This is a genomic window from Bacillus thuringiensis (assembly GCF_022095615.2).
Taxonomy (GTDB): Bacteria; Bacillota; Bacilli; order Bacillales; family Bacillaceae_G; genus Bacillus_A; species Bacillus_A cereus_AG.
The window spans coordinates 57,672-173,014 of record NZ_CP155561.1 but is presented as its reverse complement, the minus strand read 5'-3'; the positions used below and the strand labels follow the sequence as shown (position 1 = coordinate 173,014).

The following is a 115,343-nucleotide window of genomic DNA, read 5'->3' as shown; positions in this document are numbered from 1 at the left end:
GGGTTTTCAAAGAATATAAGATCCCCTGGTTGTGCATGATTTATATCCGGTACCTGTTTACCTTGTCCCACTTGAGCACCTGTCCAATCTCCAAGTTGGACGCCTATACTTGTTCTAAAGACATACTGCGTAAATCCTGAGCAATCTGAAGTACCACCTGGTGGATTCCGATCCCCTAATACATATCTTACTTTTCCTTGACCGAGCCATTTTTTTGCTTCTGCTAATACTTTTTGTCGTTTGTCATTCGTCATGATAGGAGAACCACCTGATGATAATCCTGGATCATCATTTTTCTTAAAGAATTTCATTGGATCCGTTGGTTGGTCGTTAATACGAATTTGGAAATCTAAATGGACAGCGTAGCCATTCATATTAAGTAAACCAATATCTTTATCATAGTTTGAACCGCCCATCTCTCCAATAATTTGCCCTTTCGTAACCATAGTTCCTGGTGCAACTGATATTTTATTCAAGTGTAAGTAACGAGATACAATACCATTTCCGTGGTCTACATAAACACCTAAACCACCACCATTTACATTTCCTGTTTGGGCGGTTACAATACCTGCTTCCATTGACCAAACAGGGTCTCCAGCTTTTCCAGCGGTCATAGCCCCAATATCTACAGCATTATGTTGCTTCTCATTTCGAACTGCATCAAATGTATCTGTAATACGACCTGATTTTGTTGGCCATTTCCAACCTTTATCGGAAATCCATTCGCCATCCCCGGACGCTACACAACCTAAATCCTTGTAATATTTCAAAACTTTAGAAACGTACGTATAATCCCCATAACACGCATTTACCTTGGTTCGGAAGTTATTAGGATCGGAGCAACCAGCTGGGTTTAAATGATTTTTACTTCTTGAGAACTCAATAGCTGTTTCCTCTGAATAGCCACCCTTTGCTAAAGCATAGTTTATGAAGCCTGAGCCAAAATTATAGGACTGTAAGGCAAGGGCTATGTCTCCATTCGCCTTTCCTAATACATCTTTAAATTCTTGTACTCCAGCTTCAATAGAAATATTTGGATCTTTAATGCAACCCATACGCGCATTTCCTGTTATACCTTTACAAGATGGACTTAAATCTCCATAATGCCCTTCTGATGCTTGCATTGGGTCATTTCCTGCTCCACCTGATTCCTGCATCATTTGAGCTGCCAGAATACCAACATATTGAGCAACACCATGTTTTTCTGCCATCTCTTTAATTTTAGGAAGATACCCTGTTACCTTTTCATTAAGATTGACAGGTTCTCCTCCTGGACTCACAGCACCTACACACATACCGCCAATAAATCCACCAGTTGGCGCAAGATGTCCATACGTTGCCTCTAACATCCCGGCTTCTAATATCTCACGAGCACGCTCTTTTTGACTCTTACTAAACTTTGCGAGTTCCATGGCTTTATCTAGCCCATGAGAAGAAACTGTCACTTTTTTACTACCACTCGCATTAATCTCATCTATTTTTTTCTTAAAATCTGTATCTCCTAATATCTTTTTTACATCCGGTCCGGAGTAACTTTCAGATTTGGTTTTTTGCATCTCCTTTTTCTTTTTTTCACAAGGGCCATTCGGTCCTGCCTCACATACCTCTTTTTCCGTATATTCTTCATATTGGATATCCAAGAAGTATGATATAGCATCATGCGGATCTTTACCAGTTAAATCATTATCGTATCGCGCCATGTCAAAGGCGACAACCTCTTTCCAATCAACATTCAGAGCCATTGAGACTTCCATATATTTTTTAACTTGTTCCTCTGTTTTCGTATCATCATCGGTAAAAGGTACCAAAGAGACTAAAATCACACACACAGCAATAATTACTCCCATAATCAAAGCGGCAGGTACTCCAACCGCCGCTATAACAGCACCCACAATTTTTAGTATACCTGCTTTTAGCATTTTGGCAGCAGCTTTCGCTGCCGCCCTTCCTGCTTTACCTGCCATTTTCACCATTTTCCCGCGCGCTTGCATCCCTTTTTTCTTAATAAAGTGTGAAGCTACATCTTTTAACGGGTTACTTTTTTTCTGTTCATTTGGATCGTTAGGATTTTGACTCATAGACTTGTCACTCCATACTTTCCATTTTCATTATTTCTTCTTTTTCGCTGTGCTAAGCGAGGGTTTGGCGCAAAAGGAATCAGATTTTGTGGATCATGTTCTGATAAATTTAGCTGAGTCTCTTTACGTACGATTTCGTCCGGTGTATGTGTTACCAAGATTTCTTCTCTTGGATTAATATTGCTATCCTTTACTTCACAACTTCTTTCAATCCTTTGATTTACTTGTAGTCGTGTATCTCCTTTTCCAAATGGTGAAATCCGTGAAACCGTGCCATCTGTAGTGGTAGCCACCATATAACTGCGATCTCTTTCTACCACCATTTGTACGTTTTGATAGCCCCCTTGATTTAAGTCAGACATATAGAAATTCCCATTGTCTACCTTATGATTTACCGTAAGTGGCGGTTCATTAAATGCTGATTTCTGTTGTAAAGGTCTTTGATTTTGATTTCCTACCAATTGATTTGGGTTTATATTAAAATCACGACTGATACTAATTTTGCCACCACTTGAATCTTGGGTATAAGCTGGCGACTCTATAATACCACTCTTGTACGGCTTTAATTGTCCACCAGAAATATTTAAATCTTTATAAACAGCTTGTCCCTGGTGAACGCGACTATCTCCACTACCATAACGGGATACAACTTGCGTCATACCACTGGAATCTTTTGCTTCAATCCATGATTTATTATTTGTCACAACAAGGCGCACTGCCCCTTCAGTAACGGATTGCTTTCCAGTAGCATCCGTTGTTGTTGGTACCATTCTCTGAATCTCTTGAATTTCTTTTGCTTCTGTTTGAACTGCTTTATTATAGGGATTATGTTTACTTGCCATACGTGCAGTAGCTTGGTAAGCACCTGCACCACCGATTACACCTGCTGCATAGCTTAATCCTTTCGTCACATTGTAATGGCGTTCTGCTGCGTTACCTCCTAATGAAGTATGAACAGCAGCTGCAGTTCCGCTTATCACTCTTTGTACTGCATTTCCACCAGCTTGCTGAACATTGTCTGACGCATTAAAGTATGCTTTTGAAACATTCTCTAGTGCATTTGTAGGCATAAAATGTTTGACACCTTCCATCACACTCATGCCAACCTTCGTACTTTGCTGTGTCATACGTCCCACAGCTGAAGTTGGGATAGACATTTTGCCGGCACTTTGTGCAATACTTGCTACACTAGCTGACGCATCCGCATACGAGTTCTCAATTTCAGAAACAGACAGATTTCCTGCACGTGCCATACTAGCTTGCGTTTGCGTAGCTGCAAACACAGCTTTATTGATTGCACCACCTGTCGCAACACCGTGTGAACGAACACCTTGAATCGCACTAGTAATTCCAGAACCTACTTGTTGACTCACTGTTCCAAGACTAGCATGACTTTGTAAACCTTTCGTCAATTGCGAAGCAAAGGCACCTTTATTAATATACGATTGATTATGTAGACTCTTACCACTCGTATCTTTTGCCTGTACGGGCATTGCTCCCGCTTGTACCGCCGCTTGCTGAGCGACTGCTTTAAATTCATTACCTTTATCATTTAAATGAGATTGCCAAGCTTCTACTTTTTGTGTTTGAGACATAGTTGGAGACAAGTTTTTCATAAAGTTTGCTTTGTTCTCCGCTGCATATCCTTGTTTAAAGGATTCTGTAGATGCTTGTACTAAGTTCCCGACATTACTTACATCTTTTTGTTTCTGGTTTCCATATCCATTTGCTAAACTGTGTGTTTTCACACCATTCACAGCTTTTTGAATGCCTGCAGAACTAGATACACCCATTGCATTTACATTTGGATTGCTTTGTAATTGATGCGATAGCTGAGAAGCAAATGCATCCTTATTAGCATAACTAGTACCATCTTGTTGTTGCACAATACCTGCCTGTTCTGCAGCTTTCTGCGCATGATTTTTAAATCCTTGAACTTTTTGACTCAAATGTTTGTTCCATGCCGCATCTTTTTCTTGTTGTGGTACATCTGCAGGAAATTGTTTCATAAATCCTGCCTTATGATCTTCAGTATATGCCTTTTTAAATGCAGCAGTGGAAGCTCCTACAAGAGCACCAACCTGTCCCATGTTTTGATGGCCACTTTCTAGTGTTTCTCCCTGCACACCCTCTACTGCTTTTCCTACTTTTCCAAGTGCCAGTTGAGAAGCAAACGCATCCTTATTCACAAAGGACTTATCAAATAGATTATTCCCTTGCTTATCTTTTGCATCAACTGGCATTGCACCAGCTTTTGTTGCAGCCTGTTCTGCATGGTTTCTAAATCCTTGTACTTTTGAGTTCAGATGGTCATTCCATTTTTTCTCTTTATCTTCCGCTGACATATTTTCTGGTAATTGACTCATAAACGCATCTTTATGGTCTGCCTCATATCCTTTTTGGAATGCGTTAGTCGCAGCGTTGACTAAATCTCTAGCGTTTCCATATGGTGTAGCGTTTTTCTTCATATTTTGTAAATCTTGTTTCCGTTGATTTTTGAAATGAGACATTTGATCACTATTTGTTTTTGCTACTTTTTTAGCAATCTCTGCATCGGATGCACCAGGGAATGCTTGTTTCAAGCGACTTCCAACTGCAGAATCTGGATTATCCGCTTTCCAAGATTCAAAATCTTTTGTAGCTAAATCCTGTGCAATATCTTCATCGGTTAGTTCTGGATACGATTCGCCATTTAGATTTGAATACGTGCCCACACCCTTCTTCACACTGGAACCAATATGTTTCCCTAAGCCTACGGCTCCTTCACCCAATGCAGCAACACTTCTACCAGCCACTGCACCAGGAGCAGCACCTAATGCACTTCCAACTTGCGAGCCTACTGCCATCGCTCCCGGTCCAAGACCAGCTCCCGCTGCCATACCTGCAAGTCCTGTCGCCGCTTTACCAATTGAGCTTCCAATTTGACCTGCTTTTAACATACGAGCTGCACGAGATGTTGTACCAACATCTGTCCCTAAATTCGCTCCTAATGCATTTTTCGGGTTATCAGCATCTTCTTTTGTCTTTTCTTTATCCCCTTTATCATCAGGTTTTACTTTTGAATTACGATAGTCATCACGAACACCTTTAACCAGTCCAGCCACACTTGCTAAAGCACCCATACCCATCATCGTACCTGCTCTATGAATACCACCTGATGCATTGATGCTAAGGCCGATAAAGCTTTTTACAATCTCACCAACTGGGATAAACATCGCAAGCAATACTAATTTTATGATAGGATTTTGTGCACCACCAATAAGTGTAATGACTAACCATAGGGTAATTGCGTGGATCGCTTGGATTAATACCGCCCCCATAAACTCACGAATCCAATATAACGTTTGTTGTTTCTTTTGTGGAAATAACCACATTCCTACCATTACAGGGCCTAGTAACATTAATACGTACAGTGTCACCGCACGCATTAAATAATAAAAGTTTGCCCATATCATTAATCCAGCTTCAATAAATAGTCCAAATATGATAAACATATAATCGTTTTCATGACCTTTCATTGAGAGCTCTGTAATTGTCTTATAGTCAGACAGTCCAGACTTTAACAAAGGTATTTGTTGATCTGGGTTGAAATTCCCGTTATTTACTCCATTTATCGCTTCTTTAAATTCCAATGTAATCCAAGAGTTTAGATCAAATACAATATTATAAAAGAAATCTAAATGCCAGAGGCAAATCGAGATAATCATTAAGTCTTTTGCATATTCAATTAATGCCGTCCGATTATTTGGATTTATCGCTGTTGCTGAATATTTTGCCGCTGTAACAACTACACTGACGAGGACACAAAAAGCAACAAATTTAAACATCACAGGCATACCGGTATCTAATACATTCGTAACCGCATTCTTTTCATATAAAAAGTCTAGATTAGCATTATCTCCACCAAAGACTAGAACTGGAATAGTATCCATAAATCCATAAATAGGCGCTAGGAGGGTCTTTACCATATGGATAATAAGACCACCGACCCAATCTATTATTTTCTCAAGCATATTTTCACCTTCCTCTTCAAAGGTACACTATTACCCTGCGTACCCTTGTACTTTCTTCATGTTATTTAAAAGCTCTTGCAGTACGGCTTCATTTGATTCAATAAACATCATTTCTTTGTCTGATGGATCTGTTTGAATCCAAACAGAACTATCTCCTATGCGGAAAATCCCTTCACCTTTCCCTGGATTATTGAGAATAATGTCAAGCTCACCAGCAGTTAAGTTAAAGTTCTCTTGAATTTTTTTCTTATCAATCTTATTTTGCTCTAAGAAGAAATAAGAGAAAGTAGATTGTAAGATACCACGTGCTTTTACATTTTCTAAAATACGAACAAAGTCCTGACTTGCCCAACACATACCGGCATTTCTTTTACGTGAACGACGTGCTACTTTTTCTAAGAAGTTAACAGTTTGTTCATAGTCGATAAACTGCCACATCTCATCCACATATAACACTTTTCGTTTGATAGCGTGTTCTGGACTCTTAATCCAATGCTCCCAGATATAGTTCAGGATAACGTGGAAAGCGATTGGCTTTAAAAATCCTTCTTCTAAATGACTAATATTAAAGTTAACAACACGTGATTCGTTTAATTGTGTTTCCACACCACGGCCAAAATGACTTTGTCCATCAAATAATGGTTTTGAACCATCACGTAAGAACGGACGAATTGCGGCAATTAACTCTTCTGCTTTCACATCATCTCCATGGTTTTCTACAATTACATCGTAAATTTCTTTTAACTCTGGCTCTGGCTTTCTCACTTGAGACTGAATTAATTGTCCATCTACCTTCTTCACTTCATCGGTATATAAAGATGAAGGGTGAGAAGTAATACCATGTCCCTCAAACACTTCACGAATCGCATCTTCTAGCATCGTGCGTTGGAATACATTTAATCCAGGTTGATCAAAGTCTTGCCCGCGAATAATAATGTCAAAGAATCCTAGTATTTCATTGATTTTCTCTAAAATTGGTACAAATCTTACATACTTCACGCCATCACGTTCTACGAGTTCTTTCTTATCGTATTGTTCAAGTGCTTCTAGTTCTTCATCTTTATCTGTAATTTGAAGTTCTGTTACTGCAATTGCACAAGGATTAATAATGATATTACTTTCAGGTGAAATATTTAAGTTAATGCCACCTAGTCGTTTGGTGATTTTTACGAATTCTCCCTCTGGATCTATGATCATCGCATGTGTATCTGCAAGTGATGTTTCACGAGCTAGCTTCATTTTTAAAAGTAAACTTTTACCGGAACCTGAAATCCCTGTCACACCAATGTTATAGTTTGGTGGACGATAATCTGCGTTACCAAATGAATTTAAAAATTCTACTTGTCCAGTAATTTTGTTCTTTCCTATTGGTATACCACCGTTAAATCTTCCGGATCCTGATACAAAGGGGGCAAATGTACATAAAGCACGTCTATCGATATTTCGGTATGTATCTTGCAGAGTATTTGGTGCACCTAGTGGCATAACCGCTTTCAAGCCACTCTTCACACGATTCCAAGTACTCGCTATTTTAAAGTGAGAGGCTTGCATTTCATCTTCGATATACTCACATAAAACATCTAATTCTTTCTTTGAATCAGCATACGCAACCGCCATCGTACTTACCATATAGGAGTCATTTTCATTAAATTGAATTTCATCCATTAGATTGTTTGTATCCTGAATTTTTGCATCTAAGTCTTTTTCCTGGTCAATATTTCCGCGTGTACGTTGGAAGGAAAGGTTCGAACGTAACATTGTTAGCTGCATATCTAACGATCGCATCGCTTTTGCTTTTGGCTCTTTATGAATATCAATCATGACATCAACCTCTCCAGCTGAAGTTAACATGTTCAGCCAATTGGTCTGCATCATACGAGGGTATCCATCACGTGGAATATAAAATGGACGGAAGAAAGTATTACTTCCTAAAGACTGCTTAATTACCCCATAGTCTTCTGCATCAATTTTCATTCCTTCTGGGGCAATGACATCAAACACAGTTGTTTGATTGTCTAATTGAGGTGGAACTTCTTCTTGTTCGTGCTCTTCCTCTTCTAGTTCCAATTCATCATTCTTTTCAGCTTCTAATTTCTTTTTTTCTTTTTTCTTCTTTCCAAACAATTTCATACTTATGCCACCCCATTATTTGATTTTTCAGCTTTTTCTCCCGCTAGAACTTTCTTCATTAACTCTAGTTTTCTCTCATTTGTTTCACTTGTTGAATACAGAGAGAAGTTCTCATTTTCAATTAAATCTTGGAAACGTGCTTTCACCGCTTTACGACGGTTAAACGCTACGTATAAGAGTTCTATTAATTTATCTTTCGTTAACATTTCTACACTAATTTTTGCTTTCGATAGTAGATTTCGGGAAGCATTATAGCGACGATATAATTCGTTAAACGCTTTATCTACAATTTTTTCTTCCAATTCTTCCTCTGTATCAGCTGTAATCGTACTAATATCAACTTTGTATGGATAAATTAAATATCGCTTTTGTTCATATCGTGGCTGCGAACGTTGCCAATACTCTAAGTTGTCGATAACTTCTTGCCCATAAAGTACTGTCTCTGGTGTAAGGTCCTTCGCACCTTTCATTGTTTCTGTCATTTTTCGTACAGGATCTGTTAAATCTACAAACTTACTTTGGATATATACCTTCGTATTAAATTCTAATGTGGTTAACCATGATTCAATCTTGATATCAATCGCTTCTTGTTCCGCATTTGAAAGTAGGTAATAGTTTACTGGGTGTGCCTCCGCGATTAGGACAAACGTGTCATCATGATAACGAATCATATGATTTTCAACTTCCTTAATGTCTTCTACAAAAGCACTAAAGAAATCCACATTATCCTCATCAATTTCCTCTGTAGCAGGCGTATTCTTTTTATTTTTCTTTCCATTTTTTTCAGCAGTACGTTTCTCTACACCGCCCTGACTTTTCCCCTTTTTCTTAATATTAAATAGCGGTTTTCCATTCATTTTCCTATAAAAGAAAAATCCTACAATGGCTACCACCGCAAAATATATCATTTCTAACATCTATAAATTCTCCTTTACCCATGTAATTGGCTCGTACCCTTTTCTCCAATTTCCTTTTTCAGAATGGCTACGCATTTTGATAAGTAAAAATTTATCTAAATACATGTGTTGTTTTTCTTTATAAATAAAAGCAAACGTTATTACAACTACTACTGTTGGTATTGCTAAAATTAAGCAAATAAAAAAAGCTACAGCCGCATTAAAAGGCGCAAATAGCCGCCATAAAAATGGTACATATAAATAAAGGGATGCTCCGCCACCCAATAGATAAATCAATTGGCGTTTGCTCAGCACACCTAATAGTGTTTTTTGTTCCGAAGTCATATCAACAGGAACAGTTACTTTTCTCATTTTGTTTCCTCCCTTGTATAAGAGAAGCTCTCCCCAAATAGAGGAGAGCTTTTACAAACTCTTATGTTAAATTTTTGTAACCCAAGAAGCGATGTCGTATGCTTTGATCATGACAAAGCCTCCAATTGCCGCACAAGCTAAACCAATCATGGCTTGTGTACGGTTTTCAGGGTTTTTACCTTGTGCACCAGATAGTTTAATAGCCGCAAATACAACGCAAGCTGCTACCCAAATTCCTCCAAAACCAATTAGTGTTGTTACAAGGGTATTCATGCTTTTTTGTACAGTGGTAGCATCTGCACCAGTGGTGTGCCCAGTAAGCCCCCCCTCAAAACTAGTTTTTGCCAGCAGAAAATCTCCTACTGATGTTGTCATAAGTTTTGCAGACAACCAATTCAACATAATTCCTGCACCTCCGGGTGTTTTTGCTCGCAAAACGCAAAAAGACCCCAATATACGCACACGTCCCCTAAGGACATGGCGCATATTGAGGTCTTCTCTTATATGCGAACTGATTAATTTTTTATTTTATTGTTAAATCATATTACATTTATATTATAGCAATACGATTTCTAAAATACAACCCCTTATTTCTTCTTATTATCTTTTTTTGGATCGTACCATACCATTTGAATTTGAAATATGTCACTGTCCTTAAGACCTAAAACTTGCATTTCTTCTTTCAATGAGCGCCATGATTCTATTTTTATCGATTTTGTACTTTTGTCTCTAAGTGTATAAACATGTACATAATATGCTTCTTTTTTCTTTTGCATAATAACCTCCATTTTACAGAAGTATAACTAATTGTATATCTATATAAAAATTACATAATTAATAATTACATTGCTGGGTAATATACCTTAATCAGTCTGCTATTCCTTTATAATATACCATTACCAATTTTCAGGAATTAACAAACCATTCTAACACATATACAAAATTAAAATGAAAGATAGCCCCACACTCCCCTCCCAAATTGTATAATAAAATTATCAGCATTAATAAATTCTAAGCGTCTTAAAATAATAATTATGATTGATTTTGCTACTCCTTTTCCGGAAAAATACATTATATAGGGGATTTAAGATGAAAGATAAAAGAAGAGATTATCATTTTAAAAATAATACGCTTAAACTAGTACCTTTAGATGAAAACGAAGAATTTTCAAGAGAAAATTGGATTCAAAAAAATCGCGATATTAGTAATTGGTTAGAAATATCTATTCCAGATGTTTCTCTTATAGAATTTATTGGATGCGGTGCAAATGGCATTGTATTAAAGGCCAAAGAGAGTATTACTGGAAGAATATGCGCTCTAAAAATATGGCTACCAAATACAAATTCTAGACATTACAGCGTATATTTTAATAAATATCAAGAAGAGATTACTAAGATAGCTAGATTAGATATGCCCTCTATTGTAACAATCTATAAAGCTGGCATAACCGATTCGGGTTATTGTTATTCAACAATGGAATGGGTAGAAGGTATAACATTAAAAGACTTCTTAGCAGATAATACAAACCTAAGAGATGAGCTAAGATATAAAATTTTGAATGACATTTTACTAACTATTAATGAGTGTCATAAAATTAATGTTTTGCATGGTGACTTACATGACGAGAATATCCTATTAGAACCACTTGATTCACACAAAGGTAATTACAAAGTGAAAATTTTAGATTTTGGGACAAGTTTATTAAATAGACATAAATCTGTTCCCTATAGTAAGCAACGTGAATCCGCTCTATTATTACAAACTGTATTAAAATTACTTCCTGTAGAAGAAAAATACAACCTATTAAACTTCAAATTTTATAGTTTTCTTAACCAAAGTAGAGTAGCTATTAAACATAATGATGATGTTAGAAACGTGGAACCAATTATAGTTAGTTCAGCATTATTACAATTATGTGAAGTCTATGCTTTGGTAGAAATGAATTATTTTAATGATACAGTATTTATTGATATGCTAACTCATTTATTATCTTCTACTCAATTAAACGCTAATAAAGTATGGGAATATATCTACATTAAAGGGACTGAGTCAGAATTAAATATAAAACACCTTTTAAATATTTTATCAGAAAGAATGGGTAGTTTTATATTCGAACCACATTTTCGCCACGTTGATTTACAACAACTCGAGTTAACTTTTAGTATATATGAGCTATCAAAAAATACTAGTAATTTACAGAAATATGAGGATTTTAATTTAGATGATTTTGATATAAATAATTTTGATTATAAAAAAGTTCTTAATTTAAAATCCATAGAAGACGTAATAGAATTTCTAACTTTTGCTAAGCATAATTCATATGAAGATGAATACATAAATTTTTTAACCGAATTATATGAATCATTAAGTGATAAATATGCCAAGGAGTATGAACCTACTAATGGGTATAAAAGAGATCTTGATTTAATATTTAAACTAAATGAATTAAGATTAATAAGAAACTCTTCTATAGAAGAAATATTAGATTGGGAAGAAGTATGATAGTTAGTAACAGTAAAATTATTATCTTCATCTACTAATAGTATTATAAGTAAAAAACAGATAATTACGATATAAACGTAATTATCTGTTTTTATTTCATTAGTTATTTACTTTTTATAATCACAGTAACCTCTTCAACACTTAATTCAGCAGCTTCTGCAACCTTCTCTATAGGTACACCTACTTTCATCATATTTCGAATTAGTTGTATTTTGGCTTCTTTTGCAGCTTTTTCTTCTGCTGTTTCTATTTCAGATATTCTATCTTTTATTTCTTTTTCTCTAGCCCAATATAAGCGTAAAAAATCCTTATCGCTACTTAAACGCTCCCAATCCTCCATCGCTTTTTTCAAAACTGGATCTTTTTCCATTGCTATCGCCTCCAGGATTGTTGTTAATCTCTCATCCTCATGCGCAGGAAATAATAGTAACCAACGAGCTAAAGAATCTTCCCACGGATCCATTCGTTCTCCTTTCCATTCTTGAATCACTTTTGGAATTTCAAGAAAATGCAACTGCATATTTTCGGTAATGATACGTTTTGATTTTTTGTTCATTACTGTATTAACATTATGAAACTCTTTCTCTTCTGGAAACAAAATGAAGTCTACTATATTAATACAAATGGATGGTCTTAATTCCGTGTATTTCATCCCTTGAGTCATTTGGGAATAATACATACCTGACCAATAGAACAAAGATCGCTCTATCATATCTTTTTTGTCTCGAACTTGAATCTCTATATTAATTTTTATACCACTATTTAACGTAGCTCGCAAATCTAAAATAGACAATTTATCATCCTTCTGCTCTCTTGGAAGATGCGGATCATCTAAGTGCAAAGATGTAATTTCTTCATTAATAGATGATTGTAGTACCGCGTTAAGAAACCCAATTAATATATCTTCATTTCCCTCTACTCCAAACAAACGCTTAAAAGCATAATCAACTCGCAAATTTACTAGATTCTTTTTTACATATACACTCATGTTCTCCCTCTACCTTTCTCGTTTTAAAATTGTATTTAAGATCATAAAAAAAAAGATAGAATTACAATTCTATCTTTTTCTTCTCTATTCACCTCACCAAATATAGCTACTAGTTACTTAATATATAAGAAATATCCTCTTCACACATATTTGTCGCATTTGCAATGGTCGTGATAGAAACTCCTTCATTGTAAAATCGTTGAATGAGTTCCAGCCTTTCTTGTTCCCTAGCTTTATTATCTACGTCCATTAATTGTTGCATAATATCCATATACTTAATACACACCTTTCTTTTATATAAAATCCCCTAACTAAAATGTTACGATATATTATATTGTGCGGAAAACTGGCTTGAAAGAAGCTTGCATCGCATCATCCAAACCTTTCCCTTGTGCTGGGTTCCATGCTGCAATAATTACGTTATAGCCCTCTTTCTTTAACTCTGTCGCAAAAGCAATTAAGGCAGCTCTTACTTTTTCATTCTCTACTAAGTCAGCATCAAATGCTAAATATACATTTTCTACGCCCATATCTTTTAATACTGGCATAACGATTCTCCATGCATTTACACCTGGAATTGCAAGAACTGTCGTCCCTACTTTAGCTATTTCTTCTTTATTTAGTCTTTGAGGAAGTAAATCGGCAATCAAATCCGCCTTCATTGGCCCTTCTGTAATCATAACTGAATTTGTTTTGTGCAGCGTACCAGACTTCCAATGTTTCAAATGTGAGCTTGGTACCGCTACATGTACAGGAAGTGGATTTTCACTACCTCCCGCACCAGTTCCTTCATTTTTGTTTGCTGAAGAGATCCATAAGTATTTTTGACCTTTATGTACCTTTACAACAACTTTTTCCCCACCGATTAATAACTCTTTATTTTTCCCTATTTCTAGTTTTCCTTCATAGATACAATCACCGTTTTTCGTTATTTTCACAACATTAGGCTGTTGTACTAGTTCGGCTTGTATACCTGTAGGTCCAGATTTCACATGAACAGAGTTCTTTACTTCATCTACACGTACTTGCCAACCAACAATTTGATTATATTGGTTTCGGAATGGAATCATAATTCCTGGAAAACCTGCCATTAAACGAAGAGAAAGTTGTCCTTTCTTCATTTCATAAAATCCAGGTATTCCCTTCCAACAATCTTTTTTGCCAATTTGTTTAAATAACTTTTCCCAAATAGTTGTGTACGTATTATCATCTTCCAACACAATTTGTTGCTTTAAAAAAGAACGATATTGACGTATCTGTACTTCTTCAGTCATTTTTCTATCTTGCAGTAAATGTATATGGTGCTTCTCCTCTAACGGTAAAAATCCGATTAAATTACGATTAAATACATCTAATTCTTCGTTACTACGCTTACTATGTCCCTTTACCACATCTACATCTGGTAATTGGTATTGCTTCTTACCATTTAGATAATGGATATAACTTGGATTACTTGAATTTTTACCGTATACCCATTTACTTTCCACACGGGTACATGCTACCTTCTCTTGCGAAACATGAAGCATGCAATTACCTGTATCATGACAAATCGGACACGTAACACGATAAAATTCCCACCAGCTACCTCTTGGATAAGCACTTGTTAAACGAAATTGACCTTTTTGAATGTTATAATTCATTTTTCCCCACTCCTTGTATAGTGTTTATTATATATGGAACAGATACTTCCATTAAACTCTTTATACTTCTATTTAGATATTCTCTTTGTTCTCCTAACGGATATACAAAAGAATATGTATCACAAACTAAATAATCGTTTCTATGTTCTTGATCTAGCAAAGCCGATTCTACATATGCTTCAAATGCTCTAGCAAACATCTCATGATTTGTAGACCAATACTTTTTGGTTCTCTTCTTATCTAACTTAATGGCTGTATCAAAGTATACAGACCCTTTCACTTGATAGGATATTTTAACGAGTTTTTCGCCTGTTTTTTTATAATGATGTGCAGCTAACATTTGTGCGGTTTTCTCGAATTCTTTTTCAATTTTACGCTCCATACGCGTTTTTGTAGCTCCTGATAAAGTATCAAGCTTCCTACACAAACTAGCATGATGTGATTCTAAAATATTTGAAAGATTTCCTTTAAACACATCATAACTATCGATAACACCACCATAGAAATACCACTTTCTACTGTAGGCATTTTCCACGTTGATTACTCTGGCCACTTTTCCTTGTTTACAAGCATCTAACACAGCTTGCATCTTTTCCTTGATAATAGCAGGCAAGATATTCCCAATACTCTTCCCACTTGATAAGAAAGCAAGACTACCATTTTGAAAATCATGACTACAATCATATAAGAAATGATCCAATGCATGTCCCCATTCATGACAAAATGCCCCGACTCCATTATCACGAGTTAAATTAATGACTTTGGTAGAAGGTTCATAATGTGCTAATACATTGCCACTTCCTCTCGCACCAATCGCAAGTCCTAAGCGTCCTCCTAACCCTATATACTCAGGTGGAATCCCTAATATACGAGCTAAATCATGCAATGCTTCAGATACATGCCCAATATGCTCTTTTGCATATTGTTCGATGCAATAATGACCAAATTGCATCCCCTTCAGCCCAAACTTAGCAACTACGTCTTCAGGTTTGGTAGCAATTTCTACTCCCGGCCCTTTTCGTTGCAGGGTATCCGGCAGTTTCCTACTCCAAGCAACTGCGAATTTCTTACGAGTCGTAACCTTTTTCGTAAGTAAATCATTCCATGTTAGTTCATGTGATACACGAAGGTACGTAGAATTAATACTTTTTGAATTTGTGCAAAGTGATATGAATTTCTTACCTAATATTAATAACTCCATACCATCTGCATCAACAAACTCATCAAAATATTCCTCTAACATTCTTCTAAATGTGAATGTTACATTCTTATTTTTTCTAAATGCAGACCAACCATTGTTCATTTCCATTCCATAAGAGACCACAAGATCTACCCATTGTTCTGAGGTATGTACTGACTGTATATCATGCCATATTCTTCTACATGCTTGAACATATAGTTTTCTTGCAGTCGGTGTATCTACAATTGGCTTCTTATTAATTCTGCCCACTAGCAGTTGCTTTAACTTTGCAACACGTGGCGGGACATCATTTTCTTTTTCATGCTCAAAAGAGAATGGAATTAATGAGTTTCGATCCAATGCATTTAGCGCCTCTACTGGAGATTCTTTTTCAATTTCAGCTAAAACTTCTAAAGAAAATGATACTAAAAATGATTCTTTTAAAGCTCGTATCTCTTTCTTTGCTCCCACTAATTTCTCACCTACATCATAACTGTATCGATTGCGAACTTGTTTATCTGTTCTCACATCCTGTACCATTATGTCTTCTCCTACCTCTAAACCAAAAAGTTCAAATAAATTCATACTAAAATCCTCCTGAATAAAATAAAAGACAGAAATTCATAGTCATTTTTCACTACAGATTTCTGTCATTCCCTCTGTCTGTAGACTTCCATATAGTTATGTAAATCACTCATTACGATACACTCATACCTGTTAAAGAGAATAGATCCTCTTTTGTCGGATTTAGTGCTTGTAACCAGCTATCTACCTCCAGAAAGTTTACCTTTTTTAATTGTTCGCCTTTTTCCGCACGCCTAACTACCTCTAAACCTCCATGCTGATGCACAATCATTACAAGATCATCTTTCTTGAAAATACAATCTACATCTGCAGAGTTTATGTGGTGGTTACGTAGAATTGGTTTCCATTTCTTAAGTGAATAACCTTCTACATCTAAAAAACCACGGATAGCAGTAAAGCGAAAACTGGTCCCTCTAAAACATCTTTCCAATAAAAAAAGGAAATCCCGTACACATCCATTAAAATGAACATGATACAAATAGATTTCCCCTGCTTGTTTTGCTGCTCGCTGTGACAAGTTTGATGGTTTAATGGAAAACTGATAACAATCTCGTTCCCAAAATGTTCCTTCTTTTGTAACTCTCATTCGTAATGCACGTAAACTTGGAATAAGTTCATCTGGATGTGCAGAACAAAATAAAGATACTTCATAACTGATAATTGTCGATAGGTAAGTCTTTGAAGTTATCTCCAACTTTTCCCCCGATCCGCACGGTACGTGCCACTTTCACGGCATACCGCGGTCCACCTATATTGTAGTTTTCTTTTCATCACAATAATGATAAGTTCTAAGCGAACAACGCCAGTTGTTCATGTTACATTTCCACTTCATTTTGTGATTAAATACAGATTCCCTCGCTTCCGACTAATTTCCGCAATTTATTGAGTTTTCCTAACTGTTTCTCGTTGAGTTTTAGTTCATTGAGTAGTTGGTTTATGGTTTCTATCTTAGTCGCGTGTATTAGTCTATGGACACTTGGCTTGATGATGGTTAGGTTCTTGTAGCTGTCATCCTTGGTTTCACTCCATAATCACTTATGGTGACAATGGATGTCCCAAGGCAAGAGTTTCTCACCTGTTACACTACATTTGCCTTTTTGTGCGACATAAAGAGAAATTCGATTGTCATTGTATTCTACGGTTGCCCGTTCATTTATAACTGGATTTTCTCTTAACCATTTCAGTTCCGCTTCGGTTATGTCTGCCAAGTTTTTATGTATCAGGGCTCGTCCTTCTGCGGTGTACTTGTTAATGGCTTGCTTTTTCATCATCGGGTTTTTGTGTTGAATATAGGAGATTGGTAGGATAGGACGTTTCATAAGATATCTCATCATTTTTGACTCTAGATATGGTTTAATACCTTTGTCTTTTCCTTTATATTCTCCTATATTCGTGTATCCATTTGTATTACGTTTACCTCTAGTTATTGACTTAGGGAATCTGTTATACATTATGCGGTCAAGATTCTGCCCCATTTTACTAAAATCTTGGGAGGCATGCGTTGCTATTTTATAATAGTTGTGCTTACCAATGACCATGCTGTTGTATATGCTGATTCTCTTAATTGTTTCATTAGAGTTTTGGGTTTTCTGTATTCTTCTCACTTGTTTTGCTAGTTCTTTTTTCGTTTTTTTCAGCGATTTTGGAGATACATGTGTTACCGTAATATATCGTGTGTTGCCGTCTTTCCTTTTGCCTTTCTTTACAGCTTTGAGTGTGAATCCTAAGAATTCGCTTTCTTGCTTTTTCAGATTGGTTACTTTGGATTTTTCGGATGAGATAGGCAATTTCAGTCGTTCTTCTAACCACATTCGACTTGCTTTGAAAATTTTCTCCGCATTGCTTCGCGTGTTTGTGAAGATTTTAAAATCATCTGCGTATCTTACAATATACATTGGCTTCATTTTAGAATTTAATGATAGACATGTTGTTACGTTATCATTGGTCAAAATTCCCTTTGAGTATCTCGGTTTTACTTTTTTAGCTTTGAAGGTTTCCCATTGCTTGCTTATCCACCAGTCAAATTCATCCAGGTTGACATTGGCAAGTAGAGGACTAAGAATACCACCTTGTGGGGTTCCTTTTGTCGGGAATATTGTTGTACCGTCAAGCATTTGTACTGGAGCTTTCAGTATCTTTCGGATAATGACTAGTAGTTGTTTGTCACGGATACCCAATGTCCATAATTGGCGCATGAGTTTAGTGTGATTTACTTCGTCAAAGAATCCTTTGATGTCTACATCTACCACATAGGTAAGTTTCTGTTGGTTTACCTTTTTAACGCTATCCGCTATGGCGTGTTCTGCACCTCTATTTGGTCGAAAACCATAACTTCGTGGGCAGAATTTCGCTTCGCAGATAGGTTCCAAAACTTGAAGAATGCATTGTTGGATAATCCTATCCCACATACTTGGTATTCCCAGAGGTCTGATTTTTCCGTTGGGTTTTGGTATTTCCCTGCGCCTTACTTTCTGCGGTTGGTAGTTTTGAAAGCGTCTTTTTACTTCGTTCAAGAAATAGCTTTGTTCCATCCTCTCAATATCCTTAATGTTTACATTGTCGCAGGCTGCTGTTTTACTCCCTTTGTTTCCTTTAATGTTACGAAACGCAAGAAGTATATTTTCATCTGATATAATGATAGGCATTAGATTTTTGAAAGAATTTTTCTTTGTTGCTCTTCGGTATAAGTCGTCTAGGACAGGCTGAATACCATAGTACTCGCTGTGTCTTAGTTTCTTATCCTTTAGAGTGGACTTAGTTCTATCATTCATGGTCTATCAGCTACTCTCATGTTGATTTGTGGTGACCTTTTGAGTCTTACCAGAATCCATGCAAGATTAGATGAAAGTTCAGTTCCTACAGAATAGGCTTGTGGCTGTTCCTCCAGTTTCATTACAAAACCTTCTCTGGTCGTGCCACTACTCTCACTGCTACTAAGGATAGTTCCCTCGCTTTTGCGTTTCCTATCCAACTTTATCCGCCGATAGAGTCGTAGACTCAACGTTAACAGCTTTCGACGTTCCGTTCAGACTATCATTGTTTTAAAGATCTTTCGATCTCCGATTTAGGTGCTTGCTTTACCCCGTGTCTAGCTCCGTTGCCTGTAACAACGTTAGGATAGTCATCTATGAAAAAACTCTTATCCATTAGACAAGCCATATTTTCAGGCTCCGAGTCATTTCTGACCCGTTTTATTTTCGAGGCGTACATTCGCAAGTTCGTCAGTGTTTACACATTCTCACCGTGTCGGTTGACAGCATACAGTACTTTATCAGTTCCATTTGGTTTATTACTCCGTATGGCTTTCGGTTACCCAATTAGGTACTACGGATAGTGACTGCATGTTTTACCCTGCTTCCAACATCACGCTATGCCTAGCGTATGCAGTCGGGAATATCACTGGGGTAGTTTTAGGACGTTACTCCATCATTCCTACCGCTCGTCTGAACAGTTATCCTGTTCTTTATTGTTTTGAGTGTTACTACAATTAAGAACAGTCCTCGTTGTCGCTTATACTTGCGTATTACTTACACGAGAACGTCTCGCACTTCATAAATAAATCCCCCTAAATAATAATTTTTGCCCAGTGTAATAATGGGTTCTAACAATCAAACAGACTTGAAAACAACATAAAAAGGGCTTCTTCAAGTCGATTAAAATGTGCATAGCAAAATAAGCTATATATACACTAATCGGCTCAAAGAAGCCCTTTCATAAATGAAACAAGACGCAGCTTGCTTCTACAACTCAACCACAACACAATAAGGTGTGGGAATAAACGGAATCAATTAAACAATAAATATAGTTATATATTAATAAATTTATTAAGTATTATCAAGTGTCGTTATATATCTCTAGTATTTAGCGGTATAATACAAATATATAAAGGAGGTGGAATATTTTGCCGATAGAGTATGATTCAAATAATCCTAGATTAATTCATTCAGTTGTATCTTTTATCGATGTATTAGGATTTTCTCAATTAGGAATGAAAGCGATTAATTCCGATGAAGGGGATGTATTTTTAAATCAGATACATACATCATTAAACAAAGCCCGACGTGCTATCACCAATCAATTATTACTCGCAAAAGTTAAAGTTTTTACTGACAACGTTGTAATTGGATGGCCTATTTATGGGGATGGAGAAGGAGAATTAGGAACCACTTTCCTTAACCTAGCAGAATATCAATTTTCACTAGTATTCGATGGCTTCTTTATTCGGGGTGGAGTAAGTGTTGGTCCTCATTTTATGGATGAAGAAACTGTTTTCGGTCCTGAATTGATTACAGCATATACGCTAGAATCTCAAGTAGCTGTTTATCCTAGAATTATCCTAAGTAAAACAAGTAAAGATAAAGTTTGTGAATATATAAATTATTCTCCTCGACCTGATAATCCTTTTAATTCTGTATTACTTGAGGATATGGATGGAGAATGGTTTGTAAATTACTTAAACGTTTTATTTACTTGGTACGAGGACGACGCTTCTAGCAATGATTACACACCGTTCTTCCCTCACTTAGAGGAACACCGCAATAGAATTGAAAGTGAATTACATACCTATGCAAATAATCATAAATTGCTTAAAAAATATGCCTGGATAGCAAACTATCATAATTATTTCTGTGATGAATTTTTACCTGGAGTAGCTAATCACCTTAAAATCAATTCAACCATTAAAATGTCACCACCAAGAAGAATAATAACTACATAAATCAGAAAAGCATTTTTACTAAGTATAAGTAAGAATGCTTTTATATATCTACCATACCATTTTCAACAATTTAGCATTTCAAATATTTTATAGTTATATTGCGCATATTCTTTTTCATTTTCTTGAAATTATGTATAATTAAAGTATCCTACACGAGATATTGAGTCATATCTCATCGTCATTTTAAAAGACCTCCATTTTATATGGAGGTCTTTTTTTGGGGGATAAATAACTAATAATTTTACATGGCAGGAAATTCCCCCAACACATTCTCTATTAATATCCACCCATCTTAATTACTAACATCGTCATAAACATACTAAACATGAGGCTTTTTAAGTACTTATTTTCATCTTTTGCTACAAAAAGAGCTAAACAGCAGGATAAAGCCCATCCTAACCAAAATAGCATTCCTAAAATCATTGGTAAATCAGTCAATTAAATCTACTCCTTCGAATGTTTTATCTATTACACTGTTTAATATATTCATTTTGCCTTCATATTTTAAGACCAAAATAAAAAAGACAGAAGTTTTTCTGTCTTTTTTATTTATCTTAAAGTAATCCATTCATAACTTGCCCACTCTTTTGGTTTTTTATCGTACTTAATACGACCAGTCGTACAGAATGAAGCAATCATCCATTGTATACTGTTCATCTTGGCATATGGATCAATACAATCCTCTATTTTTTTTAATTGATAGCCTGTACTATTTTTTTGCCAAATTGTATATAAACGAAAATGGGTTGTCGTAACAAGTCTAGCTTTTGTTGTAACTTGCCATTTTGTAATTCTCGTTAAATCTTCTTTTACCTTTCTTTCGTACTCTTGTTTTACTACTTTGTAACTCTTCTCTTTATTAATTAATCCATTAGAGAATTCAAAAGGCATTTGATGCACCTCATACACTGTTCCTTCTTCATCTCCTAAGATATTCGATTCCACTAGAAATATATTTTTTAGTTTTAACTGTTCCGTTAATTCTTTTCCGCTTTGATAAAATGGCTTTTTCATCTTCTGCAACAAGACTACCTGTACAATTAATCCGATAAGTAACGGATACGCTAGTACAAATACCATATTAATAAACATGTTCAAAATTATAACTCCTATAAGCGCAAATATTGTGAAGTAAATATATGTTTCTCTTTGATGAATGATTCTACTGTTCAAGCCAAAATACCTCCGTTTTGATATATAATGAAAGCAACATAAATAAGTGCTCCTAATAAAATAGAACACGCTCCTGGAAAGCTCTGTATTAGCTGTATTTCTTTCTTTGGTAATTTCACACCAAATATAGAGGCAGCATGCTCTAATTGGTCTTTAATAGCTCCTATAAACCCTAAAATCTTAATTAATCGATACACACTGGCAATCCAAAAGAATAGTAAATGGAAAGCTGTTAATGTAATAGCGGTAAGCATAGCCGATTCTTCTACTACATTGCTAACATATAAAGCTACCACCATAAGCATTTTTGTATCACCGGGTGAAGAAAATTTAAACGTCTCTAACAATAAACCACATACTAAGGCCATGACTAGTACAATCGCAATCTCCTTCCCTGTTCTTACTCCATTAAAATACGTGATTCCTATACCCAGAATTAAGAATAGTAGATGCCACATATTTTTCGTTTTTCTATACTTCAAATCAGTAAACACATTCAGGATCATATAACCTATTAGTATTCCTATTACATACATGCCCATATTTTTTCTCTCCTTATTTCATTCATGTTTAGATTACTTATTAAGGTCCACTTACTAAAGACCAAGTGACCGTTGAAGTATAAGCAGCTTGCCTATTCTTCCCTACATAGGTTTTCCCTGGGTCTAGCTGAAGTTGGAATGCATTTGGGCCAAAATCTATTTGATATTCTCCAATCGCTACATCTTTTGAAGCCTGGATAATGGTATGTGCTGCCCCATTATCAATAGGCGTATTCGGAACCTGTACAGTAGGTTTTCCTGTCTCTGGCCCTTTTACTTTTGTTACACTCACTTGATTTTTCAAGTATAGAGAACCCTTTGGCAATTGTTTTGATATGTTCGACTCTGTAAATGGTGATATAGTAACATTCAATCTCCATCCATCCGCTTGATTCCGACTATCATGTATCATGATTTTCCCTAGCGTACCAAGTGAATTTTGTTTTTCTCCATCTAATCGAATCGGACTGAATTCCACACTTTTTGGTACAGTGAGCATGTCTACATGCCCTTTTTGTGTGGTAGAAACATGCTTTGTTGCACTTTTATTTCCAGCTTTATCTACTGTTCGGATATGTACATATTGCGGCTTAGAATAATCCGTCGGAAACTGAATGCTGGTCTGACTTGTAAACTGAATACCACTTACATTATCAAGTGATATATCCGGTTTATCATTTACTACATATTCATATCCCTTTACTCCACTTGTTACAGTTGCAGGAACTTCCTTAGAAAAGTCCGAAATGCCATTCCTACCTACTCCACGAATTTTATAATGATAGGTACTCCCCACATCTTCCGCAGGGGCAAACGTTACTTTAGTTTCTTTCAGTTCACTATTTTCAATTTGGAAGCTTTCTGGTGCGGTTGGTGCTGCCTGATCCCTTGCCTCTTTATCTACATAATCAGAGAGTCTCCCCTTATATATTTCCTGATTCCCTCTGTATACTTCTGCTTCCGACGCATACCCCACTTTTAACTCATCCACATAGGTAATCCCTTCTGAATACGCAAGCATAAAAAAAGTTACTCCTCGTTGCTCCGTAATATAAAAAGGATTATTTGCAACTTGGGTATTCATACTAAATGTAGACCATCCATTTATGTCTTTATTAGAATCATCCTTTGTGACCGTACGATTATTTGGTAATTGGATAGGCGCTGCCCATTTTCTTGTTTTTAAGCGGTCACCTTGTTTCATTGAAGTCATAATAGGACTATTTAATATTAACTTCCCCCGTCCAGAACCATCCTGATAAGGAATTACTTTATCTACCATCGGAGAATCTTGATACACATCTTTATTTATGTCCGAAGTTATATGTTTTCTATCCTTTGGTATGTTGGTACCTGGTTCTCTTTCCGGAAACAAAGAGATATTACTAATCTCTAACTCTTTCGAACCGGATGGCACATCTTTTAATACAGTAGCGTTGTAGTAATCAAACTCTCTCCCCGTTTCCCAACTTCCATCACCAAAAAAGCTAATCTTTCCTAATCCTTGTGACTTTGCTTTAAAGGTAGCGGAAATATAAGCATTATTAGGGACGTTTAGCCTCTTAAAAACAGCAATAGAATCTGTTTTAACCGTATAGGGATATAAGACTCGATTTCCTCCTAATTTTGTATCAAATACTTTGTATCCACTGGTATCTGCACCATTTGGATAAAAGACTTCTGATTGTAAACTTTGATTCCCATTCCCATAAAATTCTCCCCAACCATTCATTAAATTGACATCTTTAGGGTTATTAAAATCAATTTTCCATAGTACATCTTGATCTAAGATATCAATTGCCCATTCCAATTTGACCTCATTCTCTTTTCCACTTGCAGTGAGTGTTGGAATACCATTCTGCTGGCTTACTGCTTGATCAGCTAATATAGAATTATCTTTTGAATCAAGAAATAGGCATGAAGCACTTAAAAGCATGATTGAAGTGAGAACCTTCCCCCATTTCATCATTGTCCCCTCCTTTCGTTTTTATGCTGTCTAAGAGGCTTTCTTTTCCTCTTTCTGTTTTGCATGTTTCTTTCTCCACCATACAAATACAAATATTGAAATGATTACGATTACAACACCAGACACTATCATATACGTTTGATTAGAATACGTCGGTACCACCTTTACTGCACCTGTTTGTTCCGCGTACTCTGTCACATTAGAAGCAGTTATCTGGAATTCTTCTTTATATGTTTTTGGTACACCATTCTCTTTTATTGTGACTTTTAGCATATACGTTCCATCTTTGTACTCTTTCGCTTTCCATGGAATAGCCAATCCTACCTTAGATTTAGGGGCAACATTGAACACTGGCATATTCCCATGAAATAGCACATTATCCTGAGATAAAACCTCATAGTAAACTGCCACATCTCTCACGATATTTGCATTTGTATTTTGAATAAGAACATGTACTTGAGGTTGTGTTGGGTATGATTCAATTGCTGTGCCATTTAACTGTAAAGATAATTTTTTAACAGAATTTTCAGTCTTATCTGCATTCAACTGTATCGCTACCGCATATTCAATTCTGTTATGTACAGAGAAATTCAATCCATCTTTTTCAAGCCCTTGCGATTTACTATCTTGCGCTAATTCAAATAATAATCCCCCCAAAAAAACTCCATCTTGATTAGGTGTCGTTACATGTATCTCTAGGGTTTTCATTTGATTTCCATCTAAAGTAACGGTTGAAGGGGCTTGTACGTACTGATCCATATAAAAATCTTTATCACTTAATGTACTTTGTGAAACCTCACGATTTGGCACATACATAATACCACCATTTGTAGAGGTGAGTGCATTAGCCACTTTTATATTTACTTTGATAGGGGTATTAGCCTTATTATGTACATCCATTTTTATTGTTTGGTTCTGTTTCTTTTTCACCTGTAAATTATAATAATTTTTGATATCACCTAACTGATTATCTGGAACATGAATGTTAACATCAAATGGTAGACTATCCTGTTTTTCTTCTGCATAAACAAGCTGAAAAGATTTTGAACTTAAACTTAAAATAAGTATAATAGCCACCAATATACTAATAGAAACTTTACTTACATAGCCTTTCAATTTTCCCCCTTCTTTCTATGTACAGAAGAGAACCATACCTATAATATGAATCTCTTCTGCTTGATCATTGCTAATTAAGGTCCTGTTACAATGGAATACGTAAGTTTCGACTCATACGAGGTAGCACCAGCCTTATTTTCTACATACGTACTATGAGGGTTTAATGTTAAAGCCATTGACTTATCATTAAATGCTACGTTATATTTCCCCATGCCTTCATCTTTTTTCGCACTTAAAATCGTAACTTGATTATCTGTATCTATAATATAGTTAGCCGTTTTAAACTCCGGATTAGGTGAACTGGTCCCTCCTACTTTCGTTATAGCAGCACCACCACTATTTAAAACTAAAGAGCCCTTTGGAAGTGTTCGATTTGATTGTGTAGCTCCACTTACTTTAAATTGATCTGCTTTTACATTGATTCTCCAACCATTTCCTGAACCTGTCGCATCTGTCACTGTAAGTACTCCAGGATTGGCATTTGTCACTTGGGTTTCTCCACTTAGCGTTACGTCGTTAAAGTTACTAATTGGTGTAACCGCAATATTATGTTCGCCACCCGTTATGCTTTGATTTAATTTTGTCTCAGCTGTTGTTGCTGCGCTTGTTGGTGTACTCATTACTGATATACCTAGTACAATTGTTGCCAATGTAGGAATCATTACTTTACACAATTTCATCGTTAGTCCTCCTCATTTTTTTGGAATAGAAGGAGCCACTTAAAACGTGACTCCTCTTATATACAAACCTAAAAAAATTAGATTTAGTTCCAAGAATCTACATCTGCATTTTTTGATGCTTTAGTGAATCGAGCTAAAATTGTGTCATAACCACCTTGGATTGCTTTCCATACAAACGGCCCGATGACTAGTACGATAATGACCGCCAGAGCGATTAACATACCGTTTTCTGATGATAACTGTGAATCCTCGTTTTTTAACCAATTCTTCATTTTTTTAAACATGATTTAATCTCCCTATCTATTTATTTGCGAAATTATTATTTTCTAACACTAACCAAGTGAAACTTTAATCTGTGGGGTTTTCTTTCCCCTTGACTAATGAACAGTTAAACCAATTGGGCATTTACAGGCAGCTAATTCTCTACCTAACTTCTTTTTCTAAATTTTTAAGGTAGTAGTTTCGCTACCTATTAACGCTGGATAAATTATTATCCTACTAGTTGTTCCAAGAGTTTACATCTGCATTTTTTGATGCCTTTGTGAATCGAGCTAGGATCGTGTCATATCCGCCTTGGATTGCTTTCCATACAAACGGGCCAATTACTAATACAATAATTACCGCCAAGGCGATTAACATACCGTTTTCTGATGATAGTTGTGAATCCTCATTTTTTAACCATTTTTTCATTTTTGTTAACATAAATAAATCTCCCTTATCTATTTATTTGAGCTATACATAATAAACATCATTCATCTAAAACTTCTATTGTTTGTTCCAAGTATTCACATCTGCATTGCTTGATGCTTTTGTAAATCGAGCTAGAATCGTGTCATATCCGCCTTGGATTGCTTTCCATACAAACGGGCCAATTACTAATACAATAATTACCGCCAAGGCGATTAACATACCGTTTTCTGATGATAATTGTGAGTTCTCGTTTTTTAACCATTTTTTCATTTTTGTTAACATGTATATTACTCCTTTTCCTATTCCATTTTTGATACTGTATTCTATAAACTTGCAAATCCTTGCATTAAGGATTGAATAACAATCACCATTGGATAAATCACAATACAGCCAATAACTGCGACGTTAAATTTATTCATTTCCATTGGCTTATTTTGAATGAGACGGTTATAGTTCTCATGTTTTAATTCGCGCATCATTTTAATTTGTGCATCCATAATACGAAGACTCTGTACCTTGTCCGTCTTTTGCGCTTGTTGCAACGCAATCGTAAAGGTATTTACTTCTGGACTATTTAAAGCAGCAGAAAAGTTTCGAAATGGTTGATCCGAACCTGCATACATTTCTAATTCCGCTGTAAGTGTAGATACATATGGACGAAGGTGTCTCCCAGCATATATCTGTGCCTTTTTTACTGCTTCTAATATTGTGTGTGTTTTTAACAACTGCAGCATTGGAATTAGATATTCTGGTAATTCGAACTTCCTTGCTTCAATTGCCTGCTTTATTCTTCTCTTCAATAGATAATCAGGATAGAAATAAAGCAGTGGTGAAATCAAAACACCCACTTTAAATAAGTAGTAATCATGAAATACCGTACATATCAAGAAAACCGAGGTGAAAATGATGGGATACGCAACCTTCATTTTCAAATATTCTTCTGGTTTCGTATCCAAACCAGCTTCTTCTAATTTCTTCTGGATTTGCTCTTTCTTTTCTTCTGTCAGATACTTATGTGATAACGACTGGAAGGGAGCGAGCATCATTTGATTTAAATTCTTTTTTTCAATTCGTTTTGCATTTTCTACATAGTTTTTAAGTAGGCTGCCACTGTCTTTTTTACTTTGTAGAAAGGTAGAGAATACCCAGTACATGACAACGAATACCACTACAGCTAAAATCGTAGCCACTTTATTCCCCTCTTTCTATTGGATTATAGTTTGCAATCTTTTCTACACGGGTTGCTAAGAAAAATACAATGAACATATTTACCGCTAATGCAATTTTCCCCATCATAGAACCTGCTAAAAATCCATATGCTTCTTTTGACATCAACATAATCACAATCGGCATGGCAATGACGATTAAGCAGTTCTGTACAAAGGCACGTTGTGCTTGTGACAAACTAGAACGTAATCTTGCCAGATATAGCTTTTGTTTTTCGAAATCTTCTGCAATATCTAGTAAGACTTGTACCGAATTTGCTCCGCCTTCACGGCTACATACTTCCAACATTTCGTGGAAGAAAACCAATTCTCTAAAGTTAAAGGTTTCATTAAACCCTCTAAACGCACGGTGCATCGTTGTTCCACCTTCTAATAAAAGAGAAACTTTTTCTATTTCTTCTTGAATGCTCTCATGCATCATTGGCTTAACTTGCACTAACACACGTTTGGCGTTATTGCTAATTTGGAGTGCATTCGCTACAGCCTTCATATAGATAGAAAGTCGATCAATGACAACCAAGTAGTAGCGCTTTTTTCTTCGATGGAGAAGAAATTTCGGAACTAGAAATCCACATAAAACGGAAATCAATGTAAAAGGATCTCTCCCAAAAGAAAAATAGAATACCGCCGCAATACTCATTCCGGAAAGAATCGTATATACCCAGTACATGCTTTTCGTCAATTTCCACTCGAACTTTTGCGCTTCTTGAATAATGGATTGCGGTAGATACATTCGTATCCCTCTGATATTCCTTAATTCCAAGCGCCTTTCTTCTTTCTCATTTTCATGTACAAATTGAGAAAGGGTAGAACCTTTAGATTTTGAAAGAAGTAAAACGAGTAATAACACGCTAATAAAGATTAAAAATATACATCCATAGGCTAACCAACTATGCATGCTGCACCTCCTGTTGTGAAAGGAATGATGCGTAAAGAGTTGGATTTACAATAGAAGAACGGAACTTCCTTTCCATATCAGCCGACATTGTCGCTGTAGTGATATGATCTCCATGAATCTTTCCTACTCTCTCATTCATTTCATCATATTCCTCACCTGTAGGAATAAACTGAGATAGTTGATTGAACTGTATATCATCTTGATAGTCCAATAATTCAATCACCTCTGTAATGTAGCGATTTCCATCACCTTTCTTCTCTAAAAACACAATCACATCAAATGTCTGTGAAATTAATTCATATAAATATTTAGCATCAATGTTCGCACCACTTTGCAGGCACATGAGCATTAAACGTCTTACGGCCTCTTTCGCACTTCTTGCATGGACAGAAGTAAAGCCAGGGTGTCCTGTTTGGAAGAAGTTCAGCATTTTTAATGCTTCTTTTCCCCTTGATTCCCCTACAATTAATCGCTTTGGCCCTTGACGTAACGCATTCGTTAACAATCTATCAAAATCAATTGCATTCTCTTCTACTTCGGATGCCCTACACTGCATCGGAACAAAATGATGTTCTGGAAATATGCGATGTAAATAGAGTTCAGGGTTATCTTCTACTACCAGAGTACGTTCTTTTTTCTTCCCTTTCGGAATATGAGAAGCAAGATATTTCATAAACTCTGACTTCCCTGTACCTGTTGCTCCCGCCACTAGAATATTCATTTTTGCTTTCACAGCTGCAGCTAAGAAATCTAGTATTTCTTTTGTTGCTTGATTCGTAGATAACATACGCTCTTCAGAAGCACGAAGATGATCAGCATTTTTACGAATTGTTATTGTTGTACCCAATCCCCCAAGTTCATCTAATGCAATATTGATACGTATATAGGGAAATACGCAGTCTACATAGGGTTTAGCTGTATTTAAGGATTCTGAAGTACTGTTTACCATCTTGTAGGCTAAAGCTTTGACTTCTTCTTCCGTTTCAAATCGATAAGGAAATGTACATTCTCCCTCCCCTATTTTTTCGTAAATTATCTCTTTTGTACCATTTATATAAATATCGGTTACGTCCTTATCCTCTTTCAAAGTCTCTATAATTCCAAATCCAACAATATCATCACACACCATATTTAGTAACTGTTCAGAAGGTACATCTGAAATGACGACTTGGTTGCTTAATAAGAAACCTTTAATGATTCGCTCTACAGCTTTCCTCTTTTCTTTATTCATAAAGGATTCGCTTAAGATATTACGATGGTCTTTTACTAAAAACGCACGAATTTCATCCGTTATATCTTTAATTTGTTGAGCTGTAGTTGTTCCTAACCTTCGAGCCGATTTGGAACGAATCATATAACCAAAGTGATATAAATCAACTCGATTTCGCTTTAAGGCGACTTGTTTTTCCTGTAAATAGCCCCACATACTACTTGCCTCCTTTTTAATTTCTTAAACCAAAGAGACCCTTTTTCATAGAGGATGTATGCTGGGTTGGGATATCAAGACCAGCTGCTTCCATAATGTGATGGACCTTTGTATTAATTTGTGGGGAACCAGATTGCATCCCCCATTCGTAACTCGTACGATCTCTGTCATACGGAATTGTAACCGCAATTTTTTGGGAAGAAAGCTTTTCAATATCTTCTACATAATCCTCATCTCCCATATTCAAAACATGAACCATACGAGGCAATGTTAGCTTTGCTTCTTCTAGTAGTTGTAATTCTCTTTTAATTGCTATTGCACCACGAGGGTTGCCATTTAACACATGAACAACAAGGTCTGATTGATATAGGATTGGATAACTCAGCACCTCGGATAATTCAGTTGGTACCGATAGAATGATATAATCGTATTCTGTATCTGCAAGTGATTCTATAAATGTCGTTACAAACAGTTCTTTATTTTGAATCTCTGGAAATTGAGCTAAGCTATAACCTGATGGAAATACTAGAAAATCCATCTTATCGTGCAACTTTTGCATCAACCTTGGATTCACTTTTTTCTCTAATAAATCTTGCTTGGTACAAATATACTGCGAGAGATTATATTCATTTTCTTTTCTTACAAGCTCTAAGATGTTTTTACTATCGTGGCTAAGACCAGTTCCTACTGCAAAGCTTGGTCTTACTTGGTCTGCTTCAACATAAAGCACCTTTTTCCCTAAATGAGCTAATTCATTTGCCATCGCAATACTTAATGTGCTTTTTCCTACATTTTCATTTATTGCATAAAAGGCAATGATTCTTACTTGCCGCTCCATCTTTATAACCCCTTTCTTACTTAGATTCATTCAGATACTGTGCTACATACTCTTTTACATTTTTAGAAATTGGATTAGTCGAATGCTTCTCTACATAGTCTAAAATGTTCTTTTGATCAGATATTTGTGAGAATCCTTCAGCTGGTTCTAATGCTTTCCCTGTTTGCTCCACCTTTTGTCCAACTGCAACTGGAATCACATCTCCCAATGTTTTTGCACGATTTAAGTATTGAAGTTGTTCAGGTGAAACAGCCAGTGTGTATAATCGTGTTACTTTAGGCTTTTGTTTTCCTTCTTGTTCCTCTTTTGATTCTTTCTTTTCTAGCACAAATGCATCTTCTGTATTGCTATCTTTTGCAGCAGTCACACGAACACGTTGGAACAAACCACCGAATACAACTTTCTCATTGTCTCCCTCTTTTACAACCTGTTTGAAATACAGGTCTACATACGTGTTCGGGATAATACTATTCCCTGAACTTGTTTCCAAATCAACAAGTAACGGGAATGCAACTTCCCCCTCTTTCAAATTTAAAATAGCAGAATCCGGTAACTCCTCTTTTTTTACTACTTTATTTTTGAATAGATAGCTATTTTCGATAATGGGTTGCCCATCATTTGTCCATTTTCCTACTACATCTTTTTTGCTTACACGTAATGCATTTGGCGGAATGGCATCACCAGGCAATGTACGTTCCACTAACATGTCTTCTTTAATCTCTGTATGCGCAGGTATATCCTTTGCGGCCACAACAATCTTTGTTGGTTTTACTGCATTTTCTACTGCGAAATGATTGTATCCATAGATACCCGCTACTGTTGCAGCAGCTAAACCTACCGCAGCAATCTGCTTCTTTTGAAACTTAGATGGCTTCAATGTTTGTGTTCCTCCTTAAGTAGCCTTTAAACGCAAAAAAAGGACACACCTATGGCATAATGCGCCGTAGGTGTGTCCTTTTAGCTAATCTAAAGTCTATATAAAAATGTTGGATTTGTTTTCTTTAATATTACAATTTCAATATTATGATATATATCGTTTTATGTCAATCATTTCTAAAAAAAATATTATTTTTACCATTTCAAAACTCTAATTCAAAAACCTAAAAACCCTTAAAAACGTTGTCATATCAAGGTTTTTAAGCTATTAATCCACCCAGGAATATGGTATAATAAGTATAATGCAACTGAATATTTCAGGGTGGTCGGTTGCTATCCTTTCTCTTTTATTTTATGGAGAAAGGAGGTGATCGAATGGACATACTTTTCACAATAGCAATTGAGATTTTGAAAGTAATTGCTAGAGAAGTCGCTGTATTTTTTGCAAAACATATAGGAAAATACCTATCAACGTTTTGGAAGAAAAGGCAAAAAAAGCGACGAAAAACGAAAAGAACCACCCAACGCCGCAAACGTACTTGGTGGTTCAATAAAAAATAACTAAATTTTTAGTAACCAACCACCTTGCGGTAACAGTTACATGAGACGAGATGTTGACGCATCTCGTCTTTATTAGTTTATGCAAAAACTATATTTGTAATACTTCTACACATATTATAACATCAACTATGGTCCATGTCATGTCTCTGCATCCTAGTGGATGAAATAAATAATTTTTTTTCTAAAACGAAATCAATTTTGTTCCTGTTTCAAAATACTTTGCAGGAGCGTAGCTTTTCCCATTCCGATCCTGAAATTCACTACCAATGCACAGAGATACAATCATTGCGACGACCCCGATGAAAATTGCACGTCTTACACGTTGTTTTTTCTTTCTATCCACTTTAAATTCCCCCTTCTACGAAAAAAAGGCACATCCCAATTAAGGAATGTGCCTTTGGATTATCCATTCAGCTACTAGTTTAAGAACGATTTCTTTTGTCGATTCATCTAATTATACTATATTTAATTTTTATTTCCCATTTTCATGTAATACCAATCCGTCAGTTTATGAAGTAATTCTTCTTTACCTACCCAGTTCCAGCCTACCCCACTACCACCTGGGAATGGATCATCTGGGAAAACTCTTCTTCTTATAAAATCATCATACGCAACACCTTTAATTTCTACCTGCTCTGTTAGACACAGACTCATTTCATTAATACCTGCTGGAGCTGTTTCTACATTGAAAGTATATACCCCATCTTTTGTCTTCAGTGGTGAATACCATTTTTGGCCACCATCAATGATTTTCTCTTGTCCATCCCAATATAAAGACTTAGTTGGTCTTTTACTATCAAAAACATGTCCTGTTGCTTCAGATAAATACATATTTTTAGGTAGGAATTTTGCTGTATTATCTTTTAGTTCTTTCTTCTCTAAATCTTGATTAGACTTTAATCCTTCGTCTGCAAATGGATATTGTGCCGTTGCTTTTGCAAATACACCAGGATAATTTGTATTCCAATCATTTTTGTATTTTCCGTTTACTTCATACGAAAGCCCATAACCAGAATGAAGCTTAGATGGTGCTAATTTATCTATACTTCCACTTAATGTTTCATAGAACATTTCTCCCACTGTGTCCTCTTTTGACACACGTTCACTTACTGTTTCTACTACACCTTTTACACTCGTTACACCGCACATCCCTTTTTCAAGAGATGGTGCATAGATAGCTGTTTTAATAGGATTATTTTTATACGTGGTTTCTTCTATATCTAGACGATTACCCGCAGGGTTAATTTCCGCTTGAATTGTTCCTTTCCCCTTATGTTGCCAATCCAAGTTTAGTGTTTTCTTTTCTCCCTCAGTTAATCTTACCTTTTGTGAAGCTACTTGTTGTCCGTTATGTTTTAACACAACTACTGTTTCAGGATTCGTATATTTTTCTTCTAATACATCTAACTTTTTAATTTTATTCTTCTCTTTTTCTAGTTTCTGCCTTGCTGTATCTAACCTACTTGCCGCACTGTCAAGTCTATTTTCTTCCCAAGAACAGTCTCTATCGTAATAGTGATGGTTTCCTTCTGCATCTACCTCATGAATTGGATTACGACGGCAATAACTAAGACTAGACTGCGCACTATCTCTATCGGATTCAGAACTATTTACTGCTTGCTGGGACTTATTAATATTGTTATTTACCTTTGCTCTATATTGGTCACGTTCTGGTTTGAAATTATCACGTGATACATCTATTCTTGTTTTTATATTCTTTTCTTCTCTTGCTGTTTCTCCTTCAATTCGGTCAGCAGAGAAATCAATTTTATATTTAAAATCATCTTCATTATCTGGATTAGGTGTTACTTCTGTACCACAGTTACCATCTATGGTAAAATCAACAGTTTTCTCATTCGATTCCCTTTGAACAGCATCAAGAACTTTAATTTTCGCAGTATATCGGCCACACATTTGTGGCTGCCACTTTAATTCTTCTGACTTAAATTGCCCTGCATCACCTTCATTTGGTTTTTGATTATCTTTTTGCGGATTTGAACGCAGATAATTTTCTTGATGATACACGGTTTCGCCATCTTTTGTAACATCTAACATCCATTTAACTCTGTTTCGTTCTCCAGCAGCTGATTGATATGGATTTACAGTTGTCCCATTTGAATCTCTATCGTTATACCCTTTTCCCTTGCTGACATATTCAAAACCGTTAAATGTAAATTTAACAGGTACATCTTTTTTTCCACTCGTAACTTTAAATTCATTTATCTTAGGCTTACTTGTACGTACATACCACAAGCTATACCTATTTACACTATCTACACCACCAGCTCCTGCATATCCACCAGAAAGGTAAGCTATATCCCTAATCCAATAAAACTTTCCTAAGCTAACATTAGGACCATTAAATCTTTTAATATCATGTTTCTTCAAATTCCCCAAAACAAACTCGGGTTCTCCCCAATACTTATCTTTAACAACAGTTTTCGTAACTTGTTCAACTTCTGTTACCATTCGATCCCCAACAACAACTGCACTGTTAATGTATCCATCATTTGAAATTCGAACATAAGGATCAGATGTATCTTCATTTTGGACTAGATTTTCCCATGGATTTCCCCAATTGAAAGAGCCATTGTAAACGGCAGGAAAATGTAAATCAGCTTTGTAATTGAACTCTTTTGATTTATAGCCACTCCCTGGTCTAAGCAAAATACCGCTTAATTGCAGTTCATCAGATTTTAAAATCGAATTTTTACTGCCATCAAAAAATGGTATATCATTATTCGCCGCACTTGCAACTGATGGTACTGCCAACATTAATGATGCGCAAGTCAATAATAATCCCTTTCTCATTCTCATAAAATCCTCCTTAAACGCAAAAAAAGGACAAACCTGTACCTTGGTGAGGTACGTAAGGTTTGTCCTTTACGTATTTATCATTATATTAAACTTATATGATTATACAATATCTAATTCAACCTGTAAATACTAAATGATTATTTAGGTTCTACTTCTACATACATCATGTGATCTGCTGTAGAATGACCTACGCGAATTTTATATTTACCTTTTTCATAGTTATTAATTGATTGAGCATCTACGCTTTCCTGAATTTCTTTATCTAAAACTAAATCAGAGTTTAACATATTAACCCATTTTTTTGTTAACTCAATAGTTGCTTCATTGTTATCTAAGAAAATAATTTTAAAATCGTTTTCATTATTTGCATCAATATAAACTTGAGCACCTATTGTACCTGCTGGCAAGTACATATTTTTGTCAAGTATTCTAATAGTTCCATTTAAATCTGCATACTTAAGGTTAGTACCATATGTACTATTCACACTCTTGATAAGATTTTGCGCTTCAGTAGAAATGGATTTTTGAGAAATTGAATTATCCATAGCAATCGGATTATAAGTAACATCGTCTGTAGTTAAAACTTTGTCTAAATTCTTTGGTAAATTAGTTTCTGGTTTTGTTTCTGGCTTAGTTTCTGGTTTTGTTTCTGGCTTTGTCTCTGGTTTTGTCTCTGGCTTTGTTTCTGGTTTTGTCTCTGGCTTTGTTTCTGGCTTTGTTTCTGGCTTTGTCTCTGGTTTTGTCTCTGGCTTTGTCTCTGGTTTTGTTTCTGGCTTTGTCTCTGGTTTTGTTTCTTTTTCAACTGCATTAATAGAGTTATATAAGAACTGGCTATATTGTTCACGAGTTACATGTGCATAGGGTGAATACATCTTACCGCCTGTACCAATAGTAACTCCATTTTCTTCTAATGCATTAATTGCGTTATATGCCCAAGAGTTTTTATCCACGTCAGTGAATGATGTTGTTTTAGTAGCTTTAAATTTAAAAGCATTTGTAAGTACTTGTGCCATTTGTTCACGAGTTAGAATATCATCTGGACCATATTTTCCTCCACCATAACCCGCGATAAGCCCCTCTTTAGCAAGTGCTAAGATTTCTTTTTCGAACATGTGCCCTTTAATATCTGTAAATGGATTTTTGAAACTAGCATCTGCATCTGTTGGTTTTACATATGCATAAATCATACGAGCAACTTGCCCACGAGTTACATTGTCACCAAAACCAAAAACATTATTTCCGTATCCTGCTACTACTTTACGGTTTGCTAAATCATAAATTGCCTTAGTAGACCAATGATTTGCTGGAACATCATTGAATTTTAATGAATCTGTGTTATCAGCCTTAGCAGTAAATGCTCCTGCTCCTAGTAATGATGTACCCATAATTGTTAGTGCTGTTGCTGTTTTTAAAAATTTGTTAGCCATTGATTGTTCCTCCAAGTATATTAGTTTTTTTATAGATTCCTTTATTGTACCGAATTTAAATATAAAATCCAGATACTTTAACATATTAATTTATTAATTTATTAATTTGCGTTTTTTATAACCGCTGTTCTATATGGAAAATATTACCATATAGAACTAGGCTTGTAAAGTATTCTTATATATTTATTTTTAAATATATTTTTCTAGCAAAAAAACTATACTTTTCAGCATAGTCTTTTATAGTATAAATCTTAGAATTTTCATTACTTAAAATACACTTGTCCCCATCCATCTTTATTCGCCCATATCGGAGCCTTTATGCCATCTACCCCAATTATTTTAAATATGAAGAAATGGTGTTCTGCTTTTACTTTAAAAGAAAGGGATTCGTTATGATCAATCCGACCTTTGGTATACTCATACTTCCAGCCATCCATGTTTTCTTCTTTCATTCTTTTCTCTATCCCAGGGACTAAATCAACTCTTTTTCCGTTGTAATCATATTGAAATCCACCTTTATTCTCCGCAATTTCTACCATATCAGCAGCCAAGTTATGTGCCTTCACTAACTGTATTCCATACAAAACACCTTCGGGTAAAAGGCTAATTAATAATAAAGAAAGGGTAAGGAATAGAGCCGTAGTTACTGTATTTTGCATTCTTAATGCACCTACTCTTTTTCTTTATTTTACGTTTCCGCCTAATTGTTTTTCTTTTGCATTTGCATCATAGATAATAATACTTCTTGCTTTACTCTTTATCGTTTCTTTTTTTTCATCAAATTGCTTAAAATAGCTAGCAGCTTCTGCATCACCTTCGACAGCAATCATTGCTGGTTTCTCCTGTACATCATAGACAGTAAAGTTACGTTTTGAAGCAGGATCCTTAAAATCAGCATTACTGTTATACGCTTTTTCAAACTCCTTTTTCGCTTTTTCTGGATCAATAGCTATTTCTTCTTCTGCACGAAGAGTACCTATTTTTACAGACTTAGCCAAGGCTATCTCGCCACCCCTTTCTAAAGAAGATTTATTATCAGTATGTGTTGTATCTCCAATCACCATATCAGTTACAAAGAACAGACAACCTACAAATAACAGCAACATACTTGCTGCAACGATAAACTTTTGCATTCCACTTCATCCTCCCTTAACTTTCAGACTTCCGAAATCGAAATCCGCTTAAAATAGAATTTTTCTTTTGGTTCAACAATTGATTTGGCAGCAATAACTCTGCTATTTCCTTCATGATTCCTTCTAGCTCTTTATAATAGTTCCGACTGGATAGTAACGTACTACTATTTAATTGAGCTTCAAATACATCTTCTATTTCATATGGCGGTAAAGCAGTTAATAACTTATCTCCAAAACATTCTTCTACTACTTCATGCTTTAAAAGTGCAGAAGAAAACCTATTCCCAATGATTCTCGTTTTCTCTAAAGCTAAGTAAGAAACGAGCTTTCTCTCTTTTTGTGTAAGAGGATGCGCTATCTTTAGCAATTGATGCAGATCTGGTTCCGCTACAAAGAAGATGTAATCTGCCATTTCACATATCTCATGGTATAAATCTTTATCCCAATCGCTCCCTGCATCAATAATAGATATAGGTGCTTCTTGATTGGCCAATAAAACCTTAATAAAATGGTCGAAGTCCTGCTCTGTTTCGTTTTTCAGCTCTTGGTCCACTATAGGATTCTTTACGATATAATTTATTCTTCCTTGCTTCCATTTTTGAATTGATAATATATCAGATTCCTTTTGTAACATCTCTTTATACCGCTGCAACATAAATTCACTACGATAGTTTTCAGGTGCTTCCGTATATCCCTTTAATAATGGATACGTATAGCCATCATCATATAGATTCTCTATATAATTCACATCTAGCTGTAGTTCATTTAAGTAAGCAGCTAAAAGATGTGAAACAAAAGTAGCACCACTTCCCCTGTTCATGCTGGCCACAATAATTGTTCTTCTTGGAATAGCGATACCAACTTGTTTTTCATACACCGGCTCAAAAGCCAATTTATACTGCTTTTTTATAATAGGTGCTTTTGGCATCTTCTCTGGAACAGACTTACGCTTTTGTTTGTTTTTAAACAGTTTGTTGGAATTAGAGGAAGATTCACTGTTGCCGCCTTCCTCTAATTCACTTGATACATCCTCTTCTTCCGCATCAACAGGAACCTCAGGTAACTTTGTTTGTTGTGGTGCCTGACTTGCTCCTACAATTTCAGCTACATTTTTAATATCCGACTCTTGCAGTAGCTGCGGAATGACTTTATTATCAATGTCAATTTTACGAGAGTTAAAAATGTCATAGATACCTAGATAAATCAGTTTCGCCAAAAATTCATCATCATTTTCACGCTCTGTAAATACCACAATACGAATATCCCGATTAAAGCGAATATCTCTTAACTTCTGTAAAATAATTAATTCACGTTTCTCTTCATGTCCCGCATCAATATTTAATCGTTTGTCATTAATACATAGAATATTGGGTTGTTCCATATCTAGAATTTCATCAAGATACTTGATGTGCATCACATCACTATCAGCTACTTCAAATCCCGCACCAATAAAATCCTCACGTAAATATGCCGTATATACAGTATCGCTAATAGCTAAAACGATTTTTTTCACCATAGTTAACCTCCTTCAAACTCTAACATTGGATTAAAATCATGTTTTCAATTGGAATTTGTGCCTCAAGATGAACCTTCCCAATAATCTCATTCAAAATATACTCAATTTCAACTTGTTCCGTTGGACGTGGCGCTCCAAAATCAGAATTTAGTTTTACTCGTATTTCTAATCGATCTTGTATCTCATGTAAAGGTGTACCAAGATAAAGAATGCTGTAGTATAAAACACCATCTTCAATATTTTTTTGAATCATATCCTTTGTTTGATGAATAATTGTAACCTCAGCAAGCTCAATAAAAGGATCATTAATTGTTACTTTGCTATTCCAATTTAAATTCCAAATCTCGCAAAGTTCTTCCGCATGTACAACAACTCCATTAACAGAAGGAGTAATAGCGAAAAGACGATCTACAGGAACTTTGGTTAACGAGGTACTATTACCTTTCTTTAATTCAAGTCCTCTTTCCAATCGCTCATGTTCAAAAGCATATTCAGCACCAGTGAATGCAACTTCGCAAAATACTTGTTCTAACAATGGACGAATCCCCTCATATGTTCGTATAGCAAACACACTAAATTCTTGTGTTTCATCTGTACGAATGATTTCGTACAATTCATATTCAGATGCCTCTGCTAAGGCAAAAGGAATATCTTTTATAAAATTCGGATCAGTATATAGAGTCTCAGGAATTTGTGTTTCAGGATGATGTATAAACTCCAGACATAATTGGTAACCTTTTAAAAATGCATTCTTAACAGCTGCAGGGAATAGAGTTTCAAAACGCTTTACATTATTCTTAAACGTTTTTTCTTCAATTTCGTTATTAAACTCTCTTTCTTGTAAGATATTTGCCTTATTCCCTAGTAATAAAAAGTAGTGATTAATAATGTGACTAATATTCTCTTCAAATGCAGTATTGTCCTCACAATACTTTGTAAATCGTTCTTTACTCATGCTCACAATTTCATTCATAGTTTCAAATTCTCCCTTTTTATTGTTATTTATACAAAAAAAGACACACCGATGGCAGGTTAAGTGCCTTCGGTGTGTCCGTTTAGCTAGAAATTAAATCTATTAATTTGTATATTTCTCTTAGTTAATTGTTGTTCACGTATAAGAATACCTCTATGAATTTTAAAAGTCAATAAATAAATTAATTACCTCCTTGTAAACTTATATTTATTCCTTCTTTCTATTTTTCTATGTATTTAATCTAAAAAAATACAAGTAATTAAATATAAATAATCACAAGTATTTTATATAAAACCAACAAGAAATATATATAACTAAACTCAATTATTAATTATAAAGAGATTCAGCAAACACCTCTAAAGCCTTGTATTACATATGTTCCTGGATATTAAGCCAAATTCACTATCGTAATATCCCCATTACATACAAGTTCTACATCATAGAAATCACAAATTAAGAAGTTACATACCATATTACTAAGAATTCACAAGGTTAGAATCATATTATTAAGATAACCACAAGTATTAAATCGAATTATAAACATACTGAATCGTAACCAAACATAATGTAAATCGATTATATGCTTCCGCAAAAATGCTAATAGGTATATTTTCCTAAATAAAAAAGCATGTCTTCAAATTAATGAACATGCCAAATAACCCTTGCTTTTAAGTGATTTTTTAACGAGGGCTGCCGTATATTTTTTCAAAAAAATTAAATAAATTCCGGATAAACACCATTTTTCTTATGATAATTTATCATTGCATCGTGTCTTTCCCCTGTAGACAAGTTTTTTTCCTTAAAACTTATCCAGGACTCTCTAAGCTGTATACGCATAAATGCTGGAATAGAGAATATTTCTTGCTCTTTCAAACAATTTTCAACTTGATCTAATGCATAAGTCATTGCGTAAATTAATAATTCACTTTGTTTTTGTTTTGTCGGTAAATAGATTGCGATATCAACAATTTCTTGCCTAAATGCAGTCATTATATTTTCTTTATCTTTTTTACGTAATGCCTGTCCCATGTGTTTCAAACGAGACACCGCTTCTTTTCTGCACTTCGCTACTGGTCTATGTAATTCTTTTTTATCATTCTCAATTAAGCAGTTTGAAGAAAATACCGCATTGAACTTCTCAATGATGATTTGTTTTACCTGTTTTCTTACACTTGTAATTCTTGTATTATTAGATTTCTTCTCTTTAGAATCGATAGCAGTAAATTGCACAATGGGGTTAATAATTTCTATGTAGTGTCTTACTTTCTTTGCATTACGATTTAATCTCTTTTTTAAGGAAGACATCTTTCTTGTAATCTGAAACTCTTCAATTTTATGTTTATAATGTTCCATACCCACTTTTCTTGAAAAAGTATTGATTAAATCTAAAAGGAATATAATCCCTCTATTATCACGAGCCTTTACTAGACTACTCATTATCGTTGTTTGAATTAGGTGAAATGGAATACGGAAATACGATAGCGATATACCTGTCCTATTTGCAGTTTCTGCAGTAGTGTGACTATACAACGCATAATCTACAATTTCATATACAGTACGATTTCCAACAGGTGTTTCTTTTACGAGTCTACGCTCCAAACAAACTTGAAACCCTGTATAAATTGTTGTGTAGGGAATCCCACTTTTCTTAGCAAGATCCATTATTTGAAATTCACGTGGTAGCATTCCTATATCATTGCATTCAAAGTGAAGCAAGATGTAAGTAGCTAAAGCTGAAGATGGTAACTCTTTTCTTTCATTCTCTAGTTTTACAATGTTTAATAGTCCATTAAAAAATTTAACCCCATGAACTTTAAAGTTCTGTTGGGAAAAAGCCATTTGCGTATGCATAATGTTGCTAACTCCTTTCGAAAGAGCAGAAAAAGGCACTGTCATACCACGGATACAAAAATACTACTCTCTTAAAAAAGTAATACTTGTATGACCACGGTAAACAATGCCTAAAAATACGCAAGAAATCCCCTTTTTAAGTTGCACAAATACATAAGATACAGTAAAATCATCTTATAATTTCATGCAAAATAAAAAGGTTTATTGGCTTTGTTTACCGCAGTTCCTGAACACATTTTTTTGGGATATTGGTATTTGTGCGGTATACCACAATGAAGTAGTTGGCGCTATTTCATTGGGCTGATGACCTTTTTTTGCTTTATTATATTTTTTTATTATACAAATATTTCATTATTAATAAATTTATATCTAGAAAAATACAAAATTATTAAAGTAAGTACATCATATATAGTTTTTTTCATGGTTGCAAGGTGATTTTTTCAAAAGTATGACCTTTGCTAAATGACTATGTATAAATAACCACCACTCAAACGCCCCGTCGAGCGACGCTCAATCAAAAGCCAATTCACTATAAGTGAGAATAATTTAAATATCTACTGATCAATCGCCTGATTGCCGCTCAATTAACAAAAATCATCACTAATAATGAGCATATGTAAAGGTTTTTCATTAACTCGCCCTTTAACCACCCGTCCAATCACCAGTCACTTATATTTAAACGTTGCTATTATTTTATATTGGTTGACCAGTGATTGGTTGGGTGGTTTTATTATATAAAACCAAGTTGTAATCAGTCGATTAATCACCAGTCGACCATGTAGTTGTTTTGAGGTGGATGACCAGTGGGTGGTTGGGGGTTGAGTGTGGAAGCGAGTTTTGAATAAGAATAAACTGTGGATTTCTAATAAAGTTCGATGCCTAGCCAACTGCTGTTTATGATTAATATAAAAATAGTTTCATACTACTAATTAAGTAGAATGAAACTATTGATATTATATAGAAGGATATAAATGAAGAAAATTGATTTGATACCAAAACCTTTTTTTCGATAATTTAGGGGAACATGGCACAACTTATTTCGTATATGGATACAGAGGTGCGCAACCTAAGTTACATTTAGGTGGGTTTAATTCATTGAAAGAAGCTAGACGATTTATTTACAAATATGCTTACAAAAATCCTCAATGGCAAAATGCAGACGGAGACATTAATGAATATAACAATAAACCATCTAGAACTAAAAGTGATAATAAATGGGTATAAGGGCGTAGTTGAAAAAAGGTATAAAAAGTATGCTGATTTTAAAGATTGGAAGAAATAGAATTAGAAAACTCTTTGTATAGTAAAATATATCTAAGTACTATAATTATTATAGTTTAAAACAAGAGTTGTCAACAAATCATATCGTTTATCAATGTACTAAGTTTTAGGAATGATATTAAGGAAAAGCAAAATAAAAAGACTATCAAATGATAGCCTTTTTATTTTTTCCCAAAAAGCTTAGAGAAAAAGCCGCCTTTTTGTTCAGTATTCTCTTGTCGCTGAGCATTAGCACTTTTTTGTTCTTGAATTAATCGTATAGTACTCATTAACTTTTCGTCACGTTCCTCTAATCGCTTATTGATTCTATCGAAATTATCCTGACTTTGTTTAGCCACCGCAGCGAAGAATTCCATATTTTGTTTTGTTAATTCTTCAGTCACTTTAGCTGTAACATCCTCAGTGATTTTTTTCGTCAAAGCTTCTATAAAGTCTGGATTGACCTGTTGTGTTTTAACTAATGAAGTTTCTTTTGGTTCACCATCACCGTCAACATCTTCAGCATAAACATTACGAATAACCGTCGGATCCATATCTAACAGCCCAACAATTTCGTGCTTTTTCTTTGACTCAGAATAATAATGTTGAATCTTTTTTACTGTATCAATACTATCCTCATGAACATATTTAAGTTGGCGTTCTTTTTTTATGTTCAAGTACTCATCAAAATCATTCAACCATCTACGAAGAGTACTTTCAGGAATATCAAGCATGGTTGCTACTTCAGATACGCGATAATAACCATCGCTTAACTGTTCATCAATCATTTGCTCACCACCTAACTATATGATGCTTGTCCTATAATACATTATATAAAAATTCTATAGAAACTAAAAGAACCCCTTTGTAGATTACATAAAATATCATGAACTTTTACACCTGATCACTCAATCGTTCACTGCTCATTTATTTAACTGTATACCAATAATACCTATGTTATCGAGCGGTGATTAGTCGGGTGAGCGCGATTAACACTTGATTATGTACAAAACCACCTCAGAATTCTGTGAATCGAACTAAAAATCCAACATGGGTTTCCACTTATTAAGATGCATCTTTTTTATAATTACGTATTCATTCCAGCTGTTATTACCGCAATAAATACGTAAATATTAAATTATTAATTACGGTAATTATTACGGAAGTATTTAAGTGTTGATTTAATAAGGTTCTTGATTATCATACGTAGATGTATTATAGTTAATACATACGATACTTCGGAAATATATACCGAAGTATTTACGGCTTTTATAACGGTATTAAATTCCGTATAATTATCTTGTCTTTTTGTATCTATAGATAAAATTTATTATTTATTAAAGGTGGTGTGAAATTATTGTCTAATATATCAATGAGCAGTAGTGAGATTATTGATGTACTTTGTGAGAATTTAAATGATGGGATTTGGGCTTTACGTGTACTATACGCAGAGGGCGCAATGAACAAAGAAAAGTTATGGGATTATATCAACCAATATCATAAAGATTATCAAATTGAGAATGAGAAAGATTATGAGGGTAAAAAAATACTTCCATCACGATATGCTTTGGATATTATGACTGCAAGACTTGAAGGAGCAGGGTTAATATCTTTCAAAGCAATAGGACGTGTTCGAATTTATGACGTAACAAATCTAGGAAATGTTTTAATTAAGGAACTTGAAAAACGAGTAGAGAAAAACAACTAAAATAAATATTTGAGGAGGATATACATATGGCAGGCAATTTTTCAGAAATCGAAAGCCAAGGAAATATTAGTTTGAAATTTGGATTCTTAGGACTAGGTATGGGTGGATGCGCAATCGCAGCGGAGTGCGCAAATAAAGAAACTCAAATTAAAAATAACAAATACCCATATCGTGCGATTCTTGTTAATACAAATAGTCAAGATTTTAACAAGATTGAGATTAAAAACGGGGGAAATGTTCGTAAAATACAGTTAGAAGGATATGAACAGGGTGCAGCTCGTAATCCACAGGTTGGTGAGGAAGCATTTGTAAAGCATGAAACAAAGATTTTAGAAACGGTTAAACAGGAATTTGAAGATCGTGATTTCATTTGGATTACATGTGGTCTTGGTGGAGGAACAGGAACTGGAGCTCTATTAAAGGCAATTGAAATGCTATATGAACATGATTATAATTTTGGATTGTTACTGACTTTACCACGTGATGCTGAAGCTTTAAAAGTATTAGAAAACGCAACTTCACGCATTCGTAGTATTGCTATGAACCAAGAAGCTTTTGGCTCAATTGTATTAATAGATAACGCTAAACTATATAGAAAATTTGAAGAGGAAAATCCAAGCGCTTTAGCAAACGAATATACTAGCTATAGTAACAAATATATTGCTGATGCATTACATGAGATTAACCTAGTTACTTCATCATTCACACCGTTTTCAGATACACATTTTGATGCGAGTGAGTTTGCTCAAGTAATTAATACACCAGGCGTTTTATCATTAGCAAAATTAGAACTAAAATCAAATCAATTAGACACTGAAAACCCGCTAGGTTACTTGACTCAATTAGGGAACGCACTAGAAAAAGGCGTTTTATACGATACAGAAAGAGAAGAGCTAGAAAGTGCTAAAAAAAGCGCACTATCTATCGTTACATCACCGCTGCGAGCAGGTCGATTATACAACTTCTCATTCCTTAACCAAATGGAAAACTTCTTAAAAGACAGAACTCCATATGTAGATGAACGTCCTATAGCTCCATATGTTAATAAACATACAACAAAAAAAGAAGAGGATATAGTAAAATTCTATTCAGTTGTTGCAGGGCTACCATTGCCAAAACGTGTAAGTGATATTATTGATGAGATTACGAGAATTAAAGAAGAACGTGAGCAAGCTAATTCTAAGAAATCCAATGATGTTTTAAATAAGCTTTTTGCATTTGATGATTCAGTACAAGAAGAAAAACCTAAAAAGAAAAAATTGAATTTTGGTGCTGAACCGCAAGTAGAAGTTGCTGACGATTCACAACCAGCAAAGAAGAAATTATCATTCTAAACAAAAGACCGACAAATATAATTTTGTCGGTCTTTTTCTATTTCAATAGCGAAAAGAAACTACAATGCGCAGGTGATTAATCTATTATATTTTCTGTATGTGGAACATGTCTTTATATAATGTGATTGTTTTAAAAAATTGTTAGGCCGTCCTAACGATTTTATTTCAATACTTAAACCTTAAAAAAATGTTCGGTTCAAACATGTCTTCCGTCCGAACAAATTTAAAAGAACCGAAAGACTATATAAATCAATATTTCTAGCGAATTTTTAGTATGAGAAGTAATCCAAACTTCAGCGTACAAGTTTTAGTATCTAGATTAGCGCAAATTCAGCTTAAACTTTTAATAATTTACAACTAAATTTTGCTGTAATAAGATATATAGAAATGGTTGTTATTTATTGAAAATAAATTCGAGTTATGGAGTTGCATATAATGAAAAGTAATACGTATAAATATACAAGTAAAGGCACACAGAAATCTTTTCGTTTAAAAGAGGCCGATATATTTGTATTTACATTTTTATATTACAAAAGACATCTTACTACACGACAAATTACTCAGCTTTATAGTGCATTTGAGGGTAGAGATTTTTCTGAGGATAGTATGTTTACAAAACTTAATCGTTTTTCAAAATATGGTGCTATCCTGACGAAAAAAATTGATAAAAGAGATGATAGTATAACCAGACGTGCGACATTCTCATTAAAAGATAGAATGGTTGATTACCTTCAAGAATTAGGAAGGATTCCTGCAGGATCTTCAAAACGTAGATATTCTTCTTCAATCTCACTACATACACTCTGCTCACGAGAAATATTAGTACGCACACTTTTAGAAGTGTCGAAAAGGACTAATACGAATAAGATATTATGTGAGTTAGATATTCGCTCATATCATCAAAAACAAAAGAAAACAGAAATTGAAGATGCAGGTTTACTCCTAATTCCTGATGAACACATTTCATATAAAGACAAAAATATTTACATTGAAATGGATATGTGCAAAGAAACCAATGCTACCTTAGTTGAAAAGGTGGGGAAGTATATTGAATATGCACAAAAAAACACTAAAAATATAACTGTTGTTTTTGTTATGTATGACAAGTCGATGTTCCTTGCAGAAGATGCAGAACCTCCATACGTACGTATGAAAAATCTCCTATTTTCTATGCGAGAATATCATGAACATTTAATGAATCTACCAAACCTAAATATGCACATCTGCTCTTTGAAAGAAGCTGGAGATGTTATTTCAGATATTCTGCTAGGAATAGATGATAATCAAAACTTTGAACAAGATATTCTCTTACCTTTATCTCAACGTACAATAGGAGATGCCGATTGGCGCTATGCATTTGTTGAAACAGTTCAAACATTTAAAGAGAAAATAGATGGTGGCCTTAGACGAACTTATAAAAGAGATAAAGATGCTATGCAAGATTTTTTCTTTATTTTTGGGAATGAAAATGATTACCGAATGATTGCTAGATTAGACGATGTTGTGTTTTCAAGAAGAGAAGGTGATGAGGGAGTTCCACTTGTTGTGATCTACCCGAAGCGCAAAAATCCTCGAGATATACTTTTAATGGACACTTATGACAACGTACTACTGCTATCCCTCAGAAATGAAGATGTCACTATAGACGCAGATGAACAGATCATGGTACGTACCGCAAATAACATACATCCGAAAAGACGTAAACTTGTTGAATTATATTAATCTCTTATTTTTCATATACTTCTATATAATTTTATTGATTTTTATTTTTCAGGGTGTTAGAATAACGTTTGAACATATAATAAAAACTACAATCAAATCAGAACATATGAATTTAAGGCAAGCGACACACGCTGTTTTTACAGTGGGTGTCGCTTGCCTTTTTTTATATGGAGAAAGGTGGAAAAATGAATATGAATTTACAATTTGCAACAACTACTAATGGGGGAGTAATCTCTGCAAGAGAGGCGTTTAAAAATCCTGAACTAGTCCTTAAACATATGACAGAAGAGGGTGCAACGTTTAATGTTTCTCTACAAGATATCCAAATTCCAGGAAAGCCGAATTACTTTTGGTATGATGTCATAATTGAAACGGCAACGAATAAAAAAATAGAAGTAAATATTGCGGTACTTTCTCAAGAAGAATACGACCAACTATGCGAAAGAAATAGCATTGATTTATATTTAAAACAAACCGAAGATGCAGCGAAATTCTTTTTAGAAAAATCAAAAGAACAATTTAAACAAGAATTCAATAATCGATTTACACTCCATCATAAAGCTCAATTATATCTGTAAGAGGTAGGTGAGCCTATATGGAGATATTTAAACAACGATTACCTCTATTTACTACAGTTGGTTTAATTAGCGGGTTTATTCTTTCATTTGGATTCGGTTTAGTAAACTATATAAAACTACTTTACTATGCATTTGAACCACCGTCTTATCCTATAGAAATTACATATGTACCGCTCATTTTAATGTTCTTCTCCTTGCTATTAGGAGAATTTAGTTTTAGATTTTACAGCCGTATTCCTGCTTTGCATGTGAAGAACGGGAAGTTAATAATTTTAATTGCTTCTCATATTGCAGTTGATATTCAATTTTTATGGTTCGCAACTGCCCCAATCCATGCAAAGGTTATTCCGTATCTTACGGATAAATCAAAGCATGTTAATTTTGGTGAGTATGAAGCCATAGGTCATGTTTTAACAGGGAATTTTCACACACTTACTATGATTTTTGTATTTTTACCTACAGTATTTATGATTTTGTTTACACTTTGGTATAGTGGCCATATTGTTCGTTACCGAGAAGAAATATTAAAGTGGGTACAAAAATACGAGTATAAAAATCATAAGTTACAAAAATGGTTTAATAGCCAAGAAGAACAAATATACCCTGATGTAGAAATTGGACCGCATATTGAGCATAAAGAAATGGTCCGAATTAAGGGAAAAGATAGAACGTTAAATGGTATCATTATTGGTCCGATTGGTTCTGGTAAAACATCAAGTTTAATTATTCCAATGATAAATCAAGATTTACACTGGATGGTACGTTTCATAAATAAATTCGAAACTGCTTATAAAAAGAATGATTATGATACAGAAGAAGTAAAAGGAACATTTTTAAATGGTGTTACTGTTATTGAACCAAGTAATGATTTATGTCAAAAGGTTTATAAATTAGTACAAGCACATAAGATTCCCGCAACCTCGGTTTACTATATTGATCCAACTAATCCCGATACCAAAAATATAAACATTCTGCGGGGACCAGTTGATAAAGTAGCAGAGGTTTTCGCAATGGTTATTCAAGGTTTATCGGAATCCAACAATGCATTCTTTGAACAAGCACAGCGTAACCACCTTAAGCAACATATCTATTTATTAAAACTGCATAATCCTCAAAAAGAGGTCACCTTTGATGATTTAATAAGCATGTATGACGATGTAGAGCGTGTTCACCGTATGCACAAACTATTAAAAATACAGGTCGAAAAGTTATATGATTTTGTTCAAAGTGGAGCAGCGTCACGTGACCAAAAAAACGAATATCTAATTATAAAAGGAATTGACGAGTGGTTTGATAATACCATTCGCGAAAAAATGGACAATCAAGGAGAACCTGCAACTTATAAATCTGGTAAATATCGTGGACAACCGATGCATTATGATAGGGAAGAAGAATATGTTAAAGGACTACGTAATATTTTAAAAGACCTTGCATCCAACGTTCTAATACGACGGGTTTTATTTGGAAAATCCGATTTCGATTTTGATGTACATTTGGAGCAAGGTGGCATATTACTTGTGAATACTGCGAAAGGGGAATTAGCAGACCTTTCAAACGTATTAGGAAAATTTGTATTGTTAAGTATGCAAAATGCAGTATTCCGTAGAGAACCAAACGTCTCACCTTACCATCATATAATTGTCGATGAGTTTCCGGATTACGTTGTGCGGCCGTTTAAAGAATTCCCTGCACAATCTCGTAAATATAAAGTAATTCTAACAATTGCTAGCCAAACACTATCGCAATTAGCTCTCGACTTCACTGAGCAATACATGTTTACTTTACTAGGTTCGTTCCGTAACAAAATGATATTTGGAGATGTAACACCATATGATGCAAAAATTTTCTCTGACATGTTTGGTGAGGTAGAGGAATTTAAAGAGGCGGAATCCGAACAGGGTATTTCCCCTCTGCAAGAGAATCCTGTTAGTCGACTAGGATCAACCTATCAAAAGACGAAAGAAGTTGTTATGTCCCCAGGAGATATCATGGCACAAGGGGCATTCATCTGTGCTGCTCGTATCGTACAAGATAATCATGTGCAACCTGTACAACAAATTACAAGTAACTTTGTACCAAAAGAAGAATTCGCCAAAGCAATCATTCAAGTAGATACAAAAACAGGTGAATATTGGGAAAATGAGCGTCTTCGCCTTATTAATGAATCTATCGAGAAAGCAAATCCTATGAAGCATGTAGATGCAGAAAACATAAAAAAAATACAACCATTACCATCTATTCGGGAAGGTGAGATTGAACAGAATAACTCTATGGGAGCAAACGCGCAGCATCAACACATTGTATCATTGGAGGATTATAAGGGACACCAGTCTCAAAATGAAACCTTACCTAATGATCCCGCAGCAATGAGCCAGAAGGGAAATGTTGATGATGAAGTTGAAAATAAGTTGTATGAAGATATTAAGGAATTTATTATTGAATCACAACAAGTCTCGCCATCCCTTCTGCAAAGAAAATTCAGGATTGGCTATATGAAGGCTATGCAATGTATCGAGAAGTTAGAACAAAATCAAATTGTAAGTTCTTACACAGGGGATGGACCTCGTAAAGTATTAATTTCAAATAATAGTAGTATGCCAGAAGAAACAAGTGTTAATACTACTCATTCATCTGACAATACTATTTCACGGGAAGTAGCGATTCGGAGCGAAGACCAAGGAACTGTACAAGATGAGACTAGCGTCTTTAAGGATATTCTATACGACGATGTTTTAAGTTTTGTGAAAGAAGCGGGAAATGCCTCTATACCGGTACTACAAGATACATTTGAAATTAGTTATACACGTGCATCAAGATTAATAGAAGCCCTACAAAGAAATGATGAACTTCCTGTTATAGCAGAAGAAGCACATCTAGAAAGTATAAGCACTGAAATAAAAGAACCAAACGCAAAAGAAGATATTAAAGAAACCATAGATATAGAATTACCTCCTATGGACGAATGCTATGAAATAAACATGGAGGTATTAGAACTAAACAAAGAATTATCTATTACTATGTTAGAGCAAGATTGGAATAAAGATTCCATTATTCATTCCGAGATTCCTGATGAGACTGAACCACTGTTTGAAGAATTCCCATCTGATGGACTTCCCGTTACAATGATAGGAACTGCAGAAACAAGTATAGAATCTACTTCAATTCCCGTTATAATAACAGAGTCAGAAGAAACACAAGTAGAAATCAGCACAGTTCCAATTGAAGAGACGCTTACTCATACCGAAGAAAATAAGCTTGATGAAGATGTAGCAAAAGTTTATGAATCTATTAGTATTACGGTTCAAGAAAACTTAGAAAAAAATCGAGAAGAACATTCGAAAAAGGATGAGAAGCAATCAGAACATAAACCTATGAGTTATAAAGAACGCCAAGTGCACTTAAAATCTCAGCAAAAAAATAAGAATAACACTACGCAGTCGCTACTTAATAATATTGAGAAGCCAAAGCAAAAAACGTCGAACGTAATGAGTAAGGAATTGAATAATTTCTTTGATTAATAGTTTGTAAACCTCAAATTAAATCTAGTATAGGTATCGTCAGCATTTCGAAAAAAAACGCGCTAAGCCAATAATAAAATAAGCTGTCCATATGGACAGCTTATTTACATAATTAGCATTATCGGTAGCAAAGAAAAAGGGGAACCCTACTCTCACAAGGGAACCTTCTTTTTTGTTCTATGGATCTATATATTTTTTATACATTCCTATTCTAGCGCGGTTTTAGGGTTATTGTTTGTTACTGGATTTTCCGAAAAACTGTATAAAATCTTGCATGCTCTTAGCGTGAGTGTTTTCCGAGATGCTGGCGGTACCCCATGCCCATCAACTTAACATTTTGAAGTATCCCTCAAACGAAAAAATTGCACTGTTAAAGGTAAATATAGAATTAGAATATAGGTTATCAAGAATTAATAATTAGTAAAGTAGAAGATTTTAATAAAAATTGGTAAAATAATAACCAAGTATTGAAATTAGAAATATGACTGTGTTAAAAAAGGAGATTCTATACTATGGAGCAAATTATTTCAAACAATAAAAACGGATCTACAGAGATATATTATAAATTATTGTCTATGTTATCTTTGTTAACTTTTCATAAGATCACATCCATTGAAAAGAAAAAGAAAAGCCTTAAGCTTTCCCTTGAAAACGAATTAAAAAATTTAACAAAAAATAATCCTCATAAATTATAATACGGTTACCAAAGATTAAACTCTATAAGAGAATTTATAGGATTTTATTAAACCAATATAATCTCATATTAATTTGACCTTAAAAACGCTATCCTTTTTGTAGAAATATACAGAAAGGTTGGCGTTTTTTATGAATCTTACGGTTCAAGGTGAACTACAGTTATTTGCTGAAGAGTTGCATCAACATCTTACTCCTTCATTTTTAGAGAATCTTGCTAGGGAACTAACTTTTGTACAACGAAAGCTTAAATTTTCAGGTCATGATTTAGCTATTATCTGTGTCTGGGTTAGTCAACGTGTTGCGAGTGATTCATTAGTTCGGCTGTGTAGTCAACTTCATGCTGTTACAGGAACGTTTATTGAGTCCAAGCTCTTCAACCACCTATTTTCAACGGATTCGTATTTTAGATGCAACAATTTTTCAAGTGCCAAAACATTTAGCTAATGTGTATTCTGGGTCAGGTGGTTGTGCACAAACAGCGGGTATAAAGATTCAATTAGAATATGATTTACATAGCGGACAATTTTTAAATTTTCAAGTTGAACCGGGGAAGAACAATGATAAGACCTTTGGAACAGAATGTTTAGCGACATTACGACCTGGCGATCTATGTATTCGGGATTTAGGCTATTATTCACTGGATGATTTAAATCAAATGGACCAACGTGGCGTGTATTATATATCGCGGCTTAAACTAAATAATATGGTGTATATTAAAAATGAGTTTCCTGAATACTTTCGAAATGGGACAATAAAAAAACAATCTCAGTACATCAAAGTTGATTTAGAACACATTATGAATACGTTAAAACCAAGACAGGTCCATGAAAATAACAGAAGCTTATATTGGAAAGGATAAAAAACTATTTACACGAGTTATTATATATCGATTAACTGAAAAGAAACTTCGAGAACGTAAGAAAAAGCAAGTGTATACGGAAAGTAAAAAGGGTATTACGTACTCAGAAAAAAGTAAACGCTTAGCTGGTATGAACATTTATGTTACCAATATACCTTTGGAATGGGTTCCGATGGAACAAATACATGATTTTTATTCTCTTCGCTGGCAGATTGAAATTATCTTTAAAACTTGGAAATCCTTATTTCAAATTCATGATTGGCAAAATATCAAACGAGAGCGATTAGAATGCCACATTTATGGAAAACTCATCGCTATTTTTCTATGTTCTTCTACTATGTTTAAGATGGGACAATTAATTTTACAAAAGAAGAAAAGAGAATTAAGTGAATATAAAGCCATTGGAATGATTCAAGACCATCTATACATTCTTTATCAAGCTATACAGCAAAACACCCGAGAAATAACAAGGATGCTAATCCGCTTGTTCCATCTTCTACAGAAGAATGGACGAAAATCTCACAGATATGAGAAGAAAACTGTCTTTGATATTCTGGGTGTTGTCTATGAGTATACTGGATTGATAAAACAAAAGAAAATTGCATAATAAAAAAAGCGAAACCCGTTAGGGTTTATTTGTTATACGCATTTTTAAGAATATACTTCTATTTTAAGAATGTTTTGACCTAGCTGAATGAAGGTTCAGTTTGTTTCGCCCTTAAGTTGATGGGCATGGGGTAAGTCCGAGATAAGTCCAAAAAGCGTTATGCATATGGAATTAAATGTAAATACCCCTAATACTAATGACTTCCATAGTATAGATAAATACGGATTTACAACGCTAATGAAATTCCAATATCAAAAAGCCCATTTCTCAGCATTAAATTCAGAAATTGGTCTTTATTCGTTATATCCTCGGTGATTGGAAAGTAATACATTTCGCGATATGCAGGGCCGGAATGTTTAAACTCCTTGATTAAATCCTTAAAGGTCTGCTCACTTACGACCGTGAGCGAGCATCACATCGCGGTGGTTGGTTGCTAGCAGCAGGTGAGACGCTATTTTCAACAACCGAATTTCCATTTTTGTATCCATCTATTTTATGTCTTATAGATTCTGGAGTATTATATTGGTCACTAAACTCACTATTCCAAATCTCAGTAGTATTATTGAAAGTATTAACTAGATCGGAATATTCCTCTTCATTTTTACCCAATCCTGCATTATGGTCGAGAATAAATCCGAGATAATTCATACAATCATTATAATATTTCCGGGGATGTAACATATGTAAATGCCACATTTGATTAATTTCATAAGTTGGAGCAAATCGGGGGAGAATACTTTTTAATTAGAGCTAAAAATCTCAAGTATCTTTGCTCAACAATTTTTAATGATGCTAAATCAAGTGTTCCAAGAAAACCTTCACTTCTTTGAGCAGCATCAATAAGATTAATTTCTAATTTTGGTAATTCAATCTCTATCATAATTATCTCCTCTGGAATTTTAATTATAATATATTGTTGTACTCAATTATCTGAAATATTCATGACGATCTAACTACGCTAGTAAAGGAACAGAGAGAGTCCTACAAGAACAAAATCAACTACATTTTCAACAACAAAATCAATTTTCTTGTTTTAGTCACCCAAACAACTGGATTAGGCGCAACTGATGAAATCGTTGAAATCGCTGTGACTGATTTGGATGGTAAAGCCTCTTACATACACTTATAAGACCGACTGTTAGGATTTGCAACGATGCGATTATGATACACAGTATTACTGATGAAATGGTGGAGAAAGGTCAGTCCTGGAGTTCAGTGTATAAACAGTTATGTGACATTGCGGACGATAAAATATTGTTAATCTATAATGACGAATTAGATATATCTATGTTACGACAAACATGTCTTGCTCACAACATAGCCCCCATCACCTTTAAATCAAAATGTTTAATGGAGTTATACACTACATTCGCGGATTCTGAGCGTTGGTATTCACTAGAAGATGCAATCGAACACCTAATGCATCATAAGGCACTAGACAGGTGTTACGCACTGTTGTTATTAATGCAACAAATGCAATAACTTACAAAATCGAGAGATCGGCTATGTTAAATCACATTGCTTTCGATCATCTACGAAAGCAATGTGATTTAAATTTTAAAGAACGAGCATATTTTTCTCTTATTAAGCCTAAAATATTACAGATAACAAAAATATATTTGAAATCGAATTCCAGAGAGAATGGTTATAAAAACAACCAATAAAAAGTTGACAATCATTAACAAAATGGTTAGATGTCATTGACGGAATATAAATCAAGTAATATAATAATACTAACAACAAGCGATAATTAAATTATCGACGATTGGTGTTTCACCACCATAAGTGTGAGCTATAAAAGTGGGCGTTTCGCTGCCATATAATGCGAGCTATAAAAGCAGGCGTTTCGCTGCCATATAATGCGAGCTATAAAAGCAGGCGTTTCGCTGCCATATAATGCGAGCTATAAAAGCAGGCGTTTCGCTGCCATATAATGCGAGCTATAAAAGTGGGCGTTTCGCTGCCATATAATGCGAGCTATAAAAGTGGGCGTTTCGCTGCCATATAATGCGAGCTATAAAAGTGGGCGTTTCGCTGCCATATAATGCGAGCTATAAAAGTGGGCGTTCACCGCCATATAAAAAAAGCAGTGGTCTCCACTGCTTTTTTTATATGGTGATACCACAGAGGGGGAAGCAAGGTTGAGTAGCGAAGTAAAACAATTAGATTTTTTTAGAGCAACCGACAAGTACATAACATTCCTGCAAAATATCGAGAGCAAAATTATGGACAATAGGCACGACGGTAAACTAAGAACTTATTTAGGGGTCTTGATAACCATTGGAGTACATCAATATTTTGCTCCGCTTACTTCTTATAAGGAAGACAAGCACGGACACATTAAAAACAGCGATCAATCTTGCGTCATCATTTACGGAAAAGATAGAGAAGAAGATGATGATAAAAAAATCGCATTACTCAATATAAACAATATGTTCCCATCTATCATAACTGAAATGACCAAGGTGGATTTTGACAAAGAAAGTGAGAAAAACAAAGCTTTTCTAGAAAAAGAATATCGTTTTATTGTTAGTAACCAAGATAAAATAATTAAAAAAGCTCAAAAGTTACATAAACTGATAACGGAAAAAAATATTCCCGCTCTGAAAAACAAGTGTTGTGACTTCAAAAAACTGGAACAAGAATATATAAAGTTTGCACAATAAATAATTTGTTAAAAATGGGGTACAGACACATGCCCATCAACCTAACAAAAATAAATTACCCCAAAACAAAAAATGAACAATTCACACAAAATTCTTGTTTTGGGGTAACTCTAAATTTTGACTTAATAGGTTTGTGCTTGGTCCCCTAGTAAGACTGCATTCTAGATTTTGATTCAACCTATAGCAAACTTATGATTTTAAAATTATTCTTGCATTTGATTAGAAATACCATTATATTTGTATTAATAACTATATAAATAAAACATAATTTACGTGAAGGACACACCTTACGTACCATCCCAACGGTACAGGTGTGTCCTTTTTTACGTTCTAGGAGGAAAATATAATGGCCGAAGATAAGACAAACACTCAAACTGTAGAAGAACTTGGAATGGCTTTTGAAACAGAGAACCCACAAGGTGACATGGTGTTAGAAATAAAATTTAATCAGTTTGAGCGAGTACGTGAGCATGAATTAGAGGAATTAGCCCGTATGAAACGTGAGCGTACTGTAGGAAAAGGTTTGATTACAGTCGTATCCGAAAAGCTATTCCCGACTAAAAACGGAAAGTCCGAGCGTATACAAGTGCTTACAATGCAAATTGGTACGCATACAACAGCGTATTGCCCCATTACAGAGGCAGGTATAAATGTTCCTAAAAATCCTCAATGGCTAGTGGGTAGAACAAAGCCTGTTATCATTGAACACTTCCAGAAAACTGAGGAAGGCAACTTTGCTGTTGTATCTATCACAGCAGGGGAATTGGCACTTCAAAAAAAATTATATGAAGAAGTAACAGCGCAAGAAGGAAATAAGGTATACACAGGAACCGTTTCAGGACACATCCCATCTGCACAAACTGTCTTGGTTGAAGTTTATGGCGTAACGGTAGGAGTTAGGTATTCACACTGGTCCCATTCATTCGTTCGTCCGGAGAATATTGTTATTGGTGATGTTATAGAACTGATTATTGATAGAGTGGTAGAAAAAAATGCTCGCTATGAGTTTAGAGGGAATAAAAAAGTATTAGAAACAGATCCAATGGAAAAGCTTTTAGAACTAAACAAACGTCGTGATCGCTTTGTAGGTAAAATTGTAGGTATAGATGCAATTGCCGGGATTTTCGTAGAAGTCGCGCCAGGTATTCAGTTTAAAGGACTAAAGAGTCGTAATCTTGCAAACCCAACTGCAGAAGATGCCTTAAATCAAACCATTGTTACATGTGAGCTGCTTAATATTGATACTAAAAATAGAAGAGGAACAGTGCGTATCCTAAATTATCCACAGGGGCAAAGTAAAAAATCTAATTCGTCAATTTTCCAATTTTAATGGATGACTATGCGTACAATAGAGAAACAATTGTCTCCCTATACCCCTTCTATTCCTCATTTATCAAGTGAGGATGTACAAGGACTTCAAATATATCGAATACATGAACTAGATAAAACCTATGTATTCCATTCTTATGACGAATTGGTTAAGTTTAAGCAGCGTTTAACTGAAGAACAGTATGTCATACTCACTTTCATTGGAATTCATACATCTGTTCGATTTAATCATTTATTATATTTATTCAAGAATAAATATTCACGTAAGAAAATAAATGATGCACTTCAAGGATTACTCTATTATCATCTGATTGAAAAATGGCAAGTAGAGCTTTTTGATATGGAGATCTTTGAAGAAACATATACGTTATCCGATAATGGTTATAAACTCTTAAAGTACTGGCAAGGAAATATGTTTTTCTTTGCTCCAGAGCGAATTGATAATCATGGTAAATATATTCACCTGCGTTATTGGCATGATATAGACTTACTTTGTCATTTACGTTACGCTCCATCATTTTTAGGACATATTATGCACCCATCTATTAGTAAAGGAATTTTTACCCCTCCTTTAAGTTTTGCAGTGCAAGGCGGAGTAGATCAAGTGTGTAATTTCGTTTTATACTCCACTCTATTAACAGATAATAAGGGGCGCTTAAAACGTATCATTGCCAGCTGGAAAGATTTCGTAGAGTCAGGAAAAGATGTTGTTATAAAAGATTTAGGGAATAACCCTACAATCCTAGTTATTTATGTTTCTACTAAAAAACAAGCAAAACAAATTAATAATGAACTACTACTCGATTTAATTCCTGGTAAAGTATTGCTATGTATAGGGGAAACCTTACATATACAAGGATTACAACATGCATTTTACCAGCCCCTTGCAGAAGGGGAGATTAAACAAGTAAATACAAAGCTATTCACAGCAAACTAAGCCCCCCTTACAAACTATCGCTTTCTTTTAAAGGGGGGCTTAGTTTGTAAATAAATAGATTATATCAAGTAATACCGTGAAGTTTTCCTACTAGTCCTTTATATTATTTGCAATTGCTCTTTCCTCTTTTAAAAAGTATCGTCTTGAATATCCCTTGAAAAATAAACAATATTTCACAATTAAATTTTTATCTTTCTTAATTTTTCTATGTTCTTTAATAATTCCAACATTAGAATTTTTTTGAGATACAGATAAGATTTTATTAAGCTCATTACTAAAAAGGAATTCAAATTCTTCCCTTTCAACAGAAAGAAGACTAAGTATTTGCATATATGCATCCACTAAGAACTTTTTTCTTATCGCGTGTGTTTGCATAAATAGGTGGGTACTAAACTCTTCTCTTTTAACATTAATAGACAATATTGTACGCTCTATTTCATTTAATACAGACAATAGACTACTCTTGGTTATTTTTTTCATTTCTCCTTTTCTATTAACTTGCTTTGGCTGAATTAAAGCAGTTAAACAACTTATTATATATTGACATGCTTCTTTTAATAAGACAGTCCTTTCGGCTATACGTTGTAATACTTGTTCTAAATTAGTTTCAAAGTTCTTCCTATCTTTCACAATACTAATAACATATTTTTCATAATCCTTTTGGAATTCATTCTTTTTCTCGTAAAAACCTTCTGCATAACAAAGATGATCAGTATACAATATCGGTAACATGGTAGAAAAACCCTCATAAAAATCTATAATTTCTTGCACCTTATTTACTCGGATTTGTTGAGTTTTTAATCTATTTATATTCATAATTTCTCTCCATCTATTTTCGTTTAAAACGTACATAATTAAGGACAAAAAAACAAATTTTCAAATATATATTATGTTGTTGCAGTAATTTTACACTAGAGTTATTATCAAAACATCCCAACAAAGGAAGGTGAAAAAAATGATTAAATCTCAAAAAATAGAATTTGAGGGATACAGTAACTCTATGCAAAGAAATTACTATTCTATCAGATTTTATAATGAATTTGATAAAACTAAATTTGCAATGAACTTTAATTTAAGACTTATTGATCCATGCATTCAAGCTGAATCAGATTTATATGACCCGTTAGTCATTAATGTTAATTTCGTTAATTATAGCGAAAAATATGTACTATCACTCATTCATCAATTTGCCATTTAAATTTTATATTTGTATTAACAACTACAAAGAGTAATAGAGCTAACCAGTCTATTACTCTTTAGCACAACCTTTTAACCATACTACATGTTACTCCTAGCATACATTTTAATCCACAAATCAAATCAAAAAAATTTTGAAGTATTGTGTGAAAATTAATAATCCTGTATCTACCTCTATACAAAGTACGGATTTTGCGAAATAATATTCTTTGACACCTTTATGCAGAAAAAACAATATATATGAATATAATTATTCCGTGTAAAGGAATATATTTGAAAGGGGTAACACATTGCTACGTATACAACGAGGCTACATGTATGATCCAGATGATAATGAGGTCATTGTGAACGAAATTTTCTACAACGCTGCATCTGAACAAAAATTAGGCAGCAAAATGGGTGTGTTTGCTGCAGACAAGCTACCTACTTCTATTTTTGAAAAAGTTCAAGAAAACGAAAGTATGTCTTATATGGAAAGTATGGAAGTAGAAGAACAAACCATTCCAGAAATACTTTGTTATTTAGACCAAAATCAAAAGCCAAAAAAACTTTATTTTGAAATGCAGTACATGGACTAATACCAAGAACTGAAAATAAGAGGGGATTTTCAGCAGGGGTAACAAGGGAGCTATTATTAATACATATAACAACTGCATAGAAGGTCCCTTCTTATCTTCATTTTATTAAAAATAATTGAATATCATATAAAAATAGATTAATATAAACGTATATTTATTGTTTAATTGATTCCGTTTATTCCCACACCTTATTGTGTTGTGGTTGAGTTGTAGAAGCAAGTTTTGTTTCTTGTTTCAATTGTGAAAGGGCTTCTTTGAGCCGATTAGTGTATATATAGCTTATTTTGCTATGCACGTTTTTAATCGACTTAAAGAAGCCCTTTTTGTGTTGTCTTTAAGTTAGGAATCACTTGTACGTAGACCTTCGGGCTAATAATATGCGAAATAAAAAAGTACACCTATTGTGTTTTTTTGTTTCATTTAGAGGAGAGATTATATGAAATTTTACAAAGTATAGCATAAGAAAAAGAATATGAAAGTCATTAATACTCATAATAACCATGAAACAATGGGCCTTTATTTAACAGAAACATATCCTATCTTCGATTGTGTAAGGTACCTAAATGTTTAAAAGTTAGGCACACAGGTAATAACCATTACAAAATAATGTGAATAACAGCACTAGGTTTACAGCGTTTCTTATTATTGTTAAAGGTTTTTGAATTTGACATAAAAGAAAGAGATTAATTTCTAATTCATAGTAAACTAGATAAAGAGTGGAATATAAAAATTAAAAACTAGAGAATGTATATAGAAGTAGGGTACTTGTTGCAATGCTAAAAACACTAGAGATTAGGATTTGTAAACCAGAGAGGAGTCATATAATATGATTACAGTTAACCGAGGGTATATGTACGATCCAGATGATAATGAAGTTCTAATTACTGAGATTTATTATGAAGCTGCTACAGAAACTAAATTAGGGAGTAAGATGAATAGCTTATCTTATTCAGTTCTTCCTAATAACATTAAAGAAAAAATAGAAGCAGTTACTTCATTATCCTATATGGAGAGCATTGAAATGTCACAGCAATTAGCTGCTGTATATCAGAATGAAATTAATACGTATGGAGAACCGGAAAAATTGTACTTCGAGTACACAAATATGTAAGAAGAGAGAAGGCATTGAACGACCTAGTTCAATGTCTTTTTTTGAATAAATTCACAGAGATAGGAAAAATAGAAATACGGTAAGTAACTTTTACTGTATTCATCTTAAGTTCATATTTGCAGGTGAGTATTCAATAACAGGAGTTAACGAAGATTATAATCTAAGCGGGATTATTTTTCTAAAATAAATATACAAGGGGGCGGAAAGGAGGCATGTTTTTTTGTCTCCTTCTTTTATTATGAGGACATTTAAAACTCTCCAATTCGCAATGTTTACAAATATTAAGCATTACATGTTTCTGCTTACAAAGATTGAGCCAATATTAGAGGAACCACATCATGACTATAAGCTATTTCAATTTATTTGCGAGTTAGAGATAAATCAAATATATGAAGCACTTGAAGGCCAGAGGAATGATACTTATATAGATTCAAATGCCCATCCAGTATATACATACACTTATTAAGCAGGCGAATTTACTTCAATATGTTATTTCCATTGTGCAGGAGGAAGGAGTTATCCATACTGCATCGATACTATTGATGCACTCATTTGACTTGTACACCGTACATAGGATTACAAATTTATCAATTTCATATCTAAGAAACTTAGGGAATACACTTTCAAAATAAAACTAGGGGGATATCTACAATGAGCATTATTATCAATATCGCAAAAGGAAAAAAGCTTGTACCATATATTGTTTTAATAAGTAAAAGAGGAAATAGTAGTGCAGACGTTAGCCTCTTATAAGAATTCAAGCAGGTTACGAATGTTACCAAGCATTGCAAAACGTTGGAAAACAAGAAAACAAGAAAAAAAAATATATAATAGCAGGGAGAAGAGAAACGCATGTATAATATACTTAAACGTCAATTTAATTACATTATCCGAGGGGTGATTCGGATTAACGAAGAGGTACAAAGAGAATTGGACCTATTGGTGCAAAAGATTCGTGAAACTGTATCTTCTGTCCAAAAAATCATCCTTTTTGGCTCTCATGCATATGGCACACCAAATGAAGACAGTGATTTTGATCTCTGTATTGTTGTGGAAGGTGTAGGAGAAAGAAAAAGGGAAGTCATTAATCGTATTAATTGGGGTATTTATGATGTTATGGAAACACCAGTTGATATTTTAGTGTATGGACCAGAAGAGTTTCAAGAACGTGCTAGCCGTACCGTTACTATGGAACATAAGATTGCACTAGAAGGGAAGGTCCTATATGAGAAATACTGAGGATCTAAAAGAGTGGGTATTTATTGCAAAATCTGATTTAGATTCTGCTAGTTACTTAACTCACATGAACCCTTTCCCTACTGCAATTATTTGTTATCATAGTCAACAATGCGTGGAAAAACTTCTAAAAGGATTTCTTGCACTAAACGGTAGAACAGTTCCAAAAACTCATAACCTTTTAATGCTGCACAAATCGTGTCGGAAATTAGATGAGGAATTCTCATTAATTTTAGAACAGTGCGTGCAGCTGAATGGTTATGCTACAGACATTCGTTATCCGTATTTTGAAGCACTTACTGTTCAAGATGGATTAATCGCTATACAACATGCTCAAAAAATAATGAGTTTTTATATGGAAAAGTTAAACAAGTTGAATATACATGAAATCAAAGTTGATTAAAAATAGAGGATATATATAAGAGAGTGCCTATTAAATAGGGACTCTCTTTTTCTATATAAAAACAGAGGAGGCATGCTCCCTAGTAGTATGAAATGATACTTTGCTATGGGGATAACAATATGATGTTACACATTATATAAGAATAAAAGAAGGGGGGATAGTGACATACAGAATAATTCTATATGTACTATTCCTTTTTGTATCACAAATAATCTCATTTACAACAATATTCGCATTAGTTGTCCATTGGTATCAACTTAATACCCTTATCGATTCTTATAAGCCTTTTAATATCTTTATCGACCTTTTTCCACCAAAAATCTATTGCAAGCCAACATTCTTTATTTCCTCATAACTAGCTCTTTTTACATCTACGTGAAGAAGATAATACTCTTAGTAACACTATTTTCCTATTAATACTGAAATTAAATCATATCTTAATAGCAATATATTTATTTTTCAAATAACTAAATGTCTTGATTTTTTGGTAAAATATCCTTAGAAGATATTTCCTGAAAATATATTAAATAAGGAATGAATAAACATGATATTAACTACACAATCACATATTAGATGGTTTGAAAATACGGGTCAAACCATTCAAACATCTGAAGGTAAAAATATTGAAGTTTTCGAATTTAAGTATGAGCAAGATGAAGAAACTTTATCTTCATGGGCAAAACATTTTCGTGAACATTATTGTTTAGATAGTGAAATTGATTTTTTTAGGGAGGGTTACAATTATACAAGAGCAGAATACTTAAACATCATAAAATTTCCTGACTCTTCTCGTACTCCAGGACCTAGTATACGGGCAGGGGATTTCGGAGAAATATTAGTAGCTGATTACCTTGAGTTTATTCTAAATTACTGGGTACCTCGTACTCGATATGGCACAAAAATAATTGGTAATGAATCTTCTAAAGGATGTGATACTCTGGCTTTTAAAATTATCAGTGATGGAGAGTATACGCCTGAGGATACACTAGCAATTTTTGAAACCAAAACACAATTTTCTGGTACAAGGGCAAACCCACGTTTGCAAAATGCTGTTGATGATTCAAAAAAAGATGTAGCTAGAAAAGGTGAGTCACTAAATGCAATTAAACAACAACTTTATCTCAAAAATGAACTTGAAGAATCAAAAAGAATAAATAGGTTCCAAAACCCTACTGATCATCCATATAAAGAGATTTCAGGGGCAGTTGCTATGTTTTCTTCAAGTCTACTGGATTTTTCAACGATTACAAATACATCTATTAATGAGCATCCAAATAAAGATAATCTAACATTATTAGTAATTCATGGTAAAAATATGATGACTCTTGTCCATGAATTGTATAGGAGGGCGGCAGATGAAGCCTGAGAGACAATCAAAAAAATTATTAAGTGCTACTAGATCAAAAGCAAAAATGAATGAATATAACGTCGAAGAAGTAGATCATATAAAACTCACAAAAGATCCAGCAACCCTTTTTACATTGGCAATAGGGTTGCTGGGTGATTTGTCAGCGTATATAAATTCCGAGAATCCAGACGAGCATTATTTAAAGGAATTGCGTGATAACCTTAAATTTTCAGCACATTTTTTTGATGCGTATTTACATACTAATCTTATGGCAGATTTAGATGAGTACGTTTTACTACTAGGCTCAGCCTCTTATTATTTATGCGACTTACCAGGAAGTTCACTTGTTTTAGTAAAACGTATTGAAATGAATAAACTTAACTTAGAATGTTCGGATTTAGATACCTTATTAGCTCGACTGCTAATTGGAAATTTCACCCCCTGTTATGTAGAAGAAAGCGGAACATATGCAATGAATATAATAGATATTTCAATTAATCTATCTATATTTTATGAGACAGGTGGAAATGAACAACATATATATAAACTCATTTCCGATCTAAGGGGTGAGGCTTATAAATTTGGTTCTCCAAGAGAGTTGCTTTTTGCTGATGTAATTGGTGCGGTAATAAGAAAAAGAATTGAAAACTCTAGTAGAAAATGTTTGCCTAAATATTCTGGTATAAGTGTTGGGAATTGGGAATCCATTTTACAAAATAAAAATTTTATTCAAGAATTTTGGCCAGCACAACACCTTTTGGGAGAAACTGGTGTTTTTAAAGGGGAATCCGCTGTAATTCAATTACCAACTAGTGCTGGTAAAACCAAGGCGACGGAAGTAATAATACGTAGTGCTTTTCTATCAAATAGAACCTCTTTAGCTGTAATCGTGGCTCCATTTAGGGCATTATGTCATGAAATAAGTATGAGTCTGAGTAAGTCGTTCCAAAGTGATTCTATTAATATAGATGAATTATCAGATGTGCTTCAAATGGATTTTGAACTGAAATCAATACTTAGAGATGATTTCATCTTAGTTGTTACTCCAGAAAAACTTATTTACATGCTGCGCCAATGTCCAGAATTGGCAACGGAAATTGGGTTATTAATATACGATGAAGGACATCAATTTGATAGTAATACGCGAGGAATCAATTATGAATTACTCCTTACGGCTTTAAAAGGGATGGTTCCTGAAGGGGTACAAAAAGTATTAATATCCGCTGTAATCAATAATGCAGAAGTGGTTGGTTCTTGGCTTAATGGCCCTGAAAATAAAGTTGTTTCAGGAGTTAATCTTTCTCCTACATATCGAACTGTAGCACTTACAAGTTGGATGGATCGTCTTGGAAAACTTCAATTTCTGAATGAAGAAAATCCTGATGAATTAGATTTTTATGTACCCAGAATAATAGAGCAACAAAAACTGCAATTGAAAGGAAGAGAAACAACCGAACGTTTCTTTCCGATTAAAAACGATAGCAGCACTGTCTCTTTATTTTTAGGTTTAAAGCTAACTTCAAATGGAAGTGTGGCAATATTTTGTGGAAAGAAAGATAATGTATCTAGTCTTTGCGACAAGGTAGTGGAGGCATATGAACGAGGATTAACTTTAATAACTCCGTTTGAATTATCGAAAAAAAATGAATTAAGGAAACTGTATAGCCTTTATTGCTTACATCTTGGTTCACAAGCTTCTGTCACTAAAGGTGCGGAACTAGGGATTTTAACACATCATGGAAATATACCTTCTGGTATCCGTCATGCTGTGGAACACTCAATTAAAGAAGGCTTAGCAAAGTTCGTCATTTGTACATCTACACTAGCACAAGGTGTTAATTTACCTATTAGGTATCTTATTGTAACGAGTATTTATCAAGGATCTGAAAAAATTAAAGTTCGTGATTTTCAGAATTTGATTGGTCGCGTCGGTCGTTCTGGTATGCATACAGAAGGTAGTGTTATATTCGCAGACCCTAATATCTATGATAAACGTAACAGTTATAATAATAAATGGCGTTGGCGACAAGTAAAAAGCTTATTAGATCCAAATAACTCAGAACCAGTTGAGAGTTCATTGTTAAAGATATTTGATCCCTTATGTAGCGATGATAAGAAGAATACACATAATATTAATTACATAAAACTATTTGAAATTTATTTCGAAGACTCTGATAAAGCTTACGTGGGATTGGAAAAAATAGCGAAAGCATTTGCCAACGAGGGATTTTCAATTGATGGACTGAATCAACAAGTCGAATCAAAAATTAATGTACTCTCATCTATTGAAAGTTATTTGATGGCCAATTGGGAATATGCAACTAATGAAGCAGGAGAAAACTGGGTAAGCTCACTTGCTAAAGAGACTTTGGCTTATTCACTAGCTGATGATCATATAAAAGAACAAATTGTTATCTTATTTCAAATGCTAGCTAACAATATCTCAAATAATATTCCAGAAGACTCAAAAAAGAAATCGTATGGGAAACTTCTATATGGTGTGGAAACTGCTATAAAGATTGAAGAATGGACTAAAATGCATTTAGATGAACTTGTGAAGTGTGAAAGCTATGAGGAGCTTTTGAATGTTTTATGGCCGCTTTTAGCATCGAATATTAAAAATAAAACATTTAATAAATGCGAGGAGCCTGAAATTTTAAGAGAAGTCGCTATCGCATGGATTCATGGAAAGGCTTATTTTATACTATTAGATATTCTTAAAGATAAGGATATTAGGATGAAAACAAAAAAACAGCGTAGAGAATATAAAATAGATCATATTGTAGAAATTTGTGACAATGCACTTTCATATGAAGGTATGCTTCTAATTGGAGCGGTCGCGGAATTAGTTGAGTCTTTAATTACTGATCAAAATATATATTTAGTTGAAAATCTTAAGAGATTACAAAAGCGTATGAAATATGGTGTACCTAACTCTTTAAATATACTATTTTACGAATTAGGTTTTGTCGATCGGATCATTTCAAGAGATTTGAGCGGAGTTTTAAGAGATCAATCTCCACCTACAAATAAGAGAAAGTTAAAATCGTTAATTCAAAGTTACGAAAAAGATTTTCGTAAGCAATTAATAAAATATCCTTCATATTATACCTCTGTCTTAGAGAATATCTTATTGAGTAGCGACAATAGAATCGTCTAAAAGATTGAATTCAATATACACACTTACTGTAATTTCGTTATTATCAAAATACAGTCGTTTAAATTTTGGATGAACAATTGCATCTATATCATGCTCAAGTTCTAGTTCAATTAATTTTGCCTCACAATAGTTTTTGTACCAGAAAGATTTAAAAAATAGATACGAGCAATGTTTTTGCTTGTATCTATTTTTTGTACAACATATGTCCTCATTTATCACAACATTTGTATGAGCTCTTATAAGCTTATTAATAACTTCATCGACCTGCTTGTCTAAAAAAACAAAATTACTCCTTACGATAGAATTAATGTTCTGTGAAACGGAACGAAAAACGGGACAGTATTAAGTTTAATACTTTAATATAAAGAAAAGCGATTATACTGTGGGATTATTCAATAAGTTTTTCGGGAATAAAAAGAAAAATGAACAAGAAAAAATGAGAAAGCTGATTGTACAATAAATGAAGAAAAAACGCCGTCTCCATTCCCTGTGTTTTTCGTGGAAATTGATGTTCATTTAGGGAAGCAGGAGATATTTCATTGGATGAAGGAACGACAGAAAGTTACGCAGCAGAGTTTTTTCTTTTTCCCTTCAAATTATTCTAATGATTCTGCAAAGCTTACATGGATCAAACTAACTTTTGTTGTATCTAGATTTGATATAACAGAAGCAAGAGATGCTCAACGTATTATACGTCAGTGGTTAGGTATGGCGATGTACCATGAAAAGCTATTTAAGCCGGATGAATTAGAAAATACGAAAATCCTATATACTACGGAGTTTATAAGTAGGCTCTCTCGATTGCTAGAAACAGAGAATTTGCTATCTAAGTAGACTAACCATCTCTTTGCAAAAATACTTAAGGAATTAGGAAATGAGGCATTTCTAATAGTATAATATATAAATGGTATTTATAATTAAAGAAAGTACCTTTACTACTAAAGGTACTTTCTTTAACGCTAAGAGGACACATTCTATCAAAATATATTGGGGGAATATCTTTGAATCGTCATTGTAATAAAACGAAAGAATTTTTAAAAAAAGCTTTCGTAATTCTATTAGTATTTATATTATTATTTAACATCACAATAATTAAAAATCTGATAAAAGAGATGTTAATTTTTGTTCAAGGTTTTGATCTAATAGATTTTGATCTTATACAAATTAAACATTTATATTTTTTCCTGAGAAAATATGCATTATTTGGTTTAGTACTTTGCATTTTATCTTTCCTAGGAATTAATCTTTATTTGCATATTAGAAATTACTTTAAAAATCCACAGAGATATGAGTTAAATAATTTTGAGGATAGCTTATATAAATACATTGATGATAAACCCAATGGAAAAGGATACTTAGTGACAGGTGAATGGGGCAGCGGAAAAACTCATATAGTTACAGATTTTTTTGATAAATATTATAAATTTTCAAATAAGCCTATATATCGTATTTCTTGCTTTGGTCTTGATTCAAGAAAATTAATATTAGACGAAATAAAAAATCAAATTGAGATAAATGATACTTCTTTGTTTAATTGGATTCAACACGTTCCAGTAATCGGTAAACCACTTTTTAGTATGTTAAAAGGTTCTTATAGTTTAAATAGCATACCTAAAGGTTCTATTTTTATATTTGATGACTTCGAAAGAATCACTTCTTTAGGTATAGATCCAACTGGAAGCATGCAGGAATCATATCAAAAAAATAGTTTCATGTTACAGAGTAGTAGTAAAATACGGGATTTCAAGGAAATAAATGATGAATTCCGAAAAATAGAAAAAGCATTTAAAAAATATGATGAAAATAATAATGTGATATCTATTACTGATAATTTACAGAAATACAATGTGGCAACAGGATTGATTAATGAACTAATAGAGAATTATAAAATTAAGGTGATTATTATATGTAATGTTGATATATTAGGCTATAGTTTTGTAGATAAAGTTTTTAGAGGGAAATTAGATTGTATTACTTTTAACCAGACTATCACTAGAAATTCAATTAACAGTATATTTAATAGTGAATTTGATAATCAAATATTTTCAAATGCAGATGATAAAGAATTAATATCACATGTAATTAGTGATTTGGTATTAGATTTTGAAAAAGTATGGGCTTCAAATAATAATAGTAACCTTAGAGAAGTAAAATCAGTAATTCAAGCGTTCTTAGATACTACAAATATTATTAGTTCTAAAGTCAATCTAAATAAAGATTATTTATTCTCTCTTTTTTACAATATTTATATAGTTAAAATTTTACGAGATAAAAAAGAATTGACGAACTTAGATAACTTTTTAATTGGTGGTAATCTTGCATTCTTTTTAAAATTATACGGAAAACAATCTCTATATGATTCGTTAGAATTAAGCGAGCATTTCCATAATTTAAAATGGACAGGTATATCTATAGCTGGATTTTGGACACTTAATATGGAAAAACCAAATGATTTGAATAGTTCAGAAAGATTTTATATGGATTATGAATACAATGATTTAGAAAAAGCACTTTTACAACCTGATCTATATTTTGATAATGGTAATTGGATAGAGGGGAAAGTATTATTAGAACATCTAATATATTCTATAAAAAGTGAGTCAAAGAGCTATCCGGAAGAACCTACTAATAACATGGATAAATTAAATACTTATATAAAAGAAAACATAAAATTCATAATTAATTATAATCAAGCTTCTGAACAATCAATTGAAAAAAAAGTTTATAATTTCTTGGTAAGAATGCACTCATATATGGGATATAGCTACACCCCACCTGTTTTAGAAAAATGGTGGGCAGTGATATACGAATACTCAAAAGTTGAATTTATTCCTGAAGAGAAAGATTTATACCTAATAGAATCTTACAATCAGTTTGTTAAAAACAATAAACTTAGAGAAGCAGAGCTACTATAATTAATAATGATTATCTTTAACCTAAACAAAAAGAAACACATACCTTTTTATAATTTAATCTTAATAAACAAACATGAAATCAAAAAAGATATATTTTGAATAAAAGCCGTATTCTATTATAGAATATGGCTTTTATTTATATTGTTTTTCATAATTTTATACATCACTGTAAATATTGATAATATCTTTTTAAGGATATCTTAGTTTTGAACCCCATCCTACTTACCAAATCTTTTTCAGTTACTCCTTGCTTAATAAGACGGAGAATAAAAGTGTTCCTCATTTGCTGCGCAGAAATACGCCTATTTAACTCTGCTCGTTTCACTTCAAGTCGTATCATCTTTTGTATAGCAACTTCAGACAAAGCTTTTGGCGCCTCCTTTTCGTACACCCAACGATACGTACCACGATTAAAATCAAATGCCACAAATAAGGGATTATCTGTGTGTTGTCGAGGCCTTACGGGTTCCGGAATAGTCGTATAATATTTGTAAAGCTGCTGTGCATCTTCCATAGTTAAGGAGACAGACCTAGTTAATCCGTTTTCTCCAGGTACTACTAAGGTATTTCTGGTAAACTGTATATGGCTCATATTAAGCGATACAAGCTCTTGTAAAGACAAACCGTAGTTTACTATTAAATTAATTATACAAGCGTTTCTATCCATGATTAGAGGCCGATATTTAGCTTGTCTTTCTGTTAACCCCTTTATTGATAGAACAGTTTGTTTTAAAAGTGTTTCTTCTAACTCGGTAATAAAATCATTGTCATTTAGTGATTGATCCGGAATTAAAGAGAGATGAATATCATCTAATGGAGTAACTATACCTAAAAACATGTGTAATTTCTTTAAAACCACCCATATCCTGTGCCTTGTTTTAAGAGAATATTCTCGTTTTTTTTCTAACATTGAGAAATAAGCTTGATAATCATCTGCAGATATTTCATTCCATGATTTGATATGTAAAAGCAACTCATTTTCATTCAACCATCTATAAAAATCTTTAATATCGTATGCATAGCGTTGGATTGTAGAATGTTTTCGGCCTTTTTCGTTTAAATATGTAGAGAAAGCTTCTAAAGTTTTCTCTAAGCTAATTGTCTCGTTCAATATAATCACCTAATTTCTTTGGATATATTATAACAGAAAAGAAATGAAAGACCTGCAACCGGCCTTCGCTACGCGCGGTTGCTGGCATATAAAAAATGTATAAAGTGATTATGATGCCCCAAAAAGGCACTACAAAAACTAATCCCCAACGTAGTCCTTTAAAAAAACTAATCTCGTTATAGGTATTCATATCTATGTAAGTCGTATTTTTTATTACAGCCATGTTTAATCCTCCAATATAAATTGTTTATTAAAATGAAAAAAGGACAAACCTCGTCCTGTTAGGGATACGTAGGTTTGTCCTTTTGTATGTGGGTAATGATATGTTTAATTACCATTATCATAACTTAATTTACAAATATTTTCAATTAGGTCCGACATCTTATTAACAATCATATTAGTAATAATAAAATCTATTATAAATATATATCTTATATATTAAAAAGAAATAAAGATAAAACTTTTATAGGCTATCAAAAATAGGTAATAGACTTACTCGCACAAGGGGGAATTGGATGTTAGGGCATAAAAAATCATAAATAGTAGAAAATGTAACCGTAGATTTAAGGATTATTAGACTTTCAAATCTACAAAAAAACAGAAAGAAAAACATATATTTCTACATGAAATCGGAAAGAAATTAATACAAATCATTTTATATTTATCCGAACAGGGAAGTAGGATAAATTTTCTTTATTTTGGTAAATCTCTTGATATTTATCGTCCAATTATCCACAATTTATTCAGGTAATATAGATATTTGTTAACATTACTCAGTATTTACACATAACTCACAATAATCTTGGTGATTTTTATTAGATATATTCAACGATACTAGTATTCTCAAGGGCATTGGGAAAATATTATTCACATTTTATCTTATTTGTCCTCATATCCACTATTATCATAATTTTCCTTCTGATTTTTTGTAGGTATTATAGGTTAGGTTTTACTACATTAGAAGAATACTTCATAGCATTATGTGGAGAGTTATATATTGGTAGAAGAGAATTTGTATAGAAGTGCATAAAAAAGACTCCATTTTACATGAAGTCCTTCTGATTTTGTATTTATAAATAGAGTAGTATAAAAGGAGGGGGAATAAAACAAACACGAATAGCCCTCCACTTTCGACTTTTTCAAAAATAGAGAGCTTGTTGCTATTATTTTATTTCCATTGCGTTTAGCACCTGATCTGGAGCTGTTATTGTTACACCAGCACGTACTAAACGTTCGAAGGTACGCATAAACTCTAGTAAATTAAACTGTTTTGGTAGCTCAATCACACGCAGCTGCTCTTGTGGGAGTTTATCAATTGCTTCGATAAACCATTCACGCACATCACTTGGGATAGTACGGTCTTTATGACCACGAACTTTTAGTTTTTCACGCATTTCAATTTCTAAAGCAATATATGCATGGAGATTAACACCTTGATCATATGCATATTTTCTAAATAACGTTTCTTCCTGGTATTTTAGATAATTACGGTGATAAGACTCTTCCGTCACTGGTACCGCAAACTTCTGCTTCAGTAGTGCATGCGCATTCTTAAACATCTTCTTAATGTTATGAAGAGAGTACATAGAATAATGTAGACCAAAATTAAAGACAGCTTGCTCACGGTCACTATTTCTCTCTTTTGGTATATGTTGCGAAATAAGAGGGTAGATACCTTCTTTCGCAGCAGCATCAAGGATTTGATATTGAGATGTTTGATGTAATAGTTTTTTCAATGTATATACAATCTTCGTTGGATATCCTTCTTTTCGGTCAACCATATCACGAAGTCCACGAATGACACTACGGATTTGACGATGACAAGTATGCTTTAATACATGAATAAATTTATTCATGTCTGCAGACAATTCACCGATATTCATCTCTTGTAGGAGTGCTTCGATAAATTTCGCTTTTCGAGCATAGGTAGCTTTTGGTGTAAATGGATCCCTATGTTGTTCTTCTCCAGCTTCTTTCGAACATAAGAAGTCTGAATGGATAGACAGATATAATGTCGTATATCGTTTTGTATGCTTTACACCTTTTTGCATTTTACAAATTTTGAATAGGGGACTCCCCGTACATGGTAATGCAGTTGTTAATTCCTCGATAACTGCACGGATCTGATGCGGATATTTTTTATGTAAGAAACGATACATCCCACCGAAGTGAGTTTTGTTTCCTCTTTCGTCCTGCTTGTCCAAAGAACGCTTTAATGTTGTTTCTGTATGTTGTTGCATAGCGATGTCTAAGAATAGTTTCTTAGCTGCTACAGATAGCTTAAAGAAAGCCTTTGTAAATACAACAGGACTAATATATACGTATGGATTTGCTTTTTCTGTTTCCTCATTCATAAAATGAGTCAGCTTGATTGTATATCGGCCATCTACTCCGTTTTCAATGGAGATAATGTTATGTAAGTTTAATTTCTTTAATGCAATATAGAATTGAGAGTGTTGGATATAAGCAAATTCTTCTTTGTATTGCTTGTAATCTTCCCACATCATATGTATTGTTACATTTGGAATGACGCCATTTGTATAGCATTTTTTATGTAGGTACAAGAATACTTCAAGATCAGCATTCGTAATACCGTATAATTTATGTTTTCTTCCCGTTTTTTCTGCAAGTGCAGACAATGCGCGACGTGAAAAAGATGGCTTGGCTTTTTCGACAAAGCCTTCTACGTCAGCAATACGTTCTTCGTATGTCATGTGCTGCAGAATATCTTCTAAATAGGTATCTTTATAGCTGTAGTACTTCTCTTCAAATGCTTCCACAAGCTTTTGCCAAGACTTTAGTGTTACTAGTACAGCATTAGTTGTTTCCCCATTTAAGCTACGTTGATTTCGTAATACAAATGATTTCCCCATCTTTTTCACCTCCGTTCTACAAATTCAGAAATATATGCCAAAAGACTATAAAATATACCAATTTTGATTATAGCAAATCGAAAAATGTAAAAATGTCCTCCTTTAAGGCAAAATATGAAAAGGTGAAAAGTGTTTTGAATCTTAGAGCCACAAGGGGTTTCATGAATATGCCAAAAAAAATAAAGGACATGATACCGCTGTAGACTTTCATCTTTCTAGTAAGTGAAGGATTAGGGGTGAAAACTCCTGTTATGCTGGATTTAACAATGCTTTCAATGAATTTAGGTTGTAATGAAAGGAACATGATACCGCTGTGGAATTTCATCTTTTTATGTTCGTTGGATTTTAGGATTATAACTTTAAACCATTGATGTGATGGGCGTCATTTCAAATATTAGAGTTTTTGAAAGGGACACCATATAGCTATTTCGTATTTCATGTTTTTGAAATAAGGGGACATGATTCCGCTATATGTTTTCATGTAGGGGAAAGAACTTTTAAAATGAAAATTAGCATGATAAACATTGATATATAGGTAGTTTTAAGCATTTTAAGACAAATTTAAAAGGGACATGATATAGCTATAAGTTTTCACGTTTAATATTAAGAGAAGTGAACAAATCCTTTTATATCAGGGATGTAGGGGTATACGAAAAAATTTTTTTGTTTATTATTTTTAATAAAGCTATTGATATAATTTTCATCTTTATCTCGAAAGGGACATGATACCGCTATAGATTTTCATGTTTATATGAAAATAATCTTATTTAATGGTGCTAATGTTATTATAAAGTAGGCTTTACATTAGCTATGTTTTACAAATTGTTGTTGTTCTATATAATAAATAAAAGAAGAAACTTGAATGCTATGTGATGAAATGGCATTAATATTGAATGTTATTTTAAGTGAAATTTCTGACAATATTTCATATTTTTATATAAGGGAATTCATATAGCTATATTATTTCAACTTGAAATAACAATAGTTTAAAATTTAACGAAGAAGGAGGGGGCGTATGGATAATGTTCTTCAATTGTTTCGTGATGCATTATTAATATCGGAACCACTTTATAAAGATAACGAGGCATTGTGGCATAAATGGAATGCCTATTATAAGGATGTGAAAGAAGATAACAGTAAGATAGTAACTTCTTCATATCTTTCACCTTCTTTTTCAATGCTAGTACAGTGGCTTGAAAAGCAGAAAAAAAGAGGAGTTTCTTCATTACAAATATTCACAGAGATAGATCAATATAAAGATGAAATACAAGAGGCAATCGATTTATTTATTCATCAGGAGTTTTTAAGGTCTATAAAGAGTAACAATGAAATGGAATCTATTCCGTTAGTGGATGATAATCGAGTTGAACCAAATGATTATTATGAGGTTAATAACTCTGCTGTTTATTATAAGTTAAGAGATGGAATTGCAAAAAATCAATTTGAAGAGGATGAAGAAACGAAAATCAAGTCATATCCAATTGAAACAAAGGATAGTAATGGACTGGCTCAACTTTCTTCTCATAAAGATGAGGATTTAAGGTTAACAAACATAGAGGAAGCAGCTCGGTGGAATACACTCGTGGATGGTGTTATGAGTAATATGGATGACTTAACAGCAGATTGTCTGGATTCTATCACTATTCAATGGTTAAATGAGGCTAAATCACCAGATGAGTTCATTGATTTTTCATATGAACAAGTTTTAGAAATGTGTAGTATTCCTAAGGCAAAAGCTAAAGGAGTTGAATATTATCGAGCTGAAGATAAGATTAAAGTTGCTAAAAGAATTGCTGCTTTAGCAAGTATTTTTATATATCTTAATGATGAAAATGAGGTTGTAGTATTAAATGATCGTGCAGAACCTGGTAAACATTACGAAGTAAAACGTGAAATCATAAAAAGGCTATTTGTACTCGATTCAGTGGTACTTTGGAGAGATAAAAACACTAATGAATACATGGGAATAGAATCATGTCGAATTAAACCAGGTAGTTTCTTGTCAAGCTACTTATATGGCTCAAATAGTACAAATGCGTTACTCTCTAAAAAAGCACTTGAATACAATAGTTATCGACACAAGTATCATAAAAGGCTAATTCGTTATTTAACATGGCAGTGGAGAATTCGACAAATGTTTTCTAGTTTAAGCAGGCCCTATTCTATAGGTGGGAATAAAGGACTTTTAGCAGTAATGGATATTAAACAAAATCAAAAACCGAATAGAATTAGAGATCAATTAGAAAATGTATTAATGGATCTAGAACGTGAAAAGGTTATTTCCCATTGGGAGTATGAAAATAGCTTAGATGAAGAAAAATTAACAAAGAAGAATTGGTTTAAAAATTATTATTCGCAGTTAGGTATTAGAATATTTCCACCTACAGAATTAATGAATTCAATGGAGAGTTTGCCTAAAAAGAAAACTACCAATGTAATGCAAGCGGATAAAGCCACTGCAAAGAAAGAAAGTAAGCCCATAAGTGTGGATGAAAGCGAATCTTTAATTCGTGAAAAGATAGTATTTTTGCATACAAAGAAGAATATAACAATGAGGGAACTTTCAGAAGAGATAGGTATATCACAACCTACTCTTTCAAGGTTTTACAATCAAAAAACTAAGCGTCTTTCAGGTGTTGCTAATGAGAAGTTGAACCGGTGGTATAAAAGGCAAGTTATAATTGAGAAAATGTGATGAATAGGCTGATAAATTATGTATAAGAAGACTAAATTGCAGGGATGTCCTAAATATGGTATTAGGACATCTTTTTTTGCTTTAATGGGTTTTAATCTATACCTAATCATTGATAATACTCTTAATAGAGTAGTGAAATCATTGTAAAAAACGCTTCTATAGGCATGAAGAGTTTTTTTGTAAGTCTATACGATTGCTGAATATAGCAATATTTGGTCAAACTTTATGGGGTCACCTCGTTTATGAATATGTAATTTTTCATATTCATATAAAGTACATATATACATAAAAAACTATAAAATTATATTAAAATCATTTTTTTGCAAGATATATATTAAAATCGAATGATATTAATGAATTTTTCGTTTAATTAACGTAGTATAATTATTTCACTTCATGAAGTGATAGTATTACTTAAATTTTTTAAGTATAACTTTTAAAAAAACAAAACATTTAATGTCTGAAAAATCGAATAATATAAATGCGATTTTCTAGTTTACTTATAAAAAACATAGTGTTTAAATGATGGGGAAGTAAAGTCTTTACGTTCTATTAGAAAATTTTCCATCCTCGATTGTGCGAGAGGAGAAATTCTAACGTTAGATTTTACAACATATGCGATTAAAATTGTAAAAAATAATAGTGAAGAGGTGTACGGAATGAAAAATAAAATTATGGCAGGATTTTTAATAACATCAATTGTTTCTGGTGCGACTATTCCCATCAATACACTCGCAATGCCAATCGTTCAGGCAGAAACGAAACAAGATAATATAGATATTTCCTCAGCATTACGAAAACTAGGTGCACACTCCAAATTAACACAAACCTTTATAGATGGAGCCTTAGCAAGTCCGAATGTACAACTTGAAGAAGTTCCATCTTTCAATACAAATCAATTTCTAATTAAACAAGATATGAAAGAGTGGTCATCCGAACTTTATCCAAAATTAATTCTATTAAATTCAAAAAGTAAAGGATTTGTAACTAAATTTAATAGTTATTATCCAACATTAAAAGGATTTGTAGATAATAAGGAAGATAAAGAAGGGTATACAGATAGACTGGAAGTCCTTCAAGACATGACCATAACAAATCAAGAAAGTGTGCAACGTCAAATTAATGAGTTAACAGATTTAAAAATACAGGTAGATAAGAAGTTGAAAAATCTTGATACCGATGTGACAAAAGCACAGAGTATCCTTAGTTCAGAGGGAACAGGAAAAATAGATAAGTTAAAAACCGAAATGCTAGATACAAAAAAATCAATTCAAAATGATTTACAGCAAATAGCATTATTACCAGGAGCTTTAAATGAACAAGGGCTGAAGGTATTCCAAGAAATTTATAGTTTATCAAAAGATATCATTGAACCGGCTGCTCAAACAGCAGTTGTAGCGTATAACAAAGGGAAAGAAATAAACAATGCTATTGTAGACGCAGAGAATAAAGCAGAGAAAGATGCAAAAGAAAAGGGAAAATCAGATATAGAAATTGAGGCTGCCAAAAAAGAAGCTCGTGAAGCGATAGAGAAAAGTAAAAAAGGTGAAATCGCTGCAGCTGCAGTTACAAAAACAAAAGAGTATGATCTTATGAAAGTAATTGATCCTGAAAAAATTAAAAAAACATATAGTACCTTTGCTGAAATTAATAAACTAACAACAGAGCAAAGAGCACATTTAACTGATTTAGAGAAACAAAATCAGAAGTTATATGACTTAACAACTAAATTAACAGTAGCAGATTTACAAAAATCAATGATTCTTTTGATGCAAAATGATTTGCATACATTTGCTAACCAAGTAGATGGAGAAATTGATTTAATGAAACGTTACAAAGAGGATTTGAATCTAATAAGTAACAGTATTACAAAATTATCGACTGAAGTTGATACAAATAACACTCAGTCTCAAAAAGATACATTAAGACGACTAAAAAATGTAACAAATCAACTCGAAGAACAAGTTAATAAATTTTAATATTAAGAAATTAAAATTTAACAAAAAATATAACGCAACTGAAAATAAGGAGGAGAATTAAATGATGAAATTTCCATTTAAAATCATAACTTTAGCCACTTTAGCCACGGTTATAACTGCTACGAATGGTAGTACTATTCATGCACTTGCAAAAGAACAGACGGCGCAAGAACAGAAAATAGAAAAGTATGCGCTAGGACCTGAAGGGTTAAAGAAAGCGTTGGCTGAAACAGGCTCTCATATTCTTGTAATGGATTTGTACGCAAAAACAATGATTAAGCAACCGGATGTAAATTTATCCAATATTGATTTAGGTTCAGGAGGAGGAGAATTAATCAAAAACATTCATCTAAATCAGGAACTGTCACGAATCAATGCAAATTACTGGTTAGATACAGCGAAGCCGAATATCCAAAAAACAGCACGTAATATTGTAAATTATGATGAGCAATTTCAAAATTATTACGACACATTAGTAGATACTGTAAAAAAGAAAGATAAGGTGAGCCTCAAAGAAGGAATAGGGGATTTAATTGATACAATTCATACAAATTCAAATGAAGTTACGGAAGTCATTAAAATGTTAGAAGCTTTCAAAACAAAGTTGTATACAAATACTGTAGATTTTAAAAATAATGTTGGGGGTCCGGATGGAAAGGGAGGATTGACAGCTATTTTAGCAGGAAAACAAGCGCTAGTCCCACAACTTCAGGCTGAAATTGAGAATTTACGTTCTACACAGAAAACACATTTTGATAATGTATTAGCCTGGTCAATTGGTGGTGGATTAGGAGCAGTTATTTTAGTTATTGGAACAATTGCAGGAGCGGTAGTAATTGTTGTGACTGGTGGCACAGCTACACCAGCTGTTGTTGGAGGTCTTACAGCCCTAGGAGCCGCTGGTATCGGCTTAGGAACAGCAGCTGGTGTTGAGGCATCTAATCATATGAATTCCTATAATGAAATTTCGAATAAAATCGGAGAATTAAGTATGAGAGCTGATTTAGCTAACCAAGCGGTTATATCACTTACTAATACAAAAGACACTTTAACATATTTATATCAGACAGTGGATCAAGCAATAATGTCTCTAACGAGTATTCAGCAACAATGGAATAAAATGGGGGCAAATTATAAAGATTTATATGATAATATTGATCAAATGCAAGAACATAAACTTTCGTTAATACCTGACGATTTAAAAGCTGCTAAACAAAGTTGGAATGATATTCATAAAGACGCAGAATTCATTTCAAGAGACATTGCTTTTAAACAAGAAAAAATAAACTAAAAATTCATATATATATAGGAGGAATTAAAGTGAATAATAATTTTCCTTATAAACTACTTACTCTATCGACGTTTTTAACACTGACAACAACTACTGTAGTTTATCCAGTAGCAGCTTTTGCAAGTGAAAGTAAAATAGAACAAACGAGTACAGAAGATATATCTCTTTCTGTAAACAGCGAAAAGATGAAAAAAGCTTTGCAAGATGCTGGGTTATTTGCAAAATCCATGAATGATTACTCCTATTTGTTAATTAATAATCCCGATGTTAACTTTGAAGGAATTGATATTAAAGGATATACAAATTTACCTAATCAAATTCTACAAGATCAAAAGAATGCAAGAGAGCATGCTACAAAATGGGATGCACACATAAAAAAACAACTTTTAGATACCCTGACAGGGATTGTAGAGTATGATAACACATTTGATAATTATTACGATACATTAGTAGAAGCAATTAATGAAGGAGATACAGATACATTAAAAGAAGGTATTACAGATTTACAAGGTGAGATTAAACAAAACCAAGCATACACACAGAATTTAATACAAGAACTAGCTAAGTTAAGAGATAGTATTGGAGAAGATGTCCGAGCATTTGGAGGTCATAAAGATATCTTGCAATCGATTTTAAAAAACCAAGCATCTGGAATAGATGAAGATGAAAAGCGCTTAAATGATGTTTTAGAGCAAGTAAGACATTTTAAACAAGTAGAATCGGATGGAATAATAACTGTATCCGTTCCCTCAATTCCTACATGGATTGCTGGCGGTGTAATGATAGGGGTAGCGAGAGACAATTTAGGTACGTTAGAGCCATTGTTAGCGCAATTACGTCAAACGGTAGACTATAAAATAACATTAAATCGTGTAGTTGGAGTTGCGTATAATAATATTGCTGAAATGCAAAATGCAATTGGTTCAGCTATTAATGCTCTTACCTACATGTCAGCACAATGGCATGATTTAGATTCTCAATATTTAGGAGTACTTAATCATATTGATAAAGCATCCCAAAAAGCAGATCAAAATAAATTTAAATTCTTAAAACCAAACCTGAATGCAGCGAAAGATAGTTGGAAAACATTAAGAGCAGATGCGTTTACATTAAAAGAAGGAATAAAAACATTAAAAATGGATCCTGTTTCTTCAAAAAAATAGGGAGATACGATTTTGTTGTAAAGATATCTAAAATATAGAGGCTTTAAAAACATACTGTTAAATAATCAAATGATTCTTTATATACTAAAAAGGTGGGGTTGCATTAAGAGCTCCGCCTTTTTTGTTCATTTTTCATTCGTATAATAACAGGACTGTCAAACTAAATTATGACTTAATATATAAAGGTTATTATGAAACTATATTTTTTTATTTATCAGCTAGGTAATAGTAATGAAAATAAGGTTGAATATATCAGAGTAAAAGGATAAATTGATTTAAAGGGTTCTTTAATTTTTTACGTGCGAATGTATAGCAAACATAAAATTCCTAGTACATTCGCACCTAGAATTTTCATAATGTATGGTGGGAATTTATGATTTTTATAAAAATGCTTTACTAAATAAAAATATTTTTATACTTTTGAATAGAATTAACGTATTTGTGGTTGAATTTGAACACAAATCGGTGTCGCACCTCATATAGGTGCGTGGATTGAAATCTAAGAGTATCTTTACTTATTCCTAGCTCACTAGGTCGCACCTCATATAGGTGCGTGGATTGAAATACCATGAAGATATGTATTCTCTCCCAACTTTCTTGTCGCACCTCATATAGGTGCGTGGATTGAAATTATACTAATGTATGGATATGAATCCTCAAAGAAAAGTCGCACCTCATATAGGTGCGTGGATTGAAATAAAGAAACGTTTGCGGATAAGAACAAATCTTATCGTCGCACCTCATATAGGTGCGTGGATTGAAATTATTATCAATTTGGAAACTGACGAAAATCTAAAGTCGCACCTCATATAGGTGCGTGGATTGAAATCCGTAGTGATCATAGTTGTAGGTTGTGCATTTGTATTCGCACCTCATATAGGTGCATGGATTGAAATTAACCACACGCGGAATATCCGTGCATATGCTTTCGTCGCGCCTCATATAGGTGCGTGGATTGAAATTAGTAATGCTCTGGCTTTAAATCGCTCTGCAGTTTATTAGATACTCAACTGGAAGCATCTAACAAACTGCAGTATCTAACAAACATGTAAAAAACATGAAATGGAGAGGGATTGAATGAACTACATTGCCCATATTCGTGAGAGTGACAGTCAAGTACAAACAGTTGAAGAGCATTTATTAGGAGTAAAAGAACTAGCTGAAACCTATGGAGAAAAAATTTGTATAAAACATTTAGCTGGTTTAGCAGGTATGCTTCATGATATGGGGAAATACACCGATGAGTTTAAAGAATATATATTGGAAGCAGTAAATAATCCTAATTCTCCACCTAAAAGGGGGAGTGTTGACCATTCAACTGCAGGGGGGAAATTGTTATATCAATTATTCCATACAGAAAATATGATTCCTTACAAAGGGATAGTATCTGAGATAGTGGGAAATGCCATTATTTCTCACCACGGTTACCTTCAAGATTTTTTAAATCCAGATTTAGAATCACCTTATTTAAATAGAGTGCGAGATAAGCAATTAAGAGGATTTGATGTTACACAACAATTCTTTTTTAAACATGTCATGAAAGAGAAAGATTTTCATGAGTATGTTGACAAAGCTACTGTAGAACTAGAAAGTTTCCTACTTAAAGAATCCCCAGAAAATGCCGAAAAGCAATTAATGTTTTTAACTAAATTCATCTTTAGTACATTAATTGATGCCGATAGAACAAATACCCGATTATTTGAAGAAGAAAAAAGTGTAGAATCCGTAATAAATTCTGAGGAGTTATTTGAGAAATACTACGAGAGGCTCATGATAAAAATTAATGCTTTCAAAAAACAGCAGAGTGCAAATACCCCTATTAACATGTTGAGAGCAGACATGTCAGATCAGTGTGATCAGTTCGCTGAGAGGCCATCAGGAATATATACGTTATCTATTCCAACTGGTGGTGGTAAAACATTAGCAAGCTTAAGATATGCATTAAAACATGCAAAAACTCATAATAAAAAACGAATCATTTATGTTGTACCTTTTACAACAATTATCGAGCAAAATGCGGAAGAGGTTCGGAAAATATTAGAAGATGAAGAAAATATTTTAGAACATCATTCAAATATAGTTGAAGAAGGGAATGATCATGATGAAAATGAAGAAGGTATGGTTAGCATACAACAAAAATTTAAATTAGCTAAAGATAATTGGGATTCTCCTATTATTTTTACAACCATGGTTCAGTTTCTAAATGTGTTTTACGCAAAGGGAAACAGAAATACTAGAAGACTGCATAATTTAAGTGAGGCAATTATTATTTTTGATGAAGTGCAAAAAGTTCCTGTTTCATGTGTTTCATTATTTAATCAAGCATTGAATTTTTTAAAAATATATACTCGTTCCAGTATAGTCCTCTGCACTGCTACTCAACCTGCTTTGGACTTTGTAGAACAAAAATTAGACATAAATACGGATGCTGAAATGATTAATAACCTTGATCATGTAATTGAAGCATTTAAAAGGGTAGAAATCATTGATCAAGCAACTAATGAAATCTTTAATAAAGATAAACTCAAAACATTTATACATACAAAAATAGAGGCAGTACAAAGTATCCTCATTGTTCTAAATACAAAATCAGTTGTGAGAGATTTGTATACACAATTACAGAGTCAAGAGTTAAACATCCCTATTTATCATTTAAGCACAACAATGTGTGCAGCACATCGACATAAAATTTTAGAAGAAGTTAGGGAATGTCTCAAGAAAGGAAGAAAAATCATTTGCATCAGCACACAGTTAATCGAAGCAGGTGTAGATGTAAGTTTTGAGTGTGTTGTTCGTTCTTTATCAGGGTTAGATTCTATAGCACAAGCTGCAGGAAGATGTAATCGCCACGGGGAAAAGGGCATACAGAATGTCTATGTGATTGATTATGAAGAGGAAAACTTAAGTCACTTAAAGGAAATTAAAATTGGAAAGAAAATTACGAAGAAAATTCTTAAGGATTTAAAACATAACGATAAAATACATGGAGGACATATTTTATCAAGAGAGGCAATGAAGAGGTATTTTAAAGAATATTATAGAGAATTTGAATCTGATCTAGATTATTTTATTCCAAAACTAAAAAAGAACATGACTGAGTTATTATCCGTACCAAGAATAGAAAATAGCTATCGTCGAGCATATATTCATAAACATGATAAAAAAGATATTCCATTATTTATTATAAATAGCTACCAGACAGCAGCCAAACATTTTAACGTCATTGATGATCTAACCACTTCAGTCATTGTCCCATATAAAGAAGGAAAGGATATTATCGCAGAATTAAATAGCAATAACTCCATTGAGGATTTGAGCCGATTGTTACGAAAGGCACAGCAGTATACAGTTAACTTATTTAACTATGAAAAAGAAAAATTGGTAATAAACGATGGACTCGTATACTATCTTGATGGGAAAATTCTAGCCTTGAAGGAAAGTGCTTATAATGATGAATATGGTTTGAATGTGCTTAATGAGAGCGATTTTAAGACAGCTATATTTTAAACCCTATCTTTGTTTGAGATAGGGTTTTTAATCCATGTTTTTATACCACATCAAAAGAATTCTTAAATTTCATATAATATATTATCGCTAAATATTGATATAGTTACATAGGAGGAGTATCATTAATTTACTAGAAAAATATAGAAAATGAAAAAGGAGGAAGAATCTTTGCGGAATTCTATTGAATTTGAGGTTTTTGGTGATTACGCACTTTTCACAGATCCTTTGATGAAAATGGGAGGAGAAAAGTTAACTTACCAAGTACCAACTTATCAAGCTATCAAAGGGATTGCTGAATCAATCTACTGGAAGCCAACTCTTCTTATGATTGTAGATAAAATAAGAATTATGAATGCAATCAAAATGGAATCAAAAGGTATTCGTCCAATTGAATATGGTGGTGGAAATACACTCGCAAATTACACATATTTAAAGAATGTAAGATACCAAGTTCAGGCCCATTTTATCTTTAATCCTCATCGACCTGATTTAGCTTTTGATCGTAATGAATATAAGCATCATAACATCCTAAAACGTTCACTTAAAGTTGGAGGACGACGAGACATTTTTTTAGGAACGAGAGAATGCCAAGGATATGTGGAGCCTTGTGTTTTTGGTGAAGGAGAAGGATTTTACGATAATTATGGTGGAGATATTCATTTAGGCACAATGGTTCATGGGCTTAATTATCCTGATGAAACAGGTAGGAATGAATTAGAGGTTCGATTATGGAATCCGGTAATGAGAGATGGAATTATTCAATTCATCCGACCAGAAGAATGTACAAAAATCCGTAAAATATTCAAGATGGAGCCAAAGATTTTTGACAGTTCAAACGTTGAATCAGTTGATGAGCTTATAAAACAATTAGAAGAAGGAGGTGAATAAATGAGCTGGCTATTGAATTTGTATGAGACATATCAATCAAATTTAGATCGAGTCGGTAAAATTGAAAAAAAATATAATGGCCAAGAATATACATTGCTACCTATTTCACACACTACTCAGTCAGCAAATATTGAAGTTTTAATTACAGAAGAAGGGGAGTTCCATTCAGCGACAGTTATAGATAAGAGCGACGCCACTACATTGATCCCTTGTACAGAAGACTCTGCAAGTAGGTCTGGTACCGGAGCGTATAAAGTTCCCCATCCATTACATGATAAATTAACTTACGTTGCAGGTGATTTTGGTGAATACGGCGGCAGTAAAAAAGAAGAGGAGTCATTTGGCTTTTATATCGAACAGCTAAGGAATTGGGTAGAATCCCCATATACGACAGATAAATTAAACAGCATTTACAAATACTTAAGAAAAAAACAATTAGTGAGAGACTTGGTAGATACAAAAATATTATGGCTTGATGAAAACCAAAAGCTGATTGGAAAATGGGATAAAAAAGTTGAAGTTTTACTTGGGAACAAGCCCGAAATCTTTACAGTGCTTCCAGCTGGCCAAGAAGCTGCATTTGTTAGATTTACCGTGTATTCTCCAAATAAGATGCTATCAAAGGTATGGCAAGACAAAGAAATACATAACTCCTTTATTAATTTTTATGATGGCCTCCTAGATAATGAAGATTACTGCTATGTTACAGGGGAAATAAAACCGAGTACAGATAAACATGCGAAAAAGATTAGAAATGCCAGTGATCAAGCAAAGTTAATCTCTTCAAATGATTTAAGAGGTTTCACATTTAGAGGAAGATTTACTACGTCAAATGAAGTAGCGAATATTAGCTATGATGTGTCCCAAAAAGCGCATAATGCATTGAAATGGCTTATTAACAAGCAAGGAAAAATTATCGATCAACGTGTATTTCTTGTATGGGGCAATGATGCAGAAGATGTTCCAGATATTGTAGAGGATAGTTACAATATATTTTCAATGGATATAAGAAGAACTAAAAAGCCAGAAATAAAATCCTATACACATGAACAATTTGCCAATGAAGTTGCTAAGGCAATTGATGGTTATAAAAATAATTTATCTTCCAGTGAAAATGTAAATATTCTCTTGCTTGATTCAGCGACAACAGGCAGATTAGCAGTTCTTTACTATCGTAATATGGATAAAAACCTTTATTTAAATAAGTTAAAGAACTGGCATTCTACATGTGTCTGGGAGCATGGTTACCGTAAAAATGCAGATAATGAATTTGTTAAATTTTATGGGGCACCGTCAACCAGAGATATTGCATTTGCTGCTTATGGGCCAAAAGTAAACGAAAAAGTAGTCAAGGGTTTGATGGAGCGTATGCTTCCCTGCATCATAGACGAGAGAAAAATCCCTTTCGACATTGTTAGAAGTGCCTTTCAGCGTACATCAAACCCTCTATCAATGGAAAAATGGGAATGGGAAAAAACATTAAGTATTACATGTGCATTAGTTAATACAATGGAGGGATATCAATTGGTATTAGATAAGGAAAATAATAATAGAGATTATCTCTTCGGACGCCTTCTAGCGGTTGCGGATGTTTTGGAAAGAAAGGCATTAAATAATGGTGACCAACGTGCTACAAATGCTAGGAGATATATGAATTCCTTTTCTCAACATCCGGAAAGAACATGGAGGACCATTCAAGGGGCCCTACAACCGTATCAAGCACGTTTAGGGGAGAAAGTTTGGTATTATAACAAATTAATTGATGAGATTGGCTCAATGATAAAAATTGAAGATTTTAATAATAAACCACTGTCTGGAAAATATTTGTTAGGCTTTTATAGTCAACGGCATGAATTGTATCAAAAAAAAGAAAAAAATGTTTCACTAAATGATGCAGTAAATATTGGAGAGGAGATTTAAAAATGAAACCTTTAGATCACAAAATCGATTTTGCAGTTGTTCTATCAGTTACAAAAGCTAATCCAAATGGAGATCCTTTGAATGGAAATCGCCCAAGACAAAATTATGATGGACATGGTGAAATCTCTGATGTAGCCATTAAACGAAAGATTAGAAATCGTCTGCAAGACATGGAAGAATCTATTTTTGTTCAATCAAATGACAGAAAGATAGACCAATTTAATAGTTTAAGGGAACGAGCAGAAACCAATGTAGATTTAGTCAAAGCGTTAAAATCGAAGGATAATCCACATGAACAATTTGCTGCAATTGCATGTAAAGAGTGGATTGATGTAAGAAGCTTTGGACAAGTTTTTGCCTTTAAAGGGGGAGCTGGAAAAGGTGTCTCTGTTGGAGTAAGAGGACCTGTTTCAATTCATACGGCAACGAGTGTTGATCCGATTGATATTACTAGTATGCAGATTACGAAAAGTGTAAATTCTGAGCCCGGGAAAGATAAAGGTTCAGATACGATGGGGATGAAGCATCGTGTTGATTTTGGAGTCTATGTTTTTTATGGAAGTATTAATACACAGTTAGCAGAAAAGACAGGTTTTACTAATGGAGATGCGGAAAAGATTAAAAATGCACTGGTTACATTGTTTGAAAATGATGCATCAGCAGCACGCCCTGAAGGAAGTATAGAAGTACATAAAGTTTGTTGGTGGAATCATAATTCAAAACTTGGTCAATACTCCTCTGCAAAAGTACATCGTTTATTAGAGGTTAAACGGAATATTGACGAACCAAAAACAATCGATGATTATACTGTATTAGTACATGAATTAGATGGTTTAAAAGTCGAGATTATTGATGGAATGTAATGAAGATAATAGTTATTTAATGTTATCTGGTATTCAACATTTTCAATTTTGCAAACGACAATGGGCCCTCATTCATATTGAACAACAATGGGAAGAAAACGTTAGGACGATTGAAGGGAAGTTTCTTCATCAAAAAGCTGATCAACCATTTATCATTTTAGCCAAGAAGACTCCTTCCTCAAGGAGCGTGAAGGGTCACAGCCCAGTGAGTAGGTGGGAGATGAATTGGCTTCGAACAAGGGATGGCAGGAAGCCATCTTAATTGTTCGACATACAGAAAGTGTTACTTCACTATCTATCGAATGTACGTTTGGTGTATAGTAGTTATATACCGAAATGGAGGTGAATGAAATGATGATCAATAAAGCCTATAAGTTTCGTATCTATCCAAATCAAGCACAAGCAATTCTAATCAACAAAACGATTGGTTGTTCTCGCTTTGTATTCAATCATTTCCTATTCTTATGGGATCACGCATACAAAGAGACAGGAAAAGGCTTGACTTATGGTACATGCTCTGCCAAATTACCTGCCATGAAGAAAGAGTTTGTTTGGCTAAAAGAAGTGGATAGTATTGCGATTCAGTCGTCTGTTCGCAACCTTGCCGATGCTTATACTCGCTTTTTCAAAAAACAAAACAGCGCACCTCGCTTTAAATCTAAGAAGTACAACGTACAATCTTACACCACAAAACAAACAAATGAAAACATTGCCGTTGTAGGGAACAAAATAAAGTTGCCGAAACTAGGTCTTGTTCGATTTGCCAAAAGTCGTGAAGTAGAGGGACGTATTGTAAATGCGACTGTTAGACGAAACCCTTCTGGCAGATATTTTGTGTCACTATTAGTTGAAACAGAAGTACACGAACTTCCGAAAACACATTCTTACATTGGAGTAGATGTAGGACTAAAAGATTTCGCTATTTTGTCAGATGGAAAACCCTATAAAAATCCGAAGTTTTTCCGATCATTAGAAGATAAGTTGGCGAAAGCACAGCGTATTCTTTCTAGAAGAATGAAAGAATCTTCTGGCTGGAATAAACAACGAGTAAAGGTAGCTAGAATTCATGAATACATATCAAATGCTAGAAAAGATTACTTGGACAAAATCTCAACTGAAATCATCAAAAACCACGATGTTATCGGTATAGAGGATTTGCAAGTATCGAATATGTTAAAGAATCATAAGTTAGCAAAAGCAATTAGTGAGGTATCATGGTCACAATTTCGAACTATGTTGGAATATAAAGCAAAATGGTATGGCAAACAAGTCATTGTCGTATCGAAAACATTTCCTTCCAGCCAATTATGTTCTTGTTGTGGATATCAAAATAAAGACGTTAAAAATCTAAATCTACGTGAATGGGACTGTCCTTCTTGTCGTACACACCATGATAGGGATATTAACGCAAGTATCAATATAAAGAATGAAGCGATAAGGCTTCTAACCGCAAGGACTGCGGGGTTAGCCTAATCAATTAGAGTTCGATAGAACTCTTTACTTAGGAATCCCTCACTTCTAAACGAAGTGAAAGTGGGGGTGGTTCAACAGTTAGGTAATAACTATAAAAATAGGATTGAACATATCGGTATAAAGGAATCCATTGATTTAGAAAGTCCTTTGATTTTTTAGGTGCGAATGTATAGCACACATGAAATTCCTCGTACATTCGCACCTGAATTTTCATAATTTATGAGTGGATTTTAATATTTTTCATACAAATTCTCTTATTAAATAGAGAAATATTTATATTTTTGAACAGAATTAATGTATTTTTGTATGATTTTAAACAAAAATCGCTGTCGCACCTTATATAGGTGCGTGGATTGAAATCTTAGAGAACATGTATAATAAGAACAGTAAGAGGTCGCACCTTATATAGGTGCGTGGATTGAAATGATGAATGGATGCACCAAATGAAGAGTGTTATTCGTCGCACCTTATATAGGTGCGTGAATTGAAATCCTGATATTTCTACACTGAAACTCGTTTCCAGTAGTCGCGCCTTATATAGGTGCGTGGATTGAAATTTTTATTTGCTCATAGCAGGATTCCCTTATCGTAGTCGCACCTTATATAGGTGCATGGATTGAAATTATAGAGACGGATTTATTAGCAGTATGTACATAAGTCGCACCTTATATAGGTGCGTGGATTGAAATTAATCGAGGTCAGAATCATCATCTGACGATTCAAGTCGCACCTTATATAGGTGCGTGAGTAAGGACTGGTAAGAAGCTTGATAGTTATTTAGTGTCTCTGCTGGAGTAAGAGGACCTGCTTCAATTCATAAAGCTGATCCTATTGACATTACTAGTATGCAGATTACGAAAAGTGTAAATTCTGAACCTGGGAAAAATAAAGGTTCAGATACAATGGGGATGAAGCATCGTGTTGATTTGAAGTATAGAAATACATAAAGTTTGTGGATGGGATCATAATTCAAAACTTGACCAGTACTCTTCCGCAAAAGTACACCGTTTACTGGATATTAAGTGGAACATTGACGAACCAAAAATAATTGTTAACTAAAACATTTTGGTAAAAGAATTAGATAGTTTAAAAGTGGCGATTATTGATGGACTGTAATGAAGAAAACGTTAGAATGATTGAAGGAAAGCGTATTTATTTAAAAAAGTCGAACCTCTTGTAGGTACGTGGATTGAAATCAGGCTGTTGCTTAACGGTGTGGCTGGAGCATTTTGTCGCACCTTTCATGGGTGCGTGGGTTGAAATACCAGATGGTGTTGCGATGATAATTTTCGTGCTAGTGGCACCTCGTATAGCTGCGCAGATTGAAATCAGTTTAAACTCTTACCAAGAAAGGATACAGAGAAGTCGCATCTCTTATAGATGTGTGGATTGAAATATCAAGATGGGCAGCCTTTCTAAAACACCTTAATGTCGTATCTCATGTAGGTGCGCGGATTGAAATCGCTAGCGTTAAACGTCTAAAGGGATTGTATGGGCTTTACACCTCTAGTAGGTGTGTGGGTTGAAAGTAGTGGTAAAACACTTATAGTATTCAATTAAACCTTAACGCATTACTCGGATACTTTTTGACTATCATCCTTCATAGGATTGAGGAAGCAGGATTTATTTAGGTAATGCGTTAACTTTAATTAAAAATTCTTGAAATATATAACAATATTATATAATATATAGGTATATTGTTAGTTTATTTGATTCCGTTTATTCCCACACCTTTTTTGTGTTGTGGTTGAGTTGTAGAAGCAAGTTGCGTCTTGTTTCAATTGTGAAAGGGCTTCTTTGAGCCGATTAGTGTATATATAGCTTATTTTGCTATGCGCATTATTAATCGACTTGAAGAAGCCCTTTTTGTGTTGTTTTCAAGTTTGCAGGCGGGGTTATTTATTATTTATAAAATAACAAATTAAACAGTAGAGGAGATAGTAAAATGAAAAAAGATTGTAGACACTTACAACTAGTACCAACAGTAGAGGAACATAAAACAAGAATGGAAAAAAATCAGAAATCATATGCTGCAGCAGCGATGTCCTCTGAATCCAGAGCACGAGTGAATCAAATGAGAGGATGTTTTGAAGCTGAAATTATATTACCAGATGGGAAATTTCAATACTTTAAACCAGATACTCTTAATGAAAAGGTTGCCATTCAAGAAATCGCTTTATACATTGAAGGCATACAGGAAGCAAAAGAAGGCTACGTAATCTTATGGCGCTTTGTCGGGCAACAAAATTTTTACCATGGCACAAAGATCGTAGCTGAACCGAAGTTTCGTACATTTCTACGTAAGGTTAAAGATTATCTTTTTGACTACGAGGAAGTTGTTTATGAGACTGAAAAATAAGGAATATAGAGGGATAGATATGAAAAAAGATAACATTTGGGTAGTGTTAGATGATCCAAAAGAGCAGGAAACAAGAAAGCAATCGAAAGAGCCGGATGATATATTCGCTGGTTTGGATGAGCTATCGGAGATTACAGATGATGAACTACCATTTTAATTATGTCGAGGTAGTGTATAGAGGGTAAAAGGAAGAACTAAGTGATGTATATACTTGGATCTTCCTTTTTTTATTGCAAAAAAGAACTTGGAGGGAATTATATTATGCGTATAGGAAATGATTTAGCGGCGGGATTTTATCCAACACCACTAACAGAAGGGAAATACTTAGTGCAACTATTACAAATGGAACCAGGGCGAGCTTATGCTTGCTTTGATCCATGTTGTGGAGAAGGTACAATTTTACGAAGTTTTGCAGATGAGGTGAAACAAGTTGGTATACAACTTGATACGTATGGAGTCGAAGTAGATGCAAATCGATATGGAAAAGCAAAAGAACAATTAGATGTAGTGATACGCTCTAGCTTTGAAAATATGATGATTAGTCATGACTATTTTCCACTCATCTTTTTAAACCCTCCTTATAATACGGAGCTTCGGACAGAAAAAAAGAAATCAGAGAAAATGGAATTTAACTTCTTAAAGCGTGCGCATCATAATTTACAAGATGGTGGCGTTATGGTGTATGTCATTCCATACGATCGTTTTGCTCGAGATGAAATCAGCTACTTTTTAGCTAAGAATTACGAGGAAATAGGATTAATGCGTTTTGGTGATGAAAATGAAGAATTTGAGCAATTTAAGCAATGTGTCTTTATCGGCCGCAAGCGTGCTGCTACGAAAAATGACACATACTTCAATGATCGATTCGCTAATTTTTGTGAAAACATGTCTGACCTTACTTTCGTCAAAAAACATGTGAATACACTAGCAGAAATGGTAAATCGTAAGGATTGGTCTATATCTGAATTGAGGCCTCAAAACAAACTTATTTTCACATCACGTGTGGATTATAAAAGTGCTTATGAAGGAGTGGGGAAATCGGAAGGTATCTCGACATTCAAAAAGCGTTTAAATAGAGGGAATGGCTACTCACTTCAAGATGAGAAAACAGCAGCTGAAAGAGTGAAAATGCCGATTGCTTCCGGACAATTAGGACTATTGCTGATAACAGGCGTGGCAGACGGTTTGCTTGGTGAAGGAAATACACTCCATGCTGTTCGTGGATCTGAAAATGTGTATTATGAAACTTCATTTGAGAAACTGGAAACAACAACGAAAGAAGTTGTATTACAAAAACGCCGCGCGAAATTTATCACCGCAACACCAACTGGTGTTGTCAAAGAACTTGTCTAGGAAAGGAAGAGAGATATGTCTGTACTGTTAGGGATAGGAGCGCTATACATTGTATGGGAATTTAGCAATCGTATATTTCGTATTGCTATTGTACTTACAGTCATTTGTTTATGTGCTTCTCAACTAGGTGCAGGTACATATTTGGAAGTATTAGAGCAATTCTCTGTATTTCAAGGTGCAGGTGATATGCTACATGCGGCTGAACAATCATTACCAGAATGGAAACAGTTTATAGATTTTTAAACAACAAATTAAATGAGTAGGACATGAAACGTATCGATTATGATGCGTTTTTTATTTTAGGAGGAAACTTTATGATGAAGGAAATGATTCAACAAAATACATTTGATCAAGAACAAACACCAGCGATGTTGCAATTGGAGACAGGTACTGCTTCACATTCAGCTTTCTGCTTTGCTATGGCAGTTAATCATAACAACCAAATGCAATTTGCAGTGTTAGGTGCGAATGACAGTACATTAAAGTCATTCAGAGCAGCCATATCAATGGGGAGTCGTCGTTTGTATTTTGGAGAGGGACAAAAAGAAGAATTACATTATGTATTAGGCAAAAAAATGAATGTAATCTCGACAGGACAATTTGAGTTTATAAATACACAAACAGTAAATAGAAAAAAAGCAATTATTGCGTTTTCTAAAGAAATAGAAGAAAAGTATATTGTTGCGATTGATGAAGCGCCAGAAATGCAAGTAATAGATTTCTTAATGGCTCCTCCGTATGGTCTACCAATCTTAGAAGAGTGGGCGAAACCAATTTATGAAGAAATGCTAACAAGAAATTTGTTACAACCATTGGATGTTTATTTTGATAAGAATGAATTTTCTTCTCTAACGATTGCAAAAGTCGTATTAAAAGAAGAGGATTGTAAAGAGTTTTTATCAGAAATGATCCGGTCTGGAATATGTCAATTTCCACAAGAGGGTACAGGTAAAAAAATTAATAAAATCAATGATTTAAACGAATATCTATTGGAATATTCGCCTGTCATGCTTGATAAGGTAACAAAATTAGATGAGCCTTTACATCAACCGATGAAAGAACAGGCATTATCTCATTTTAATACATACCAAAGACCATTATTCCCTGTACAAGCACATGTAGCAACAGGTGCAGCTAAAGCATTACAAGTACAAAAAGGGATTATTATACAGGGTGAAATGTCGTGCGGCAAAAGTGCAATTATGACAGCGACAGTAGATGGATATTTCCATTTGACAGGACAAAAGGGATATCGAACCTGCGTATTTGTGCCACCGACTCTAACTGAGAAGTGGGCAAAAGAAGAAATACGACACTTAATACCAGACGCGGAAGTATATCTAATAAAACGTACAGAGGATTTAATTCGCATTCATCAATCTTGGATTCAGGATGGAAGACCAAAACAAAAAAAACCAACCTTCTTTGTCATTAGTTTTACTACGATGCGAGGGGATTCTATTAAGGAGATGCCATTACCTTATAAGCGAATTGCACTTTCCAAGAAATCGGAGGAAGAGGTGCAAAGATATTATAAGAATGGCTACTACTGCCCAGATTGTGGTGCTAAGTTGCGTAAAAAAACGTCTTCAATTATGGTTCAACAAGCTAATGGTGAACAGAAAGAAGTCTGTCAGTATAAAGATTTTACAGGAAGTGACTTAGATTCGAAAACAAATAAAAACAGTGTATGTGCTGATTGTAATTCAAATATTTGGAGCCCAAAAGTAAAAACGAAATATGCAAGTTTTAAAGATTGGACCAAATATGAAAATAAATTAGTGCAAGCAATAAAAGAGGGAAATAAACCGCTGCAAAAACAACTAGAGCTAGAGAATCGTGTGAAGCCATATGATGCGAAACAATCAGGACGATCATATCGAAAGGTAGCTACTGTTGAGTATATTCGTAGAAAAATGAAACACTTCTTTGATGCTTTAATTTGTGACGAAGTCCACGAATGTGTGACACGTTTCTATATAAGTGTCTAACAATGATACGAAATTAGAGAGTGTAGTTTACTACATTACAACTGATAATTCGATTTTAGGAATGAAGCCATCATGTTGGTTGAAACTAATACCTAATACTCCTACAAGCATCTAGTAGGTGATAGTCTATAAATGTTTGAAGCTAGGTGAAGTCGGCAGAAGCTAATCTAACTTATCTCTTTTGATGACATGATTAATGATATGCCGGGGCGCTACAAAATATCTACGGTGAGTATGTTCCAAGGGGAACTGACGAATATGTGAATTAAAATGCCTAGAGGACTAAAACATGGAAACATGTTTACTGCAAATTGCAGGGTAAGATACCGAAAAGTAAGACTGTTCGTTATGAAATTCGGGATAACCAACTATGAGGTTATAAGGCTTACAGGTATAAAACATACACCTAAGGATATATGTATAGCTAGAATTATTGGAACGTGGAAAGCAACGAACATTCATATTAAACGCCTATCAGCGGAATGGTCACTATAAGACTTGTGTAAACAATTCGAAATGTGTTTATCGTTGTGAGAGTAAGGGCACAGTACCGATAAAACGTCTAATAAACGTGTAGGGATAGCCCTAAGTCTAAAATCCCAAAAACTAAATTAAAGTAAAGTTAAAGTTCATCTTTCGGGTAAGAAGGTGAGTTGGATTATCTCTTATAAGGAGGTTTCCTACACCAATGAACACAAAGGTCGCAAGAAACAAACAATATTATGGCTTTAACGATATACAAAAGGATCTATACAAGAATAGTAAAAGTGGAAAACGAAACTTCAATAAATTGTTCGAAATGATAATCTCGGATGAAAATATATTACTGGCTTATAGACTAATCAAGAGTAACACAGGGTCAAAAACAAAAGGAACAGACGACTGGAACATAATGAATGTTGCTGAACTAGACAAAGAAACATTCATTAATAAAATTCGTTCAACCTTAGTTAACTACAAACCACAATCGGTTAGAAGAGTAATGATTGACAAGCCAAATGGTGGAAAAAGACCATTGGGAATACCTTGTATTCTCGATAGAATAATCCAACAAATGTTTCTTAATGTCTTAGAACCCATATGTGAGGCAAAATTCTATAACCATTCATATGGATTTAGACCATTAAGGTCAACAAGACATGCTATTGCTAGAGTTCAAACACTAGTAAATATCAATAAACTACATTACACCGTAGATATTGATGTGAAAGCATTCTTTGACAACGTTAATCATAACCTTTTAATTAAATAATTATGGAATATAGGTATAAGAGATAAAAGAGTCCTAGCCATAATAGGGAAAATGCTTAAAACACCTATTAAGGGGATTGGAATCCCAAATAAGGGAGTTCCACAAGGGGGAATCCTGTCACCTCTCTTATCAAACGTAGTCCTTAATGATTTAGACCAATGGGTTGCAGACCAATTTGATACCTTACAAAAAACTCGTAAATCATTTAAGTCAAATGACAAAAAGATAGCTGAATTAAGACATAAATCTTGTTTAAAACAAGGGTATATTGTTAGGTACGCTGACGATTTTCGAATCATGGCAAAAAGCTACAATATCGCACTAAGATGGTTCCATGCAGTAAGACTATACTTAAAAGATAGACTTAAACTTGATATTTCAAAAGAAAAATCAAAGGTAATCAATCTTAAAAGACATAGCTCTACTTTTTTGGGATACGAAATTAAAGCGATAGTTAAGAAAACAAAAGTTGTAGCAATAACAAGAATGTCTCCTAAAAAGAAACAAGATGTAATAAAGACAATTCGAGAACGAATCATATTAATCAGTAGAGAACAATCAATGAAAAATATCATGAATTACAACTCTGCAATATTGGGTATTCAACAATACTTCCAATATGCTACACATGTAGTGAAAGATTTTGCAGACATTGAATATAGACTAATAAGAACGTTAAGAAGCAAACTGATTAGCTTCAGCACCTATGGTAAACCCAAAGGACTTGAAGATAAGAGTGCATACAAAAAATTCTACACTGGAAATAGGAAAACGTACAAAATAGGTGGTATCTACCTGTATCCAATAGGAGAAATAAAGACTAAAAATAATATGAATTTTAGTCAATCACAAAACCCTTACGACTGTAATATTACATACAGTTGGGATATAGAATTAACCAAATTAATGCGTTCCAACATTCAAGGTAGAAGTGTTGAGTACATGGATAATAGGTTATCGTCCTACTCCATGCAAAAAGGTAAATGTGCTATTACAGGTCAATTTTTAACGGCTGATAAAGTACATTGTCATCACAAAACACCTGTCACTCTTGGTGGTTCTGACACGTTTAAAAACCTTGTAATAGTTCACAAGGATGTCCATATCTTAATTCATGCCACAAAAGAAGACACTATTCACAAGTATAAAAGCATTTTGGGATTGAACTCAATGCAATTGAGAAAAATCAACCAACTCAGAGGGCTTTGTAAACTTGAAATAATTTAGTAGAGGATTATCTAGATGGAACGCCGTATGAGGTGAAAGTCTCACGTACGGTGTGGAGCAGGGGAAAAGGTGGAGATAACATCAAATCCTTACCTATTGCTATTAAAAAGCGAAACAGCACAAGGAACTGCCTTAGGAAGTTTAGCAAAGGTTTGTAAGAAAGTTGTAGCTGGAACAGGTACATTATTTGGTGGGCGCGCAAGCGATGTATTCTATACGTTATGGCGTTTATTCCCTCAAAAAATGGTGAAAAGCGGTTTTGAATACAGTTCTTTAATGGAATGGAATGAAACCTACGGAAATATCGAGAGAACATATTACCATGATGGTGAGGTCACATCTAATATTGCTTCACGTGGAGCACAAGGTAATTTAGATAAAACCAAGGTCGTACCTGGTATTTCACCTTATGTGTTTACCCAATTTTTAATGGATACAACCATTAATGTGCGTTTAAAAGATGTTTGGCCAAATCCTGTGGAGCTAATTAATGTACCTACGATTCTTGTCGATATGTCGGAAGAACAAAAACAGGCTTATGAGCATATGAAAGAGTCTTTTGAGAAAGCGATTGAAGGGGCGAAAGGTACACCGGATGTTGGGAAACTATGGCTCACTTATATTCGTACAGGAAATTCGTATCCTGACAATATGAACCACTATCCAAACTATCACTTAGATAACGCGGAAAAGGAATTGGTTTGGTCCAATAATGAATTTAGATTTGATGAGGATTGTATTCAGCCGAAGGAGAAGAAGTTGCAAGAAATATTGCAGACTGAAATATCTGAAGGCCGTCCAACCATCATTTATGTATCTGATACAGGATCTACAGTAAAAGAACGAGACGTTCAGCCTCGTTTGCAAAAGGTCGCAGAGCAAGTACCTGGTGCGAAAGTATCTATTCTTTGCACGAATACAGTTACTCCGCCAAAGCGCAGTGCATGGTTAAAAGAGCAAGTAAAAAGCGGTATAAATGTAATTATCTGTTCGCAAGAATTAGTAAAAGTTGGATTGGATTGTGCGACAAGAAGTTGCTAAGTAATAGTGTTTCCAATGGAAACCGTCTTAGTCATTGAGGACGTTCCCGCCCGAAACTGCTTTTCGAGCAATCGAATTGTTGGGTTGCATGAGGGTTAAATGCTTAATGGCGGAATTTACACAGAATTCCAAAAGAGCTAGGGAAAGTTAGGAAGGTATAAGCGTAAGCTGAATCTTTGTAGTCTTCGTCACCGACAACAAGCGTACTGTGATTGAAAAAGCTTGTAGATGTGGATAGGAAAAGTTCTACGGTCGAGGAACTGAGAAATGACCCATAGATCCACCGGAGTAAAGAAGGGTGCCTAACCTAACGTATCTATTATTAGTGAAACTTGGTAAGCCCTATATATTCCTCTCATGTGAGGTAGGGTAACCGTAAGGAAACCACAATATGTAGAGGGTAAAGGAACATGGAGAAAGCGAATGTCGACATAACGAAAGTTAAGGTGAAGACACATTTGTATAAACCGTCGAATAGGGAAATACCCAAATCGAAAGATTGCAGACTTCCATGTGGTCATCAACACGAATAGAAAGCGGAAAGAATAATCCTTAAAGAGAGGGAGATATGTTATGAAAACCAACGAATACGTTGCGTCGGCTGTTTCCCCACTGGTGGATAACTGGCACTCAATTAATTGGGTGAAAGTTAATTGCTATGTAAGGAAACTTCAACAACGAATTTATCGTGCCGAACAACTTAAACAAACGAGAAAAGTAAGGAAATTACAAAGACTTCTATTAAGAAGTAAAGCAAATTTACTATTGAGTATTAAACGAGTAACGCAAGAAAATAAAGGCAAAAAGACAGCTGGTATAGACGGATATATTTCGAATACTCCGCAAGAGCGAGTTGAATTATACAACAAACTTCAAGTGTACAGTACAAGAAATATTAAGGTTAAACCAGCTAGAAGAGTATATATCCCTAAAAAGAATGGAAAGAAACGTCCGTTAGGTATTCCAGTAATTGTTGATAGGGTGTATCAAAATGTATTTAAAAATGCCTTAGAACCACAATGGGAAGCAAAATTTGAAATGACATCTTATGGATTCAGGCCTAAACGTGGCGCGCATGATGCTATGAGCGATTTATTCGTGAAATTAAGCCGAGGAAGCGCTAAGGGATGGATTTTCGAAGGTGACTTTGAAGGGTGTTTTGACAACTTAAACCACGAGTTTATTATGGAAAGAATTAATAACTTCCCGAATAATGAAATCGTTAAGGAATGGTTGGAAAGTGGATACGTTGATAATGATACATTCCATAAAACAGACAAAGGAACACCACAAGGTGGAATTATCTCACCATTGCTAGCGAACATAGCATTACATGGGATGGAAGAAGAAATTGGAGTAAGATACTTCAATACTACAAGACAAGGATACACTTTATATCAATCGTCAGTTGGTGTTGTGAGATATGCAGATGATTTTGTTATTGTATGCCCTACGGAAGAACAAGCCCGTGGAATGTATGAAAAACTACAACCATATCTAGACAAAAGGGGTTTGAAGTTAGCGGAAGAGAAAACAAGAGTTGTTCATATTAATGAAGGATTCGACTTCCTTGGATTTAACTTTAGACAATACCCAACTAAAGATGGAGATAAATTGTTCATTAAACCATCACTTGAAAGTGTTAAAAACGCTAAAAAGAAAATCAAGGAAGTGTTTGACTGGGGTAAAGGCAGAGAAACAGTCTATCTAATTGAAAAACTCAATCGTGTATTACAAGGGATTGCAAATTATTGGTCACCAACAGTAGCCAAAGTGATTTTCAGAGATATTGATTCTTATGTCAATGAAAAAATAGTAATTTACCTTAAACACAGACATCATAGAACTTCATTTAGAAAACTGATGAAAATGTATTTTAAGCCAGACATTACGGGCGTAAGCAAAGACAAATGGCTTCTCACGTGTCCAAAAGACAATACTAAACAACTTATTCGTATGAGTTGGACTAAGATTGAAAGGCACGTGAAAATCAAACAGTATAACAGTCCATTTGACGCAATGCTCAAAGCTTACTTTGATAAACGTGACGAGAAAATTTTCGATAGGGAAAATACTAATGCCAAGAGGAAACTTGCGAAAAAGAGCAAATACAAATGTAGAATTTGTGGTGAATCCTTACAAGGAACAGAACCGGTTGAAAGCAATCATATTGTGCCTAAAGTAATTGGTGGAGTGGATAGTTATGAAAACTTCGAACTATTACATAAATCATGTCATAAAACACACCATGTACTGCTAGAGAAATACGGAGAAGGTAAGAAACTACCTAAAGTCGTAAATTATCTAGAAAGCAATGGTATTAAAGATATGAATAATAAAAAGGCTATTAATCTTATGAAAAAAGCATTCAAGAAGTTCCGTTATTAAGTTGAAGGGATGAAAGATGGCTTGAGCCGTATGTGCTGAAAGGTACAAGTACGGTTCTTAGGGGGGAAAGAGGTGGTAACATCTCCGACCTACCCGACTACTAGCAACGCCAACCCTTATTTTCTACCAACTATCATTTAGCTTATTTACGTTAAACCAAGCAGCAAGAAGACACTGGCGTATTGGACAAACAAAGCAATGTAGAACCTTCTATTTGAGCTACCAAGAAACGTTCCAAGCTCAGATGGCACAGTTGATCGCCCAGAAGAATAAAGCTTCTGAAGCCATGAATGGTGATGCAACAAGTGATGGATTAAATGCAATGCTAGGTGATACAGGAGATCTCCAGACGTTATTAATTCAAAATATTAAAAGCGGGAATCAATTAAAAGGTTCAACAGAAGAATGGACACAAGCAGCATCAGAAGAATCTAAGCGGGTACTTGCGAATATCGGTAAAGTAATTACACCAGTGTTTGAATCAATTGAAATCCAATTTACAAACTGGGTGAAAACATTACCTGGTACATTTGATGTATCGTTTATGGAAGATGCAAAATTTGTGCAAAAAGCTGTTGAATGTATTAAAGAAGAAAAAGTTCCTGGCGTTGCAATAAACCAGCGTAAACTTGTAATTGAAGGGAATGTTGATGGTATCATACGTACTTTAACAACACTGAATACCGATAAGCGTATGCTTGTACAAAAACAAGATATTGCATTATGGGATGAATTGATTGTGGAAGTAGATACTTCTCAAAAGAAAGGGAAACGAAAAAACAAAGTAATTGAAGGCCAATTTGAGTTCGATTTATTTGGTTAAATGAGAGGGGAAAATCATGTTTACGATATTTCTTATCGCAGGAATTTGCTATATATGTTTTGTTGTTTGCAAAACAAGAAGAAACATGTTGATAGAACAAGAGAAAAAAGAAAAAGGATCGGAACCGATGGAACGACCTGTTTATTGGTGTCCGAGAGAAAATAGACCTATTGGAAGGGAACAAGAACGTGTTACTGCTCCAACGAAAGAAATCACCTTAGAAAAAGATGTAGCAAGTATATATGATTTAGTTGCTACATCTGTTCATAAGAATCTGGGTGAGGAAGAGAGTAACAGGTTCAAAAATGAGGATATAGAAGAAGTGGAGTATGCTGAATCTTTTCATCATACTCCTACTCCTGAAGTTGTGTATGATATTCCTTTTCCAAGTGATGAGGATATACCTGAAGAATTATTTGAATATGAGGACATGTATCCACAACAAGAATATGTTTCAATTTCACAGGAAACGGAACACATTTTTCCTGTTCAACAAGGAGTAGCTGATGTTGAAGATATGGATTTTGTGAGGTGGACTGCAAAAGTAATAGAACAAGAAGAAGGACTGACACGTGTCATAAATATGTCTAATAAAAAGCGTTATTGGATTCATACAGAAGGAGAGATATTACCGAAAAATCAATTACTGTATATGAAATTAGAGGTCGATTCCCCTGATTCTTATACACTAGTTGAATGGAGTAATAGACAACTAGGGAATATATAATCCTATTTCCTAGTTGTATTTTCTTAGTTAAATAGCATGAAATACAGCATTTTTCCACTCATTTGTACAAGGATAAAATATTTTTTTATTTTTGTACAAATGAGTGGGACAGAATGATTCACCATATAAGAATATTCGACTATAATGAGACATTGTACGTCATTGTAATATTAAAATGTTTAAGATTATGTGATTAATAATTTTAAAACAGGAGAACCGAGAACTCTCCGCAATATTACAATGCTTAAAATAGATTAAATCCATACATGAGGATTAAATGAAGTTAAAAATATTTTTGAGTCAAAAAAATAACAATTTTGAAAGGTGAATGTAAATGAATATTAATTCCCTAAGTAACAATGTAGTAGAAAAATTAGAACAAACGGTGCGTTATGAAAAGAAACAAGTCCAGGTATTACGTGTAAGTAAAAGTAGTTCGAACATCCATGCTTACATGATTTTTCCGGAATTCTCAGAGGTTAAAATTTCAAATACCGAACTGGATGAATATATAGAAAACCTGACAACAAGCGTGAAGTATGTCATTGATCGTAAGTTGAGTCAACAAGAAATTGAAAAACAAAATCATTCTTTCATTATGACGTGTGAAATCGAGGAAGATGGTGTGATAGATGATGAAACTATTCATTTTAATACAACGTATGTAAAACCACCGACAATTGCAAAGAAAGTATTTAAGTTAGTGTGTGGATTAGGTAATCGTTTAGATAGCCTAAAAGAGCTACATATCACAGTATTGAATAATAATATTAATCGAATTGAAATTGAATTTTACAATGAAAATGAAACATACATTGCGGTAGAGAAGGAAGAAATTGCGAATGCTATTATGGGAGCATATACGAAAGCAAATATCTATTATGCAGCAGATCTTTGTTATGTTGCGGAAGGAAATCAAATCAAATTAAAAAGCATTAAACCAAAATTAGCGGGTGATGTATGATGAAACAAGAAAAAGGGATGATTGGAGTCCTATGTACGCTTGTTTTGATGATATTACTACTTATGCCCTTACAAGCAGCTCAAGCTTCAGTAAAAGTAGATTTTAATAAATCGAACGGGAATGATCTTTCGTCATCCTTTCAAGAGGGATTGAACAATCGAGCGAAAACAACAGAGAAAGATGATTCATTCGGCTCATCAATCCTACAAAAGATTGAAGGTATGTATACACCGGCTTTTAAAACAGGTGTAAATATCTTTTCTATTTTGTTTGTATTAGGCGTTATTGTTATGGTTATGGCATTGATTACGAAGAATGGTCAATGGATGAAGTGGGCAACCGGAAGTATGATTTGTTCATTTGTTAGCATGATGTCTTTGAGACTAAGTGTGTACTTCTTCTTCAGTTCCGATGTATTTTCATTTATGAACATCTTTACGGATTTTTTAGACCTGTTTAAAGCAACAGCACTTATTTTCACACCATTTATGTTAATCGCAGGTATTCGTTTAAGAAGAATTCACGAGAGTACGAAACAGCCTGAATATTACCGTTGGTCCAACCGTGTCATAACGGGTTCATGTTTGCTGAGTATGTTAGCCGTACTCGCTCCATGGCTATTTGCTAATATGTGAAGAACCGTATATAAAGATTTAAAAGGTACTGAATGAACATTCAGTACCTTTTATCTACCTATTAAGTTTCTTCTTTCGTATTCTGCAAATATCTCTTCAGATATAGGGGATAATGTGCCACTTAGGTATATAGCGGTATATAAAAAGTACTGTTTGTCCCTTGTTTGAATGGTAAGTGTGCCATGCTCCTCGTTATAGGGGATAATTCTTTCGATTTTTAAGTGTTTTTTGTCGCAAATGATGGTCTTTATTGTATAGATGTTATGTGTCCGTAATCTTTCAATATGCAAACAAGTACGCTCTAACAGATAGAAAATGAGTGTCATTTGCAAAATGAACACAATTTTAAGTAGAACCGGTATATTTGCGAAACAGACAAGGAATATAGAAACTAAGAAAATATTTAATTTCGAAAACCATTTTTCGAATTGTATCATAGAAAAAATATTTTCCTTCGTTTGAAATACCTGAAATCTTGTTATGAGGAATAAAATTGTGAAGATTCCTTCGTAACTAAGCCAAATTTGCCATTCTGGATCAGAACTCCCCATTGTTACGTATATGATACCAGTAATAAAAAGGAGTGGCACCAATTGTACCAGGCTAAATAACATCGTATGTTCTACCATTCTTTTCTTATAAATGTGCTTAGTAATTGAATCCAAGTTTCTTAACTCCTTCTGCGATTTTCATGATGACGCCACCAATTAGGAGATGGTATTCACCAATTCCTTTCTCATTTACATACCAACACATGTAGTGTCTTATACCTTCTTTTGCACCATGATCATGTAAAGGGAAGGGAGAAGCGTATTTTTCTAGGGGAAGATTTTTATCAAAAGGAACTTGTTCTGCAAGTGCAAAACGTTTCTTTGAATCATTTACAATCCAACAACCATAATCTATTGCTCCATGCCATATTGCGTCTTTATGAATCGGATCAATAGAAGGTTGTGCTGGGTAATTTTCAGCCAGCATTTGTGCTTTTTCTTCCCGAAGTCGTTGATGGATATGTGAATTCAATGGATCTTCTGTTCCGATTTCATAGGTTTCTTCAAAGTTCCCGCATCCATAAGGGATAAAGGGGCTATTTGAATCGGCTGCTAATTCTAGACTGCAAGAATCTGATTTTGATAGATAGTATACACAGTCTTTGCAGGTGAAATAGTTTGAAAAAGCTGAATCTGTTTCTTGTTTTGTTACGGTATTATCTACTACAAGTTTTAACATATCTATCACAATCCTTTATAGGCTATTTCTGAATTTAATATAGACGTATCATATCATGCTTATTTTTAAATGTAAATATTTTCCATTTAAAAATAACCTAATTTATTTTGAAAGGAATGTTTGTTTTGAAAAGAAGTCAAGAATATATTGTTTTGCGAAATTCTATTTTAATAGGTTGGCTGCTTACAATTATCGTTATAGGTCTATCTATCTATTTTTCATCTATCGTATATTTACTAATTGGATGTTTCATTCTATCACTTAAATATGGGGTGATGGGTACCGTAAAGAATGTGGAAAAACGTTTGCCTACTTGGGCTAATTTTGGGGTTATAGAAAAACCAGTCAATCGAAGGGTGACAAGACCATTTCAGTTTCGGGGCGGACTCCTTGTTTCAATAGCTTTAGGATTTGTGGAGATGGTGATAAAAGGCTTATGTATCTCATATTTTATTTTAGGATTAGAAACGCATGTCTTCCGTCTAATACGTAGAAATGCAAAAGTATAAAAGGAGGCTTTACAATGAAAGTATTGATATTCGAATTAATTCTTATTGCGATTCTGATTCCAATGAATATTGTTGTTAAAAAACATGTACCAAAATGGAAAGGAAAAGCCGGAGAAAAATTAGTGAAACGTATATTAAGTAAGTTAGAACCGCAAAGCTACCATGTGTTACATAATGTGACTGTTTATACGGAGTACGGTGATACAACGCAAATTGACCATATTGTTATTGCGGAAACAGGTGTATTTGTTATAGAGACGAAGAACTACGAAGGATGGATCTATGGAAATGAGAAAGCAGCAAGATGGACACAAGGAATCTTTAGAAAGAAACACTCATTTCAAAATCCATTTCGACAAAATTTTAAACATATGAAAGCAATCGAATGGGTGATGGAAGAACAGCTGCCGTGTATTTCTATTGCAGCGTTCCATCCAAAATGTAGTCTAAAAAGAGTACATGTTCATTCTAAAGATAAACATGTTCTGTATTATAACGATCTACAAAAGTGTATTGAATCATATACTGACGTGCAACTAACAAATGATAAGGGCCAGCATATCTACCAAACAATATTGCGAGCAAACATTATGGATAAGGATATTGAGAAGAAACATGAGAAGTATTTACAGAATAGGTTCGCTAAACAATAGGAATTGGAGAAAGAGACATGTTATATGTAATAGGGTTCCTAGTAATCTCCATAGTAGCTATTCGTCTTAACATGAAGTATTACAGGTTAAAAGGAGATTCAAACGATTTTATAATGAAAAAATAAGTAGAGATCTCTCACACTGTACTTATTGTGAATTTAAATTATTTAGTTATATTTAACCATCCATGTAAAAAGCACTAAGCCTATTTAAGGAAAAGTGCTTTTTTAAATGGATAGAAAATTCTTAGTCTACTCATTGCTAAATAGATTATTTAATAGGTTTTCTCTATTTTGCATATAATATTTAGTGAGGTTATAATGGTCTGTCATCTCATAATTAATTTGTTCAATTTTGTTATCGAAATTATAAATTGTGGCGTTCGGGAATCCAAGTAAAATCGGTGAATGAGTAGCAATAATAAATTGGATATTTTGAGTTTTAATCAAGTCATTGATAATCTTCATGAAAACTAATTGTTTGGATGGCGATAAAGCAGCTTCTGGTTCATCTAAAAGATAGATTGCTTTATCATTATTGAAGCGGTTTGAAAATAGTGATAAAAAAGATTCTCCATGGGATTGCTTAAGAAGAGAACGCCCACCATAAGATTTAAAACCACTCCCATCAATATGATCTATATGAGTAGCAAAATGGTAAAAAGATTCTGCACGTAAAAAGAATCCATTTGTAACTTTAGGTAACCAAGAAAGTCGAACATACTCACCTAAATCAGAACCTGATGCATAAACATCATACATATTATTACGATTTCCGCCGGCTGTATTAAATTCACATTTGTCTGCAATTGCTTCAAGTAAAGTTGATTTTCCTGAACCATTTTCACCTACAAAGAATGTGACAGGACTATTAAAATCAATATACTCTAAGTTTTTTATATATGGTATTGAGAAAGGGTAATAATTATAATCTTTTATATTCTCATGAAGTATTGTAACTTTTTTTAAAAACATATTTTATCACCTAAATAAATGAAATGTGTAATCGTAATGAATCTATTTTTTTGCTTGTGAAAGAAGATATTGGCATAATTCGACGCAACTTCCCTCTTCCTTCATTTTTTCTAGCATTTCTAATGGTAAATCTTCAGTCGGTGCATCTAGTATTCTCATTAGATGCTTTATTACTTCATTATATAAAATGTCTCCATTAGAAAATATCGATGCAACATCTAAAGATTCTATTGCTTTCAAGAATTGAGGGTTTATATTTTTTCTTTTAAAGGTATCGGACATTATAAGGAATAAGAGGTCCAAATTAGATTTTTGTTCAGCAGTTATTCTAGCGTCTACTATTAAATTTTGGAGAGGGTATCTAGAGTCAGTCAATTTACAGATAGATAATCGTGTTATATGGTCCTTTAATGTGATAATTTCATTTTGTAGAGATTCAATTTTTTTGTCTTGAGATTCAATTCTTTGTATTAGTGCCTCATAGTTATTCATTTTGTTCTCCCTTCAATAAAATATAAAAAGAAGGTACTGTACCTTCTTTTTATATTTTAAACTATTATTTATACTTTATAAAGCAAGGAAGCTAACTGCAGCAGCAACATTTTCTGCTATATCCATAGCTGTAGCATTTGGTACACCAGCGCTTCTTAATGATTCAAAAATAATATCTCGAACAGTAGCTTGTACATAATTTGTACCTGCATCTATTTTGCTTATCGCTTTGTCCAATCCTTTATTTACCTTAGTTACATTATTTCTTAAATATTTAATAGAAGCACTACCCATTCTTTCTTCTACTAAACCTAAAACCCAGTCACCAGCTTTAATACCAGCTTTAATTGTTTGGAGAGCTCCTTTAATAGCCCATCCCCATTTCCCAGCAGCTTCAACTTCGTCTTCAGGATTAATAACAGGACCGTTTGTTAACTGTACCGGATTAATTACTACATTATTATTTGGAACCGTAGTAATATCCGTATTATCTTTACTATCTGCAAATGCTGAAGAGGTTGGTAATAAAACTCCTACCGATAATGTAACTGCAGTTAAAGCTGGAATCACTTTTTTAAACATAAATAACATCCCCCAAATATTTTATTTATTTCAATATTTAGTGTATTTTATATATTGATGTATTTCAACCATTTTTTTCATTATCTCTCATTTTTTTACTTTTCAATAAAGCTTTTTCAGCATTTACTAGACCATTTCCATAATAAAAATTATCCCCCAAGTCCGTAGCTGTATCTTTTAAAATTTGACTTATTTCTATATTTGTAAGATTAGGATTAGATTCTTTTAATAAAGCAGCTATACCAGCTACATGAGGAGAGGCAATTGAAGTACCACTATACACATAATAGAAACTTCTAGGAATGGTAGTATAGACATTGTCTCCGGGAGCGACTAAATCTAATCTACTTCCAACACTAGAGAATATAACCTTTTCATTGTTCTCATCTATTGCACCAACGCTTATTACCTCTTTATAAGCAGCTGGATAAGTTATGGTTTCTTGCACTCCATTATGACCTTTATTTCCAGCGGCTGCTACCAATATAATTCCTTGCTCATAGGCTTTTTTTACTACTTCTTCAAGAGCATTATTATTAATAATTGTTTGTAAACTTAAATTTACAATGTCTAGTTTATTATCAATTGCCCATTCAATTCCTGAAATTACATTACTAATAGAACCTTTTCCTCTAGCGTCTAACACTTTAATTGCAAAAATTTCAGATAAAGGAGCCATTCCTAAAACACCTTTATTATTATCCAGTGCTGAAATGACACCCGCGACTCTAGTTCCGTGTCCATAGTCATCGTTATAATTGCTGTTTGGATCTATAATGTTAATACCATCCGTGACTTTTAAATCTTCATGTGTAATATCAATACCAGAATCAATGATTCCGATTTTAATATTTGCCCCTTTATATCCTTGTTTATGTACGGAGAATACTTTTACACGCTCCATGTTCCAATTGGATAATACAGGAGCTCCTGTATACATGATGTTGCTATGCTTTTTCAAATATTCTTTTTTAATATCAGGTATTACTTCAACTGAAACATCTTTTTCTATTGTTGAAATATTTGGATTTTCCTTTAAGGAATCTATTGAATCTACAGGTATCTTAGAAACTATAGTAGGTGTGTATTTGTAAGTCTTTTCAATAGTTCCTCCGTAATTTAATATTATTTTGGAATCTACCTCATTTTTAAAAGTAACAAGGTACGTATCAAATTTTTGTTCTGCAAATGATGGGTTAGCAGAAATTGAATATAAGAATAAAAAGATTAAAGAGAAACATAGAATTAATTTTTTCATTTTTTCACCTCTTATTTATAAAATAGAATTTTCATATAATTATATCATTGTTTTGTAAAATAAAGGTATATATTTGTAATATTTTTACTAATTATTTAATGAGAGTTTAAACCATGCAATAGATATTTAGAAATTTCATTGATTACTATTAGTATTTGTATATAAATAAAGTCAATGATATTATATGAGTAATCTAATATTAAAAAATCATATTGCAAAAGGACACACCTACGCATAACCATAGCGTAGGTGTGTCCTTTTTTGTTTAAGGAGGAAAAAGTATATGGGGAAAACGTTATTTATTGCAGAAAAACCAAAGGTGGCCAATGAAATTATGAAATCACCACGATTCCGTCACTCACAAAAGTACATTGGTAGCAAACCTTATTATGGTTATTATGAAAATAATCATTATATTGTCAGTTGGTGCCGTGGGCATCTGCTGGAACTAAAAAATCCGGAAGAGATGGATCCAATGTATAAAACGTTTAAGTTAGAACATTTGCCTTTAATTTATCAGCCAACTTATAAAGTAAAACAAGAAAATGCTGAACAATTACAAATTCTTGTGAAACTGCTGCAACGTCCAGATGTTGACCAAGCGGTGAATATTTGTGACGCGGATAAAGAAGGTGAATTAATCTATAGGGAAGTGTACGAATATGCAGGAGTGAATAAAAAGCAATCTCGCGTATATAAATCCTCTTTTGAAGCGGCAGAACTCGAGGCAGCACTCAATCGATTAGAAAGTGCATCTAAATACGATGGACTGGCGTATTCTGCTAAAGCAAGGCAGTATCTGGATTATCTATTAGGAATGAATATAACCAGGGGATGCACCACAAAATTAGCACAAAATAAATTCTTATTGTCATCTGGCCGTGTACAAATGTGTTTATTAAATGAGATACGTCAACGGGAGTTAGCGATTGAAAACTTTAAGGAGCAATCTTATTATCATCTGCAGCTAACAACAGATTTAGGACTTACACCGGTTATGAAAACAGAAGACCAAGTGTTAAACCCATCGCCATTAAGAAGTTTGGGAGAAAATATGAAAGGGCAATATCTTGTAGTAGAAGAATTTAAAGAAGGAACCAGGAAGAAGAATCCTAAATTGCTATATAACTTAACAGATCTGTATAAAGATGCCCATGCGCAATTACAAATTAATGCTGAAACTTCCAGAAAACACATTCAGAATTTGTATGAGGAAGGTTTCATAACCTACCCACGCTCATCTTCTAGGCATTTACCTACAGAACAAGTGGATCGTGTAAAAGGTGTTATGCAGGCGTTAGCTAAGAGTCAGTATTCTTTACTGGTACAATCTGTCGATATTGAAGCAATTGATGTGAAACATAAAACATTTAATGATGAGCTTGTATCAAGCCATTTCGCTATAATACCAACGACTAAACTATATCAAGAGGAAAGTCGTCCAGAGATTGAAAAGCAACTATATAACCTTGTAGTAAAACGTTTTGTGGGTAATTTCATGCGTCCTGCAGTGTACTTGGTAAGAGAAGTATTACTTATTGACACGATGGGGAATATATATCAAACAAAAGAAAGTGTGCTTCGAGAAAAAGGGTTTCTAGAAGTGTTCAAAGAGGAAGTGGAAGAAGAAAGTGTGGAAGCATTCAAAATCCCTATTCTACAGAAGGGACAAGAACTTCAAATCAGTGGTTTTGAATTACTTGAATCCAAAACAAAGAAACCCGCATTACACACGGAAAGTTCAATTTTGACTTTCATGGAAACAGCTGGACGAAAAGTAGATGATGAACATTTAAAAGAATTAATGAAAGGCAAAAGAATAGGGACTGTCGCGACCGAAGCGACCTTTATTCCAACTCTACACGGGAAGAACTATATAGCCATTGAAAAAGGAAAAATTACAACGACTCCAATTGGTAGTTCCTTTATTGAGCAATTTCCTGTTCAGCAAATTAAAGATCCACTATACACAGCTGAAATGGAAGGAATGATACACCGTATTGAAAAGAATGAAATGAGTTATGAAGACTTCATTGCACAAACAAATACGTTTGTACAAAAAATAACACAAGAGCTTATAAGAATACCTGATACGGTTTCGTATAATCTTATAGAGACTTGGAAGCAACAAATAGAAGTATGCCAATGCCCTTGCAGAGATGGAATAATTTTAGATAGAGGGAAATTCTTCGGGTGCAGCAATCATCCGAACTGTAATATTGGATTACCTAAGAAAATTAAAGACAAAACAATCCCTGCAGTACAAGTAAAAAAACTATTTGAAGAGAATAAAATGGACCTTATAAAAGGATTTAAATCTAACGGAACAGAATTTTTTGCTTATCTAGCATTCGTTAACGGCGTAGTCAGCTTTAATTTGCCTTCAATTGAAGAATTATCGCTAGGTCAGTGTCCGAAGTGTCAGAAAGGACACATTCTTAACCGTACAACGTTTTTCGGATGCTCAGAATATCAAAACGGATGCGATTTTTTATTGTCAGCTAAAATAAAAGGTAAGAAATTATCCGATAACCAGGTTAAAAAACTATTGAATAATGATGTGACAGATTTCATTAATGGTTTTAGTGGGGAAAACGGAGAATTCACTGCTGCGATTCGATTAAAGCCGGACTTTAGTATTTGTTTTGAATTTTCGACTACAGATGATCGTACGGTAGGTAAATGTCCATTATGCCAGAGTAGGATTATAATAGGGAAAACAAACTATCTATGTGAACAATACAAGAAGAACTGTGATTTCATCATTTCAGGAATGATACTCGAAAAAAAAATTTCAGCTAGTCAAATTAAGAAATTACTAGAAAAGAATATGAATGATACAATTCAAGGATTTAAATCAAAAAAAACGGGGGAATTATTCGGTGCAAAATTAACATATGACACCGTAAAGAAAAGACTGACGTTTATAAACGTGAAGAAGAAATAATATCGCAAAATCTTAAATTTCATATATAAAATTAATAAGAAATATGATATGATGAAAGTAACAAAATACTTCTAAAACTATCTTGCAAAAGGACACACCTACGCATATATATGCCATAGGTGTGTCCTTTTTTATGTATTTTTAAGATTTCAAGACTCAAAAGGGGGATATATATTGTGTACCACTAGTATAGCATCTACTAA

Annotated in this window: 87 protein-coding genes, 13 pseudogenes and 1 CRISPR repeat array (1 of these 101 only partly in view); of the genes and pseudogenes, 53 read left to right on the top strand and 47 right to left on the bottom strand. The window is 33.9% G+C overall.

Annotated elements, in window-relative coordinates; all coding sequences use genetic code 11:
• From KZZ19_RS30295 to KZZ19_RS30265, 7 genes are all read right to left on the bottom strand, one after another.
• Window positions 1-2,078, bottom strand: the 5' portion of a protein-coding gene (locus KZZ19_RS30295) for a lysozyme family protein (protein ID WP_237982872.1). The gene continues 133 nt to the left of window position 1, outside the view; only the first 2,078 of its 2,211 coding nucleotides appear in the window; it begins with the start codon at window positions 2,076-2,078; its stop codon lies beyond the left edge, outside the window.
• Entirely contained in the window at window positions 2,075-6,091 is a 4,017-nt protein-coding gene (locus tag KZZ19_RS30290) for a type IV secretion system protein (RefSeq protein WP_348638076.1), read from the bottom strand. Before KZZ19_RS30290 ends, KZZ19_RS30295 begins: the two co-directional genes overlap by 4 nt.
• 30 nt (window positions 6,092-6,121) lie before the next feature.
• On the bottom strand, window positions 6,122-8,221 hold the full coding sequence (locus KZZ19_RS30285; RefSeq protein WP_348638075.1) for a VirB4 family type IV secretion system protein: 2,100 nt from the start codon (window positions 8,219-8,221) through the stop codon (window positions 6,122-6,124).
• 2 nt (window positions 8,222-8,223) lie between these two features.
• The gene (locus KZZ19_RS30280; protein WP_237982903.1) at window positions 8,224-9,138 is read right to left on the bottom strand and encodes a hypothetical protein; all 915 of its coding nucleotides are present in this window, start codon (window positions 9,136-9,138) and stop codon (window positions 8,224-8,226) included.
• A complete protein-coding gene (locus KZZ19_RS30275) occupies window positions 9,139-9,489 on the bottom strand; it encodes a PrgI family protein (protein ID WP_348638074.1) in 351 nt (116 codons plus the stop codon).
• Between the two features lie 66 nt (window positions 9,490-9,555).
• The gene (locus KZZ19_RS30270; protein WP_348638073.1) at window positions 9,556-9,975 is read right to left on the bottom strand and encodes a hypothetical protein; all 420 of its coding nucleotides are present in this window, start codon (window positions 9,973-9,975) and stop codon (window positions 9,556-9,558) included.
• Between the two features lie 101 nt (window positions 9,976-10,076).
• Window positions 10,077-10,265 carry a hypothetical protein gene (locus tag KZZ19_RS30265; RefSeq protein WP_237982723.1) on the bottom strand — a complete coding sequence of 63 codons (189 nt, stop codon included), beginning with the start codon at window positions 10,263-10,265 and terminating at the stop codon, window positions 10,077-10,079.
• A gap of 313 nt (window positions 10,266-10,578) precedes the next feature.
• Between KZZ19_RS30265 and KZZ19_RS30260 the strand changes: the two genes are divergently transcribed.
• On the top strand, window positions 10,579-11,991 hold the full coding sequence (locus KZZ19_RS30260) for a protein kinase domain-containing protein (RefSeq protein WP_237982724.1): 1,413 nt from the start codon (window positions 10,579-10,581) through the stop codon (window positions 11,989-11,991).
• Between the two features lie 103 nt (window positions 11,992-12,094).
• Here KZZ19_RS30260 and KZZ19_RS30255 read toward each other — a convergent pair whose 3' ends face one another.
• From KZZ19_RS30255 to ltrA (KZZ19_RS30230), 6 genes and pseudogenes are all read right to left on the bottom strand, one after another.
• Window positions 12,095-12,979, bottom strand: a complete 885-nt coding sequence (locus KZZ19_RS30255) for an Rpn family recombination-promoting nuclease/putative transposase (protein WP_237982725.1) — start codon at window positions 12,977-12,979, stop codon at window positions 12,095-12,097.
• A 109-nt stretch (window positions 12,980-13,088) separates the two neighbouring features.
• The gene (locus tag KZZ19_RS30250) at window positions 13,089-13,250 is read right to left on the bottom strand and encodes a hypothetical protein (RefSeq protein WP_237982726.1); all 162 of its coding nucleotides are present in this window, start codon (window positions 13,248-13,250) and stop codon (window positions 13,089-13,091) included.
• 58 nt (window positions 13,251-13,308) lie between these two features.
• A complete protein-coding gene (locus tag KZZ19_RS30245; protein WP_237982727.1) occupies window positions 13,309-14,619 on the bottom strand; it encodes a DUF3854 domain-containing protein in 1,311 nt (436 codons plus the stop codon).
• Window positions 14,609-16,384: an LPD1 domain-containing protein gene (locus tag KZZ19_RS30240; protein WP_237982728.1), complete on the bottom strand. Its 1,776-nt coding sequence runs from the start codon at window positions 16,382-16,384 to the stop codon at window positions 14,609-14,611. Before KZZ19_RS30240 ends, KZZ19_RS30245 begins: the two co-directional genes overlap by 11 nt.
• A gap of 112 nt (window positions 16,385-16,496) precedes the next feature.
• Window positions 16,497-17,072, bottom strand: coding sequence for a hypothetical protein (locus KZZ19_RS30235; protein ID WP_237982742.1), 576 nt, complete (start codon window positions 17,070-17,072; stop codon window positions 16,497-16,499).
• Window positions 17,073-17,223: 151 nt separating this feature from the next.
• Window positions 17,224-19,155, bottom strand: a pseudogene (gene ltrA, locus KZZ19_RS30230) (group II intron reverse transcriptase/maturase).
• A gap of 1,130 nt (window positions 19,156-20,285) precedes the next feature.
• Here ltrA (KZZ19_RS30230) and KZZ19_RS30225 point away from each other — a divergent pair.
• Window positions 20,286-21,101 carry a hypothetical protein gene (locus tag KZZ19_RS30225; protein WP_237982729.1) on the top strand — a complete coding sequence of 272 codons (816 nt, stop codon included), beginning with the start codon at window positions 20,286-20,288 and terminating at the stop codon, window positions 21,099-21,101.
• A gap of 276 nt (window positions 21,102-21,377) precedes the next feature.
• Here the strand turns inward: KZZ19_RS30225 and KZZ19_RS30220 are convergent, their stop codons facing one another.
• The 14 genes from KZZ19_RS30220 to cpaB form a co-directional block, all read right to left on the bottom strand.
• A complete protein-coding gene (locus KZZ19_RS30220; protein ID WP_237982730.1) occupies window positions 21,378-21,539 on the bottom strand; it encodes a hypothetical protein in 162 nt (53 codons plus the stop codon).
• A 111-nt stretch (window positions 21,540-21,650) separates the two neighbouring features.
• Window positions 21,651-22,274: a hypothetical protein gene (locus KZZ19_RS30215; RefSeq protein ID WP_237982731.1), complete on the bottom strand. Its 624-nt coding sequence runs from the start codon at window positions 22,272-22,274 to the stop codon at window positions 21,651-21,653.
• Window positions 22,271-22,816, bottom strand: a complete 546-nt coding sequence (locus tag KZZ19_RS30210; protein ID WP_237982732.1) for a hypothetical protein — start codon at window positions 22,814-22,816, stop codon at window positions 22,271-22,273. The genes KZZ19_RS30215 and KZZ19_RS30210 overlap by 4 nt, the downstream gene beginning before the upstream one ends.
• A gap of 40 nt (window positions 22,817-22,856) precedes the next feature.
• Complete coding sequence (locus KZZ19_RS30205; RefSeq protein WP_237982733.1) at window positions 22,857-24,782, bottom strand: WxL domain-containing protein; 1,926 nt, start codon at window positions 24,780-24,782, stop codon at window positions 22,857-22,859.
• A 30-nt stretch (window positions 24,783-24,812) separates the two neighbouring features.
• On the bottom strand, window positions 24,813-25,898 hold the full coding sequence (locus tag KZZ19_RS30200) for a DUF916 domain-containing protein (RefSeq protein ID WP_237982734.1): 1,086 nt from the start codon (window positions 25,896-25,898) through the stop codon (window positions 24,813-24,815).
• Window positions 25,899-25,972: 74 nt separating this feature from the next.
• Window positions 25,973-26,578 (bottom strand): WxL domain-containing protein, encoded by a 606-nt coding sequence (locus KZZ19_RS30195; protein WP_237982735.1) that lies wholly within the window; start codon window positions 26,576-26,578, stop codon window positions 25,973-25,975.
• 83 nt (window positions 26,579-26,661) lie between these two features.
• Complete coding sequence (locus KZZ19_RS30190) at window positions 26,662-26,862, bottom strand: hypothetical protein (RefSeq protein WP_237982736.1); 201 nt, start codon at window positions 26,860-26,862, stop codon at window positions 26,662-26,664.
• Window positions 26,863-27,076: 214 nt separating this feature from the next.
• Window positions 27,077-27,280 carry a hypothetical protein gene (locus tag KZZ19_RS30185; protein ID WP_237982737.1) on the bottom strand — a complete coding sequence of 68 codons (204 nt, stop codon included), beginning with the start codon at window positions 27,278-27,280 and terminating at the stop codon, window positions 27,077-27,079.
• A gap of 63 nt (window positions 27,281-27,343) precedes the next feature.
• On the bottom strand, window positions 27,344-27,550 hold the full coding sequence (locus tag KZZ19_RS30180) for a hypothetical protein (protein WP_237982739.1): 207 nt from the start codon (window positions 27,548-27,550) through the stop codon (window positions 27,344-27,346).
• Window positions 27,551-27,591: 41 nt separating this feature from the next.
• Complete coding sequence (locus KZZ19_RS30175) at window positions 27,592-28,458, bottom strand: hypothetical protein (protein WP_237982740.1); 867 nt, start codon at window positions 28,456-28,458, stop codon at window positions 27,592-27,594.
• Window position 28,459: 1 nt separating this feature from the next.
• On the bottom strand, window positions 28,460-29,392 hold the full coding sequence (locus tag KZZ19_RS30170) for a type II secretion system F family protein (RefSeq protein WP_237982741.1): 933 nt from the start codon (window positions 29,390-29,392) through the stop codon (window positions 28,460-28,462).
• Complete coding sequence (locus KZZ19_RS30165; protein WP_348638072.1) at window positions 29,385-30,818, bottom strand: CpaF family protein; 1,434 nt, start codon at window positions 30,816-30,818, stop codon at window positions 29,385-29,387. Before KZZ19_RS30165 ends, KZZ19_RS30170 begins: the two co-directional genes overlap by 8 nt.
• A 16-nt stretch (window positions 30,819-30,834) precedes the next feature.
• Window positions 30,835-31,656 (bottom strand): AAA family ATPase, encoded by an 822-nt coding sequence (locus KZZ19_RS30160; RefSeq protein WP_348638071.1) that lies wholly within the window; start codon window positions 31,654-31,656, stop codon window positions 30,835-30,837.
• Window positions 31,657-31,672: 16 nt separating this feature from the next.
• A complete protein-coding gene (cpaB, locus tag KZZ19_RS30155; protein WP_237982744.1) occupies window positions 31,673-32,533 on the bottom strand; it encodes a Flp pilus assembly protein CpaB in 861 nt (286 codons plus the stop codon).
• Window positions 32,534-32,907: 374 nt separating this feature from the next.
• On the opposite strand from cpaB, the gene KZZ19_RS30150 reads away from it, so the two are divergent.
• Window positions 32,908-33,093, top strand: a complete 186-nt coding sequence (locus KZZ19_RS30150) for a hypothetical protein (protein ID WP_202322464.1) — start codon at window positions 32,908-32,910, stop codon at window positions 33,091-33,093.
• A gap of 181 nt (window positions 33,094-33,274) precedes the next feature.
• Here KZZ19_RS30150 and KZZ19_RS30145 read toward each other — a convergent pair whose 3' ends face one another.
• The 8 genes from KZZ19_RS30145 to KZZ19_RS30110 form a co-directional block, all read right to left on the bottom strand.
• Window positions 33,275-33,436, bottom strand: coding sequence for a hypothetical protein (locus tag KZZ19_RS30145; protein WP_202322466.1), 162 nt, complete (start codon window positions 33,434-33,436; stop codon window positions 33,275-33,277).
• Window positions 33,437-33,558: 122 nt separating this feature from the next.
• A complete protein-coding gene (locus tag KZZ19_RS30140) occupies window positions 33,559-35,910 on the bottom strand; it encodes a hypothetical protein (RefSeq protein ID WP_237982745.1) in 2,352 nt (783 codons plus the stop codon).
• Between the two features lie 137 nt (window positions 35,911-36,047).
• Window positions 36,048-37,337, bottom strand: coding sequence for an S-layer homology domain-containing protein (locus KZZ19_RS30135; RefSeq protein WP_348638070.1), 1,290 nt, complete (start codon window positions 37,335-37,337; stop codon window positions 36,048-36,050).
• Between the two features lie 263 nt (window positions 37,338-37,600).
• On the bottom strand, window positions 37,601-37,996 hold the full coding sequence (locus tag KZZ19_RS30130) for a DUF4320 family protein (protein ID WP_202322472.1): 396 nt from the start codon (window positions 37,994-37,996) through the stop codon (window positions 37,601-37,603).
• A 24-nt stretch (window positions 37,997-38,020) separates the two neighbouring features.
• Entirely contained in the window at window positions 38,021-38,470 is a 450-nt protein-coding gene (locus tag KZZ19_RS30125; RefSeq protein WP_202322474.1) for a DUF5411 family protein, read from the bottom strand.
• A gap of 16 nt (window positions 38,471-38,486) precedes the next feature.
• The gene (locus tag KZZ19_RS30120) at window positions 38,487-39,986 is read right to left on the bottom strand and encodes a hypothetical protein (protein ID WP_237982748.1); all 1,500 of its coding nucleotides are present in this window, start codon (window positions 39,984-39,986) and stop codon (window positions 38,487-38,489) included.
• 19 nt (window positions 39,987-40,005) lie between these two features.
• The gene (locus tag KZZ19_RS30115) at window positions 40,006-40,959 is read right to left on the bottom strand and encodes a hypothetical protein (protein ID WP_237982749.1); all 954 of its coding nucleotides are present in this window, start codon (window positions 40,957-40,959) and stop codon (window positions 40,006-40,008) included.
• Window positions 40,960-41,673: 714 nt separating this feature from the next.
• Window positions 41,674-42,810, bottom strand: a complete 1,137-nt coding sequence (locus KZZ19_RS30110) for a hypothetical protein (protein WP_237982750.1) — start codon at window positions 42,808-42,810, stop codon at window positions 41,674-41,676.
• A gap of 971 nt (window positions 42,811-43,781) precedes the next feature.
• On the opposite strand from KZZ19_RS30110, the pseudogene KZZ19_RS30105 reads away from it, so the two are divergent.
• Window positions 43,782-44,092, top strand: a pseudogene (locus tag KZZ19_RS30105) (hypothetical protein).
• Window positions 44,093-44,252: 160 nt separating this feature from the next.
• Here the strand turns inward: KZZ19_RS30105 and KZZ19_RS30100 are convergent.
• A complete protein-coding gene (locus KZZ19_RS30100; RefSeq protein ID WP_237982751.1) occupies window positions 44,253-44,858 on the bottom strand; it encodes a DUF3967 domain-containing protein in 606 nt (201 codons plus the stop codon).
• Window positions 44,859-45,442: 584 nt separating this feature from the next.
• On the opposite strand from KZZ19_RS30100, the gene KZZ19_RS30095 reads away from it, so the two are divergent.
• The 7 genes and pseudogenes from KZZ19_RS30095 (at window position 45,443) to KZZ19_RS30065 (ending at window position 55,092) form a co-directional block, all read left to right on the top strand.
• Window positions 45,443-45,778 carry a cell division protein FtsZ gene (locus KZZ19_RS30095; RefSeq protein ID WP_095022140.1) on the top strand — a complete coding sequence of 112 codons (336 nt, stop codon included), beginning with the start codon at window positions 45,443-45,445 and terminating at the stop codon, window positions 45,776-45,778.
• Window positions 45,779-45,804: 26 nt separating this feature from the next.
• Window positions 45,805-47,112, top strand: coding sequence for a plasmid replication protein RepX (repX, locus tag KZZ19_RS30090; RefSeq protein ID WP_237982752.1), 1,308 nt, complete (start codon window positions 45,805-45,807; stop codon window positions 47,110-47,112).
• A 435-nt stretch (window positions 47,113-47,547) separates the two neighbouring features.
• Window positions 47,548-48,834, top strand: a complete 1,287-nt coding sequence (locus tag KZZ19_RS30085) for a replication-relaxation family protein (RefSeq protein ID WP_237982753.1) — start codon at window positions 47,548-47,550, stop codon at window positions 48,832-48,834.
• Between the two features lie 191 nt (window positions 48,835-49,025).
• Window positions 49,026-49,412 carry a hypothetical protein gene (locus tag KZZ19_RS30080; protein WP_237982754.1) on the top strand — a complete coding sequence of 129 codons (387 nt, stop codon included), beginning with the start codon at window positions 49,026-49,028 and terminating at the stop codon, window positions 49,410-49,412.
• Window positions 49,413-49,429: 17 nt separating this feature from the next.
• Window positions 49,430-52,930, top strand: coding sequence for a DNA translocase FtsK (locus KZZ19_RS30075; protein WP_348638088.1), 3,501 nt, complete (start codon window positions 49,430-49,432; stop codon window positions 52,928-52,930).
• Window positions 52,931-53,442: 512 nt separating this feature from the next.
• A complete protein-coding gene (locus KZZ19_RS30070) occupies window positions 53,443-53,625 on the top strand; it encodes a hypothetical protein (RefSeq protein WP_237982721.1) in 183 nt (60 codons plus the stop codon).
• A 130-nt stretch (window positions 53,626-53,755) separates the two neighbouring features.
• A pseudogene (locus KZZ19_RS30065) lies at window positions 53,756-55,092 on the top strand (IS4 family transposase).
• A gap of 706 nt (window positions 55,093-55,798) precedes the next feature.
• Here KZZ19_RS30065 and KZZ19_RS30060 read toward each other — a convergent pair.
• Complete coding sequence (locus KZZ19_RS30060) at window positions 55,799-55,972, bottom strand: hypothetical protein (protein ID WP_237982720.1); 174 nt, start codon at window positions 55,970-55,972, stop codon at window positions 55,799-55,801.
• Between the two features lie 281 nt (window positions 55,973-56,253).
• Here KZZ19_RS30060 and KZZ19_RS31320 point away from each other — a divergent pair, with 281 nt between their 5' ends.
• The 4 genes from KZZ19_RS31320 to KZZ19_RS30045 all read left to right on the top strand — a co-directional run bounded on the left by KZZ19_RS31320 (window position 56,254) and on the right by KZZ19_RS30045 (window position 60,024).
• Window positions 56,254-56,574, top strand: a complete 321-nt coding sequence (locus tag KZZ19_RS31320) for a 3'-5' exonuclease (protein WP_432442740.1) — start codon at window positions 56,254-56,256, stop codon at window positions 56,572-56,574.
• 659 nt (window positions 56,575-57,233) lie between these two features.
• Entirely contained in the window at window positions 57,234-57,758 is a 525-nt protein-coding gene (locus KZZ19_RS30055; RefSeq protein WP_237982717.1) for a type III toxin-antitoxin system ToxN/AbiQ family toxin, read from the top strand.
• A 346-nt stretch (window positions 57,759-58,104) separates the two neighbouring features.
• Entirely contained in the window at window positions 58,105-59,088 is a 984-nt protein-coding gene (locus KZZ19_RS30050; RefSeq protein WP_237982716.1) for an RNA-binding protein, read from the top strand.
• A gap of 9 nt (window positions 59,089-59,097) precedes the next feature.
• Complete coding sequence (locus tag KZZ19_RS30045) at window positions 59,098-60,024, top strand: hypothetical protein (RefSeq protein ID WP_237982715.1); 927 nt, start codon at window positions 59,098-59,100, stop codon at window positions 60,022-60,024.
• 90 nt (window positions 60,025-60,114) lie between these two features.
• On the opposite strand, the gene KZZ19_RS30040 is transcribed toward KZZ19_RS30045, so the two are convergent.
• A complete protein-coding gene (locus tag KZZ19_RS30040; protein WP_237982714.1) occupies window positions 60,115-60,840 on the bottom strand; it encodes a hypothetical protein in 726 nt (241 codons plus the stop codon).
• Window positions 60,841-60,979: 139 nt separating this feature from the next.
• Here KZZ19_RS30040 and KZZ19_RS30035 point away from each other — a divergent pair, with 139 nt between their 5' ends.
• The 10 genes and pseudogenes from KZZ19_RS30035 to KZZ19_RS29990 all read left to right on the top strand — a co-directional run bounded on the left by KZZ19_RS30035 (window position 60,980) and on the right by KZZ19_RS29990 (window position 71,972).
• Entirely contained in the window at window positions 60,980-61,222 is a 243-nt protein-coding gene (locus KZZ19_RS30035) for a hypothetical protein (protein ID WP_237982713.1), read from the top strand.
• 313 nt (window positions 61,223-61,535) lie between these two features.
• Window positions 61,536-61,799, top strand: a complete 264-nt coding sequence (locus KZZ19_RS30030; protein WP_237982718.1) for a hypothetical protein — start codon at window positions 61,536-61,538, stop codon at window positions 61,797-61,799.
• An 826-nt stretch (window positions 61,800-62,625) separates the two neighbouring features.
• Complete coding sequence (locus KZZ19_RS30025; RefSeq protein ID WP_237982712.1) at window positions 62,626-62,910, top strand: hypothetical protein; 285 nt, start codon at window positions 62,626-62,628, stop codon at window positions 62,908-62,910.
• Window positions 62,911-63,148: 238 nt separating this feature from the next.
• A pseudogene (locus KZZ19_RS30020) lies at window positions 63,149-63,542 on the top strand (hypothetical protein).
• Between the two features lie 220 nt (window positions 63,543-63,762).
• Window positions 63,763-64,149 carry a nucleotidyltransferase domain-containing protein gene (locus KZZ19_RS30015; RefSeq protein ID WP_048560221.1) on the top strand — a complete coding sequence of 129 codons (387 nt, stop codon included), beginning with the start codon at window positions 63,763-63,765 and terminating at the stop codon, window positions 64,147-64,149.
• Entirely contained in the window at window positions 64,136-64,549 is a 414-nt protein-coding gene (locus KZZ19_RS30010; protein WP_237982711.1) for a HEPN domain-containing protein, read from the top strand. Before KZZ19_RS30015 ends, KZZ19_RS30010 begins: the two co-directional genes overlap by 14 nt.
• A 544-nt stretch (window positions 64,550-65,093) precedes the next feature.
• On the top strand, window positions 65,094-65,915 hold the full coding sequence (locus tag KZZ19_RS30005; protein ID WP_237982710.1) for a Hachiman antiphage defense system protein HamA: 822 nt from the start codon (window positions 65,094-65,096) through the stop codon (window positions 65,913-65,915).
• A complete protein-coding gene (locus KZZ19_RS30000) occupies window positions 65,905-69,057 on the top strand; it encodes a DEAD/DEAH box helicase (RefSeq protein ID WP_237982709.1) in 3,153 nt (1,050 codons plus the stop codon). Before KZZ19_RS30005 ends, KZZ19_RS30000 begins: the two co-directional genes overlap by 11 nt.
• Before the next feature lie 441 nt (window positions 69,058-69,498).
• A pseudogene (locus KZZ19_RS29995) lies at window positions 69,499-69,954 on the top strand (phosphoadenosine phosphosulfate reductase); the annotation flags it as partial.
• 104 nt (window positions 69,955-70,058) lie between these two features.
• The gene (locus KZZ19_RS29990) at window positions 70,059-71,972 is read left to right on the top strand and encodes a P-loop NTPase fold protein (protein ID WP_237982708.1); all 1,914 of its coding nucleotides are present in this window, start codon (window positions 70,059-70,061) and stop codon (window positions 71,970-71,972) included.
• 163 nt (window positions 71,973-72,135) lie between these two features.
• Here KZZ19_RS29990 and KZZ19_RS29985 read toward each other — a convergent pair whose 3' ends face one another.
• From KZZ19_RS29985 to KZZ19_RS29975, 3 genes are all read right to left on the bottom strand, one after another.
• Complete coding sequence (locus KZZ19_RS29985; protein WP_237982707.1) at window positions 72,136-73,092, bottom strand: tyrosine-type recombinase/integrase; 957 nt, start codon at window positions 73,090-73,092, stop codon at window positions 72,136-72,138.
• On the bottom strand, window positions 73,067-73,306 hold the full coding sequence (locus tag KZZ19_RS29980; RefSeq protein ID WP_237982719.1) for a hypothetical protein: 240 nt from the start codon (window positions 73,304-73,306) through the stop codon (window positions 73,067-73,069). The genes KZZ19_RS29985 and KZZ19_RS29980 overlap by 26 nt, the downstream gene beginning before the upstream one ends.
• A gap of 940 nt (window positions 73,307-74,246) precedes the next feature.
• Window positions 74,247-75,956: a hypothetical protein gene (locus KZZ19_RS29975; protein ID WP_348638087.1), complete on the bottom strand. Its 1,710-nt coding sequence runs from the start codon at window positions 75,954-75,956 to the stop codon at window positions 74,247-74,249.
• A gap of 1,015 nt (window positions 75,957-76,971) precedes the next feature.
• Between KZZ19_RS29975 and KZZ19_RS31315 the strand changes: the two are divergent.
• The 25 genes and pseudogenes from KZZ19_RS31315 to KZZ19_RS29860 form a co-directional block, all read left to right on the top strand.
• Window positions 76,972-77,263 (top strand): annotated as a pseudogene (locus KZZ19_RS31315) (hypothetical protein); the annotation flags it as partial.
• Window positions 77,264-77,334: 71 nt separating this feature from the next.
• A pseudogene (locus KZZ19_RS29970) lies at window positions 77,335-78,651 on the top strand (helix-turn-helix domain-containing protein); the annotation flags it as partial.
• 659 nt (window positions 78,652-79,310) lie between these two features.
• Window positions 79,311-80,630, top strand: a complete 1,320-nt coding sequence (locus KZZ19_RS29965) for an HBL/NHE enterotoxin family protein (protein ID WP_237982343.1) — start codon at window positions 79,311-79,313, stop codon at window positions 80,628-80,630.
• 61 nt (window positions 80,631-80,691) lie between these two features.
• Window positions 80,692-81,921 (top strand): HBL/NHE enterotoxin family protein, encoded by a 1,230-nt coding sequence (locus KZZ19_RS29960; protein WP_237982344.1) that lies wholly within the window; start codon window positions 80,692-80,694, stop codon window positions 81,919-81,921.
• 29 nt (window positions 81,922-81,950) lie between these two features.
• Entirely contained in the window at window positions 81,951-83,084 is a 1,134-nt protein-coding gene (locus KZZ19_RS29955) for an HBL/NHE enterotoxin family protein (protein ID WP_237982345.1), read from the top strand.
• 467 nt (window positions 83,085-83,551) lie between these two features.
• Window positions 83,552-84,046: a CRISPR direct-repeat array (repeat unit 32 nt; unit sequence GTCGCACCTCATATAGGTGCGTGGATTGAAAT).
• Between the two features lie 115 nt (window positions 84,047-84,161).
• Window positions 84,162-86,591, top strand: coding sequence for a CRISPR-associated helicase Cas3' (gene cas3 / locus KZZ19_RS29950; protein WP_237982346.1), 2,430 nt, complete (start codon window positions 84,162-84,164; stop codon window positions 86,589-86,591).
• Between the two features lie 168 nt (window positions 86,592-86,759).
• Window positions 86,760-87,479, top strand: a complete 720-nt coding sequence (cas5c, locus tag KZZ19_RS29945) for a type I-C CRISPR-associated protein Cas5c (protein WP_237982347.1) — start codon at window positions 86,760-86,762, stop codon at window positions 87,477-87,479.
• Entirely contained in the window at window positions 87,480-89,399 is a 1,920-nt protein-coding gene (cas8c, locus tag KZZ19_RS29940) for a type I-C CRISPR-associated protein Cas8c/Csd1 (RefSeq protein WP_237982348.1), read from the top strand.
• A 2-nt stretch (window positions 89,400-89,401) separates the two neighbouring features.
• Window positions 89,402-90,262 (top strand): type I-C CRISPR-associated protein Cas7/Csd2, encoded by an 861-nt coding sequence (cas7c, locus tag KZZ19_RS29935; RefSeq protein WP_237982349.1) that lies wholly within the window; start codon window positions 89,402-89,404, stop codon window positions 90,260-90,262.
• Window positions 90,252-90,416: pseudogene (locus KZZ19_RS29930) on the top strand (CRISPR-associated protein Cas4); the annotation flags it as partial. The gene cas7c and the pseudogene KZZ19_RS29930, both read left to right, overlap by 11 nt.
• A gap of 197 nt (window positions 90,417-90,613) precedes the next feature.
• Window positions 90,614-91,735, top strand: coding sequence for an IS200/IS605 family element RNA-guided endonuclease TnpB (gene tnpB, locus KZZ19_RS29925; protein ID WP_237982350.1), 1,122 nt, complete (start codon window positions 90,614-90,616; stop codon window positions 91,733-91,735).
• A 75-nt stretch (window positions 91,736-91,810) separates the two neighbouring features.
• Window positions 91,811-91,894, top strand: a pseudogene (locus KZZ19_RS31310) (CRISPR-associated endonuclease Cas2); the annotation flags it as partial.
• A 623-nt stretch (window positions 91,895-92,517) separates the two neighbouring features.
• A pseudogene (locus tag KZZ19_RS29920) lies at window positions 92,518-92,794 on the top strand (type I-C CRISPR-associated protein Cas7/Csd2); the annotation flags it as partial.
• Between the two features lie 886 nt (window positions 92,795-93,680).
• Window positions 93,681-94,094: a DUF6018 family natural product bioysynthesis protein gene (locus KZZ19_RS29915; protein WP_237982351.1), complete on the top strand. Its 414-nt coding sequence runs from the start codon at window positions 93,681-93,683 to the stop codon at window positions 94,092-94,094.
• Window positions 94,078-94,251, top strand: a complete 174-nt coding sequence (locus KZZ19_RS29910; protein WP_237982357.1) for a hypothetical protein — start codon at window positions 94,078-94,080, stop codon at window positions 94,249-94,251. The genes KZZ19_RS29915 and KZZ19_RS29910 overlap by 17 nt, the downstream gene beginning before the upstream one ends.
• Before the next feature lie 104 nt (window positions 94,252-94,355).
• Window positions 94,356-95,447, top strand: coding sequence for a DUF6094 domain-containing protein (locus KZZ19_RS29905; protein WP_237982352.1), 1,092 nt, complete (start codon window positions 94,356-94,358; stop codon window positions 95,445-95,447).
• A gap of 15 nt (window positions 95,448-95,462) precedes the next feature.
• The gene (locus KZZ19_RS29900; RefSeq protein WP_000114819.1) at window positions 95,463-95,690 is read left to right on the top strand and encodes a hypothetical protein; all 228 of its coding nucleotides are present in this window, start codon (window positions 95,463-95,465) and stop codon (window positions 95,688-95,690) included.
• A 71-nt stretch (window positions 95,691-95,761) separates the two neighbouring features.
• A complete protein-coding gene (locus KZZ19_RS29895; protein WP_237982353.1) occupies window positions 95,762-97,438 on the top strand; it encodes a hypothetical protein in 1,677 nt (558 codons plus the stop codon).
• A gap of 688 nt (window positions 97,439-98,126) precedes the next feature.
• Window positions 98,127-99,917 (top strand): annotated as a pseudogene (gene ltrA, locus KZZ19_RS29890) (group II intron reverse transcriptase/maturase).
• 102 nt (window positions 99,918-100,019) lie between these two features.
• A pseudogene (locus tag KZZ19_RS29885) lies at window positions 100,020-100,958 on the top strand (hypothetical protein); the annotation flags it as partial.
• A 573-nt stretch (window positions 100,959-101,531) separates the two neighbouring features.
• Window positions 101,532-103,346, top strand: a complete 1,815-nt coding sequence (ltrA, locus tag KZZ19_RS29880) for a group II intron reverse transcriptase/maturase (protein WP_237982354.1) — start codon at window positions 101,532-101,534, stop codon at window positions 103,344-103,346.
• A gap of 97 nt (window positions 103,347-103,443) precedes the next feature.
• Window positions 103,444-104,169 (top strand): annotated as a pseudogene (locus tag KZZ19_RS29875) (hypothetical protein); the annotation flags it as partial.
• 16 nt (window positions 104,170-104,185) lie between these two features.
• On the top strand, window positions 104,186-104,896 hold the full coding sequence (locus KZZ19_RS29870; protein WP_237982355.1) for a transposase: 711 nt from the start codon (window positions 104,186-104,188) through the stop codon (window positions 104,894-104,896).
• Between the two features lie 334 nt (window positions 104,897-105,230).
• A complete protein-coding gene (locus KZZ19_RS29865; protein WP_202322542.1) occupies window positions 105,231-105,860 on the top strand; it encodes a hypothetical protein in 630 nt (209 codons plus the stop codon).
• Window positions 105,860-106,495: a hypothetical protein gene (locus KZZ19_RS29860; RefSeq protein WP_237982356.1), complete on the top strand. Its 636-nt coding sequence runs from the start codon at window positions 105,860-105,862 to the stop codon at window positions 106,493-106,495. Before KZZ19_RS29865 ends, KZZ19_RS29860 begins: the two co-directional genes overlap by 1 nt.
• Window positions 106,496-106,545: 50 nt before the next feature.
• Here KZZ19_RS29860 and KZZ19_RS29855 read toward each other — a convergent pair whose 3' ends face one another.
• Together KZZ19_RS29855 and KZZ19_RS29850 are read right to left on the bottom strand one after the other, a co-directional pair.
• Complete coding sequence (locus KZZ19_RS29855) at window positions 106,546-107,160, bottom strand: hypothetical protein (protein WP_237982358.1); 615 nt, start codon at window positions 107,158-107,160, stop codon at window positions 106,546-106,548.
• Complete coding sequence (locus tag KZZ19_RS29850; RefSeq protein ID WP_237982359.1) at window positions 107,144-107,725, bottom strand: hypothetical protein; 582 nt, start codon at window positions 107,723-107,725, stop codon at window positions 107,144-107,146. Before KZZ19_RS29850 ends, KZZ19_RS29855 begins: the two co-directional genes overlap by 17 nt.
• A 125-nt stretch (window positions 107,726-107,850) precedes the next feature.
• Here KZZ19_RS29850 and KZZ19_RS29845 point away from each other — a divergent pair, with 125 nt between their 5' ends.
• Together KZZ19_RS29845 and KZZ19_RS29840 are read left to right on the top strand one after the other, a co-directional pair.
• Window positions 107,851-108,234: a hypothetical protein gene (locus tag KZZ19_RS29845; RefSeq protein WP_237982360.1), complete on the top strand. Its 384-nt coding sequence runs from the start codon at window positions 107,851-107,853 to the stop codon at window positions 108,232-108,234.
• A gap of 14 nt (window positions 108,235-108,248) precedes the next feature.
• The gene (locus KZZ19_RS29840; protein ID WP_237982361.1) at window positions 108,249-108,887 is read left to right on the top strand and encodes a nuclease-related domain-containing protein; all 639 of its coding nucleotides are present in this window, start codon (window positions 108,249-108,251) and stop codon (window positions 108,885-108,887) included.
• A 251-nt stretch (window positions 108,888-109,138) separates the two neighbouring features.
• Here the strand turns inward: KZZ19_RS29840 and KZZ19_RS29835 are convergent, their stop codons facing one another.
• The 4 genes from KZZ19_RS29835 to KZZ19_RS29820 all read right to left on the bottom strand — a co-directional run bounded on the left by KZZ19_RS29835 (window position 109,139) and on the right by KZZ19_RS29820 (window position 112,193).
• Entirely contained in the window at window positions 109,139-109,861 is a 723-nt protein-coding gene (locus KZZ19_RS29835; RefSeq protein WP_237982362.1) for an AAA family ATPase, read from the bottom strand.
• 42 nt (window positions 109,862-109,903) lie between these two features.
• Window positions 109,904-110,353 carry a hypothetical protein gene (locus KZZ19_RS29830; RefSeq protein ID WP_237982363.1) on the bottom strand — a complete coding sequence of 150 codons (450 nt, stop codon included), beginning with the start codon at window positions 110,351-110,353 and terminating at the stop codon, window positions 109,904-109,906.
• Window positions 110,354-110,428: 75 nt separating this feature from the next.
• Window positions 110,429-110,935: a hypothetical protein gene (locus KZZ19_RS29825; RefSeq protein WP_237982364.1), complete on the bottom strand. Its 507-nt coding sequence runs from the start codon at window positions 110,933-110,935 to the stop codon at window positions 110,429-110,431.
• A 64-nt stretch (window positions 110,936-110,999) separates the two neighbouring features.
• On the bottom strand, window positions 111,000-112,193 hold the full coding sequence (locus KZZ19_RS29820; RefSeq protein WP_237982365.1) for a S8 family peptidase: 1,194 nt from the start codon (window positions 112,191-112,193) through the stop codon (window positions 111,000-111,002).
• Between the two features lie 283 nt (window positions 112,194-112,476).
• On the opposite strand from KZZ19_RS29820, the gene KZZ19_RS29815 reads away from it, so the two are divergent.
• The gene (locus KZZ19_RS29815) at window positions 112,477-115,140 is read left to right on the top strand and encodes a type IA DNA topoisomerase (RefSeq protein ID WP_237982366.1); all 2,664 of its coding nucleotides are present in this window, start codon (window positions 112,477-112,479) and stop codon (window positions 115,138-115,140) included.
• Window positions 115,141-115,343 lie beyond the last annotated feature (203 nt).

What these genes read in the sequence shown, in the direction of transcription:
- KZZ19_RS30290 (WP_348638076.1), bottom strand. Translation starts at nt 6,091, where the DNA reads ATGCTTGAGAAAATAATAGATTGGGTCGGTGGTCTTATTATCCATATG.
- KZZ19_RS30285 (WP_348638075.1), bottom strand. Translation starts at nt 8,221, where the DNA reads ATGAAATTGTTTGGAAAGAAGAAAAAAGAAAAAAAGAAATTAGAAGCT.
- KZZ19_RS30280 (WP_237982903.1), bottom strand. Translation starts at nt 9,138, where the DNA reads ATGTTAGAAATGATATATTTTGCGGTGGTAGCCATTGTAGGATTTTTC.
- KZZ19_RS30275 (WP_348638074.1), bottom strand. Translation starts at nt 9,489, where the DNA reads ATGAGAAAAGTAACTGTTCCTGTTGATATGACTTCGGAACAAAAAACA.
- KZZ19_RS30270 (WP_348638073.1), bottom strand. Translation starts at nt 9,975, where the DNA reads ATGCGCCATGTCCTTAGGGGACGTGTGCGTATATTGGGGTCTTTTTGC.
- KZZ19_RS30265 (WP_237982723.1), bottom strand. Translation starts at nt 10,265, where the DNA reads ATGCAAAAGAAAAAAGAAGCATATTATGTACATGTTTATACACTTAGA.
- KZZ19_RS30260 (WP_237982724.1), top strand. Translation starts at nt 10,579, where the DNA reads ATGAAAGATAAAAGAAGAGATTATCATTTTAAAAATAATACGCTTAAA.
- KZZ19_RS30255 (WP_237982725.1), bottom strand. Translation starts at nt 12,979, where the DNA reads ATGAGTGTATATGTAAAAAAGAATCTAGTAAATTTGCGAGTTGATTAT.
- KZZ19_RS30250 (WP_237982726.1), bottom strand. Translation starts at nt 13,250, where the DNA reads ATGGATATTATGCAACAATTAATGGACGTAGATAATAAAGCTAGGGAA.
- KZZ19_RS30245 (WP_237982727.1), bottom strand. Translation starts at nt 14,619, where the DNA reads ATGAATTATAACATTCAAAAAGGTCAATTTCGTTTAACAAGTGCTTAT.
- KZZ19_RS30240 (WP_237982728.1), bottom strand. Translation starts at nt 16,384, where the DNA reads ATGAATTTATTTGAACTTTTTGGTTTAGAGGTAGGAGAAGACATAATG.
- KZZ19_RS30210 (WP_237982732.1), bottom strand. Translation starts at nt 22,816, where the DNA reads ATGGGCATGTATGTAATAGGAATACTAATAGGTTATATGATCCTGAAT.
- KZZ19_RS30205 (WP_237982733.1), bottom strand. Translation starts at nt 24,782, where the DNA reads ATGAAATGGGGGAAGGTTCTCACTTCAATCATGCTTTTAAGTGCTTCA.
- KZZ19_RS30195 (WP_237982735.1), bottom strand. Translation starts at nt 26,578, where the DNA reads ATGAAATTGTGTAAAGTAATGATTCCTACATTGGCAACAATTGTACTA.
- KZZ19_RS30190 (WP_237982736.1), bottom strand. Translation starts at nt 26,862, where the DNA reads ATGTTTAAAAAAATGAAGAATTGGTTAAAAAACGAGGATTCACAGTTA.
- KZZ19_RS30185 (WP_237982737.1), bottom strand. Translation starts at nt 27,280, where the DNA reads ATGTTAACAAAAATGAAAAAATGGTTAAAAAATGAGGATTCACAACTA.
- KZZ19_RS30180 (WP_237982739.1), bottom strand. Translation starts at nt 27,550, where the DNA reads ATGTTAACAAAAATGAAAAAATGGTTAAAAAACGAGAACTCACAATTA.
- KZZ19_RS30170 (WP_237982741.1), bottom strand. Translation starts at nt 29,392, where the DNA reads ATGCATAGTTGGTTAGCCTATGGATGTATATTTTTAATCTTTATTAGC.
- KZZ19_RS30165 (WP_348638072.1), bottom strand. Translation starts at nt 30,818, where the DNA reads ATGTGGGGCTATTTACAGGAAAAACAAGTCGCCTTAAAGCGAAATCGA.
- KZZ19_RS30160 (WP_348638071.1), bottom strand. Translation starts at nt 31,656, where the DNA reads ATGGAGCGGCAAGTAAGAATCATTGCCTTTTATGCAATAAATGAAAAT.
- KZZ19_RS30150 (WP_202322464.1), top strand. Translation starts at nt 32,908, where the DNA reads ATGGACATACTTTTCACAATAGCAATTGAGATTTTGAAAGTAATTGCT.
- KZZ19_RS30140 (WP_237982745.1), bottom strand. Translation starts at nt 35,910, where the DNA reads ATGAGAATGAGAAAGGGATTATTATTGACTTGCGCATCATTAATGTTG.
- KZZ19_RS30135 (WP_348638070.1), bottom strand. Translation starts at nt 37,337, where the DNA reads ATGGCTAACAAATTTTTAAAAACAGCAACAGCACTAACAATTATGGGT.
- KZZ19_RS30130 (WP_202322472.1), bottom strand. Translation starts at nt 37,996, where the DNA reads ATGCAAAATACAGTAACTACGGCTCTATTCCTTACCCTTTCTTTATTA.
- KZZ19_RS30125 (WP_202322474.1), bottom strand. Translation starts at nt 38,470, where the DNA reads ATGCAAAAGTTTATCGTTGCAGCAAGTATGTTGCTGTTATTTGTAGGT.
- KZZ19_RS30120 (WP_237982748.1), bottom strand. Translation starts at nt 39,986, where the DNA reads ATGGTGAAAAAAATCGTTTTAGCTATTAGCGATACTGTATATACGGCA.
- KZZ19_RS30115 (WP_237982749.1), bottom strand. Translation starts at nt 40,959, where the DNA reads ATGAATGAAATTGTGAGCATGAGTAAAGAACGATTTACAAAGTATTGT.
- KZZ19_RS30110 (WP_237982750.1), bottom strand. Translation starts at nt 42,810, where the DNA reads ATGCATACGCAAATGGCTTTTTCCCAACAGAACTTTAAAGTTCATGGG.
- KZZ19_RS30100 (WP_237982751.1), bottom strand. Translation starts at nt 44,858, where the DNA reads ATGATTGATGAACAGTTAAGCGATGGTTATTATCGCGTATCTGAAGTA.
- KZZ19_RS30095 (WP_095022140.1), top strand. Translation starts at nt 45,443, where the DNA reads ATGAGCAGTAGTGAGATTATTGATGTACTTTGTGAGAATTTAAATGAT.
- repX (WP_237982752.1), top strand. Translation starts at nt 45,805, where the DNA reads ATGGCAGGCAATTTTTCAGAAATCGAAAGCCAAGGAAATATTAGTTTG.
- KZZ19_RS30085 (WP_237982753.1), top strand. Translation starts at nt 47,548, where the DNA reads ATGAAAAGTAATACGTATAAATATACAAGTAAAGGCACACAGAAATCT.
- KZZ19_RS30080 (WP_237982754.1), top strand. Translation starts at nt 49,026, where the DNA reads ATGAATTTACAATTTGCAACAACTACTAATGGGGGAGTAATCTCTGCA.
- KZZ19_RS30075 (WP_348638088.1), top strand. Translation starts at nt 49,430, where the DNA reads ATGGAGATATTTAAACAACGATTACCTCTATTTACTACAGTTGGTTTA.
- KZZ19_RS30070 (WP_237982721.1), top strand. Translation starts at nt 53,443, where the DNA reads ATGGAGCAAATTATTTCAAACAATAAAAACGGATCTACAGAGATATAT.
- KZZ19_RS30060 (WP_237982720.1), bottom strand. Translation starts at nt 55,972, where the DNA reads ATGATAGAGATTGAATTACCAAAATTAGAAATTAATCTTATTGATGCT.
- KZZ19_RS31320 (WP_432442740.1), top strand. Translation starts at nt 56,254, where the DNA reads ATGATACACAGTATTACTGATGAAATGGTGGAGAAAGGTCAGTCCTGG.
- KZZ19_RS30050 (WP_237982716.1), top strand. Translation starts at nt 58,105, where the DNA reads ATGGCCGAAGATAAGACAAACACTCAAACTGTAGAAGAACTTGGAATG.
- KZZ19_RS30045 (WP_237982715.1), top strand. Translation starts at nt 59,098, where the DNA reads ATGCGTACAATAGAGAAACAATTGTCTCCCTATACCCCTTCTATTCCT.
- KZZ19_RS30040 (WP_237982714.1), bottom strand. Translation starts at nt 60,840, where the DNA reads ATGAATATAAATAGATTAAAAACTCAACAAATCCGAGTAAATAAGGTG.
- KZZ19_RS30035 (WP_237982713.1), top strand. Translation starts at nt 60,980, where the DNA reads ATGATTAAATCTCAAAAAATAGAATTTGAGGGATACAGTAACTCTATG.
- KZZ19_RS30030 (WP_237982718.1), top strand. Translation starts at nt 61,536, where the DNA reads ATGTATGATCCAGATGATAATGAGGTCATTGTGAACGAAATTTTCTAC.
- KZZ19_RS30025 (WP_237982712.1), top strand. Translation starts at nt 62,626, where the DNA reads ATGATTACAGTTAACCGAGGGTATATGTACGATCCAGATGATAATGAA.
- KZZ19_RS30015 (WP_048560221.1), top strand. Translation starts at nt 63,763, where the DNA reads ATGTATAATATACTTAAACGTCAATTTAATTACATTATCCGAGGGGTG.
- KZZ19_RS30010 (WP_237982711.1), top strand. Translation starts at nt 64,136, where the DNA reads ATGAGAAATACTGAGGATCTAAAAGAGTGGGTATTTATTGCAAAATCT.
- KZZ19_RS30005 (WP_237982710.1), top strand. Translation starts at nt 65,094, where the DNA reads ATGATATTAACTACACAATCACATATTAGATGGTTTGAAAATACGGGT.
- KZZ19_RS30000 (WP_237982709.1), top strand. Translation starts at nt 65,905, where the DNA reads ATGAAGCCTGAGAGACAATCAAAAAAATTATTAAGTGCTACTAGATCA.
- KZZ19_RS29980 (WP_237982719.1), bottom strand. Translation starts at nt 73,306, where the DNA reads ATGGCTGTAATAAAAAATACGACTTACATAGATATGAATACCTATAAC.
- KZZ19_RS29975 (WP_348638087.1), bottom strand. Translation starts at nt 75,956, where the DNA reads ATGGGGAAATCATTTGTATTACGAAATCAACGTAGCTTAAATGGGGAA.
- KZZ19_RS29965 (WP_237982343.1), top strand. Translation starts at nt 79,311, where the DNA reads ATGAAAAATAAAATTATGGCAGGATTTTTAATAACATCAATTGTTTCT.
- KZZ19_RS29960 (WP_237982344.1), top strand. Translation starts at nt 80,692, where the DNA reads ATGATGAAATTTCCATTTAAAATCATAACTTTAGCCACTTTAGCCACG.
- cas3 (WP_237982346.1), top strand. Translation starts at nt 84,162, where the DNA reads ATGAACTACATTGCCCATATTCGTGAGAGTGACAGTCAAGTACAAACA.
- cas8c (WP_237982348.1), top strand. Translation starts at nt 87,480, where the DNA reads ATGAGCTGGCTATTGAATTTGTATGAGACATATCAATCAAATTTAGAT.
- cas7c (WP_237982349.1), top strand. Translation starts at nt 89,402, where the DNA reads ATGAAACCTTTAGATCACAAAATCGATTTTGCAGTTGTTCTATCAGTT.
- tnpB (WP_237982350.1), top strand. Translation starts at nt 90,614, where the DNA reads ATGATGATCAATAAAGCCTATAAGTTTCGTATCTATCCAAATCAAGCA.
- KZZ19_RS29915 (WP_237982351.1), top strand. Translation starts at nt 93,681, where the DNA reads ATGAAAAAAGATTGTAGACACTTACAACTAGTACCAACAGTAGAGGAA.
- KZZ19_RS29910 (WP_237982357.1), top strand. Translation starts at nt 94,078, where the DNA reads ATGAGACTGAAAAATAAGGAATATAGAGGGATAGATATGAAAAAAGAT.
- KZZ19_RS29905 (WP_237982352.1), top strand. Translation starts at nt 94,356, where the DNA reads ATGCGTATAGGAAATGATTTAGCGGCGGGATTTTATCCAACACCACTA.
- KZZ19_RS29900 (WP_000114819.1), top strand. Translation starts at nt 95,463, where the DNA reads ATGTCTGTACTGTTAGGGATAGGAGCGCTATACATTGTATGGGAATTT.
- KZZ19_RS29895 (WP_237982353.1), top strand. Translation starts at nt 95,762, where the DNA reads ATGATGAAGGAAATGATTCAACAAAATACATTTGATCAAGAACAAACA.
- ltrA (WP_237982354.1), top strand. Translation starts at nt 101,532, where the DNA reads ATGAAAACCAACGAATACGTTGCGTCGGCTGTTTCCCCACTGGTGGAT.
- KZZ19_RS29870 (WP_237982355.1), top strand. Translation starts at nt 104,186, where the DNA reads ATGTTTACGATATTTCTTATCGCAGGAATTTGCTATATATGTTTTGTT.
- KZZ19_RS29865 (WP_202322542.1), top strand. Translation starts at nt 105,231, where the DNA reads ATGAATATTAATTCCCTAAGTAACAATGTAGTAGAAAAATTAGAACAA.
- KZZ19_RS29860 (WP_237982356.1), top strand. Translation starts at nt 105,860, where the DNA reads ATGAAACAAGAAAAAGGGATGATTGGAGTCCTATGTACGCTTGTTTTG.
- KZZ19_RS29850 (WP_237982359.1), bottom strand. Translation starts at nt 107,725, where the DNA reads ATGTTAAAACTTGTAGTAGATAATACCGTAACAAAACAAGAAACAGAT.
- KZZ19_RS29840 (WP_237982361.1), top strand. Translation starts at nt 108,249, where the DNA reads ATGAAAGTATTGATATTCGAATTAATTCTTATTGCGATTCTGATTCCA.
- KZZ19_RS29835 (WP_237982362.1), bottom strand. Translation starts at nt 109,861, where the DNA reads ATGTTTTTAAAAAAAGTTACAATACTTCATGAGAATATAAAAGATTAT.
- KZZ19_RS29830 (WP_237982363.1), bottom strand. Translation starts at nt 110,353, where the DNA reads ATGAATAACTATGAGGCACTAATACAAAGAATTGAATCTCAAGACAAA.
- KZZ19_RS29825 (WP_237982364.1), bottom strand. Translation starts at nt 110,935, where the DNA reads ATGTTTAAAAAAGTGATTCCAGCTTTAACTGCAGTTACATTATCGGTA.
- KZZ19_RS29820 (WP_237982365.1), bottom strand. Translation starts at nt 112,193, where the DNA reads ATGAAAAAATTAATTCTATGTTTCTCTTTAATCTTTTTATTCTTATAT.
- KZZ19_RS29815 (WP_237982366.1), top strand. Translation starts at nt 112,477, where the DNA reads ATGGGGAAAACGTTATTTATTGCAGAAAAACCAAAGGTGGCCAATGAA.